This window comes from Pseudomonas sp. SF2 (assembly GCF_036858055.1).
Lineage (GTDB): Bacteria > Pseudomonadota > Gammaproteobacteria > Pseudomonadales > Pseudomonadaceae > Aquipseudomonas.
The window spans coordinates 128,599-243,941 of record NZ_JAMBDI010000004.1 but is presented as its reverse complement, the minus strand read 5'-3'; the positions used below and the strand labels follow the sequence as shown (position 1 = coordinate 243,941).

At 60.1% G+C, this 115,343-nt stretch carries 98 protein-coding genes and 6 pseudogenes (1 of these 104 running past the window's edge); 64 read left to right on the top strand and 40 right to left on the bottom strand.

Annotated elements, in window-relative coordinates; all coding sequences use genetic code 11:
* The 3 genes from dctA to M2S36_RS02410 all read left to right on the top strand — a co-directional run.
* Positions 1-545, top strand: partial view of a C4-dicarboxylate transporter DctA gene (dctA, locus tag M2S36_RS02420; RefSeq protein ID WP_207830256.1) — the 3' end only. 769 nt of this gene lie to the left of the window's left edge; the window shows 545 of its 1,314 coding nt (coding positions 770-1,314); its start codon lies off the left edge, out of view; the stop codon is at positions 543-545.
* A gap of 123 nt (positions 546-668) precedes the next feature.
* Positions 669-1,973: a CitMHS family transporter gene (locus M2S36_RS02415; RefSeq protein ID WP_063913523.1), complete on the top strand. Its 1,305-nt coding sequence runs from the start codon at positions 669-671 to the stop codon at positions 1,971-1,973.
* A 58-nt stretch (positions 1,974-2,031) separates the two neighbouring features.
* Positions 2,032-3,285 (top strand): OprD family porin, encoded by a 1,254-nt coding sequence (locus tag M2S36_RS02410; protein ID WP_207830254.1) that lies wholly within the window; start codon positions 2,032-2,034, stop codon positions 3,283-3,285.
* Positions 3,286-3,347: 62 nt separating this feature from the next.
* On the opposite strand, the gene M2S36_RS02405 is transcribed toward M2S36_RS02410, so the two are convergent.
* From M2S36_RS02405 to M2S36_RS02395, 3 genes are all read right to left on the bottom strand, one after another.
* Entirely contained in the window at positions 3,348-4,247 is a 900-nt protein-coding gene (locus tag M2S36_RS02405) for a DMT family transporter (RefSeq protein WP_233687484.1), read from the bottom strand.
* A 23-nt stretch (positions 4,248-4,270) separates the two neighbouring features.
* Complete coding sequence (locus M2S36_RS02400) at positions 4,271-5,782, bottom strand: sensor domain-containing diguanylate cyclase (protein WP_207830251.1); 1,512 nt, start codon at positions 5,780-5,782, stop codon at positions 4,271-4,273.
* Between the two features lie 171 nt (positions 5,783-5,953).
* On the bottom strand, positions 5,954-7,054 hold the full coding sequence (locus tag M2S36_RS02395) for an SDR family oxidoreductase (RefSeq protein ID WP_207830249.1): 1,101 nt from the start codon (positions 7,052-7,054) through the stop codon (positions 5,954-5,956).
* 73 nt (positions 7,055-7,127) lie between these two features.
* Here M2S36_RS02395 and M2S36_RS02390 point away from each other — a divergent pair, with 73 nt between their 5' ends.
* Complete coding sequence (locus tag M2S36_RS02390) at positions 7,128-7,517, top strand: MerR family transcriptional regulator (RefSeq protein ID WP_207830246.1); 390 nt, start codon at positions 7,128-7,130, stop codon at positions 7,515-7,517.
* 195 nt (positions 7,518-7,712) lie between these two features.
* On the opposite strand, the gene M2S36_RS02385 is transcribed toward M2S36_RS02390, so the two are convergent.
* From M2S36_RS02385 to M2S36_RS02355, 6 genes are all read right to left on the bottom strand, one after another.
* On the bottom strand, positions 7,713-8,033 hold the full coding sequence (locus M2S36_RS02385; protein WP_207830242.1) for a DUF2933 domain-containing protein: 321 nt from the start codon (positions 8,031-8,033) through the stop codon (positions 7,713-7,715).
* Positions 8,034-8,185: 152 nt separating this feature from the next.
* Complete coding sequence (locus M2S36_RS02380) at positions 8,186-8,404, bottom strand: hypothetical protein (protein ID WP_207830241.1); 219 nt, start codon at positions 8,402-8,404, stop codon at positions 8,186-8,188.
* Positions 8,401-10,584 carry a heavy metal translocating P-type ATPase gene (locus M2S36_RS02375; protein ID WP_233687481.1) on the bottom strand — a complete coding sequence of 728 codons (2,184 nt, stop codon included), beginning with the start codon at positions 10,582-10,584 and terminating at the stop codon, positions 8,401-8,403. The genes M2S36_RS02380 and M2S36_RS02375 overlap by 4 nt, the downstream gene beginning before the upstream one ends.
* Positions 10,585-10,880: 296 nt before the next feature.
* Positions 10,881-11,567, bottom strand: a complete 687-nt coding sequence (locus M2S36_RS02365) for a methyltransferase family protein (protein ID WP_233687480.1) — start codon at positions 11,565-11,567, stop codon at positions 10,881-10,883.
* 107 nt (positions 11,568-11,674) lie between these two features.
* Positions 11,675-12,109: a hypothetical protein gene (locus M2S36_RS02360; protein ID WP_233687479.1), complete on the bottom strand. Its 435-nt coding sequence runs from the start codon at positions 12,107-12,109 to the stop codon at positions 11,675-11,677.
* Positions 12,110-12,216: 107 nt separating this feature from the next.
* Positions 12,217-12,612, bottom strand: a complete 396-nt coding sequence (locus tag M2S36_RS02355; protein ID WP_233687478.1) for a hypothetical protein — start codon at positions 12,610-12,612, stop codon at positions 12,217-12,219.
* 312 nt (positions 12,613-12,924) lie between these two features.
* Between M2S36_RS02355 and M2S36_RS02350 the strand changes: the two genes are divergently transcribed.
* The 3 genes from M2S36_RS02350 (at position 12,925) to M2S36_RS02340 (ending at position 16,799) form a co-directional block, all read left to right on the top strand.
* Positions 12,925-13,449 carry an RNA polymerase sigma factor gene (locus M2S36_RS02350; protein ID WP_207830230.1) on the top strand — a complete coding sequence of 175 codons (525 nt, stop codon included), beginning with the start codon at positions 12,925-12,927 and terminating at the stop codon, positions 13,447-13,449.
* Positions 13,446-14,282: a FecR family protein gene (locus M2S36_RS02345; protein ID WP_333956645.1), complete on the top strand. Its 837-nt coding sequence runs from the start codon at positions 13,446-13,448 to the stop codon at positions 14,280-14,282. Before M2S36_RS02350 ends, M2S36_RS02345 begins: the two co-directional genes overlap by 4 nt.
* A 78-nt stretch (positions 14,283-14,360) precedes the next feature.
* Positions 14,361-16,799 (top strand): TonB-dependent siderophore receptor, encoded by a 2,439-nt coding sequence (locus M2S36_RS02340; protein ID WP_233687476.1) that lies wholly within the window; start codon positions 14,361-14,363, stop codon positions 16,797-16,799.
* 71 nt (positions 16,800-16,870) lie between these two features.
* Here M2S36_RS02340 and M2S36_RS02335 read toward each other — a convergent pair whose 3' ends face one another.
* The 4 genes from M2S36_RS02335 to M2S36_RS02320 all read right to left on the bottom strand — a co-directional run bounded on the left by M2S36_RS02335 (position 16,871) and on the right by M2S36_RS02320 (position 21,193).
* Positions 16,871-18,436 carry a DHA2 family efflux MFS transporter permease subunit gene (locus tag M2S36_RS02335; protein WP_207830223.1) on the bottom strand — a complete coding sequence of 522 codons (1,566 nt, stop codon included), beginning with the start codon at positions 18,434-18,436 and terminating at the stop codon, positions 16,871-16,873.
* Positions 18,433-19,479, bottom strand: coding sequence for an HlyD family secretion protein (locus M2S36_RS02330; protein WP_233687516.1), 1,047 nt, complete (start codon positions 19,477-19,479; stop codon positions 18,433-18,435). Before M2S36_RS02330 ends, M2S36_RS02335 begins: the two co-directional genes overlap by 4 nt.
* 95 nt (positions 19,480-19,574) lie before the next feature.
* Complete coding sequence (locus tag M2S36_RS02325) at positions 19,575-20,114, bottom strand: winged helix-turn-helix transcriptional regulator (RefSeq protein WP_207830219.1); 540 nt, start codon at positions 20,112-20,114, stop codon at positions 19,575-19,577.
* Between the two features lie 164 nt (positions 20,115-20,278).
* A complete protein-coding gene (locus M2S36_RS02320; protein WP_063913512.1) occupies positions 20,279-21,193 on the bottom strand; it encodes a LysR family transcriptional regulator in 915 nt (304 codons plus the stop codon).
* Between the two features lie 199 nt (positions 21,194-21,392).
* Between M2S36_RS02320 and M2S36_RS02315 the strand changes: the two genes are divergently transcribed.
* The 11 genes from M2S36_RS02315 (at position 21,393) to M2S36_RS02265 (ending at position 32,998) form a co-directional block, all read left to right on the top strand.
* A complete protein-coding gene (locus M2S36_RS02315) occupies positions 21,393-22,361 on the top strand; it encodes an ABC transporter substrate-binding protein (RefSeq protein ID WP_207830216.1) in 969 nt (322 codons plus the stop codon).
* Positions 22,362-22,436: 75 nt separating this feature from the next.
* The gene (locus M2S36_RS02310) at positions 22,437-23,288 is read left to right on the top strand and encodes an ABC transporter permease (RefSeq protein ID WP_207830213.1); all 852 of its coding nucleotides are present in this window, start codon (positions 22,437-22,439) and stop codon (positions 23,286-23,288) included.
* Positions 23,285-24,118 (top strand): quaternary amine ABC transporter ATP-binding protein, encoded by an 834-nt coding sequence (locus M2S36_RS02305; protein ID WP_333956644.1) that lies wholly within the window; start codon positions 23,285-23,287, stop codon positions 24,116-24,118. Before M2S36_RS02310 ends, M2S36_RS02305 begins: the two co-directional genes overlap by 4 nt.
* A 12-nt stretch (positions 24,119-24,130) precedes the next feature.
* Entirely contained in the window at positions 24,131-25,654 is a 1,524-nt protein-coding gene (gene hutH / locus M2S36_RS02300; RefSeq protein ID WP_063913508.1) for a histidine ammonia-lyase, read from the top strand.
* A 109-nt stretch (positions 25,655-25,763) separates the two neighbouring features.
* Positions 25,764-26,255, top strand: coding sequence for a GNAT family N-acetyltransferase (locus M2S36_RS02295; protein ID WP_063913507.1), 492 nt, complete (start codon positions 25,764-25,766; stop codon positions 26,253-26,255).
* A 392-nt stretch (positions 26,256-26,647) separates the two neighbouring features.
* The gene (locus M2S36_RS02290; protein ID WP_243434084.1) at positions 26,648-26,953 is read left to right on the top strand and encodes a redoxin domain-containing protein; all 306 of its coding nucleotides are present in this window, start codon (positions 26,648-26,650) and stop codon (positions 26,951-26,953) included.
* A gap of 208 nt (positions 26,954-27,161) precedes the next feature.
* On the top strand, positions 27,162-28,262 hold the full coding sequence (locus tag M2S36_RS02285; protein ID WP_207830201.1) for a low temperature requirement protein A: 1,101 nt from the start codon (positions 27,162-27,164) through the stop codon (positions 28,260-28,262).
* Positions 28,263-28,489: 227 nt separating this feature from the next.
* A complete protein-coding gene (locus tag M2S36_RS02280) occupies positions 28,490-28,792 on the top strand; it encodes a putative quinol monooxygenase (protein ID WP_207830198.1) in 303 nt (100 codons plus the stop codon).
* A 214-nt stretch (positions 28,793-29,006) separates the two neighbouring features.
* Complete coding sequence (locus M2S36_RS02275; RefSeq protein ID WP_207830195.1) at positions 29,007-29,513, top strand: sigma-70 family RNA polymerase sigma factor; 507 nt, start codon at positions 29,007-29,009, stop codon at positions 29,511-29,513.
* On the top strand, positions 29,510-30,508 hold the full coding sequence (locus M2S36_RS02270) for a FecR domain-containing protein (RefSeq protein ID WP_207830191.1): 999 nt from the start codon (positions 29,510-29,512) through the stop codon (positions 30,506-30,508). The genes M2S36_RS02275 and M2S36_RS02270 overlap by 4 nt, the downstream gene beginning before the upstream one ends.
* A gap of 81 nt (positions 30,509-30,589) precedes the next feature.
* Complete coding sequence (locus tag M2S36_RS02265) at positions 30,590-32,998, top strand: TonB-dependent siderophore receptor (protein WP_333956643.1); 2,409 nt, start codon at positions 30,590-30,592, stop codon at positions 32,996-32,998.
* A 195-nt stretch (positions 32,999-33,193) separates the two neighbouring features.
* On the opposite strand, the gene M2S36_RS02260 is transcribed toward M2S36_RS02265, so the two are convergent.
* Positions 33,194-34,102 carry a LysR family transcriptional regulator gene (locus M2S36_RS02260; RefSeq protein ID WP_333956642.1) on the bottom strand — a complete coding sequence of 303 codons (909 nt, stop codon included), beginning with the start codon at positions 34,100-34,102 and terminating at the stop codon, positions 33,194-33,196.
* Positions 34,103-34,149: 47 nt separating this feature from the next.
* Between M2S36_RS02260 and M2S36_RS02255 the strand changes: the two genes are divergently transcribed.
* Positions 34,150-34,689 (top strand): DUF6196 family protein, encoded by a 540-nt coding sequence (locus M2S36_RS02255; protein WP_233687468.1) that lies wholly within the window; start codon positions 34,150-34,152, stop codon positions 34,687-34,689.
* 233 nt (positions 34,690-34,922) lie between these two features.
* Here the strand turns inward: M2S36_RS02255 and M2S36_RS02250 are convergent, their stop codons facing one another.
* Positions 34,923-35,963 carry an alpha/beta hydrolase family protein gene (locus M2S36_RS02250; protein ID WP_333956641.1) on the bottom strand — a complete coding sequence of 347 codons (1,041 nt, stop codon included), beginning with the start codon at positions 35,961-35,963 and terminating at the stop codon, positions 34,923-34,925.
* Between the two features lie 188 nt (positions 35,964-36,151).
* Here M2S36_RS02250 and M2S36_RS02245 point away from each other — a divergent pair.
* Positions 36,152-36,482 (top strand): annotated as a pseudogene (locus M2S36_RS02245) (aldehyde dehydrogenase); the annotation flags it as partial.
* A 54-nt stretch (positions 36,483-36,536) separates the two neighbouring features.
* Here the strand turns inward: M2S36_RS02245 and M2S36_RS02240 are convergent.
* Entirely contained in the window at positions 36,537-37,448 is a 912-nt protein-coding gene (locus tag M2S36_RS02240; RefSeq protein ID WP_233687466.1) for a LysR family transcriptional regulator, read from the bottom strand.
* Between the two features lie 93 nt (positions 37,449-37,541).
* Between M2S36_RS02240 and M2S36_RS02235 the strand changes: the two genes are divergently transcribed.
* The 5 genes from M2S36_RS02235 to aroE are packed head-to-tail and all read left to right on the top strand — an operon-like array spanning position 37,542 to position 41,380.
* Positions 37,542-38,489: a ketopantoate reductase family protein gene (locus M2S36_RS02235; protein ID WP_233687465.1), complete on the top strand. Its 948-nt coding sequence runs from the start codon at positions 37,542-37,544 to the stop codon at positions 38,487-38,489.
* Positions 38,486-38,884, top strand: a complete 399-nt coding sequence (locus M2S36_RS02230) for a VOC family protein (RefSeq protein ID WP_085622481.1) — start codon at positions 38,486-38,488, stop codon at positions 38,882-38,884. The genes M2S36_RS02235 and M2S36_RS02230 overlap by 4 nt, the downstream gene beginning before the upstream one ends.
* Entirely contained in the window at positions 38,881-39,336 is a 456-nt protein-coding gene (locus M2S36_RS02225) for a MaoC family dehydratase (protein ID WP_063913500.1), read from the top strand. The genes M2S36_RS02230 and M2S36_RS02225 overlap by 4 nt, the downstream gene beginning before the upstream one ends.
* Positions 39,333-40,565, top strand: coding sequence for a CaiB/BaiF CoA transferase family protein (locus M2S36_RS02220; RefSeq protein ID WP_063913499.1), 1,233 nt, complete (start codon positions 39,333-39,335; stop codon positions 40,563-40,565). Before M2S36_RS02225 ends, M2S36_RS02220 begins: the two co-directional genes overlap by 4 nt.
* The gene (gene aroE, locus M2S36_RS02215) at positions 40,562-41,380 is read left to right on the top strand and encodes a shikimate dehydrogenase (RefSeq protein ID WP_333956640.1); all 819 of its coding nucleotides are present in this window, start codon (positions 40,562-40,564) and stop codon (positions 41,378-41,380) included. Before M2S36_RS02220 ends, aroE begins: the two co-directional genes overlap by 4 nt.
* A gap of 53 nt (positions 41,381-41,433) precedes the next feature.
* Here the strand turns inward: aroE and M2S36_RS02210 are convergent, their stop codons facing one another.
* The 4 genes from M2S36_RS02210 to M2S36_RS02195 are packed head-to-tail and all read right to left on the bottom strand — an operon-like array spanning position 41,434 to position 45,334.
* Complete coding sequence (locus tag M2S36_RS02210; protein ID WP_207830172.1) at positions 41,434-42,153, bottom strand: proteasome-type protease; 720 nt, start codon at positions 42,151-42,153, stop codon at positions 41,434-41,436.
* A gap of 41 nt (positions 42,154-42,194) precedes the next feature.
* A complete protein-coding gene (locus M2S36_RS02205) occupies positions 42,195-42,974 on the bottom strand; it encodes a transglutaminase family protein (RefSeq protein ID WP_063913496.1) in 780 nt (259 codons plus the stop codon).
* Positions 42,971-43,921, bottom strand: a complete 951-nt coding sequence (locus M2S36_RS02200) for an alpha-E domain-containing protein (protein WP_063913495.1) — start codon at positions 43,919-43,921, stop codon at positions 42,971-42,973. Before M2S36_RS02200 ends, M2S36_RS02205 begins: the two co-directional genes overlap by 4 nt.
* Positions 43,922-43,924: 3 nt before the next feature.
* Positions 43,925-45,334 (bottom strand): circularly permuted type 2 ATP-grasp protein, encoded by a 1,410-nt coding sequence (locus tag M2S36_RS02195; RefSeq protein ID WP_207830170.1) that lies wholly within the window; start codon positions 45,332-45,334, stop codon positions 43,925-43,927.
* A gap of 418 nt (positions 45,335-45,752) precedes the next feature.
* Here M2S36_RS02195 and M2S36_RS02190 point away from each other — a divergent pair, with 418 nt between their 5' ends.
* From M2S36_RS02190 to M2S36_RS25035, 6 genes and pseudogenes are all read left to right on the top strand, one after another.
* A complete protein-coding gene (locus tag M2S36_RS02190; RefSeq protein ID WP_207830634.1) occupies positions 45,753-46,694 on the top strand; it encodes a chromate resistance protein ChrB domain-containing protein in 942 nt (313 codons plus the stop codon).
* Entirely contained in the window at positions 46,687-48,057 is a 1,371-nt protein-coding gene (chrA, locus tag M2S36_RS02185; protein WP_233687464.1) for a chromate efflux transporter, read from the top strand. The genes M2S36_RS02190 and chrA overlap by 8 nt, the downstream gene beginning before the upstream one ends.
* A gap of 324 nt (positions 48,058-48,381) precedes the next feature.
* The gene (locus M2S36_RS02180; protein ID WP_333956658.1) at positions 48,382-50,436 is read left to right on the top strand and encodes an ATP-binding cassette domain-containing protein; all 2,055 of its coding nucleotides are present in this window, start codon (positions 48,382-48,384) and stop codon (positions 50,434-50,436) included.
* 9 nt (positions 50,437-50,445) lie between these two features.
* Positions 50,446-51,492: an ABC transporter substrate-binding protein gene (locus M2S36_RS02175; RefSeq protein WP_207830164.1), complete on the top strand. Its 1,047-nt coding sequence runs from the start codon at positions 50,446-50,448 to the stop codon at positions 51,490-51,492.
* Positions 51,489-52,412 carry a homocysteine S-methyltransferase family protein gene (locus M2S36_RS02170; protein WP_207830162.1) on the top strand — a complete coding sequence of 308 codons (924 nt, stop codon included), beginning with the start codon at positions 51,489-51,491 and terminating at the stop codon, positions 52,410-52,412. The genes M2S36_RS02175 and M2S36_RS02170 overlap by 4 nt, the downstream gene beginning before the upstream one ends.
* A gap of 83 nt (positions 52,413-52,495) precedes the next feature.
* Positions 52,496-52,669: pseudogene (locus M2S36_RS25035) on the top strand (ATP-binding cassette domain-containing protein); the annotation flags it as partial.
* A gap of 225 nt (positions 52,670-52,894) precedes the next feature.
* Here the strand turns inward: M2S36_RS25035 and M2S36_RS02160 are convergent.
* Together M2S36_RS02160 and M2S36_RS02155 are read right to left on the bottom strand one after the other, a co-directional pair.
* The gene (locus tag M2S36_RS02160) at positions 52,895-54,133 is read right to left on the bottom strand and encodes an SfnB family sulfur acquisition oxidoreductase (protein ID WP_233687463.1); all 1,239 of its coding nucleotides are present in this window, start codon (positions 54,131-54,133) and stop codon (positions 52,895-52,897) included.
* A 115-nt stretch (positions 54,134-54,248) separates the two neighbouring features.
* Entirely contained in the window at positions 54,249-55,487 is a 1,239-nt protein-coding gene (locus tag M2S36_RS02155; protein WP_233687462.1) for an acyl-CoA dehydrogenase family protein, read from the bottom strand.
* Positions 55,488-55,826: 339 nt separating this feature from the next.
* On the opposite strand from M2S36_RS02155, the gene sfnS reads away from it, so the two are divergent.
* The 3 genes and pseudogenes from sfnS to M2S36_RS02140 all read left to right on the top strand — a co-directional run.
* Positions 55,827-56,387 carry an NADH-dependent FMN reductase SfnF gene (sfnS, locus tag M2S36_RS02150; RefSeq protein WP_207830154.1) on the top strand — a complete coding sequence of 187 codons (561 nt, stop codon included), beginning with the start codon at positions 55,827-55,829 and terminating at the stop codon, positions 56,385-56,387.
* Positions 56,388-56,418: 31 nt separating this feature from the next.
* On the top strand, positions 56,419-57,510 hold the full coding sequence (gene sfnG / locus M2S36_RS02145) for a dimethylsulfone monooxygenase SfnG (protein ID WP_207830149.1): 1,092 nt from the start codon (positions 56,419-56,421) through the stop codon (positions 57,508-57,510).
* Between the two features lie 35 nt (positions 57,511-57,545).
* A pseudogene (locus tag M2S36_RS02140) lies at positions 57,546-57,688 on the top strand (branched-chain amino acid ABC transporter permease); the annotation flags it as partial.
* A 256-nt stretch (positions 57,689-57,944) separates the two neighbouring features.
* On the opposite strand, the gene acuI reads toward M2S36_RS02140, so the two are convergent.
* Together acuI and acuR are read right to left on the bottom strand one after the other, a co-directional pair.
* Positions 57,945-58,943 (bottom strand): acrylyl-CoA reductase (NADPH), encoded by a 999-nt coding sequence (gene acuI / locus M2S36_RS02135; RefSeq protein ID WP_333956638.1) that lies wholly within the window; start codon positions 58,941-58,943, stop codon positions 57,945-57,947.
* Positions 58,944-58,989: 46 nt separating this feature from the next.
* Positions 58,990-59,622 carry an acrylate utilization transcriptional regulator AcuR gene (gene acuR, locus M2S36_RS02130; protein ID WP_207837059.1) on the bottom strand — a complete coding sequence of 211 codons (633 nt, stop codon included), beginning with the start codon at positions 59,620-59,622 and terminating at the stop codon, positions 58,990-58,992.
* Positions 59,623-59,703: 81 nt separating this feature from the next.
* Between acuR and gcvA the strand changes: the two genes are divergently transcribed.
* The 5 genes from gcvA (at position 59,704) to M2S36_RS02105 (ending at position 68,120) form a co-directional block, all read left to right on the top strand.
* Positions 59,704-60,627, top strand: a complete 924-nt coding sequence (gene gcvA, locus M2S36_RS02125) for a transcriptional regulator GcvA (protein ID WP_207837061.1) — start codon at positions 59,704-59,706, stop codon at positions 60,625-60,627.
* A gap of 213 nt (positions 60,628-60,840) precedes the next feature.
* Entirely contained in the window at positions 60,841-63,339 is a 2,499-nt protein-coding gene (locus M2S36_RS02120; protein ID WP_207837063.1) for a CoA transferase, read from the top strand.
* Between the two features lie 125 nt (positions 63,340-63,464).
* A complete protein-coding gene (locus M2S36_RS02115; protein ID WP_207837072.1) occupies positions 63,465-64,622 on the top strand; it encodes an iron-containing alcohol dehydrogenase in 1,158 nt (385 codons plus the stop codon).
* Between the two features lie 45 nt (positions 64,623-64,667).
* Positions 64,668-66,164: a CoA-acylating methylmalonate-semialdehyde dehydrogenase gene (locus M2S36_RS02110; RefSeq protein ID WP_333956637.1), complete on the top strand. Its 1,497-nt coding sequence runs from the start codon at positions 64,668-64,670 to the stop codon at positions 66,162-66,164.
* A 318-nt stretch (positions 66,165-66,482) separates the two neighbouring features.
* The gene (locus M2S36_RS02105; RefSeq protein ID WP_207837078.1) at positions 66,483-68,120 is read left to right on the top strand and encodes a BCCT family transporter; all 1,638 of its coding nucleotides are present in this window, start codon (positions 66,483-66,485) and stop codon (positions 68,118-68,120) included.
* A gap of 252 nt (positions 68,121-68,372) precedes the next feature.
* On the opposite strand, the pseudogene M2S36_RS02100 reads toward M2S36_RS02105, so the two are convergent.
* From M2S36_RS02100 to M2S36_RS02090, 3 genes and pseudogenes are all read right to left on the bottom strand, one after another.
* Positions 68,373-68,504 (bottom strand): annotated as a pseudogene (locus M2S36_RS02100) (hypothetical protein); the annotation flags it as partial.
* Between the two features lie 34 nt (positions 68,505-68,538).
* A complete protein-coding gene (locus M2S36_RS02095; RefSeq protein ID WP_207837080.1) occupies positions 68,539-69,360 on the bottom strand; it encodes a helix-turn-helix domain-containing protein in 822 nt (273 codons plus the stop codon).
* A 2-nt stretch (positions 69,361-69,362) separates the two neighbouring features.
* Positions 69,363-69,611, bottom strand: a complete 249-nt coding sequence (locus tag M2S36_RS02090) for a hypothetical protein (protein WP_333956636.1) — start codon at positions 69,609-69,611, stop codon at positions 69,363-69,365.
* 370 nt (positions 69,612-69,981) lie between these two features.
* Here M2S36_RS02090 and M2S36_RS02085 point away from each other — a divergent pair, with 370 nt between their 5' ends.
* Positions 69,982-70,908 (top strand): universal stress protein, encoded by a 927-nt coding sequence (locus M2S36_RS02085; protein ID WP_207837082.1) that lies wholly within the window; start codon positions 69,982-69,984, stop codon positions 70,906-70,908.
* A 27-nt stretch (positions 70,909-70,935) separates the two neighbouring features.
* On the opposite strand, the gene M2S36_RS02080 is transcribed toward M2S36_RS02085, so the two are convergent.
* Positions 70,936-71,484 (bottom strand): GNAT family N-acetyltransferase, encoded by a 549-nt coding sequence (locus M2S36_RS02080; protein WP_207837083.1) that lies wholly within the window; start codon positions 71,482-71,484, stop codon positions 70,936-70,938.
* A gap of 186 nt (positions 71,485-71,670) precedes the next feature.
* Between M2S36_RS02080 and M2S36_RS02075 the strand changes: the two genes are divergently transcribed.
* The 4 genes from M2S36_RS02075 (at position 71,671) to M2S36_RS02060 (ending at position 75,386) form a co-directional block, all read left to right on the top strand.
* Complete coding sequence (locus M2S36_RS02075) at positions 71,671-72,597, top strand: universal stress protein (RefSeq protein WP_333956634.1); 927 nt, start codon at positions 71,671-71,673, stop codon at positions 72,595-72,597.
* Positions 72,588-73,955 (top strand): MBL fold metallo-hydrolase RNA specificity domain-containing protein, encoded by a 1,368-nt coding sequence (locus M2S36_RS02070; RefSeq protein ID WP_207837085.1) that lies wholly within the window; start codon positions 72,588-72,590, stop codon positions 73,953-73,955. The genes M2S36_RS02075 and M2S36_RS02070 overlap by 10 nt, the downstream gene beginning before the upstream one ends.
* Before the next feature lie 55 nt (positions 73,956-74,010).
* Complete coding sequence (locus M2S36_RS02065) at positions 74,011-74,619, top strand: hypothetical protein (protein ID WP_207837214.1); 609 nt, start codon at positions 74,011-74,013, stop codon at positions 74,617-74,619.
* Positions 74,620-74,681: 62 nt separating this feature from the next.
* Positions 74,682-75,386: a phosphoribosyltransferase gene (locus M2S36_RS02060; protein WP_207837088.1), complete on the top strand. Its 705-nt coding sequence runs from the start codon at positions 74,682-74,684 to the stop codon at positions 75,384-75,386.
* 192 nt (positions 75,387-75,578) lie between these two features.
* Here M2S36_RS02060 and M2S36_RS02055 read toward each other — a convergent pair whose 3' ends face one another.
* From M2S36_RS02055 to M2S36_RS02045, 3 genes are all read right to left on the bottom strand, one after another.
* Positions 75,579-76,946 (bottom strand): erythromycin esterase family protein, encoded by a 1,368-nt coding sequence (locus tag M2S36_RS02055; RefSeq protein ID WP_207837093.1) that lies wholly within the window; start codon positions 76,944-76,946, stop codon positions 75,579-75,581.
* Between the two features lie 94 nt (positions 76,947-77,040).
* A complete protein-coding gene (locus M2S36_RS02050) occupies positions 77,041-77,610 on the bottom strand; it encodes a GNAT family N-acetyltransferase (protein WP_333956633.1) in 570 nt (189 codons plus the stop codon).
* 57 nt (positions 77,611-77,667) lie between these two features.
* Positions 77,668-78,126, bottom strand: coding sequence for a hemerythrin domain-containing protein (locus M2S36_RS02045; RefSeq protein WP_233687451.1), 459 nt, complete (start codon positions 78,124-78,126; stop codon positions 77,668-77,670).
* 333 nt (positions 78,127-78,459) lie between these two features.
* On the opposite strand from M2S36_RS02045, the pseudogene M2S36_RS02040 reads away from it, so the two are divergent.
* A pseudogene (locus tag M2S36_RS02040) lies at positions 78,460-78,582 on the top strand (transcriptional regulator FNR); the annotation flags it as partial.
* On the opposite strand, the gene M2S36_RS02035 reads toward M2S36_RS02040, so the two are convergent.
* The gene (locus M2S36_RS02035) at positions 78,551-79,282 is read right to left on the bottom strand and encodes a hypothetical protein (protein ID WP_233694215.1); all 732 of its coding nucleotides are present in this window, start codon (positions 79,280-79,282) and stop codon (positions 78,551-78,553) included. The pseudogene M2S36_RS02040 and the gene M2S36_RS02035 overlap by 32 nt on opposite strands.
* Positions 79,283-79,476: 194 nt before the next feature.
* On the opposite strand from M2S36_RS02035, the gene M2S36_RS02030 reads away from it, so the two are divergent.
* Positions 79,477-80,037, top strand: coding sequence for an Hsp20/alpha crystallin family protein (locus M2S36_RS02030; RefSeq protein WP_233687449.1), 561 nt, complete (start codon positions 79,477-79,479; stop codon positions 80,035-80,037).
* 277 nt (positions 80,038-80,314) lie between these two features.
* Here the strand turns inward: M2S36_RS02030 and M2S36_RS02020 are convergent, their stop codons facing one another.
* Together M2S36_RS02020 and M2S36_RS02015 are read right to left on the bottom strand one after the other, a co-directional pair.
* Positions 80,315-81,274, bottom strand: a complete 960-nt coding sequence (locus M2S36_RS02020) for a ribose-phosphate diphosphokinase (RefSeq protein ID WP_333956632.1) — start codon at positions 81,272-81,274, stop codon at positions 80,315-80,317.
* Positions 81,275-81,491: 217 nt separating this feature from the next.
* Positions 81,492-82,481 (bottom strand): universal stress protein, encoded by a 990-nt coding sequence (locus M2S36_RS02015; RefSeq protein WP_333956631.1) that lies wholly within the window; start codon positions 82,479-82,481, stop codon positions 81,492-81,494.
* A 69-nt stretch (positions 82,482-82,550) separates the two neighbouring features.
* Between M2S36_RS02015 and M2S36_RS02010 the strand changes: the two genes are divergently transcribed.
* Positions 82,551-83,447, top strand: coding sequence for a universal stress protein (locus M2S36_RS02010; protein WP_333956630.1), 897 nt, complete (start codon positions 82,551-82,553; stop codon positions 83,445-83,447).
* A gap of 1 nt (position 83,448) precedes the next feature.
* Here M2S36_RS02010 and M2S36_RS02005 read toward each other — a convergent pair whose 3' ends face one another.
* Positions 83,449-84,024, bottom strand: a complete 576-nt coding sequence (locus tag M2S36_RS02005; RefSeq protein ID WP_233687446.1) for a phosphoribosyltransferase family protein — start codon at positions 84,022-84,024, stop codon at positions 83,449-83,451.
* Positions 84,025-84,271: 247 nt separating this feature from the next.
* On the opposite strand from M2S36_RS02005, the gene M2S36_RS02000 reads away from it, so the two are divergent.
* From M2S36_RS02000 to M2S36_RS01945, 12 genes are all read left to right on the top strand, one after another.
* Complete coding sequence (locus M2S36_RS02000) at positions 84,272-84,523, top strand: hypothetical protein (RefSeq protein WP_416774591.1); 252 nt, start codon at positions 84,272-84,274, stop codon at positions 84,521-84,523.
* 131 nt (positions 84,524-84,654) lie between these two features.
* Positions 84,655-85,224, top strand: coding sequence for an acyl carrier protein (locus M2S36_RS01995; RefSeq protein ID WP_207837158.1), 570 nt, complete (start codon positions 84,655-84,657; stop codon positions 85,222-85,224).
* A gap of 11 nt (positions 85,225-85,235) precedes the next feature.
* The gene (locus tag M2S36_RS01990) at positions 85,236-86,510 is read left to right on the top strand and encodes a beta-ketoacyl-[acyl-carrier-protein] synthase family protein (RefSeq protein WP_233687445.1); all 1,275 of its coding nucleotides are present in this window, start codon (positions 85,236-85,238) and stop codon (positions 86,508-86,510) included.
* Between the two features lie 169 nt (positions 86,511-86,679).
* Positions 86,680-87,594 (top strand): beta-ketoacyl synthase, encoded by a 915-nt coding sequence (locus tag M2S36_RS01985; protein ID WP_233687513.1) that lies wholly within the window; start codon positions 86,680-86,682, stop codon positions 87,592-87,594.
* Positions 87,591-88,889 carry a beta-ketoacyl-[acyl-carrier-protein] synthase family protein gene (locus tag M2S36_RS01980; RefSeq protein ID WP_207837164.1) on the top strand — a complete coding sequence of 433 codons (1,299 nt, stop codon included), beginning with the start codon at positions 87,591-87,593 and terminating at the stop codon, positions 88,887-88,889. The genes M2S36_RS01985 and M2S36_RS01980 overlap by 4 nt, the downstream gene beginning before the upstream one ends.
* Positions 88,886-90,097, top strand: coding sequence for a beta-ketoacyl synthase N-terminal-like domain-containing protein (locus tag M2S36_RS01975; RefSeq protein ID WP_207837167.1), 1,212 nt, complete (start codon positions 88,886-88,888; stop codon positions 90,095-90,097). The genes M2S36_RS01980 and M2S36_RS01975 overlap by 4 nt, the downstream gene beginning before the upstream one ends.
* Before the next feature lie 38 nt (positions 90,098-90,135).
* Entirely contained in the window at positions 90,136-93,006 is a 2,871-nt protein-coding gene (locus M2S36_RS01970) for an aminotransferase class III-fold pyridoxal phosphate-dependent enzyme (RefSeq protein WP_207837174.1), read from the top strand.
* A 9-nt stretch (positions 93,007-93,015) separates the two neighbouring features.
* Positions 93,016-93,753, top strand: a complete 738-nt coding sequence (locus M2S36_RS01965; protein ID WP_233694209.1) for a 3-oxoacyl-ACP reductase family protein — start codon at positions 93,016-93,018, stop codon at positions 93,751-93,753.
* Positions 93,750-94,514: an SDR family NAD(P)-dependent oxidoreductase gene (locus M2S36_RS01960; protein WP_233694208.1), complete on the top strand. Its 765-nt coding sequence runs from the start codon at positions 93,750-93,752 to the stop codon at positions 94,512-94,514. The genes M2S36_RS01965 and M2S36_RS01960 overlap by 4 nt, the downstream gene beginning before the upstream one ends.
* Before the next feature lie 2 nt (positions 94,515-94,516).
* Complete coding sequence (locus tag M2S36_RS01955; protein ID WP_333956629.1) at positions 94,517-95,800, top strand: DUF1302 family protein; 1,284 nt, start codon at positions 94,517-94,519, stop codon at positions 95,798-95,800.
* 50 nt (positions 95,801-95,850) lie between these two features.
* Entirely contained in the window at positions 95,851-96,687 is an 837-nt protein-coding gene (locus M2S36_RS01950; RefSeq protein WP_241106620.1) for an outer membrane lipoprotein-sorting protein, read from the top strand.
* 33 nt (positions 96,688-96,720) lie between these two features.
* The gene (locus M2S36_RS01945) at positions 96,721-99,330 is read left to right on the top strand and encodes an efflux RND transporter permease subunit (RefSeq protein ID WP_333956628.1); all 2,610 of its coding nucleotides are present in this window, start codon (positions 96,721-96,723) and stop codon (positions 99,328-99,330) included.
* Between the two features lie 69 nt (positions 99,331-99,399).
* Here the strand turns inward: M2S36_RS01945 and M2S36_RS01940 are convergent, their stop codons facing one another.
* Both M2S36_RS01940 and M2S36_RS01935 read right to left on the bottom strand, forming a co-directional pair.
* Positions 99,400-99,783, bottom strand: coding sequence for a MerR family transcriptional regulator (locus tag M2S36_RS01940; RefSeq protein WP_207837225.1), 384 nt, complete (start codon positions 99,781-99,783; stop codon positions 99,400-99,402).
* Between the two features lie 166 nt (positions 99,784-99,949).
* Positions 99,950-100,528 carry an NAD(P)H-dependent oxidoreductase gene (locus M2S36_RS01935; RefSeq protein WP_207837189.1) on the bottom strand — a complete coding sequence of 193 codons (579 nt, stop codon included), beginning with the start codon at positions 100,526-100,528 and terminating at the stop codon, positions 99,950-99,952.
* A 777-nt stretch (positions 100,529-101,305) separates the two neighbouring features.
* Between M2S36_RS01935 and M2S36_RS01930 the strand changes: the two genes are divergently transcribed.
* Positions 101,306-102,007, top strand: a complete 702-nt coding sequence (locus tag M2S36_RS01930; protein WP_233687443.1) for a response regulator — start codon at positions 101,306-101,308, stop codon at positions 102,005-102,007.
* Here M2S36_RS01930 and M2S36_RS01925 read toward each other — a convergent pair.
* Complete coding sequence (locus M2S36_RS01925; RefSeq protein WP_233687442.1) at positions 102,004-103,494, bottom strand: sensor histidine kinase; 1,491 nt, start codon at positions 103,492-103,494, stop codon at positions 102,004-102,006. The genes M2S36_RS01930 and M2S36_RS01925 overlap by 4 nt on opposite strands.
* Before the next feature lie 71 nt (positions 103,495-103,565).
* On the opposite strand from M2S36_RS01925, the gene M2S36_RS01920 reads away from it, so the two are divergent.
* Positions 103,566-109,511: a peroxidase family protein gene (locus M2S36_RS01920; protein ID WP_333956626.1), complete on the top strand. Its 5,946-nt coding sequence runs from the start codon at positions 103,566-103,568 to the stop codon at positions 109,509-109,511.
* Between the two features lie 20 nt (positions 109,512-109,531).
* Here M2S36_RS01920 and M2S36_RS01915 read toward each other — a convergent pair.
* Together M2S36_RS01915 and M2S36_RS01910 are read right to left on the bottom strand one after the other, a co-directional pair.
* Positions 109,532-109,669: pseudogene (locus M2S36_RS01915) on the bottom strand (integrase); the annotation flags it as partial.
* A gap of 155 nt (positions 109,670-109,824) precedes the next feature.
* Positions 109,825-110,739 carry a LysR family transcriptional regulator gene (locus M2S36_RS01910; RefSeq protein ID WP_233687440.1) on the bottom strand — a complete coding sequence of 305 codons (915 nt, stop codon included), beginning with the start codon at positions 110,737-110,739 and terminating at the stop codon, positions 109,825-109,827.
* Between the two features lie 206 nt (positions 110,740-110,945).
* Between M2S36_RS01910 and M2S36_RS01905 the strand changes: the two genes are divergently transcribed.
* The 3 genes from M2S36_RS01905 to M2S36_RS01895 all read left to right on the top strand — a co-directional run bounded on the left by M2S36_RS01905 (position 110,946) and on the right by M2S36_RS01895 (position 115,222).
* Entirely contained in the window at positions 110,946-111,968 is a 1,023-nt protein-coding gene (locus tag M2S36_RS01905) for a zinc-dependent alcohol dehydrogenase family protein (RefSeq protein WP_063913469.1), read from the top strand.
* A gap of 513 nt (positions 111,969-112,481) precedes the next feature.
* Positions 112,482-113,867, top strand: a complete 1,386-nt coding sequence (locus M2S36_RS01900) for a hypothetical protein (protein ID WP_207837206.1) — start codon at positions 112,482-112,484, stop codon at positions 113,865-113,867.
* Positions 113,867-115,222 carry a GntR family transcriptional regulator gene (locus M2S36_RS01895; RefSeq protein ID WP_207837211.1) on the top strand — a complete coding sequence of 452 codons (1,356 nt, stop codon included), beginning with the start codon at positions 113,867-113,869 and terminating at the stop codon, positions 115,220-115,222. The genes M2S36_RS01900 and M2S36_RS01895 overlap by 1 nt, the downstream gene beginning before the upstream one ends.
* Positions 115,223-115,343: the final 121 nt, after the last annotated feature.

The following is a 115,343-nucleotide window of genomic DNA, read 5'->3' as shown; positions in this document are numbered from 1 at the left end:
AGTTCCTGGTGGTGCTCGGCACATCGTCCACCGAGCCTGTACTGCCACGCATGCTGGAAAAACTGGAAAAGCTGGGCTGCAAGAAAGGTGTGGTCGGGCTGGTGCTGCCAACCGGCTACTCCTTCAACCTCGACGGTACTGCCATCTACCTGTCGCTGGCGGCGGTGTTCATCGCCCAAGCCTGCAACATTGATCTGAGCCTCGGCCAGACGGTGACGATGCTGGCGATCATGCTGTTGTCGTCAAAAGGCGCCGCGGGTGTGACCGGTAGCGGTTTCGTTGCGCTGGCCTCGACCTTGACCGTCATTCACGACATCCCGCTTGCAGGGCTTGCCTTGCTGATCGGCATCGATCGCTTCATGTCCGAGGCGCGTGCCCTGACCAGCCTGGCCAGCAACGCCGTGGCCACCGTGGTCATCTCACTGTCTGAGAATGCCTGTGAACGGGAAACCTTGCTGCGCCGCCTGAACGGCACCCCGGCTGCACCGGACGTGGCGGACACTGTGCCGGCCGACTGGTCTGCCGAGCCTAGGCATCACGGCTGAAAGCCTCTTCTACCTCCCATTGTTGACTTAGAATCCCACTCAGCATCCCAGCGATGTCGAGTGGGGTAGGGGGCCGTCTGCCTTGGCGATGGCCGCAATAGAATAAAAACAAGAGATAAGACCATGCTCGCACTCCTGGGCCTGATCATGGTGGTGACCTTCACCTACCTGATCATGAGCAAACGCCTGTCACCGATCGTTGCGCTTACCGTAGTACCCGTTGTCTTTGCAGTGATCGGTGGCTTCGCCCCCGAACTGGGCAAGATGATGCTCGATGGCTTGAAAATGGTGGCGCCTTCGGCGGCCCTGTTGCTGTTCGCCATCCTGTTCTTCGGCCTGATGATCGATGCCGGCCTGTTCGACCCGTTGATCCGCAAGATCCTCAAGCGCGTCAATGGTGACCCGATCAAGATCGCCATCGGTACTGCGCTGCTGTCCCTGCTGGTGGCGCTCGATGGTGACGGCACCACCACCTACATGATTACCTGCGCGGCCATGCTGCCACTGTACAAGCGCATCGGCATGAACCCGATGATACTGGCAACGGTGTCCATGCTGTCGCTGAGCATCATGAGTGGCATGAGCCCCTGGGGTGGGCCGGCCACCCGGGCCATTGCCGCGCTCGGGCTGGATGCGACCGAGTATTTCATTCCGATGCTGCCGACCGTGATCGGCGGAGCGGCCTGGGTGGTGTTCACCGCCTACCTGCTGGGCCGCGCCGAGCGCCGACGCATCGGCAACATCGCCCTGGAGTCCGGTGGCGGCAACTGCTACATCAAGGAAATCCTCGGTGATAACCCGCACAAGCGCCCACGGCTGGCGTATGTGAACCTGGTGCTGGTGATTGCCGTGATGACGGCTCTGGTGATGGGTGTCATGCACGCGGCACTGTTGTTCATGATCGGTTTCGTCGCGGCGCTGATGATCAACTACCCGCAGCTGGATCTGCAGAAGGAGCGCATCCTCGCCCATTCGGGCAACGCCATGACCGTGGTGCTGCTGGTGTTCGCCGCAGGCATCTTCGCGGGGATCTTCTCTGGCACCAAGATGGTCGATGCCTTGGCGCAGACCCTGGTCGACTGGATTCCCGACGCGTGGAGCCACTGGTTCCCGCTGGTGGTGGCGCTGACCAGCATGCCGCTGACCTTCGTGCTGTCCAACGACGCCTATTACTTTGGCGTGGTGCCGATCCTTGCCAACGCCGCGGCCGCCTATGGCATCGACCCGGTTGAAATCGCCCGCGCCTCGGTGCTGGGGCAGCCGGTGCACCTGATGAGCCCGTTGGTGGCCTCGACCTTGCTGCTGGTGGGCATGGTCGATCGTGACATCGGCGACTTCCAGAAGGCCACCGTGAAATGGGCGGTGCTGACATCGCTGGTCATCACCGCGCTGGCCTTGGTCACGGGGGCCTTGTCCTTCTTCGTCTGATCTGCATGGGGCGCCGCTGGCGCCCACCTCATCCAAGAACAACAACAGAGTACCGAACATGTCCCGAACTGTTTTCCGTGGGGCCACCTGTGGCCTGCTCTGCGGCTGGCTGCCTGTGGCCGGCGCTGCCGGATTCATCGACGACGGCAAGCTCAAATTGCAGCTGCGCAACGTTTACTTCAACGAAAACTTCCGCGACGAACAAGGCATGAGCGCCCGCGCTGCTGCAACTGCCAAGAGTGAGCGGGTGGAGTGGGCACAGGGCTTTTTGCTGGACTACCAATCGGGGTTCACTCAAGGCCCGCTGGGCCTGGGGCTCGATGCCCTGGGGCTTGTAGGCGTACGGCTTGATTCGGGCCGCGGCCGCAGCGGTACCGGCTTGCTGCCGGTGCATGACGATGGCCGTGCGGCTGACGAGTTCGCCAGTGCCGGGGTGACGGCCAAGGCGCGACTGGGGCAGACCGTGGTCAAGCATGGCACCTTGCTGCCCAAGACGCCGGTGCTGGTCTACAACGATGCGCGGTTGTTGCCGCAGACCTACCAAGGCACGCAGCTGACCAGTACCGATGTCGATGGCCTGACCTTGACTGCCGGCCACCTGGACCGCTTCAAGCAGCGGGATTCCTCCGACAGCACGGGCCTGTTCCTGGATGGCTACAGCGGCGGGGAGTCTGGCGACTTCAACTTTGCCGGTGCCGACTATGCCGTCAGCAAGCAGCTGCGCTTGAGCTACTTCCACGGCCAGCTCGAACACTTCTACCGCCAGGACTATGTCGGCCTGGTCCATGACCTGCCGTTGGCCGGCGGGGTGTTCACCACCGACCTGCGCTATTTCAAGAGCCGCGACAGCGGAGCCGCTCACGGTGGCGAGATCGACAATGACATGTTCAGCGGGCAGCTGTCCTACACACACACCGGGCACACGGTCGGTGCCGGTTACCAGGTGCTCGACGGCGAGGCCGGGCTGCCGTACATCAGCGGTGCGACGGTCTACTCGTTCAGCAACGTGGGTATCGGCAAATTCATCGAGGAGGAAGAGAAAACCTGGATGGCGAGCTATGCCTACAACTTTGCAGCAGCCGGTGTCCCCGGGCTCACGTTCATGGCGCGCTACCTGAGCGGCGACAACGGTCGCTCCGCTGATGCCGGGCTAAGCGAGTGGGAGCGTGACGTGGAGCTTGCCTACGTGGTGCAGTCCGGGCCGGTGAAAGGGTTGGGCGTGAAACTTCGCAACTATGTCTACCGTTCTGACTTTTCCCGAGGTCGCGACAGCAACCGGATCTACCTGACCTACGATATAGCGGTTTGGTAATGCGGCGGCGCGAGCATGCGCTCTTGGAGCGCTTGCTCGCCAGGTGCAGGCAGAAGAACGAATCACGCTCCGGACGGCTGTGGCGCTTTCTTGCCTAACCGGATCAGCTCGTTGGAGAAACACAGTCCGCTGAGAATCAACCCGGCCCCAAGGTACAAGGTGTCTCGAGGTACCTCATTGAGGATCATGAACGCCAGCAGCGCGGCAAACAGCGGTTCAGTCAGTTCCAGTGCCTGGACCTGCGATGGCTTCAGGTACTCGATGGCCTTGGTGGTACAGAAGAAGCCGAGGATGGTCGGTAACGCAGCCAGAGCCAGCAGCGCCATGACCGCCGCCAACGAAAGCTCTCCGATGATGAACCCATCGGTCGCAGCTGGCATCAGCAGGTAAAGACTGCCGAAAAACAACAGTTGGCGAGTGAAATGCAGCCCCCCGGAAACGCCCATGCGCTTCATGGCAACCGAAAATGCGCCATAACCGCAGCCTCCGATCGAAGCGAGCACTGCGCCTTGCAGCGTGAAGCCTTGTTCCAGATCGGCTCCGAAAATCACGGCTATACCGGCTATCGTCAATCCGGCGCCTACCGTCGCGTTGGCGGTGATTGGGTCCTTGAGGACTATCCGTCCCAGCAGTATCGAAGAAATGGAGGCACTCGCCATCAGGATCACCACGACACCTGCCGCGGCGTAATGGCTATAGGCTGAGGTTTCAAAGTGGAACAGCACGAAAATGCCGAGAAAGGCGCAAACAGCGGCAGGGAGCCACTTGGCCGTATGCAGGGGCCGCTTGAGGAACATGAGCAAGGCTGACAGCAGCAGGCAACCAAGTACGGTTTTTATCAGGGCGATGCTGCTGGAGCTGAATCCACTGTTCATCAACACCTTGCTGAGTACGCCGATCGTTGCATTCAGTGCTGCGGCGCAGAGTGCAAAGAGGACGCCTTTGCCGAAATGAGATTGCATCAATACGTTCCTTGTCATTGGCTTTATACATTCGCCCCGTCGACATGCAGGCGATTGCGGCCCGCTTGCTTGGCGATATAGAGCGCCTGGTCGGCGCGTTCAATTAGCGATGGCGGGCTGTCGAGGGCCGTTCCATCGGAGCAGGCGATGCCGATACTGGCGGTCACATGCCCGAAAGGGCTACCTTTGTGAGGGATAGGTTGCAGGGCCAAACGCTCGAGTATCAGCCTGGCAACGACGGTCGCTCCGTCGATGTCGGTATCGGGCAGGATTACAGCCATTTCCTCGCCCCCGTAGCGTGCCAGCAGGTCGCGAGGGCGGCGGATGCAGGAAGAGAGCAGGTAAGCCAACTGCTGCAGACAGGCATCGCCAGCCGGATGCCCATAGGTGTCGTTGTAGCGCTTGAAATGATCGATGTCGATCATCAGCAGAGCCAGCGTGGTCCCATCTCGATGGGCCGTGCGGATCTCCTGGGTCAGCGCCTCGTCAAAGCAGCGCCGGTTGGCAAGCCCCGTCAGCGCATCATGCATCGCTTGGCGTTCGAGCTGTTGGTTGCTCTCAAGCAACTGCTGTTGGGTCAGTCGCAGTTCGTTTTCGACCGCGCTTCGCCGGCTCATGGCTCGAATCAGCAGCCAGCCAATGGTTCCGGTCAGTGCGAGCAGCGCAGCGACCACCAGCGACGACAGCAGCGCCTCGAGCCGCCAGGCTGCAAGTGCTTCCTGCTTGCCCAGCGCGACCGTTGTCACCAAGGGTAGCTTGTCACTCTTGCGAAACGCATAGAGGCGTTCTACGCCGTCCAGGCTGGAGGTGAATGACGCGGTGCCGGCTGACTGGTCGATGAGGTACTTGGCGAAGATTGGCGACTTCGAAAAGTTGCGCCCCATGTCCTGTTCCCGAAACGGATAGCGCACCAGCATGGAACCGTTGGTAAAGGCCAGCCCGATGGCACCGTCATGGCCGACGTCCAGCTTGCCGAAAAGTTGCAGGAAGTTTTCCACGCCGAGCGTCATGGCAACAACGCCGGCGAATTCACCGCGGCCGTCGTTGAATCGCCTGCTGATGGTGATCACCCATTCCTGAGTGACGCGGCTTCGGATTGGCAAGCCGATGAAGGGGTCGCGGGACGGGTCGTCACGGTGGTGGATAAAAAAGGCCCGGTCGCTGCTGTTGGCGCCGACGGGAGTCGGACGGTTGGACGACATGAGCCAGCGCCCATCCTTGGCATAGATGGTGATGCCGCTCATTGGCGGCATCAATGGTTGCTGACGCTTGACCAGCTGACCCAGCCGCTCGATCTGTGCAGGTTCGGTGCCCTCGGTTTCCAGGCGCTCGACCAGCCCGAGCAACAGCATTGAGCTCTGCCGGACGATACCTTCCGAATAGGTGGACAGTGCCTGGGTCAGGTTCAGGCCATGGACATTGATGTCTTCCAGGGCGCGCTCGCGAGAGGCCATGACCTTCCACAGCGTTAGCGAGGCGAGAGAACAACCTATGACCGATAGCAGTAGCACAACAAGGTGGATGTCACGCTTCACGTCAATTCACACGCCTTTTTCCCTAAAGACCAAGCTGAGCGCCGACACGCTGTAACTAACCAAACGGTCAGGATGTAACTATCTGGTCCATGCCCAAAAATATAGCACCTAAATTATTGGAATGTCCGACAGAATTACGCGAGCTGAAGTTTTCCTTGAGGGCGCGAGTCGTTATCTTCCAGCCGGGTTTTCAGAAGAGTCAGCATGGTAATCAGGCAAGTAACCCTGGACGTAGCGCACGGTCTTCTCCAGCGTTCGCGCCATGTCGGGATGTGCCAGCTGATACTTTCGTTCCAATTGCTGGCTGTTACGCATGTCGAAGCGCTGTGTCTGAATGAAGTTCAATGACTCGGCGCTGATCGCGAATCGGGCCGCCAGTCCGGGAATCATCAATAGCCACTTGAGCAACCCTATCGGTACATGGCGGCGGGGGGCCTTGATCTTCAGCGTTTTTGCCAGTTGTTCGAGCATACCCTGCAAGTTCGGGGTGTGCTCATAGAGCGCCAGGACCTCCCGGTTGGCCATCGAGGGATCGAACGCCACGCAGGTCATCATCATCACCAGGTAGTCGACGCTGACCAATGGCAACCAGTGCCTGGCGGAACCGGGGACAGCCTTGAACCGGCCCAGGGCCAGATTTCGAATCAGTTCGGCCAGGGGTTGTCCTTCAGGGATGTGCCCACTCTCGCTGTGGCCACACACCGTGGCGGGATGAACGATGGAGTAGTCCGCGCCCACCTCCTGCATGAAACGGATGACTGCAAAATGGGACTCCAGCTTGCTGCCTTCGTAGCCACCGGCACGGCTGTAGACTGCGGGCCAATTGGTGTTTTCAGGGCGCTCGTTATCAACCCCGATACTCGCAAGGTGGGTAAGGTTCTGCAGCATATAGCCGCCCACCATCAGTAATCGGACGCGCTGGCTCGCCGCGAGCCTGGCGACTCTCAGCGCTCCTTGTACATTGACTGCGCGGGCCTGTTCCATTGTCAGGCCCCAGGTAAACTGCGCCGCGAGGTGGAAGACAACAGCGGCCGAAGACACGCATTGCTTGTCTGCTTCACTGAGTCCAAGTCCCTCCCTGCTGATATCGCCTTCAACTGCATGGATATAGGCAGGGTCACCGCCCAGTCGGCTTACCTGGGCTCTCAGGCGCTCGATGTTTTCGGGGTTACGCATAAGTACCCGGGTCGTGTGCCCTGTTGCAGTAAGGTGGGCCAACAAGTGTTGACCCACAAACCCACTGCCGCCTGTGACGAAGCATTCCACGCTCATGTCTGAACCCTTGTATGGATGATTGGCGCAGGCTAAGGTGTAGAGCGTACTCGACAGTCAAGGGATTTTTGCTGTGAATATTGGTGAGTTGGAGCGCCGCAGTGGAATCGGCCGCCATACAGTGCGTTATTACGAGCAACTCGGGCTAATCGTGGCCCATCGACAAGCCAACAACTACCGCAGCTATAGCGACCAGACCATTGTTGATCTGGCCTTTATCCAGAGTGCCCAGAGCGGCGGTTTTTCACTCGCCGAGATCGGCGACATCCTTGCAGCCAAGCGGGGCAATACGATCGATTGCGCGCAAGGCGCGGTCCTCGTCGCCAGCAAGATGGCCGAAATTCAAGCGAAGATCACCACGCTGCAGGCCGCCTATGTGTTTCTCGACGCGGAGCGTGCAAAGCTTGAAGCCAGCGCCATTGCCAACGGACTGACTGTTCCTCAGTTTCCTGCCCAGCTTTAAGGCCGATGGTGTCCGCGTATTTCTAAGCGGACGCGATCACCCTTATCGCCAGGATTTTCATGCGCCAACGAAGCTCTTGCCCGACACCATTCAAAGCCCAGGTCGATCCGGAATGCCTGCAACCTGGCGCAACCGTGTCCAGTGTCGCCATCAGCCATGGCATCAACGCCACCGTCAAATCCTGCGACGGTTACTTCATGCAGGGCGATCTGGATATTTCGTCTGTTTAGCGGGTAGACCATTGTGTTCCTCTTGGGTATTGCGAGCGCTGGTGTGCTGATGGCCACAGCAATTGTCATGCTCACCCCTTCCACCGTGTTCATGTCCGCCATTCCCATGTCCACGGTGCATGAAAAAGTGCATCAGTGGACAGGCCAGTAGCAGCAGGAATGGCAGATATGGAAGGACGTGAGCCCTATGCTCGGTGAACAGGAAATAGCCCGCGATGACCAGAAAACCTAAAAAGTACCAGTTGGTGCCCCGTGCGCGGTTCTGGGGCAAGTGCTGATGGCTCATGATGGCACTCCTTGGAGGGAACGGGAGTGAGGTCGTGACGCAAGGCCACTTCCAGTTTGGCTGGCGCGATCGTAGGTGTGAGCATAGCGAGCTGGAGCATCGGTTTACGTGTCCAATTCGTCGCAAACTCAGGTAGTGAATCGCATAAGGTATCAAGGCAGATTCTTCCTTTTCAGTTGCCGTTCAACCTCGGCCATGTCCTTGTCAAATTGGCGGACGCCTCGAAAAAGTTGGACACCGACCAGGACCGGGCACAGCAGGAAAATCGCTGCTATGACAAACGATTCTTCGGTCAGTCCCAACAGGTAAAGCACGGTGGCGATGCCCACAACACTTACGAGGAGGCAGATAACAAAAATCTCGCGCTTCATGGCTTGGCCTCCCGGCTTAAGCCAATATGGGCACGCTTCAGCATCGCGGAGTTGGCGATCACAGATAATGAACTGAGCGCCATCGCGGCGGCAGCGATGATGGGATTAAGCAGTCCGAAGGCCGCGATTGGAATACCGATGCCGTTGTAGATGAACGCCCAGAACAGGTTCTGTTTGATCTTGACCATGGTTGCGCGTGACAGCTTGATCGCGGTGACCACGTCGCGTACATCATTCTTGAGCAAGATGATGCCGCCGGTTTCCTTGGCTACATCAGAACCTGAGCCAATAGCGATGCCGATGTCAGCGGTGGCCAGGGCAGGGGCATCGTTGACACCATCGCCGACCATTGCCACGATCTGCCCTTCGCTTTGCAATTGACGGATTACTGCGGCCTTGTCGTCCGGCAAGACCTCGGCAATCACTCGCTCGATGCCGACCTGCCGCGCGACCGCTTCGGCAGTGCGGTGGTTGTCGCCGCTCAGTAGCACGACCTTGATGCCGCTTGCCTGCAATGCTGCGACGGCTTCAACCGCTTCGGGTTTAACGGTATCGGCCACAGCAATCACCCCGACCAAACGTTCGTCGACACCGACCAGCATGGAAGTCTTGCCATCGGCTTCCAGGCTGACGAGGTGTTTCTCGGCAGCCTCGGTAGAAATGCCTTGGCGGGAGAATAAACGCCGGTTGCCCAGCCAGATTTTTCGACTATCAATAGTGCCTTCGATGCCGTGACCGGCGATCCCATTGATGCCGGTCGCTTTCGGCAGAATGATGCCGCGATGGCGGGCAGCGCGGACTATCGCTGCGCCAAGCGGATGTTCTGAACCAGACTCCACGGCGGCGGCGAGCATCATGACTTCGTTTTCCAACGCTGTGCCAAGCGGGATCACATCGGTCACGTTTGGTTCGCCTCGGGTAATAGTGCCAGTTTTGTCGAACACTACCGCACTCAGTTTTTCTGCCCGCTCTAACACCTCGCCGCCGCGGATAAGTATGCCGTTGTTGGCACCCTTGCCAACACCTACCATTAACGCGGCCGGCGTAGCCACGCCCAGTGCGCAGGGGCAGGAAATGATCAACACCGCGATAAAGGCCAATAACCCTTGTGGGAAATTCCCCGCAAGAGACCAGCCGACCAAGGCCAGCAGTGCGACCGACACCACCAATGGTACAAAGTAGCCAGTGACCTGGTCGGCCAACCGTTGGATCTGCGCCGTGCTGGTCTGTGCTTCTTCGACCATCTTGATGATCTGTGCCAGTGCGGTGTCGGCACCGATCCTGCTCGCCTTGAAAGTGAGCACACCACTGCCATTGAGCGTACCCCCGATCACCGGACTGCCTGGGTGCTTGTCGACCGGCATCGACTCACCGGTCAGCATGGACTCATCTACCGTTGACTGACCTTCACTGACATCGCCATCGGTGGGGATTTTTTCGCCAGGTTTGACGATCAGAAACTCGCCGGCCATAACGCTTTCAGCGGGCAGGTCGACTTCTTGGCCATCACGAATCACATGCGCGATCGCTGGTTTGAGATCAAGTAAGCGTCGTACTGCGGCTGAAGACTTCTTCTTGATGATTTCCTCCATGTACCTACCAAGCAGTACGAAGGCGATGATGACCGCCGACACCTCGAAATAGACGTCGCGCTCGGCAACCTTGACCGGCAGGACGTCGGGAAAGAACAACACCGCGACGCTGTAGAAATAGGCGACCGACGTGCCAAGGGCGATCAGGAAATCCATGTTGATGTTACGGGTGCGAATGGCGTTCCACGCCCCCATATAGAAACTCCAGCCACCAATGAACTGCACCGGAGTGACCAACAGGAAAAGCCAAATTCCCCACGTGAACCACGGTAGCGCCTGGATCGGCACCCAAGTCAGCAGCGTCGCACCAGCAGCCAGCGCAATGAAGGCGCCCGCACGCAGCAGCGCCAAGGCCAGTACACCTGTGAGGGCGATGGTCACGCGGGTTTTCATCGCCTTCAGTTCACTTTCTGGCGAATCGAAGGTGCGCAGGCAGGTATCGCTGCAAAAGTAATAGCGGCGCCCGCCACGTTCTCGTGACAACGCTTTGGTCTTATCTACCATCATTCCGCAGATCGGATCTTTCGCCATTTTTTCTGATGCGAGCGCCTGCGGATGCTGGCTGTGCTGCATGTGTGATTCGTTCATCGCTGCCTCCTACTCGAAGCGGCTATCAAGGCCTTCCATGGAGCTTGGCGGACCGCCAGGCGAACAAGGTGCCGACCATCGCGCCCCATACACTCAAGATCAGCAGGGGCCCGACGAAAGTCGCCACACTGTAGTCTTGCGGAACTTGAAGACGACCAAAGTCGAGCCCGTGAAACAAGGCGCCAAGAAAAGCAATACCCCGCGCTGGTCATTGCGCATAGAGCAGCGCGCAGATTGTGCAGGAGATGGTCATGGCCATGGTCATGGCCAGGAAAGTCCGGTTCTCCAGAGAGCGTTCATGACTGCCTTCCTGAGCTTGGAGGGGCGCCAGCAGGTGTGTTGGGACTGCGGGGGGATGACCAGGGCAGGAACGCCGGAGTATGTTCGCAGTAGTTGCGATAGGCATCGCCGAAGTGCGCAAGCATCTCCTGTTCTTCCTGCTTCGCCAGCTTGGCGTAGACCAACAGGAGGATTGGAAACATTATAAAGGTGATCAATGTCGGCCACTGCAAGAGAAAGCCAAACATGATCAGCACGAAGCCAACGTATTGTGGGTGACGGATCCGCGCATAGGGCCCGTCGAGCGCGAGTTGGGCAGTACTTTGAGCCTTGTAGAGCACACGCCAGGCGCTTGCCAATAACCAGAAGCCGCCTGCGATCAGCAGGTTGCTGATAATGTGGAATGGCCCCCAGTGCGGATTGACCTTCCAGCCCATGACAGTTTCGAGCAAATGCCCAGCGTCGTGTGAGAGGAAATCGATGTTTGGGAAGTTACGAGAAAGCCAGGGCATCAACAGGTAGATGGTCAGCGGGAACCCGTACATTTCGGTAAATAGAGCTACCAGGAACGCCGAGAACATGCCAAAAGAGCGCCAATCGCGGCTCGTCTTGGGCCGTGTGAAGCTGAAGGCGAACAACACAAACACTAATGAGTTGATGATGACCAGTGACCAGAGGCCGTAGGCCGGTTCAGTATGGTTCATGGTTGGTGCTCCTCACTTGTCGGGTGTGTTTGCTGTACTCATCGTGTATGCCTTCAACAGCAAACAACAGGCGGGTGCGTTCTGGTTTAACCCGCCAACACCGGTGCTTAGTAATTTGGATCAGCTCCAGTAGATTTACTTTTCATTGGCATTTCCATCATGGACGACTGCTGTTCCATCATTTGCATCATCATGTCCATCATCTCGTTGCCTCCGCCTTCCTTAGCTCCAGACATGCCCATACAACCCATTGCACGATGCTCCTTGCTCATCATGGCCATGCTGTCCTTCATCGCCTTCATGCCCTCTTGCATGGCCGCTTGGCGCTCGGCGGGAGTTTTTGCCGCCGCTGCTTTGTCATGCGCAGCCTGCATTTTCTGCATTTGATCGCTCATGGCTTTGGTGATGGCCGTCGCCGCTGGCGCTGTGCTCTGGGTTGAGTCGCCTGGTGCGTCAACCGGGTGATGTGCATCCTCGGCAGAGGCTATGCACGCGCTGCCAGCCAGGAGGGCAGCCACAACGAATTTGGAATGCGTTTGCATGATGAACTCCAGGGAATGTGAGGGATAAGCAGGAATAGCTGAGTCCCGAAAAATCCGCACTCAACAAGATAGAGCGGCCGGTACCCGGCCACTCTGAAGCAGGGGGGTTAATCGTTGGAACGAACGAAAATCAGGCGGGCTGGGCGGTCCGGCGGCGCGGGGCGTTTCAGTGCAAGAGAGGCGAAGGAGGATTTCTTGTCGGGGTTAAGCCCTGTCACTACTGCCGCAGTCAGCAGCAAGAAGACGGCCCAATGGATGGGGTCTGATGCAGGAGTTTGCAATGCAGGCTTTATTGCCGTGGTGGCTTCCTCACAGCTCTGAAGGCAACCACTGGCGTGGAGAGCATGACCATCCACCACATACTGCTCGGCATGGTGGGGCGCGGCTAAATTGTGATCCGGTTGCACCAAGCACCCTTGGATTGCCATCACGGCCATAGCCAACACCCACACCACGAGGGTGAGATGCAACAGGCTTCGACGGTGACGGCGGAACCAGTACATGGAGCATTCCCTCGACTTATCACGTCGTATTGATTTTCAGTCTAGGCAGGAAGGCAATGAAGCATTTGATAAAAATCAAACTACTCGATGAAGTGATTTTCGAGGTCGAGGCTTGCCTTGAAGCGTCCCTGGTTATTGGTTGAGTTCTGCATTGGCATCGACACCCTGCAGCTGCGCCAAACATGCCTTCCAATTACCTCTTGCACCCACTCGAGCAGCCAACAGCTGGGTAGAGGAGGGTGTTTATTCGCAACTATTTCTCATTTACACTTGCATCTTGTTTTCGGGGCCTACCTCTTTTCAGGATGCATCGTGTCGCTCGATCCCGCCAAACCGACGCTGCTGTCTACATTGGTACGTCACTATGACGACCTGGTGGACCACATTCGCCGACGCTTCGGCGACAGAAGCATGGCGCGCGATGTAGTGCATGACGTGTGCGTGCAGTTGCTTGAGCGCGGTGAGAAAGAAAACGTTCGGACCCCGCTGGCGTTGCTACGAAAAATCTCCAACGACACCGCCGTGAGTCGCTACCGTAGTGATCGCCGCCGAGGCGCCTGGGTAGAGGCAGTTTCCGAGCTTCCGGAGGTAGCCTGCCCGGCAGCCACGCCGATGAGCCAGTACGACAGCGAGCGCGAGTTTCAACTGCTCGTGAGCGCTATCGCAGACCTCCCACCTCGCTGCCAGGCCGTTTTTGTCATGCATAAGGTTCACGAAATTCCCCAGGCAGAGGTAGCCGCTCGCCTCGGTATTTCCATCAAGACAGTCGAAAAGCACCTACGCCTGGGGTTGGCGGCGTGCAGGCAACGGCTTGGCCGCGATGAGGTGCAACCATGACGAAGCAGCCCGAACAGGCGCCACTGGACGAGGCTCTTGGGCGACACCGTGAAGAGCTCAAGCACCTGTTCCCCCTGCCGCCGTCCAGGCCAGCGCCCGCCAAAGCGGTAAAGTCAGCAGGTATCACGCTAGCGGTTGCGATCGCCTTTGGCGCCCTTGCCTGGCTGAACCCCGCCTATAAGAGTGAGGGTTTCGCTACCGCCATTGGTGAGCGGCGCGCTGTGCTGCTGAGCGATGGAAGCAAACTGCTGCTCGACAGTGGTACGCACGTCGATATCAGATGGCGCCTGCTCAGCCGCGAAGTCGACCTGCGCGCTGGGCAGGCCCTCTTCGATGTGTCCTCGGCCGTGTACCGCCCCTTCGTAGTGTCTGCTGGCCTGGCGAAAGTCGAGGTGCTCGGTACGCTGTTCAATGTTCGCCGCCTGGATAACGAGGCGGTGCGTGTGACCCTGGCCCGTGGGCGCGTGGATGTCGCCGTGGCAGCTGCGGCGCAAGCGCCTGTCACCCTCAGGCCAGGGCAACAGGTCGACTCGATTGGCGGGCAACTGATGCCAGTGTCGAAGGTCGACGCCTTGAAGGCGATGGCCTGGAAAGATGATCGCATCGTATTCGAGCAGACGCCGCTGGATGAAGCGGTGTCGTTGCTGCGTCACTATCGCAAGGCATCCATTGAGCTGAGCGACCCAAGCTTGGCTGCGCTCAAGGTGACAGGGGTCTTCGAGGCGCACAATGTCGACCTGCTGCTGGATCTGTTACCGAGCATCCTGCCCGTCGCCGTGTTGAAACAAGAGGATGGCAGCGTGCGAATTCAACCTAAATCGACAAGAAAATAATTCTCAAGCGCAGGTAGGGTTTCTCGATTCCCTTGGCGGCTATTGAAAAAAGCCCACCCAGAAAAAGGAACTCGAGAAGTGCATTTTCCCCTCCGCAGTCGCCAACTACGCCTGTCATTGCTTGCCAGTAGCCTGCTCATCGCAATGTCGGCCCAGGGCCGGGAACGGGTGAACGTGGATCTCCCTGCCGCGCCGCTGGGGGAGGCCATCAACGCCCTTGCACAGCAGTCTTCGGTACAGATCATCTTTGCCAGCGATCTCGGTGCAGGCCGAAACGCGCCCGCGGTGAAGGGGCGGTTCACACCTGAGGAGGCACTTCAAACGCTGCTCAAGGACAGTGGCTTGCAAGTACAGGCCAAGGATGAGCGCACCTTCGTCATCATCGCGCAAGGCACCCCTGCACCCAGTCCGGAGACCCAAAGCGTACCCGTGGAAATGGCGCAGATGGAAATCACGGCCTCGCGCACCAGCAGTAGCCTGGTGTCCGCGACGCGGCAGTCCACCGTTCTCGAGCATGAACAACTGCAGGAGCTGCGCCAGGGTTCAGAGAGCCTGGCCACGGTACTGGCCAAGGCGATTCCGGGCATGTCCGACTCCAGCCGCACCATCACCGAGTATGGCCAGACCCTGCGCGGGCGCAGCATGTTGGTCATGGTTGACGGGGTGCCGCTCAATACCAACCGCGACTCTTCGCGCAACCTGGCCAACATCGACCCGGCGCTGATCGAGCGGGTCGAAGTCATCCGTGGCAGCAGCGCCATTTACGGCAGCGGCGCCACGGGGGGCATCATCTCCATCACTACACGACCTGCTGGCGGTGAAAGCCGTGCCGAAACCAGCCTGAGCGCCACCTCGCCACTTACCCGCCTGGGCAGTGATGGCCTGGGGGGCCAGTTCCAGCAGTATTTTGCGGGCTCTCAGGGCGCGGTGGACTACTCGTTCGACTTCGGTACCCGCCACATCGGTGCCTCGTACGATGCGCACGGCGACCGGATCGCTCCGGAGCCCAGTCAAGGCGACCTGTTCGATTCGAACATCTACAACATTGGCGGCAAGCTGGGGCTGCACATCGACGAGAACCAGCGAATCCAGCTTGCCGTCAGCCACTACGATGCACGCCAGGACACCGACTACGCTACAGACCCAAGCGTCGCGAAACTCCCCGCAGGCTCGGTGCCGGCCAATGCGATCAAGGGCCTGGATCTCGACGAACAGAACCGCATTCGCAACACACTGCTGAACCTGGAGTACGAGAATCTCGACATTCTCGGCAGCCGGCTTTCTGCCCAGCTGTACTACCGGGACTACTTCACCCGCTTCACGCCGTTCGACGCCCGGGCCGTTGCCACACGCGGCGGCAACGTGGACCAGATCATGCAGAACAGCGAAGTGTTCGGCAGCCGCCTGACCCTGCGCACACCACTTGGCGACAGCGGCAGTACCGAGCTGGTTTGGGGTGGCGACTATAACCAGGAGCGCAGCGACATGCCGCTGGATGTCTTCGACCCAGCGGCTTATGACGCCAGTGGCGGCCTGGTCTTCGACAAGACCGGCAAGCTCACCTACATGCCCCCGCTCAAGACCCGAAGCGCCGGTGCGTTCGCGCAGCTTCAGCATCGCTTCGATGAGCACTGGTCGGTCGACGGTGGCCTGCGCTACGAATACTCCACCGCCGAATTCGATGACTTCGTTCCTTTGTCCGAATCCAGGGCTGCCTCCCCTGTGGCGGTGAAGGGTGGCGACATTCACTACGATGCGGTGCTGTCGAACCTTGGCATTGTCTATTCGCCGGTACTCGGCCAGGAAATCTACGCCTCCTTCAGCCAGGGCTTCCAGTTGCCCGACGTGGGCATTCAGTTGCGAAATGCGCGCCGTGGTTTCGACCTGGGGGCCTCGAACCTGGAACCGGTCAAAACCAACAACTATGAGATTGGCTGGCGAGGTGAGCTGGGCAGCAACACCCTGGGCACCCTGGCCCTGTTCTACACCACCTCCAAACTGGGGGACGTGCAAAGTTTCAACAACGGCCTGATTCTGACCCGCACCAAGGAGCGCATCTACGGTGCTGAAGCCAGTGCCGACTGGCTATCGGACGATGCGGTGTGGGGCGCAGGGGGGAGTGCGACCTGGATGCGTGGGCGAGAAAAGCCGGACGGCAAAGGCTGGCAAGACATGACCGGCTATCGCGTTCCGCCCCTGAAACTGACCGCCTACGTCCAGTACAAGCCGACCCTGGACTGGAGCAACCGCTTGCAAGCCACGTTCTTTGACGCCAAGGATTACAGGCTCGATGGTGTGGACAGCTTTGGCCGACATCAGGTGAGTACCTATACGACAGTGGACCTGGTCAGCCAGTACCAGATCACCGCTGATGACAAGGTGAGCGTCGGCATCCAGAACCTGTTCAACCGCGACTACTACCCGCTATACAGCCAATTGCTGCGTAATAACAACAACACCAGCCACTTGCCGGCACCGGGCACTGTGTTGACTGCCAGCTATACGCATGATTGGTAAGGTTGTAAAAGATCGCCGGGCCGATGGCGAGCCCGGCGCTCGACGGAAAGAAGAGGGCGCGTCGGGAAGGGTCAATGGGCGTCGGCGGAAGGCTGTGCCGGGGGTTGTACCTTGCGCATCAACGGCACCAGTACCGTGGCGAGCGCGAAACACACCATGATCACCAGAAAAGCGTCGGCGTAGGTCAGGGTTTGCGCTTCGCGCCAGGTCAATGCCCAGAGCTGGCGCAGCGCGGTATGGCTGGCATCCAGGCTGTCCTGGCCCAGGGCTTGGGCGTTGCTGCTCCATTGCTCGAGCCAGGCGTTCATCGTCTCGTTCTGAACGTTCAGGTGCTCGGCCAGGCGCAGGAAATGCAGGTTGGTACGGTCGTTGAGTACCGTGGCGCAAGCCGCGATCCCGAGCGCGCCACCCAGGTTGCGCATCAAATTGAACAAGCCCGAGGCGAGCTTGAGGCGCGCAGGCGAGAGCGCACCCAGGGTGAGGGTCACGGTCGGCGGCACGGCCATCTGTTGGGCAAACCCGCGAATGGCTTGAGGCAGCAGCAGCTCTTTGCCGCCCCAATCATGGGTAATCGAAGAAAAATCCCACATCGAAATGCCGAACAGTGCCAATCCCAGCATCAGGATCCAGCGCAGGTCTACACGGTTGGCGAGAAAGGCATACACCGGAATCGCCAGCAGTTGAAACACGCCAGTGGAAAACACCGCCAGGCCGATATCCAACGCGCCATAGCCGCGCACATGGCCAAGGAACAGGGGGGTGAGGTAGATCGTGGCGAAAATGCCGATTCCGGTAATGAAGGAAAACAGGCAGCCCAAGGCGAAGTTGCGGTCGCGCAGGGCACGCAAGTCAACGATGGGGTCTTCGATCTTCAGGCTGCGCCAGATGAACAGTACGCCACTGATGCCCGCCACCCAGGCGGTGGCAGAAATCGTTGCATCGCTGAACCAGTTCCAGCGCGGGCCTTCCTCCAGGGTGTACTCCAGGCAACCGAGAAACACCGCCATCAAACCAATGCCCAGGTAGTCAGCGCCCTTGAGCAAGTGCAGGTTGGGGTGGTCGACCTTGACCAGCAGCGGTACGGCGATGGTGACGAACAGGCCAGGAACCAGATTGACGTAGAACAGCCAGTGCCAGGACGACACGTCGGTGATCCAGCCGCCGACTGCAGGGCCCAGCGTAGGGGCGAGCGATGCGATGGCACCGATGACCGAGGCAGCGATCACCCGCTGCTTGCCGGTGAAGTAGATGAACGCGGTGGTGAACACCAGCGGGATCATCGACCCGCCAAGAAAGCCCTGCAGGGCACGAAAGGCAATCATGCTCTGGATGTTCCAGGCCAATGCACACAGCAGGCTGGTCAGGGTGAAGCCGGCCGCCGATGCCGCGAAAAGCCATCGCGTGCTCATGACCCGTGACAGCCACCCCGACAAGGGAATCACAATGATTTCCGCGATCAGGTAGGCCGTCTGCACCCAGGCGATGTCGTCTGCACCGGCCGAGAGCCCGCCGCCGATGTCCTTGAGCGATGCCGAGACGATCTGGATATCGATCAAGGCGATGAACATCCCTACGCACATGGTGGCAAAGGCCGTGACTTTCTGTGCGGGTGTGAGAACGGGCAGGGCGCCATTCATGGCCGGGCTGCCGATGCCAGTTTCGCTTGCGGCAGGGCCTGCGGCCCGGTGTCGACTTCGGCGATCACCGAAAGGCCCGGGCGCAGGGCGCCAAAGTCTGCATCGCTGCCCTCAAGGCGCACCCGCACCGGCACGCGCTGCACGATCTTGGTGAAGTTGCCGGTAGCATTCTCGGGGGGAAGCACGCTGAACTGCGCGCCCGTGGCTGGCGCGATGCTCTCGATGCGGCCATGGAAGGTATGGCCCGGCAGGATATCGGCGGTGACGCTGACCGTCTGGCCGACTTGCATGTTCGCGAGTTGGTCTTCCTTGAAGTTGGCGTCCACCCATAGCCCATGGGCGGGCACCACAGAGATCAACTGACTGCCGGATGCGGCAAAGGCCCCGACCTTGGCTCGGCGGTTGCCCACGTAGCCGTCCACCGGCGAGCGTAGTTCGGTGTAACCGATATTGAGCCGCGCCTGCTCCCTGTCTGCCTCTGCTTGGGCCAGCGCGGCTTGTGTCTGCTGACGTTGCGTGTCGATCACCGCCAGTTGCTGGCGCGCCGCAAGCCAGCCAGCCTCGGCGTGGGCCCGATCGGCTTGCGCCGTTTTCCAGGTGGCCTCGACGCGTTGGGCGCTTTGCACGGAAACCGCCTGGCTGCTGACCAGCGTCTGGTAGCGGACCTTGTCGTTCATGGCTCGCTGAGCTTCGGCGCTGCGGGCGTCGATCTGCGCTTTGGCCTGACTGATGAGCGCATGCTGCAACTGCTCTACCGCATCGAGGTTTGCAAGACGGGCACGTTGCGCGGCGACGGCCCCATCCGCTTTGGCCAGTGCCGCCGTGTAGTCGCGCACATCGATCCGCGCCAGGAGGTCACCTGCCTTGACGAACTGGTTGTCCACCACCGCGACCTCGGTGATATAGCCCGGTACCTTGGCGCTGATCACGGTGACGTCCGCGCCCACGTAGGCATCGTCGGTGTCTTCGATGAAGCGGCCATGGCTCCACCAGTGGCTGGCATAGCCTGCACCGCCAACCATCGCGAGCGCCAGTAGCGCCATGCGCAGGAGGGCTTTTCTACCGATGGATTTCCTTGCAATGGCTTCGGTGTCGCCCACCGGGTCAGGCGCTGCGCCAACGTGAGCATTCATGACGGTCAACCCTCTGAAGAGGCTTGGGTGGGGAAGGGGCTTACCAAGGTGCTGCCTTGGCGGTAGGCCTGCCCGGTTTCAGCGCGCCAATGGGTCAGCGGGTCCGCGTCGGGTGCGATACGCAGCCGGTGCTCGTCCACGGTGATGGGTTTTCCAGTGTTGGCGTCCATGAGCGCCAGGGCGACAGGCTCGCCGGTGCGTTCATCGGCCAGGTAGACCTTTTGCGAACCCTCGGCATGCTTCGCACCCCACGCCATCAAGGTCAGGATCACCGGGCGCAGGTCACGCCCGGCCTCGGTGAGCAGGTATTCGAAGCGCGGCGGGTTGTTCTGGTACGGCCGGCGCTCGAGCAGGCCTGCGGTGACCAGGTCGGTCAGCCGACGGGTAAGCGTATTGGTGGCGATGCCCAGGCTGTGCTGGAACTCATCGAACCGGCGCAGGCCATAGAACGCATCGCGCAGGACCAACAGGCTCCAGCCATCACCGATGTGTTCGAGCGCACGGGCTACGGGGCAAGGCATGGGTTGGAAGCTGGCTTTTTTCATGGCATCGGCCTTGGGCGTCATCCTGGGATGACGTCACTATCCGCCAGTAACTTTCATTATGCAAGTTACTATGGCCATGGTTTTGATGTCCGTTGGTCGGCCAGATTGACTTACGTGCAGGGAATCTCATCTACCCGCCAGCGTCGTCATGCGACACCCGTTGTTCACTCGGACGCAAACGACGGCCGTTCCGCGAACCATGCCACCGCCAGCTCCTTGAACGCCTCAGCCGAAGGCGTCAGCGGATAGCGCTGGTCATGGGCCAGGACGATGCTATGCGTTGGCAATTTCTCCAGAGTCGGCCGACACACCAGCGCTTGACCATCATAACTACGGTCACCAAATGGCCGGGTATAGATCAGCGCCACGCCAAACCCGTTGGCGACGAGGCTACGCTGCAGTTCGAAGGTGCGCACACGGTGCACAGCGGCGGGTGATAGATCGTAGAAGCTGAACAGATCCAGCACGTGCTGCCAGCTGTGGACCTGATCGGTGACGACCAGAGTGTATTCGGATAGCGCTTTGAGACTGACGCGCGGCTCCTTGGCCAACGGGTGATCGGCAGCCAGCAGTACCTGGGCAGTCAGCTGACACAGCTGTGTGCATTGCGTGTTCGGCGGCAGACCCAGATCGTAGGTGATTGCCAGCTCTATCGCGCCCTCACTCAGCCGCTTGCCAACATAATCGAAGCTGCCTTCGCGCATATCGACAGTCACCCTCGGGCAGGACTCCTGCATCCGTCGCACAATCTGTGGCAGGCAATAGGGCGCCAGGTCTTCAAAACATCCGACGACCAATTCTCCGACACACTCCCCGGCATTGGCATTGATCTCGGCAAAGGTCCGAGCCTCTGCCAGAACGCGACGGGCCTGGACCATGACGGTGCGACCGAACGGGGTCAGCGATATGCCAAGGCCACGTTGGCGTACGAAAATCGATTGACCCAGTACCTCTTCCAGTTCGGTGATGGCCGCCGAGATGGAGGGTTGTGAAACATGAAGCTCCATGGCGGCAGTCGTCAGGTTTCCGTGCTTGGCCGCTGCGAGCGCATAGCGAAGTTGTCGCAGTGTGAACTTCATAGTTTTTTCCGTTGTGATACATCAGGACATATTATTTTATCCTTTTTTAAGGTTGTGAAATATTTCTACTGCGCAGTGGCCACCGATCACAGGGGCCACGCCGATGCCGATTGCAAGGCTCATCAGCAAGTTTGGCGACCCTCTTTGGGCCGGATGCCCTCGACTACTGCAATCCATGTTCTTGTTTGGGAGCGTCACAATGAAAATTACAAAGGCTCTGCTGACCACGACACTATCTTTCGGGCTGCTGGCGGCCGCTGGCGCCAGCCAGGCGGCCGGTTGGTGCGAGTCTGGCAAACCGGTGAAATTCGCCGGTTTGAATTGGGAAAGCGGGATGCTGCTCACGGATGTGATGCAGTTCGTGCTGAAAAACGGTTATGGCTGTGATACCGATAGCTTGCCGGGTAACTCCATCTCCATGGAAAACGCCCTGAGCAGCAATGATATTCAGGTATTTGCCGAAGAGTGGGTGGGGCGCAGCGAGGTCTGGAACAAGGCAGCGGCTGCCGGCAAGGTGGTTGGCGTCGGCGCGCCGGTCGTTGGCGCGGTAGAAGGCTGGTATGTGCCGCGCTATGTGATCGAAGGCGATGCCGGGCGCAAACTCGAAGCCAAGGCTCCGAACCTCAAGACCATCGCCGATCTTGGGCAATACGCCCAGGTATTCAAGGACCCGGAAGAACCGGACAAGGGGCGCTTCTACAATTGCCCGGCCGGCTGGACCTGCGAGCTGGACAACAGCGAGATGCTCAAGCGCTATGGCCTGGAAAGCAGCTACACCAACTTCCGCCCGGGCACCGGCCCGGCACTGGATGCCGCCGTGTTGTCGAGCTACAAGCGTGGCGAGCCGATCCTGTTCTACTACTGGTCGCCGACACCGCTGATGGGCATGGTTGACCTGGTCAAGCTGGACGAGAAGCCAGGCGTGGATAAAACCCTGACCATCAAGGTGGGCCTGTCGAAGGCCTTCCACGAGCAGGCGCCGGAACTGGTGGCGGTGCTGGAAAAGGTCAATCTGCCGATCGATCTGCTGAATCAGAACCTGGCGCGCATGAGCAAAGATCGTATCGAGTCGCCGGAACTGGCCAGGTTGTTCCTCAAGGAGCACCCCGAGGTCTGGCATGGCTGGGTCAGCGAAGACGCAGCCAAAAAGGTGGACGCGGCACTCTGAGCGTGTGAACTCGTCCGGCTCCTGCCGGACAAGGCGCATGACAGTCCGCTTCATACACTTGCTCGAGAGAATCCCATGTTTCCCAAGAACTTCACGTTTTCCATTGCCGACTGGGTCAATGGCTGGGTCGATGCGCTGGTAACCAACTACGGTGACGTGTTCCGGCACATCTCCGACACCCTGCTGTGGGCCATCGTCAACCTCGAAGGCCTGCTGCGCGCGATGCCCTGGTGGCTGATGCTGGCGATCGTCGCCGGTATTGCCTGGCATGCCACTCGTAAAGTCGTGACCACTGCCGTGATCGTCGGCTTGCTCTTCCTGGTTGGTGCGGTCGGTCTCTGGGACAAGCTGATGCAGACCCTGGCGCTGATGCTGGTAGCAACACTGATATCGGTCCTGGTCGGCATTCCGCTGGGTGTCCTTTCGGCACGCAGCGATCGCCTGCGGGCGGTGTTGATGCCGCTGCTCGACATCATGCAAACCATGCCCAGCTTCGTGTACCTGATTCCGGTTCTGATGCTGTTCGGCCTGGGCAAGGTGCCGGCGATCTTCGCCACCGTCATCTATGCCGCCCCGCCGCTGATTCGCCTGACCGACCTGGGCATTCGCCAGGTGGATGGCGAGGTCATGGAAGCGATCAACGCGTTCGGTGCCAATCGCATGCAACAACTGTTCGGCGTGCAGCTGCCACTGGCGTTGCCGAGCATCATGGCCGGTATCAACCAGACCACCATGATGGCCCTGTCGATGGTAGTCATCGCGTCGATGATCGGTGCCCGTGGCCTGGGTGAGGACGTCCTGGTCGGCATCCAGACCCTGAATGTGGGCCGCGGCCTCGAAGCGGGCCTGGCCATTGTGATTCTGGCGGTTGTGATCGACCGCATTACCCAGGCCTATGGCCGACCACGGCATGGGGTGGGCAAATGAGCGTTACGCAGACGATGAACAAGATCGAAGTCAAGCATGTCTTCAAGATCTTCGGTGCTCGCGCCGAAGATGCCCTGAAACTGATCCGCCAGAATAAAGCCAAGGATCAGGTCCTGGCCGAAACCGGCTGCGTGGTCGGGGTCAACGATCTCTCGTTGTCCATCGGCAGTGGTGAGATCTTCGTGATCATGGGGCTGTCGGGCTCTGGCAAGTCGACCCTGGTGCGCCACTTCAACCGCCTGATCGACCCGACCAGCGGCGAGATCCTGGTCGATGGCGAGGACATTCTGCAATACGACATGGACGCCCTGCGCGAATTCCGCCGGCACAAGATCAGCATGGTGTTCCAGAGCTTTGGCCTGTTGCCGCATCGCACCGTGCTGGACAACGTCGCTTACGGCCTGAAAGTCCGGGGCGAGAGCAAGGCCATGTGCGCGGAGCGAGCCCTGCACTGGATCAATACCGTGGGCCTCAAGGGTTACGAAAAATCGTACCCGCACCAGTTGTCCGGCGGCATGCGTCAGCGCGTCGGCCTGGCCCGTGCTCTGGCTGCCGACACCGACATCATCCTGATGGACGAAGCCTTCAGTGCGCTCGACCCGCTGATTCGCGCCGAAATGCAGGACCAGTTGCTGGAACTGCAAAAAACCCTGCACAAGACCATCGTCTTTATCACTCATGATCTGGACGAAGCGGTGCGTATCGGCAACCGGATTGCCATTCTCAAGGACGGTCGCCTGGTCCAGGTCGGCACGCCGAAAGAAATCCTCTACCAGCCTGCGGACGAATACGTCGATCGTTTCGTGCAGCGTCGCGTAGCTTCGCTTTAAGGAACCGCGTGTATGTCGTTTGCCGAAAAAATCATCATCGCCGAGGCGCCAGTTCGTTGGCAGGACGTGGTGGCTGTGGCCCGGCATGGCGCGAAGCTTGAGCTGGCCCCATCGGCCTGGGCGCGGATCGAGAACGCCCAGGCGATTGTCCAGCGCATCGTTTCCAGCGGTGACCGCGCCTATGGCGTCAACACTGGGCTTGGCGCCTTGTGCAATGTCTCGTTGCAGGACGAACAACTCAGCCAGCTGTCGCACAACACCTTGCTCAGCCATGCCTGTGGCGTGGGTACGGCGCTGTCGGACGAACAGACCCGGGCGATCATGTGCGCGGCGATCATCAATTTCTGCCAGGGCCGTTCAGGCCTTCAGCGCAAGGTGGTCGAGGCGCTGCTGACCTTGCTCAACCAGCATGTCACCCCGCAGGTTCCGAAACAGGGGTCGGTGGGGTATCTGACCCACATGGCACATATCAGCATCAGCTTGCTGGGCGTAGGCCAGGTCAGCTTTCGCGGCCAGATCATGCCGGCGCAGCAGGCCTTGGCCGAGGTCGGCCTGGCGCCGATCAAACTGGGTGCAAAGGATGGTCTTTGCCTGGTCAACGGTACCCCGTGCATGACTGGCCTGAGCTGCCTGTCCTTGGACGACGCCACCCGGTTGAGCCAATGGGCCGACGTTATCAGCGCCATGAGCTTCGAGGCCCTGCGCGGCCAGCTCGATGCCTTCGACCCTGAAATCATCGCGATGAAACCGCACCCCGGCATGCAGCGCGTGGGCAGTAACCTGCGTCGCCTGCTCGACGGCAGCGAAATCATTGCCAGCAGCCAAGGCATTCGCACCCAGGACGCCTTGAGCATTCGCTCGATCCCGCAGGTTCACGGTGCTGCGCGCGATCAATTGGAACACGCTGCGCGGCAGATCGAAACCGAACTCAACTCCACGACCGACAACCCGATGTTACTGGGTACCCCCGAGTCGTATCGGGTGGTTTCCCAGGCGAATCCGCACGGGCAGTCCGTGGCCATGGCGGCCGACTTGCTGGCAATCGCGGTAGCGGAGATCGGGGCGATTGCCGAGCGTCGTCTCGATCGCCTGATCAACCCGTTGGTCAGCGGTTTACCGGCCTTCCTGGTCAGTCAACCGGGGGTGAATTCGGGCATGATGATTGTCCAGTACGTGGCCGCTTCACTGTGTGCAGAAAACCGTCAGCTGGCACAACCGGCAGTCGTCGACAACTACGTCACCTCCGGCCTGCAGGAAGATCACCTGAGCATGGGCACCAATGCCGGGTTGAAGCTGCACCGCGCCCTGGAGAACTGTACGCAGATCCTCGCCATCGAATACTTGTTGGCGGCCCAGGCCTTCGAGTTCCTCAAGGAGCAGCGCTTTGGTGCAGGTACCAACGTTGCCTGGCGGTTGCTGCGCGAACGGGTTCCGGCCTACGCCCAGGACCGTTGGCTGGCCCCGGATATCGCCAGCAGCGCATCGATTCTGAAGGACCCCGGTTTGCTTGGTGTTGCATTCCCCGAGCTGCTTTGACAGATGTAGGCGGCTCGCGACCTCGATCCATGACGAAGCAAGTTGTTCTGAGCCCGAAGATGCCCTAGGCTGCCTCCTTGTGAATCGATGCTATGACACTGGGTAGACGATGAGCGAATTACAAGGATGTTTAGGATTTTCCGGTCTGGAGTGCCGGCCTGTGGGGCCATCCGACGCAGAAATGATCTGCTCGCACCGCCAGGAAATGTTTCTTGAGGCGGGCGGGGACCCTGCAGAGCTACAGGTCATGACTCAGCACTTTCGCCCTTGGCTGGAGGAGCGGCTCGGTGACGGTCGGTATTACGGGTTCAAACTCCTGGATGGCGACCAACCGGTCGCAGCCATTGGCCTGATGAGCATTGATTGGCCGCCACATCCATCGCACCCAACCCAGGACAAGCGTGGTTATGTGTTGAATGTGTTCGTCCAGCCGGCCTACCGCCGCCGAGGCCTGGCTTCGGCCTTGATGCAAGCAGCTGATGCCGAGTTCGCCCGCCGAGGAATCACCTTCGCTGTCCTGCACGCCACCAGGACGGGCAAACCGGTCTACGAGCAGACCGGTTGGACTGGCACCTCGGAAATGGCCAAATCCATTACTTGAGAGTGGCCGCTTTCGACCCATAGCTGCCCTTCGTTGAGGACAGCTAACGGCCAGAAGCGCTCAGTGGCATTGTTGGCACTGGAGGATACCGAAAATTCGCTCAGCGACAACGGTAAGCCTCACCAACGACTATAGTTATTGGTGAGCCAGAGCTAATCCGACCCTTTCCCAGCCAAACTGGCCTAAATCCAATTCCGCGATTACACGGCGGACCTCCATGTGTTCCGTGATGCGGAACGTGAACGTTTCGTTGCCGAAATCACTCAGGCTCAGGCTGAGATCGAGGCACCGTTGTCTTTTGTAAACCCCTTGATGGTGGATGGAGTTATCCCGCCGGGCACGTCGTATCCCACTGAGCACGCCCCAACCACCCATCTATCAAGGTTCAAGCAATGAAAACTTCAGAATTTGATGATGCAAAAGAAACGAATGGCGATCTGGTTCAGGGGCCGCTGCCGGCCGGCACTGTCGCGCCCAACTTCACCCTTTACGCAACTCCTGATCAACAGTTGTCGCTGCGTGAACTCAAGGGAAATCCCGTGGTACTGGCGTTTTATCCCGCTGACTGGACTTCGGTGTGCGGTGACCAACTGACATTGTACAACCAGTTGCTACCCACATTCAGAGAATACGCCGAGAGGATACTTACATCCCCAAAATTCAAGCCGCCTTCAATGGCGGGGTACGAAGCGGCGTGAACGGCACCCCAACATTCTACATTGATGCGGTTCGCTATGACGGGGTTCCAGAGTTCAACGAGATGATTCAGATGATTGAACTTTTCTTGGTGCGTGGACGAAATCGGTAGAGAGCGACATCGGCTTGGTATCACCCACCCCAGAGCCGAGGGAAAGCCAGCGTCAGCTGCCTTCTTCATTAAAGAGGTGTACACGGAGCCGGCAGCTAATGAAGTCTTTGAAATATTATGAAAAAAATCGACGCGCCACATGGTTGGAGTTGTTTTTTGACCTGACTTTTGTTGTTACAATTGGCCAGGTTACGCATACTCTCGGACATGTTCATCAAGGCCACTTTGAGCATGGGCAATTATGGACTTTTTTGCTGCTTTTTATACCACTGTGGTGGGTCTGGTCCAGTCACACGATTTACTCCAATAGGTTTGATACAGACAGCAAACTTCACCGTTTGGCAACATTATTCATAATGCTGCTGCTCATTGTGCTATCTGCACGGATCGGAGAAGACCTGGAAGTTAACTACCCGCTTATTATTGCCTGCTATTTTGGTATACGTGCCATTATCAGCATCATGTACATTTCGTCCATAAGCAAGCTCGATTCTCGTGGCGAACTCTCCTCTAGGCTTGGCTTCGCCCTGTTAGTTAGCGCAGTTGTTAGTCTTTCATCAGTTCTTTTTAGTCCGCCCGCGCGTTACTTTGTTGCTTATATTGGAATCATTCTTGATATTTTGCTTCCTGTTTTTTTCTGGACTAAACTAAAACCATTGCCGGCACATACAGAACACTTGATTGAACGGATAGGCTTGCTCACGCTCATTTTATTGGGTGAGTCAGTGTTTAGCCTTTCTGGAGGCTTATCTGACATTCAATGGGATCGCTATAATGTGATGGCGGCAATCACCGGATTTATCATGATTTGCAGTATATGGTGGATCTACTTTGATAGCTTTTACCTGCTGAGCAAAAATCAAATCAGAATGAGCGGGCACTCCTTGATCTACTCGCACCTTTTTCTTTTTATGGGGCTTGCACTCCTGGCTAATTTGATCAGGCATGCGATCCTGAATGACATTGCGATGCGCGATTTCCAGATTATGTCGCTCATCGGCATGGCCTTGTTTTTCCTAGGCAAGCAGTATGGCTATTTCATAGCCGTAAGTAGAATAAGGAAATACATACTGCAAAACACCTTGATCGTGTTTTCTTTGGGTGTATTGGTCATATTCCTACCCCGCGTCGAGTACATATTGGTCGGCCTGACAGCAACCATGATCTCTTATGTTTTCCTAAATTTCAGATATCGTTGAATCACTACTATTAGACCGCAGATTGGGACAAAGTGATCAAGCGGCTGGCTTGCGGCTTACACGCCGCCCACTACGTCATTCTCACTACCCGTGCGCCACCCGCCGCTACCCTTGGTCTTTTGGGGTTTGTAATCCTGCCATCATCGACCATAGTTAAGAGTCGGATGCCCCTTGTGGCTATCGCGACCTGATAGCGCCAGCCGCACCGTAACAACAGGAGCCACGTCATGGTCAACGTAGCGTTGTTCGTTCGTCTGGAAGCAAAACCCGGGAAAGAGAAGGATGTAGAGAGCTTTCTCATGGGCGGCCTTCCAATAGTGGAGGAGGAGCCTGCCACCACCGCTTGGTTCGCAATCCGCTTGGGGCCTTCCACCTTTGGCATCTTTGACGCCTTCCCGGATGAAGCTGGGCGACAAGCGCATCTTTCGGGAAAGGTCGCAGCGGCGCTTATGGCAAAGGCTGCCGAGCTGTTTACCAAACCGCCGTCAATCGAGAAAGTTGATGTCCTTGCTGCCAAGCTACCCGGCTAAGGAAGCCCAACAAGACATTCCGATCAACGTTCCTGCCGCCACGTGAAGGCTAAGTTGCCAGCCGTTACCCGCTTCTCGGGAGGCAGCAATGGGTCGAAAGCGGCCAACCAAGGCCGAAAGCTTTCGACCCTAAGCAGACATTCTGCGTCCTTGTCGACAGCCCAATAGTTGCATATGATACTAAGTCTCATTTGCGTCTATTCAGTGGCAACTCATGGCATCCGTCGACAGTGCTCAGCTCACGGCTCTTTACGAACAGCAACACCGCTGGCTGCGTCGCTGGCTGTATCGGCAATTGAGCTGCTCACACCGCGCCGCTGATTTGATGCAGGACACCTTCATGCGCCTGTTGCTCAGCAAAGAGGCGTTGGAAGTCCGGCAGCCTCGACCGTTTCTGGCGAAGGTGGCACGCAGTGTCCTGTCAAACCACTACCGCCGCACACGCCTGGAAAAAGCCTATCTGGATGCGATCCAGACGGAAGACGAAAACGTGCTGCCGGATCTGGCGACCCAATTGATTATTTTCGAGACGCTGGTTCGACTCGACGAAGCACTCTGTAAGTTGGATATCGCCGTCAAAAAGGCATTCCTCTGGTCGCAACTGGATGGGCTCAGCCATGGGGAAATTGCCGAGCGGCTGGGTATTTCAATCGCTACCGTCAAACGCCACATCATCAAGGCAGGTGCGCAGTGCATGCTGGTGACGGAAGCGCTGGAATGACGATCACCGAAAACGCCTTTACCCGAGAACCCGCGCCATCACCGAAAATGTGTGAGGAGGCGATGGCATGGTGGCTCGATATGCAGGAAGCTAATTTTGATTCACCCGCACAGGCCGCCTTCATGGCATGGCGTAGTGAACACCCCTTGCATGAGCTGGCCTGGGAAAGGGCCTTGGCCCTGGCTGCGCAGCTAGACTCATTGCGTACCCAGGGCGATCCAAACCTTGCCCGACAGGCCCTGTTGCTTTCTTCTCAGGAAGGGTTGAGCAGACGACGGGCCATCAAGGGCCTGGCCTTGCTGCTGACCACAAGCGCGGGTGCATGGTTGGCCGGAGGCAGCGAAGTGGTTTCGCGCTTGAGCGCCGATTACGTCACGGGTGTTGGAGAGCAGCGACGCGTCGCGCTGAACGCCAATCTGTCGTTTGATCTCAATACCCGCAGCGCGATAAATGTTCGTCATACAGATCATCGCTGGCACCTTCGATTACTCAGCGGCGAGATCCTGGTCGACACGGTTTTGAACCAGGCACTCTCCATCGAAGCCACTCAGATTCGCGCACAGGCGACCTCGGCGCGCTTCACGGTACGCCAATTTGACAATGGCTCGACTCAGTTGGCGGTCTATCGTGGCTCACTTCAGGTAAGCCCGGCAAAAGCGAGCACGTGGACTTCCTTGCAGGCCGGGCAACTGGCTCGTTTCGGGGCGCTCGGCCTGCTCGATCAGGATGCACTGCAAGCAAACGCTCCGGCCTGGGCAGAAGGCATGATCGTCGCCAACGGCCAACCGCTCCAGGCTTTCCTGGATGAACTGGGTCGGTATCGTCATGGGCATCTCGGGTGCGACCCCGCATTGGCCAACCTGCGTGTATGGGGATCCTACCCGCTGGCAGACAGCGATCGAATCATCGATGCCGTTGCCCAGACGCTGAAACTGGATGTCCAGCGTTTCACTCGCCTATGGGTCAACTTGCGCGCCTTGCCGGCAACCGTTTGAACTATTTTCGTCTTCGATGAGCCGTTTTGATTTCTGGCGAGACTTATAGGCCATACATCAAAAGACATCGGGGAACTTCACATGCATCACCGCAGTATTTCGTCGTGCTACGCAACCCCGCTCGCCAGCACCCTGGGTTGCGCCGCGGCGGTTCTGATTGCCAGTTCATCGCCAGTGTGGGCAGCCGCCGATAGCAGCGTGCAACACTATGAAATCCCTGCGGCGCCACTGGGCACTGCGCTCAATCACCTGGGCCAGCAAGCCCATTTGTTGTTGTCGTTTCCCAATGAATTGATTGCCGGACAAAACAGCCCTGGCTTGAAGGGTGATTACACGGTCGACGGTGCGCTACAGGCGCTGCTTGAGGGCAGCCAGCTCATAGCGGTGCGCCAGCCGGATGGGCGATACACCCTCCAGCGAGCGCCGGCTTCTACCGCGCTGGAGCTTCAAAGCATTTCAATTTCGGGCAAAGCGCCCGGGTCTACTACAGAAGGTACCGGGCTTTACACCACCTACTCATCCAGCAGTTCCACCCGTCTGAACCTGACCCCCAAAGAGACCCCGCAGTCGCTGACCGTCATGACCCGCCAGCGCCTGGATGACCAGCGCCTGACCAATCTAAGCGATACCCTCGATGCCACACCGGGCATCATCGTGTTGCGCGACGGGCTGGGTGCCGAATCCGATGGTTACTTCTCGCGCGGCTTCGAGGTTCAGAACTTTGAAATCGATGGTGTGCCTACCGTCAAGCGCATGGACAATTACACCCAGAGCATGGCCATGTATGACCGGGTGGAGGTGGTGCGCGGTGCTACCGGCCTGATCAGCGGCCTGGGCAGCCCTTCAGCGACGATCAACCTGATCCGCAAGCGTCCGACCTCCGAGGCTCAGGCCAGCGTCACCGCAGAAGCTGGTAACTGGGACCGCTACGGAACTGGCTTTGATGTATCTGGCCCGCTGACCGAAACCGGCAACGTACGCGGTCGTCTGGTCGCCGACTTCAAGACAGAGCAGTCATGGGTAGACCGCTACAAGCAGGACTCGCAGCTGATCTACGGCATTACCGAGTTCGACCTGACTGAAGACACTCTGCTGACAATGGGCTTCAGTTATCAACGCACAGACGTTGACTCGCCCATGCGCTCCGGCCTGCCGTCCCGCTTCACCGACGGGTCTCGCACCAACCTAAAACGCTCGCTCAATTCGGCTCAAACGTGGTCTTACAACGACCATGAGCAAACCAGCTTTTTTACCTCGATCGAACAGCAGTTCGCCAATGGCTGGAGCGGAAAGATCGAGCTGACCCACTCCGAAAACAAGTTTGATGAAGTCTTCAACTACGTCAACGGCAGCCTCAACCCGGACGGAAGCGGCACCACTCAGTTGCCAGTGCGCTTCTCCGGCATCCCGCGCCAGAACAACATCGATGCCTACCTGACCGGCCCGTTCGGTCTGTTGGGCCGCGAGCACGAATTGATCGCCGGCGTGACCTTGTCCAACTACTACGAGGACGTGCCAAGCTACGGCGGCTGGAAATACGACTATTCCGGCTCTCCGGCTGGCGCGATCGATAACCTATTGAACTGGAACGGCGGCTCGGCCAAACCGGAATTCGACGTCACTGGCAAATCCACTGCCGACGAAACCCAATACGCCGCTTATCTCGCCACGCGCCTGCACGCCACCGACGATCTCAGTGTCTTGCTGGGTAGCCGCGTGATCGATTGGCATCGTGACATCGAGGATAAACCCTACAACGCCGAGCAAACCAAGACCAAGGAGGCGGAAACCGGCGTCTACATCCCGTATGCTGGCGTGGTGTATGACGTCAACGATACGTGGTCGCTGTATGCCAGTTATACGAAAATCTTCAACCCACAGTCGTCCTGGGTTCGCGACATCGACAACAAACCACTGGATCCGATGGAGGGCACCGGGTATGAAGTTGGCGTCAAGGGAAGCCACTTCGACGGCAAGCTGAACTCCAGCGTCGCGCTGTTCAAGATCGAGCAGGACAACCTGGCGATCTGGATCGATACCCCAGGCGGTAACACGTATAAGTCGGAGCAGGGAACCACTACCAAAGGCGCTGAATTCACCCTGGACGGAGAGCTGGCCGAAGGCTGGCAGGCATCTGCCGGTTATGCCTATGCAGTCAGCACCGACGCTGACGACCAGCGTATCGTTACCACCCTGCCTCGCCACAGTCTCAAGACCTTCACCAGCTATCGCCTGCCGGGGATTCTGGACAAGCTCACCCTTGGCGGCGGTGTGAACTGGCAGAGCAAAACCGGTGCCGACCTGCACACCTTCACTCAGGGTAGCTATGCCGTCACCAACCTCCTGGCTCGCTACGACTTCAACAAGCATCTGAGTGCGTCAGTCAATCTGAACAACGTGTTCGACCGTGAATACCTCAGCTATGCCGGCGACCACGGTATGTACGGTGCTCCAAGAAACATCATGACGGGTTTCAAGTACAACTTCTGACGTTCGCGCGCTTCGTGCTGAACCGGAGCCATCGGTTTCAATCCAGTATCGACGCCCGCAAATCCAACGGCAATCGGCACTACTGGGAATCGATGGCTCGGGAGAGTGCGCCTGTGGCGCTCGACTCGTGGTTTCCCGGCGGTTCGAGCCAGACAGAGGGGCGATTAGCTGCCATTCACCCAGGGCCGGAACCTGCTAAGCCTGCGGCGAACCCAATGCAGCAACAACTTCGTCTATGAAGTGCCTGAGCTTTGCGGAGGGGCGACGGTCGAGGGGGTAGATCAGATTGACGGGATACGTGGGTCCTTCGAATTCCTCGAAGAGTACGACCAGCTCCCCCCGTTGCACATAGGGCATCAGTACATCCTCGACACACAGCGTGATGCCGAAATCCGACAATGCGGCGTTCACCTTGGCCAGGGTGTTATTGACTTTCAGTCGACTCGCAATGGGGACCGTGAACGTCTGCATGTTTTTGGTGAATCGCCAGAGTTTGTCCGTCATTCGATCGGAGAACAGATAGCCCAGACAATCATGGTCCACGAGTTGTTCGGGATGGAGTGGGGTCCCTTTTCGTGACAGATAAGCGGGAGATGCGCAAGCAAACATCCTGAAAGGTCTCAAGCCGCGCTGAACCAATGCCGCGCTATCGGCCAGTTGGGGTTTGCCAAGCCGAAACACGACTTCGAATCCCTCTTCTACGACATTCACGAACCTGTCAGTCAACTCCAACTCGATTTCCGTTTCTGGGTAACGCGTTAGGTATTGGGTCAGGAACGGGATGAGTCGATGAGAACCATAATTATAGGGGGCGCTGATACGGATTTTTCCGCGCGGAGTCGAGTTTGCTGACAGCGCCAGCTGATCGGCGTCTTCAACGTCGCTCAGGATAGCCTTGCAGCGCAAGTAATAGTCCCTGCCCACGGCGGTCAGGCTTTGTCGGCGCGTGGTGCGGGTGATCAATTTAAGACCTAGCTCAGATTCCAGATTGCTGACCTGTTTGGCAATCAGCTGCGGCGTCACGCCTAACACGGCAGCTGCTGCCGAGAAGGAGTCTGACTCGGCTGCTGCTACGAACGCCGCCATGCTTTTTAGCTTATCCATATCTACAATCTTTGGTTGTTAATGTTATTGATTTTTGAGCATTTATCTTGAAGATCTTCGTGCTTAGTATCGCCTCGGTCAATAAAAAAGAAGCGCTGCGCGCTTTACTGAACGGAGAGTCTGAAATGGTGAACATTTCCCATGAAACAGTCCAGGATACGGAGCGTCGATTGTTGCACGTCATTACCCAAGCCCATTTGAGGCTCTTCCCCGGCACCTACGCCTTTCTCGAGTTTCCGTTGTCATCGTTTCCTGATGCCGCTCGCCCTGATGCACTGGCGCTCGTACGAGATGACCAGGTGTGGAGTCAACTGGTCCCCTGTGCCGACGTCGAGCAAGAGCTGTTCGGCGTCTTCCGATTCCATTTTCCGCAAGGCTCCGACAACAGCGGTTTCGTTGGCTGGTTGGCAATGCGCCTGAAGCAGAAGTTTGGGACCGGCGTTTTTGTGACCTGTGGCCAGAATCGAGATGAGGGCGGGATCTTTGATTATTGGGGCGTCCCGGCCAGCCTGGCTTCAGATATTTTCGCAGAGATCCAGGCTTTGGTGGATGGCCAAGCGGACGGGGAGGTGGCAGTTTCCCTGTAGCGGATACGTTCGAGTGTCCCCAGATCTCGGCTTCTGCGCGGCTGAATGGTCATCAGCCATGCGCGTATCTGAATGATGTGCTGACGCAGTGAGCCAGAGATATCTAGCAACTGCTTGCGCATCTGTGGATGCCTGATTGATCCGTGCAAGGTGTGTACGCTGGCTGCTTACTCTTTAGCAACCCATTCGAGATATTCATCTGACATTCCTACCATCAACGGAATTAGCGCTTGTCAGTGGCGAAAGGATTGTTCCAGAAACTCGGTAATCAGCGAGGCAATCTGCGCCTGTATCAGCGCGCGCGGTCGTGCGTTAACGCCGTCCTGGCAAATGATGCCATCGCCAGGTGCATCTTCTTCAAGCAATGCCGTGGCGCCAGGTTTGCACATGGACAGGAAGCTGAAGTGGCTGGCGTCCTCGATCTCGACATAACGAGTCGTCGCCGGAGGCAAACGCTTGGCCAGGGCGGCGGATTCCAGCTGTGCAGGGAGATCTTCAGACGCTGCGCCCGCCGCGATCACCAGAGTCGGTACTGGCAACGCCATCAGGCTTTCATCGGTCAGGCCGCGTGAAAGGCCCAGATCCAGGGTAACAATGGCAGTGACACGTTTGTCGCGCAGATCGCTGCCCAGTCGAGCTTTCGAAGCCGGTGCGCTATCGGGATTGATCTGCTTGTAAACGCTGCAACTGGATAGCTTGGGACGGGTGATGCAGTCCTGGACGAAACGCTTGGGATCGAAACGGGCACCCGCGATTTCCAGCGCGGTCCAGCCACCCAGTGAATGGCCAGCCACTGCGATCTGACGCTTGGCTACCCGTCCAAACTGATCCGGCTGGGCCATGACTGCATCGATGGCCCGTTGCAAGTCGATGGGGCGCTGCCACAACTGTGCCGCGGCTTCAGTGCGGCGATCGTGGGTGGTGGTGCCAGGGTGGTTGACTGCCGCCACGATGTAGCCCTGGTGAGCCAGTGCACTGGCTAACCATGACTGGTTCCCCCAGTTGCCGCGAAAGCCGTGGGAAAGTACCACCAATGGAAGCGCACCTGTGGCCGGGGGTGCATCGCGGACGGCGAGGGCACCGGCGAATACCTGGGTCTCAGCGATCAATTGTGGTGTAGCGGTGGTTGTGCTCGGGTACCAGACTGCCAGCTCCAGCGGGCGGCCATTTTGCGCGCCCGGCAACGTCGAGACCTGGAAGCCGATGGTTTTGTAGCCTGCGAATGCGGATATGTTCAGGCAGACATAGAGCAAGAAGCCGAATACTGTTTTCATTGGCTTATCTTCCTTGATGAGGCCAGCGTCGGTTGGGTGCGACCTGATGTGCGGAAAACATATCAGCCATCGCGCCCGCGCGCGCAATCATTTTGAATCGCTTTTGATTTCACAGGCACTGAACGACCGCTTTTGGCCGATAGCTGTCCTCCACGAGCGGCAGCTATGGGTCGAAAGCGGCCTCCGCGTCCCTGGTTGCCTCAACCAAGGCCACCGCTGGCATCGACGCCGTGGGTGTGTTCGTGCCAGAAGATCCGGGGGCGAAGAACGACCTGGCGAAGCAGGGCAAGATGGCCTTCGATTTCGGTGCGTTCTGGTTCAAGGGCCAATCCATCCGCACGGGCCAGGCGAACGTGAAGCCTGCAACCGCCGCCTGGCGCAGCTCATTCATCACGGGCGCACACGCCTTCCCGGATCATTTCCCATCGTTTGACGCTTGCTGAAGGCCCCGACGCCTACAAGCACTTTGATGCGCGGGATGATGGCTGGACGAAGGTGGTGCTCAAGCCTGCTGCTTGATCCGTATACCGATGCCTCCAGGGAAGGAAGCTTGGCGAGGGACGCGTTCGTCTTCTAACCACCCCCTGTCTGAAACAATGCCCGAACCACCTCCCTCATCCAGCGATTCCCGCTGTCCTGCTGGTACCGTGCGTGCCAGTGCTGCTTGACCGTGAAGCCCTCCACTGGAAACGGGCAATCGTGCACCTGCAAACCATGCATGTCGGCAAGGGTCTGTCCGATGTGCCGTGGCAGCGTCGCCACCAGGTCGGTCGACCCGACGATCATCCCCAAGCCCAGAAACGCTGGCAGCTCCAGTATGATCCTGCGTTCGATGCCGGCCCGCGCCAGGCCAGCCTCCAGTAGCTTCTGCCCGGTCCCGGCACTGATCTGTACATGCCCCTCGCCCTGGTAATGCGCCACGCTCATGCCTTTACCCAAACGAGGGTGTTGTGGGTTGCTCAGGCAGACCCAGTCCTGCTCGAACAACACCTGTTGATACATCCCCGCGCCCAGCCAAGGCACAAAGCCGATGGCCAGGTCCGCCTCACCCGACTCCAGCGCACTTTCGGTATTGCCATCGATGCGCGCCGCCTCCAGGCGAATACCGGGCGCGTGGGTACGCAGGTGGTTGAGGATGCTGGGCAGCAGGGTGATATGGCTGGCATCACTGACGCACAGGCGAAAGCGCCGTTGCGCCGTGGCCGGAACGAATTGCGGCTCCCAGGCGGTCAGGCGCCGCAGCGACTCCAGCACCTCGCGGCATGGCCCGATCAACTGGTCTGCGCGCGGGGTAGGGGCCATGCCCCCTGGCGTGCGTACGAACAGCGGGTCGTTCAACTCTTCACGCAAGCGCCCCAGCCAGATGCTCACAGTAGGTTGGCTCTGGCCGAGCTGTTCAGCGCTACGGGTCACGCTGCGGCACTGGTACAGCACATCGAACAGCTGCAGCAGCTTGGGGTCAGGCAAGGCGTCGAGCGCGCTCATTATTGCGAATCTCAATAGGCATATTAAGCCCATTGTATAGCCGAAATAAGCCTCGCTGCATAAGGTAGTCGCAAACAACAGGAGGTCTGCGACGTGAAAATCTGCATTCTGGGTGCCGGCGCCCTGGGTTGCGCCATAGGCGCGGCCTTGAGCGAGGCGGGGCATGAAACCTGGCTGTTGAACCGTGGCCGCGCACATGTCGAGGCGATGAACCTGCACGGGCTGCGGGTGCAGGACGAACGCGGCGAGCGGCAGGTGCGGGTCAATGCGGCCTGCGACGCCGAAGACGTGGGTGTGGCCGACCTGGTGGTGGTGCTGGTCAAATCGTTCCACACCCGCGAGGCGATTGACGGTGCCGGGGCGCTGATCGGGCCGCAGACGCTGGTGCTGTCACTGCAGAATGGCCTTGGCCATGAAGACATCCTGGCCGAAGTGGTGGGGCGTGAGCGGGTGCTGGCCGGCAAGACCTACGTCGGCGGCGTATTGCTGGCGCCGGGTTCGATCCGGGCCGGTGTAGCAGGCAAGCAGACCTTCATCGGCGAACTCGACGGCAAGCTGACGCCCCGTGTGCAGGCCATTGCCGAGGTCTTCAACAGCGCCGGGCTCGCGACCACGGTCAGCGACAACATCCTTGGCACCATGTGGGACAAGCTGCTGGTCAACGTCGCGACGGGCGCGCTCAGCGCTATCACCAGGCTCGGTTATGGCCAGCTCTACAGCGAGCCGCTGCTGGAAAGCACCGCCAAGGCAGCGGTGGCTGAAGCCATCGCCGTCGCCGGGCAAGCAGGCATCCGCCTGAGCCTCACCAGCCCGGATGCTGCCTGGCGGCTGGCCGCCGAAGGCCTGCCGGCAAGCTTCCGTACCTCGATGCTACAGAGCCTGGAGAAGGGCTCGGTCACCGAGATCGATTTCATCAACGGCTCCGTCGTGCGCTGGGGCCAGCGCCACGGCGTGGCGACGCCGGTCAACGCGACCCTGGTGGCCTGCATCAAGGGTATCGAACGCGCAATGGCCGATCAGCAGAAGGGGAGTCATCCATGAGTCAGCCGAAAGCCTACCTGGAACACGTTGCGTTCTGGGTGCGGGACATCCAGTGGCACATCCGCTTTTTCAGCGAGGTGTGCGGCATGACCATGCGCGAGATACAGGGTGACGTCGAGCAGCCGGCGCAGTACTGGACCCTCGGTGGCCTGCAGTTCATCCACCAGCCGGACTTTGCCGGCCCGGAAGGGCGCATGGCGCACCTGGGCATCATGTGCGAGGACCTTGAAGCTGCCCTGGCCGCTGCACAGCGTTTCGGCGTCAGCGAAATGCCCCAGGGCCGCAACTGGCTGCGCCTGCCGGACGGCCTGGCGGTGGAGTTCATTCAGGCATTGCCGGCGAAGTGTGTCGCCCAGGCATTGGCCATCGACCCGCGTGCGGAGGTGAAGGCATGAGCGTGGTGGAAAAATACTGGGACGATGCCCGCGAAGGCGATGAATGCATCAGCCCCACCTACACCGTGACCCGCGAACGCATCCTGGCCTATGCCGACCTCACCGGTGACCACACCCCGGTGCATGTCGACGAGGCGTACGCCAACGCGAGTCACTTCGGCTGCCTGGTTGCCCATGGCCTGTTCGGGCTGTCGATCGCCGACGGCCTGAAGACCCAGTGCGAATACCGCTTTGTGCCGGGCATGTCGCTGGGCTGGACCTGGGACTTCGTGCTGCCGATCAAGGTCAACGATGTGCTGCACGTGCGCATGCGCGTGGGGGCGATGCGCCCGAGCAACAGCCGACCGGGCTGGGGCATCGTGGTCTTGCCGTCGGAACTGATCAACCAGCACGGCGAAGTCGTGCAGCGTGGCGAGCACCGGCTGATGGTGCCCAGGAGAGTGCAGGCATGAGCCAGGCATTGCCATTGGCGGGTATCCGCGTCATCGATTACAGCCACTTCCTGGCCGGGCCCTATGTGGGCCGCTGCCTGGCAGCACTGGGCGCCGAGGTGATCAAGGTCGAACGGCCGGGCAGCGGCGATGCCGGCCGCCAGCATGCATTCACCCTGGATGAGCAGCAGAGCGGTTACTTCCTGCAGCTGAACATGGGCAAGCAGGGCGTCAGCGTGAACATGAAGGACCCGCGTGGCAAAGCGTTCATGCAACGCCTGACCGACTCGGCCGATGTGTTCATCGAAAACTATCGCCCCGGCGCCCTGGACAAACTGGGCCTGGGCTATGCCGAGCTGTCGGCGCGCAACCCGCGACTGGTGTACTGCTCCATCTCCGCGTACGGCCACACCGGGCCGGATGCCCACCGCGCCGGTTTCGGGCTGATTGCCGAGGCCAAGAGCGGGATCATGCAGATGGTCGGCGTGCCGGGCGAAGCGCCGCCGTTGCTGCGCATTTCCCTGGGCGACATGTACACCGGCATCCATGCCGTGGCGGCGATCAATGCGGCGCTACTGGGCCGGGTGAGCAGTGGTCGTGGCCAGCACATCGACATGGCCCTGTACGACACGCTGGTGTCGATGCATGAATACGCGGTGCAGTGCTACACCTTGTCCGACGGCACCGTCCTGCCTGAGCAGACCGGCCATGACATGCCGACCTCCACCCTGTACGGCGTGTTTCGCGCCGCCGATGGCGACCTGGTGATCGCCGCCCAGGTCGACGACGCCTGGAAGCGCTTTGCCGCGATGCTCGAGGCCAACGGTGGCCCGCCCGGCTTCGGCAGCGACAGCCGCTACCACAGCCTCAATGGCCGCAACGCCCATCGCCAGGCGATCCTGGCCGTGGTGCGTGACTGGGTCGGCGCACGGCGGGTAGCCGATATCCTGCAATTGCTCGATGGCATCGACATTCCCAGCGCCAAGGTGCAGCGCATCGACGAGGTCGTGGCTGACCCGCAGATCCAGGCGCGCAACATGGTCATCGAGCAGCAGCACCCGCGCTACGGTACCTTGCGCCTGCCCAACCTGCCGTTCCGCTTTTCCGACTGCGACACCACGATCCACCAGGTGGCCCCGGACCTCGGCCAGCACAATGCCGAAGTAGCCGCCGGGCTTGGCTTCAGCCCTGAAGAAATCACCGCCATGCAAGCTGACGGTGTGCTGTTCACCCACGGAGATGCCCGATGAGCGACCGCTATGCAGTGATCGGCCGACCGATCAACCACACCAAGTCCCCGTTGATTCATGGCCTGTTCGCCCAGGCCACTGGCCAGTGCCTGGAGTACGGCGCCATCGAGGGCGAACTCGAGGGCTTCGAGGCCCAGGTACTGCAGTTTCGCGATGATGGCGGGTTGGGCATGAACATCACCGCGCCGTTCAAGTTGCGTGCCTTCGAGCTGGCCGACCAGCGCAGCGAGGCCGCCCAGCTGGCGCGGGCGGCCAATGCACTGAAGTTCGAGGATGGCCGTATCGTTGCCGAGAACTTCGACGGCATTGGCTTGTTGCGGGATATCGAGGAAAACCTCGGTGAACCGCTGGGCAATCGACGGGTACTGTTGCTCGGCGCCGGTGGCGCGGTGCGTGGTGCGTTGCTGCCGTTCCTGCAGGCGGGGCCGAGCGAACTGGTGCTCGCCAACCGCGACATGGCCAAGGCGCTCACACTGCGCAACGAGCTGGATCACCCAAGGCTGCGCATCAGCCGTTATGAGGAACTGGAAGGACAGTCCTTCGACATCGTGGTCAACGCCACTTCCGCGAGCCTCACCGGTGAGCTGCCGCCGCTGCCTGAGGGTGTGCTGGGCGAGACGCGGCTGGCTTACGAGCTGGCGTATGGCAAAGGCCTGACGCCGTTCCTGCGCATGGCCCAGGCGCAGGGTGTGGCGCGACTGGCCGATGGTGTCGGCATGCTGGTCGAGCAGGCGGCGGAGGCGTTCACCTGGTGGCGTGGGGTGCGGCCAGAAACCCGCACCGTCATTGATCGCCTGACTATTCCGCTGGAGTAGGACCAAGACCACTGTGGGAACGGGCATGCCCGCTCCCACAGTGGCCCTGCCAATCAGTACGGCGGCGGTGGCAATTCGGCCAACAGTCTTTTGAGCCCGTCGCTCCACTGCCTGCGTATCTGCTCGTAATAGGCATCGTCGCTGGCGATACGCTGGCGTTTCGGTGTTTCCAGGCTGTCCTTGTGATATACCAACAGGTCCAACGGCATACCCACCGACAGGTTGCTGCGAATGGTCGAGTCGAACGAGATCAGGCCACAGCGCAACGCTTCATCGAGAGGCATCTGGTAGCCGAGGTTACGGTCCAGAATCGGCCGCCCATACTTGCTTTCGCCCAGTTGCAGGAACGGGGTGTCTGGCGTGGCCTGGAAGAAATTGCCCTGCGCATAGACGTTGTAGATGCCCATGGCGCCGCCGGCAATCTGGCCGCCGACGATGAACGAACTGCTCAGGTCGATTCCGGCCGACAGCTTGCTGCGATCACGGCCGACCACTTCGCGCAGGGTGTCGGCAACCAGTACCGTCGCATCGTAGAGCGTGGCAACGTTCAGCAGGTTGGGGCCGGGGCCCCGGGTGCGTTGCTGCAGCAGGTTCACCACCGATTGCGAGGTCGCCAGGTTGCCAGCGGTCTGCAGCACGATCAGGCGTTCCCCCGGCACGCCGAACACGAACAACTTGGCAAAGCTGGCGATCTGGTCGATGCCCGCATTGGTGCGTGAGTCGCTGATGAAGACAAGCCCGTCCGCCAGGTGCATGGCGACACAATAGGTCATGCTGTTTCCCTTGTTTTCTTTATGAACGGGTGCAGCGCCTGTCACTGGCGATGCACGTGCACGCTGGCCTGCATCGATTCGGCGCCACCTCCGCGGCGCACGCCCCTGACCGGACAGGCATCGAGGTAGTCCAGGCCCACTGCCAGCTTCAGGTGACGCTCTGGCCGGGTAAGGCGATTGGTGATGTCGAAGCTGTACCAGGCGTCATCGACCCAGGCTTCGGCCCAGGCATGGCTGGCCAGATGCTGCTCGTCTTCGGTGCACAGGTAACCGGAGACGTAGCGTGCCGGAATACCCAGGCTACGTGCGCAGGCGAGGAATGCATGGGTGTGGTCCTGGCAGACCCCGGCAGCGCCGCCGAACGCTTCGATGGCGGTGGTGCCCACCGACGTGGCCCCGGGACTGTATGGCATGTGCTCGGCCAGGGCTTGCATCAGCCCGACCAGCGCCGCCCGGTCGCGGTGTTCGCCACAGTGTCGCTTGGCGAAGGCCTTGAGTGCGTCATCGGCCTGGGTCAGGTGGCTGCCGCGCAGGAATGGCAGGGGAGAATGTTCGCCGGCCTCCTGCTCGCGCTCCGGGTCGATCTCCACCTGGCCGCTGGCGGTCAGCGCCAGGTGACCGTGGGGTTTGTCCAGGGTCAGTACATGCAGGATGTTGCCATACGGGTCGATCTGGCCGTTGACCTTGCAGGGCAGGTCCAGTTGCCATTCATTGATGCGCTGGCGCTCGCTGCTGCGGGGTGTCAGGCGCAGGAACTGGATGCTGTTGCAGACATCGCTTGCGTAGCTGTACGTAGTGTCGTGGCGAATGGACAGTTTCATACGACCTCCAGATAGGAGTGATGGACCGCCTGGCCCAGTTGGTTGATGCGTCCGATGAAGTCGCTCAGCCACGGGTGCAACCCCGCTTCGAGGATTTCGTCGATCGCGGTGTAGCGCAGACGAGCGTTGAGTTCGGCGGCCATGCGCTGGGCGGCGCGCCCGGTGCTGCCCGGCAGGCAGGCAAGGATCTGGTCCAGTTCCTCGATACAGGCATGCAGCGAGCGGGGCACGTCGACCCGCAGCAATAGCAGCTCCGATACCGGCCGTGCACTGGGCGCGGCGCGATAGAGTTCGTTGAAGGCTTCGTAGGAGGTTAGCGCGCGCAGCAAGGCGCTCCATTGGTAGTAGCCGCGGGCAGAGTCATCGCTGACCTCTTCAGAGGCCTCGCCGAACATTTCATAGCGTGCATCGAGCAGGCGCAGGGTGTTGTCGGCTCGCTCCAGGAAGGTCCCCAGGCGGATGAAACTGTATGCGTCGTTGCGCATGATGGTGCCTGAGGTTGCACCGCGGAACAGATGCGAGCGTTCCTTGACCCAGTCGCAGAACTGGCTGATGCCGTAACGGCCAAGGCCATTGCTGGCAATGTTGCGCATCTCGATCCAGGTAGCGTTGATGTTCTCCCACATGTCGGCGGTGATGCGGCCACGCACTGCGTGGGCATTGGTCCTGGCCGCCTGCAGGCAGCAATAGATGCTGCTGGGGTTGGTCGCGTCGAGGGCGAAGAAGTGCAGCATGCGCTCGGTGTCGAGTTCGGTGTGCCGGCGGCGGTAGTCGTCCAGCGTTCCGGATGCCAGCAGCGACATGGCCAGCTCGGCATGGCCGTCACTGCGCCCGGCCTGGGGCATCAGTGATAGCGAATAGCTGACCTCGAGCATGCGCGCAAGGTTCTCCGCACGCTCCAGGTAGCGCGACATCCAGTACAGGTCGGAAGCAGTTCTCGAAAGCATGGTTCAGTCCTCCACCACCCAGGTGTCCTTGGTACCGCCGCCCTGCGACGAGTTGACTACCAGCGAGCCCTCCTGAAGTGCCACGCGGGTCAGGCCGCCTGGCACCAGTCGGGTTTCACTGCCAGACAGCACGAACGGGCGCAGGTCGATGTGGCGCGGTGCGATGCCGCTGTCGACAAAGGTCGGGCAGGTGGACAGGCACAGGGTAGGTTGGGCGATGTAGGCATGCGGGCGGGCCTTGATGCGGGCGCGGAAGTCTTCGATCTGTGCGCTGGTTGCCGCTGGCCCGACCAACATGCCATAGCCACCGGAACCCTGGGTCTCCTTGACCACCAGGTCGGGCAGGTTGGCCAGGACATGGGACAGGTCTGCAGGCCTGCGGCACTGCCAGGTAGGGACGTTGTTCAGCACCGGTTCTTCACCCAGATAGAAGCGGATCATGTCGTCGACATACGGGTAGATCGACTTGTCGTCTGCCACGCCGGTGCCCACCGCGTTGGCCAGCACCACGTTGCCGGCGCGATATACCGAGATCAGCCCCGGCACGCCCAGCATCGAGTCAGGGTTGAACGACAGCGGGTCGAGGTAATCGTCGTCCAGGCGGCGATAGATCACGTCCACCTGCTGCGGACCGGCGGTGGTACGCATGTAGACGTGCTCGTCACGGATGAACAGGTCCGCGCCCTCGACCAGTTCGATACCCATTTCCCGAGCCAGGAAGGCGTGCTCGAAATAGGCACTGTTGAAGCGGCCAGGTGTGAGCAGCACGGCGGTGGGGTTGTCCAGTGGGCTGGCGCTCTTGAGCGTGTCCAGCAGCAGGTTGGGGTAGTGGTCGATCGGGGCGATGCGCTGTGCGGCGAACAGCTCGGGGAACAGCCGCATCATCATCTTGCGGTCTTCGAGCATGTAGCTGACCCCGCTGGGGGTGCGCAGGTTGTCCTCCAGCACGAAGTAGCTGCCATCTCCATCGCGGACCAGGTCGACGCCGGCGATATGGGCATAGAGCCCACGGTGCAGCCCCAGGCCCTGCATGGCGATCTGGTAGCCTTCATTGGCCAGCACTTGCTCCGGCGGGATGATGCCGGCTTTGAGGATGCGCTGGTCGTGGTAGATGTCCTGCAGGAACAGGTTCAGGGCGTGCACCCGCTGGATACAGCCGCGCTCGACCATGCGCCATTCGCTGGCGCGAATGCTGCGCGGGATGATGTCAAAGGGGATCAGGCGCTCGGTGTCTTGCTTGTCACCGTACAAGGTGAAGGTGATACCGGCGCGGTGAAACAGCAGGTCGGCTTCGCGTCGGCGTTGCTCCAGCAACTCCAATGGGGTGTTTGCCAACCAGCGAGCGAACTCCTGGTAATGCGGGCGGCAACTTCCGTTCGTTTCGTACATTTCATTGAAAAATGCCCGGGACATACCCACTCCTTGCCGCCGTTGCCGGCAGCTTCATTGCGGTTCATCTACATATTCGGGTGCGGCCTTGCTGGGGTCGGTGGGTGCTGTGTCTGCGGTGAGCCTCGAATCCAATCAATTGCTGGTGCGTCGTGCACGCAAGGGTCGTTGCAATGAAGGTGCCGAAAGCCCGGCACAGCTGCGAAATGGCAAGAAGCGAGCGGTAACACATTGAAACCGCGAGATTTTATTGCTGCATTCAATGACTGCGCAGCGCGCAGCCGTAGCGGAGCGGCCCGAGGGACCGCCGACAGGTGTGCCTCAAAAAAAGGCACGTCATGCACCGAGCTTCAGCTTTTGGCCCGAATTGGAGCGCGCCTGTTGATTTTCCGTAGTTCTGGATTAATGTAGCGAATTAAACAATTTATGTTGAATGAGCTACATAATGGATTGGTTGCTACTGATTCTCGGATTGCCGACGGCCAATGCCACAGAGCGAATGCGTGCCTGGAGAGCCCTGAAGGCCTCTGGAGCCGCAGTGTTGAGGGATGGTGTTTACCTGCTGCCCGAGCAACGCTCGGGTCGGGAGGTTTTCGAAGCCGTCGAGCGAGACGTACTGGCCATCAACGGCACGGCATTTCTCCTGTCGCTGCCGGAGCGTGAAGAGCGCTTCAGCAAGCTGTTCGACAGGAGCGATGAGTACGCCAGACTGATGGCAGAAATCGCAGGCTGCAGGGCTGAACTGGCGCCGGACAATGCGCTGCAGACAGCACGGCAGGTGCGCAAGCTCAGGAAGGCCTTCGGCCAGTTGGCAGCGATCGATTTTTTCCCGGGCGTGCCCAGGGCACAAGCCGACTCGGCGCTGCAGGAGCTTGAAGCCGCGATTAGCCGCGCACTGTCTTGCGATGAGCCGAGTGCGCACGATCAGGTTATCACCCGACTGGAACGTATCGACTACCAGGGCCGCTGCTGGGCAACCCGTAGGCGCCCCTGGGTGGATCGGCTGGCATGTGCCTGGTTGATACGTCGCTTCATCGATGCTGACGCCCGATTCATCTGGTTGGGCAGCCCTGACGACTGCCCGAGCGATGCGCTCGGCTTCGACTTCGACGGTGCAACGTTCAGCCATGTCGGGGAGCGTGTGTCCTTCGAAACCCTCATCGAAAGTTTTGCCATTCAGCAGCCAGGCCTGTCTCGGTTGGCCGCCGTCGTGCATTACCTGGATGTTGGTGGAAGCCAGCCCTCAGAGGCGCCTGGCATCGAGCGCGTCCTCGCGGGCTTGAGAGAAAGCATTGGCGACGATGATCAACTGACAACGGTCGCCGGGGGCATCTTCGACGGCCTGCTGACGGCTTTCGCAAGTGAGGAAAACCCAAATGGTTGAAACCACCTCCGCAGTAAACGAACAGCCTCCATCGCAAGCTGCTCGCAAGCCGATTGGCTTGTTTGAAGCGTTTCTGTTCTGGCTCAAGCTGGGCTTTATCAGCTTTGGCGGACCTGCCGGGCAGATCTCGATCATGCACGAGGAGTTGGTTGAGCGGCGGCGATGGATCAGCGAGAAGCGATTCCTGCACGCACTGAACTACTGCATGGTGTTGCCAGGCCCTGAGGCACAGCAGCTAGCCACCTACATCGGTTGGCTCATGCACCGCTCCTGGGGTGGGGTGATTGCCGGCGTACTGTTCGTGTTGCCCTCACTGTTCATCCTGATTGGCTTGTCCTGGGTCTACATTGCCTTTGGCGAGGTCCCGGTGGTGGCCGGGATCTTCTATGGCATCAAGCCTGCAGTCACGGCGATCGTCGTTCACGCGGCTCACCGGATTGGCTCGCGCGCGCTGAAGAACGGCTGGCTGTGGGCCATGGCCGCGGCGTCGTTCGTGGCTATCTTCGCTCTCAACGTGCCTTTCCCGCTGATCGTGCTGGTCGCCGGTATCATCGGTTATGTAGGCGGCCGGTTCGCGCCCGGCAAATTCGTGATTGGTGGCGGTCATGGCGCTGCCAATAGCAGTTACGGCCCGGCGCTGATCGACGACGACACACCAACGCCTGAGCATGCGCGTTTTCGGGTGGGGCATTTGCTGCGCCTGGTACTGATCGGCGCGGTACTCTGGGCCTTGCCCATGGGGCTGCTGACACTGGCGTTTGGCTGGGCCGGCACCCTGACGCAAATGGGCTGGTTCTTCACCAAGGCCGCACTTTTGACCTTTGGTGGCGCTTACGCCGTACTGCCCTATGTCTACCAGGGCGCCGTCGCGCACTACGGCTGGCTGTCACCTACCCAGATGATCGATGGTCTCGCCTTGGGGGAAACCACGCCAGGGCCGTTGATCATGGTGGTTGCCTTCGTCGGCTTTGTCGGTGGTTATGTGCATCCAGTGTTTGGCGCGGAGCACCCGTTCCTGGCCGGTGCGGTCGCGGCGAGCCTGGTCACCTGGTTCACCTTCCTGCCGTCCTTTCTCTTCATCCTGATCGGTGGCCCGTTGGTGGAGTCGACCCACAATGAGATGAAGTTCACTGCGCCACTGACTGGCATCACGGCTGCGGTCGTGGGGGTGATCCTCAACCTGGCCCTGTTCTTCGGCTATCACGTGCTCTGGCCAAAGGGTTTCGGCGGGGCGTTCGACTGGCCTTCGGCGCTGATCGCTATTGCTGCTGCAGTGGCCCTGTTCCGCTTCAAGCGTGGCGTGATCCAGGTACTGGTTGCCTGTGCTCTGGCCGGCCTGGCAGCCCACATGCTGCGTGGTTGATGCCGGTTGCCGGCCGACGTCGTCGGCTGGCTTTCACGAGCTGTGTCCAGGCGGCGGGAGGGTCGTGAATGATCGTATTCATCCCTTCGCCTTGGATAACGGGCTCCCTTCTTGCTGTTGCCCATCCAACAGCAGCCGTACAGTGATGCTGCTACCGCAGCATGCCGCTCCCGCTAAATAAGCAGGCACGCCTGGAAATACGTGGGGTCTGGCTGATTGGCATGGAGTCTGCTCAGTCGCTCTGGAATCTTGTGAACTCCAGGGGGCGACGTGATCGCTGATGAATACCCACTGATTGCCGGTGACCCAGTGAAAGCCACTGCGCTGGCCGGCACAGGTGGACGAAATATTGCCTTTGCCTCGGCATCGATCGCCGATATCGCGCTGGAATTCCGCGTGGTGACCAAACGCTACGAGGGCCGCAGGTCAGGCTCTAGTAGCGCGGTTGAGCAAGTGAGCCTCGCGGTGCGGCGTGGCGAGGTGCTTTGCCTGATGGGTACATCCGGCAGCGGCAAATCGACCTTGCTGCGCCACGTCAACCGGTTGATAGAACCAAGCAGCGGCGATGTGCTTATCGATGGCGAGCTGCTGAGCGACCTGACGTTGCCCGCGCTGCGCCAGCTGCGTTCGCAGCGCATCGGCATGGTGTTCCAGCACTTCGGATTGTTGCCGCATCGCAGCGTACGCGACAACGTTGCCTTGCCTCTGGAGCTGCGAGGTGAGCCGGAAAGTGCGCGGCACGCAGCGGCGCAACGGCAACTGCAGGCGGTGGGGCTGGCAGAGTGGGGCGAGCATTTCCCCCACGAGTTGTCTGGCGGCATGCAGCAACGCGTCGGGCTTGCCCGGGCGCTGGTCACCGACCCTGACATCCTGCTGATGGACGAACCATTCAGCGCGCTGGACCCGACCATTCGCCGCGACCTGCAGGGTCGCTTCCTGCAACTGGTGCGTGAACGCGGCATCACGACGCTGCTGGTGACCCACGATCCGGGTGAAGCGTTGCGTCTGGCCGACCGTATCGCCGTGCTGCGCGCCGGGCGACTGATTCAGGTCGGCACCCCCGGTGAACTGCTTGAACAACCGGCGGACGAGGGCGTGGCGGATTTCTTCGACGAGCGGCCGCATATCGGTCCCACCGCTGCGTCGCCTGGCGACGAGGTGCTCGGCGCGTCGCCGCCGGCCGCTTTGCAAGCGCCTGCAAAAAACAGCTGGCTTCGCCAAGGTCTGTTGGGCCCGGCAGCGCTGGCTGCCGCAGGACGAAGTAGCCTGTTCTGGCTGGCGCTGCTGGTGGAGTTGACGGCCCTCGCCGGGTTCGCTGGCGCGTGGCGCGAGGGGGCCGGATGGATGCTGGCCATCGCACTGGCAGCACTTCTGGTCAACCGCACTGCCTGCGTTTGGCTGAGCCTGCGCGGTCACGACCGTGACTCCCATGGCGCGGGATTGCCCCTGGTGCTGCTGCTGGCGAGCCAGGCACTGACACTATGGCGCGCCCTGACGCCTGATGCTGCCGGCGCACTGCTGCAGTTTCCCTCCGACCGCGACAGCATGCTTGCGGTAGCTGGTGCCATCGACCGGTTGATCAGCTGGTCTCAGTTGACCTTCGAGAGCGCCTTCGTCGGGGTGATCGTCGCTGTGCGTACTGTCATCGAAGGCGTTGAAGGCGCGCTGGGCTGGATTCCGTGGCCGGTGCCGGCGCTGGCCCTGATCTATCTGGCCTGGCGTTCCGCCGGAGCGACCCTGGCCCTTACCAGTGCGTTGGCCCTGGGCTACATCGGCCTGTTCGGTTTCTGGGAACGCACGGTCTCTACCGTCGCGCTGGTCGGCTCATCGGTGCTGCTGTCGCTGCTGATCGGTATTCCTACCGGCATCTTGCTGGCCAAGCGGCCGCTGGCGCGGCGCGTGATCACGCCGCTGCTCGATGTCATGCAAACCTTGCCGACCTTCGTCTACCTGATTCCGGCGGTAGCCTTTTTCTCCGTCGGCAAAACACCGGCGGTGATCGCCACGGTAATCTTCGCCCTGGCGCCGATGATCCGCCTCACTGCCCTGGGTATTCAGGAGGTGCCCAAGGCCGCAGTAGAGGCCGCAGTCGCCCACGGCGCGACGCCCTGGCAGACGCTCACCCGGGTCGAGTTGCCGCTGGCTTCCGGCTCCCTGTTGCTAGGGGTGAACCAGACCATCGTGATGAGCCTGTCCATGGTCGTCGTGGCAGCGCTGATCGGCGCCGGTGGCCTCGGCTACGACGTCATGACCGCCCTGCGCAACATCAAGGGTGGGGAGGGCGTCCTCGCCGGCATCGCCATTGTTTTCTGTGCCTTGGTGCCCGACCGGATCATCCAGGCATCCCTTCGCAAACGTCATCGTCCCACTCAGGAGTAAACCCCCTACATGGCCAGATTCCTTTCCCGCGCACTCGCTGGTGTCACGTTGCTGGGTGCGCTAGTGCCGACCGCGGCAATCTTCGCCAAGGACAAGATCGTCATCGGCGAGCAGAACTGGACCGGCGCCATCGCCATCCAGTACATCCTCGGTAACGTCATCACCAGCCGGCTTGACGGCGATGTGTCCTACCTGGCCGGTGACCTGCCGGTACTGTTCGCAGCCGCCGCCAAGGGCGACGGTTCGGTGGATGTGCTCACCGACATCTGGCTGCCGAACCAGTCCGCCGCCTGGGCCAGATACGTCACCGGCGGCACCCGTTCGCTGGTTCCCAACAAGCAGCCCTACGTTGGTGTACAAGGTTTTTATATTCCCGGCTATATACAGGACAAGTACGGGGTGAAGTCGGTTTACGACCTCAAGAGGCCTGAGGTCGCCGAGCTGTTCGCGCCGCCAGGGGGCGGCAAGTCTCAGCTGTTGGTCGGGCCGGCGGGTTGGGAGTCGACCTATATCGGTCAGATCAAGGCCAAGGACTTTGGCTTCGACGGCAACTTCGAGTCTGTCTCCACCGAAGCCTCGGTGACCTACGCCAAGCTCGACGCTGCCTACAAAGCTGAGCGCGGCGTGATCTTCTACGCCTATACGCCGGACTGGATCTTCTCTGCCTATGACCTGCGCCGTCTCGATGAGCCACCGTTCGATGGCTATGCCCAGGACAACAAGAAGGGCGATCCCCTGTACAAGGCTGACGGCTGCTGGAAGTTCATCAGTCCGACCGTCGATGCCGACTGGCTGAACAAGAGCAGCGTCACCTGCGCTTATCCTGACGCGAAGGTGCACATTCTCGCCTCTTCGGCGCTGCAGCAGCGTGCCCCCCGGATCGCCGCATTCCTGGAAAACGTGAGCATCGATCCGGCATCCCTTAACGAGCTGATCCTCAAGATCGAGCGCGAGAAGCAGCCGGCAGACGCCGCGGCCAAGGCCTGGGTCGCCGCCAACCAGGCGACCGTCGATCACTGGTTGAGTGCCGCTGGCACCAAGGTGGCAGCGCAATGACTCAGAATGCCTGGACCCTGCTTGATGGCGGGATGGGGCGAGAGCTCAAGCGTATCGGCGCACCGTTCCGGCAGCCGGAATGGTCGGCCCTGGCGCTGCTCGAAGCACCTGAATACGTAGCGCAGGTACATCGCGCGTTCATTGCGGCCGGCGCCAGCGTGATCACCACCAACAGTTATGCGGTGGTGCCGTTTCATATTGGCGAGGAACGCTTTGCCCGCTCCGGCCGGGCCCTGGCCGGGCTTTCCGGGCAGCTTGCCCGTGGTGCCGCCGACGAGGCAGACGCCCAGGTGCGGGTTGCCGGTTCACTGCCCCCCGCGCTAGGGTCGTATCGGCCGGACCTCTTCGACCCGGTCCGCTCCCAGGCCATCCACCGTGAACTGATCTCCGGCCTGGCGCCGTATGTGGATTTCTGGCTGGCGGAAACCCAGAGCTCCCTGGCCGAAGCCCGCGCCGTGCATGCCGCGCTGGACGGTGAGTGCAAGCCGCTCTGGCTATCCTTCACGCTGCTCGATCCCGACACGGAGCAGTCGCAGCCTTTGCTGCGCTCGGGCGAAAGCGTGGAGCAGGCAGTTCTCCTGGCCCTTGAGCTGGGTGCCAGCGCCTTGCTGTTCAACTGCAGTCAGCCGGAAAGTATGGGCGCCGCGCTCCACAGTGCCCGGCAGGTGCTGAAGAAGCAGGCCCGCGAGTTGCCACTCGGTGTGTATGCCAATGCCTTTCCTCCAGTGCGTGAAGACGCCCAGGCCAACGACACTCTGCTCGATATCCGCGCCGACCTTGGGCCTGAAGCCTACCTGCAGTGGGCGCAGCAGTGGGTCGAGGAGGGGGCTACCATCGTGGGTGGTTGCTGTGGCATTGGTCCGGAACATATCGCCCAGCTCAATCATCACCTGCAGGCGCACGAGGAGATCCCTGACTAGCTGGTGTCGGTGTCGTCACGCTGTCAGACCGCGATGATCAACGGCGGCCAGGTTGAGGGGCTGCACGTTGCTCGGGCCAGTCGCTGCTTGCGGTAAACGACATAGAAGTGATTTACGACGGCGCGATTCTCTCCGTGGCCGGGGTTTCACTGCAGGGTGGCGATATCGTCGCGCTGCTAGGCGCCAACGGCGCCGGCAAGAGCACCACGCTGAAGGCGATCTCCGGTCTGGTACAGGCCGTGGCCGTATCCACTTCCTGCGCCATGCCAGTTATGCCTGCATCCTGGAGAACGGCCGGGTGGTAGGTGAGGGAGCGGCCGCCGAGCTGGCGGCACGGGAAGACATCCGGCATTTCTACCTGGGCGGCAAGGCCGGCTGATGGGGCGGCGGCATCTGCAACCGCCTTGCATCATCCAGCACTGATGCTTGTTTAATGCTCCGGGAACCCCCTGGCCGAATCCTGCGCCCGGCCAGGGCTGCGCTCAGCTCCAGGGATGGCGCGGCGGCTTGATGCCGTTGAGCAGGTAGTTGCCGATGAGGTGGTATTTCCAGCGTACGGGGTCGTGCAGAGTATGCACGCGGGCATTACGCCAGTGACGGTCAAGGGAGTATTCCTCCAGGGTCGAGCGGGTGCCTGCCAACTCGAACAAGCGATTGCTGGCAAGGATGGCCACCTCGGTCGTGAGCACCTTGGCTTCGGCCGTGCGGATGGAGGCCTCGGCCACGCTCTCTTCACTGGGTTCGCGTATTGCCAGGTCGATGGCATCTGCCGCCAGATCCAGCACGGCCTCGGCGGCGCGCAGGCGAATCTGCAGGTCGCCGAGTTGCTGGAGGATGTAAGGGTCATCGGTGGCTTTCTCCAGTCCCGAATCGATCCAGGGACGAGTGTGTCGGCGCACATAATCCAGGGTGTCGGCCAGCGCTTCTCGTGCCAACCCCGCATCGATGGCCGCCTGGATGAACTGCGAGATCGCTCCGCCAGCGGTGGGGCGGTCGAAGGCCTGCCAGATTGGTACCACTTGGCTGGCCTGCACCCGCACCTGCTCGATCAGCACCGTGCCGCTTGCCGTGGTGCGCTGGCCGAAGCTGGACCAGTCGTTGATCACCTTGAGCCCTTCGGTTTCCCGTGGCACCACGGCCAGATGCGGGCGCCCCTGCTCGTCCACGCTGACGATGGGAATCCAGTGTGCCACCAGGGCGCCGGTGGAGAAGAATTTCTGCCCGTTGACTACGTAGTCGTCGCCATCGCGTGTGATCCTGGTCTGGAGGTCCGCGACGTGCTTGCCATTGCGTTCGGAGAAGGCGTTGCCGAAGCGTGCTCCGGACAGGGCAAGGTCGAAGAAGAAGCGCTTCTGCGCGTCGCTGGCGTCGAAGCCGATGTGCGCGAGGATGACGAAGTGATTCTGCGGTAACTGGCCGAGTGAGCCGTCGGCTGCCGAGATGATCTTGAACACCTCGCCGACGGTGCGGTAGCTGGCTCCCAGGCCCCCATAAGCCTGAGGCACGGTGATGCTCCAGAGGCCGCTTTGCGAGTAGGCCTCCAGCTCCGCCAGGGGCAGGCGGCGTTCGCGATCACGGGCGGCAGCCTCGCGGCGGAAGTCCTGAGCCAGGGCGTGCGCCGCCTCGATGGCTTCGCGCTCACTGCCAAAGCGGTGGGCTGGTTTGCTGGATGGGTGCAGCACGATGCTTTCATCTCGCTGCTGCAGGTGGGGTTCGCTCATCAAAGGGCTCCTTTAGAAACGGTCGTTGAGCTTGATGTCCTGGATGAAAAGTTACGCCGACCCGCGAGTGTGGCTCGGGGGTTGGCGTGATCGCAGGGGGATTGGAATGGCGGCTTCAGCGCTGCTTGGCACCACCGCCGATCTGCCAGACGTAGGGCGGCTCGGTGCCATTGACGTGCCAGTCGCCGATGATGCGTTCCTTGTAGATCACAGGGTTGTGCACGGCAGCGGTGCGCGCGTTGCGCCAGTGGCGGTCAAGTTGCTTGGTGGTACTGGTGCTGGAGGCGCCCAGGGTGTTGAACAGGTCGCTGGTGGCACGCAGCACCAGCTCCACGGCCGCCACCTGCGCCTGGGCTGACTCCAGTTCGGCGGCAATATTGGCCTGGCGCTCGGCGGCCTCGTCATGGCCGAAGCGAGCCAGGTAGGCTTGCTGCGCAGCCTCGGTGGCGCGCAGGGTGCCAGCCTCTGCGACGTAGACCAGCGCGCAGGCCTTGCCGATGACCTGCAACACCTGCGGATCCTGGCTTACCGCTGGTGCATTGCCATGGCTGAACACGCGCGTGCGTTTGCGGGTTTCCTGGCTGAAGTCGCGCAGGGCGGCGCGACCCGAGCCGACGATGACGGCGAGCAGTACCAGTTGGTAGAAGGCGGTCTGGTACTTGAAGCGGGTGGCGAAGTCGATGATGTTCTCTTCCTCGACCTCTGCGTTCTCGAACACCGAGGTGCCACTGCCTGTCGTGCGTTGGCCGAAGCCGTCCCAGTCATCGCTCTGGGTGATGCCTGGCTGTCGGGTGCGGATCGCCGCGATCACATCACCACCGGTGTCGTCGCGGCGGGCGAACAGGTCGATCCAGTCGGAGAAGAGGCTGCCGGTGCTGTAGTACTTGGTTCCGTTGACCACCCATTTGTCGCCTTTGCGCGAGACACGGGTGATGACATCGCCAATCTTCACCGAACCCACTTCCGTCCAGGCGCAACCCACCAGATCACCTTCGACGAAGCGTTTGAACCAGACGTCCTGCGCTGCACTGGCGTGGGCATTGAGACGGTCTTCGACGAAAGCGAAGTGCCCGCGCAATGCCTGCGGCACGTTGGAGTCGGCTTCGGCCAGTTCGATCAGCAGTTGGAACAGTTGCGGCAACGAGGCGCCAGCGCCGCCATGTTCGACGGGAACACGCACGGCGCCAAAGCCGGCCTCCTTGAGCCAGCGGATGGGCTCGAAAGGCAGGCTGCGGGTGCGCTCCCGCTCCACGCTACCTTCGGCGATGCGCGCAAAGATTGGCCGGAAGCGGGCGGCAAGGGTTTCGTAGTCGGTTCCGATGGACAGTTGAGGCAGGTGGGCTTGAGCGGTCATTGCAGTTCTCCTCGATGGGTGCGGTTGCGCACCATCGCTCCTTCGCAAACTCCGTGCCCTTTAAAAAAGTGCTTTTAAATCAAATGCTTGATCATTTTTCGTTGACGCGCGGGCTGTGTCGCTGGCAACAGCCTGTCGCAGGGCTGTTGCCAGGCGGTCATTCGGCGCCTCAGGCCCTGCTGTTGGCTTGCAGTCAGTGATTCAACAGCCTGCTTGTGCCGGAGCAGCAATGGCTGTTGAGTGGTTTGGCCAACGCATTGATTTTGAAAGCTTTATTGGTTTGGCACGGTAGCTGCTCAAGAGCTTCTGGACGAAGCCGCGAGGGCAGGAGGGATGTGCATGAACACAAGCGTCATCAGGGTCGTGGTGGTATCGGGCAGCCTGCGCGCGCCATCACGTACTCATGGGTTGCTGCAGGCGCTGGTGGAGAAGCTGCAGGCAAGGTTGTCGAACCTTGACGTGCATTGGGTGCGCATCGCCGAGCTTTGCAGCGCCTTGTCCGGCTCGCTTGAGCGCGATACCGCCTCCGCCGATTTGCAGCTTCACTTGCAGGCCATTGAGCAGGCCGACCTGTTGTTGGTCGGCAGTCCGGTTTACCGCGCCTCCTACACGGGTTTGTTCAAGCACCTGTTCGATCTGGTAGACCACCAGTCGCTCAGAGGGGTCCCGGTAGTGCTGGCGGCCACCGGTGGCAGCGAGCGCCACGCCCTGATGATCGATCACCAGTTACGCCCCCTGTTCGCCTTCTTCCAGGCGCACACCCTGCCGTATGGCTTGTACGCCAGCGTCGAGGCCTTCGACCAGCACCATCTGGTCGAGCCCGCGCAGTTCGAACGCATCGAACGGGTGCTCGACACCGTCAGCGCGTTCTTCCAGATCCCGGTCGCCAGTGCGGCCTGACTTCATTTCCCCCGGCAACAGGAGCATCGCCATGAGCCAACCAATCAAATTCGCCTACTGGGTCCCCAATGTCAGCGGCGGCCTCGTCGTCAGCAAGATTGAGCAGCGCACCAGCTGGGACATCGACTACAACCGCAAGCTGGCACAGATCGCCGAGCGTTCCGGGTTCGAGTACGCGCTGTCGCAGATCCGTTTTACTGCCGGCTACGGCGCCGACAACCAGCACGAGTCGGTGACCATCAGCCATGCGCTGCTGGCAGCCACCGAGAAGCTCAAGGTCATCGCCGCAATCCTGCCCGGCCCGTGGTCGCCCGCGCTGGCGGCCAAGCAACTGGCGACCATTGACCAGTTCACCGGCGGACGCATTGCCGTCAATGTGGTGTCAGGCTGGTTCAAAGGCGAGTTTCGCGCCATCGGCGAGCCTTGGCTGGAGCATGACGAGCGCTACCGTCGCTCCGAGGAGTTCATCCGTGCCCTCAAGGGTATCTGGACGCAGGACAACTTCAGCTTCCACGGTGACTTCTACCGTTTCAACGACTACACCCTCAAGCCCAAGCCGCTGCAACGGCCGCATCCGGAGATTTTCCAGGGCGGCAGCTCTCGGGCTGCGCGTGACATGGCATCCAGGGTCTCGGACTGGTATTTCACTAACGGCAACAGCGTCGAGGGTATCAAGGCACAGGTCGATGACATCCGTGCCAAGGCCGCAGCCAACGGGCACGCGGTGAAGATCGGGGTAAACGCTTTCGTCATTGCCCGTGACACCGAGGAAGAAGCCCGTGCGGTATTGGCAGAAATCATCGCCAAGGCCGACCCGGAGGCGGTTAACGGCTTCGGCAGCGAAGTGAAGAACGCAGGGGCGGCCAGCCCGGAAGGCGAGGGCAACTGGGCAAAGTCCACCTTCGAGGACTTGGTGCAGTACAACGATGGGTTCAAGACCAACCTGATCGGCACCCCACGGCAGATCGCCGAGCGCATCGTCGCGCTCAAGGCCATCGGCGTCGACCTGATTCTCTCCGGCTTCCTGCATTTCCAGGAAGAGGTCGAGTACTTCGGCAGACACGTACTGCCGCTGGTGCGCGAACTGGAGCAGGAAAGGCGCGCAGCCGTGGCCGTGGCCTGAGGCCCGTCGCCATGCATGGGGAACGTACAGACAACCTGCCCAAGGTGTGGGCGGTGGTTTGGGCTGTCGCTGGCTTCGTCGGGCTGGTCGCCGGCTGCTCTGGGGCGCACGCCTGGGCGTGCAGTTTTACCTCTCGCTGGTGGTGCTCAAAGCCCTGCCGGTGTTGATCATCGGCGGCCGCGCTGAGGAAGCTCGGTTTAGGTTGACTGACTTCCTCAGGGCGTAAAGCGGACGCTTGTGATGGGCAGTATTCAGGGAAGAAATGGTTGTGCTCCGCATGACGCAGCCGTCAGTTGGAGAAAAGTGATGACCATCACTCTCCGAACAGAGCTATACCCAGGCCTGCCACCATCACTAGCGCCCCGCCCAGTTTGATGGCAGACACCGGTCTTTCAACTGCACCCAACAGTCCAGAGTCTACCTCATGGTTGGCGTCAACGATCGGCGGCTTGGCCGTTCACGTCCACAATCAACCGGCCACGGATCTTCCCGTCCATCAGTTCAGAGGCGGCGGCAATCGCGCTCTCAAGGCGAATTTCTTTGCTCATCAACGATAGTGCGTCGAGGTTCAGCTGATCGGACAGCCTTTCCCAAGCCTCGACTCGTCGCTCGAATGGCTGAGTAACGCTGTTGATGCCGAGCAGGCTGACCCCTCGAAGAATGAAAGGTGCAACGGTTGCCGGGAAATCCATTCCCTGGGCCAATCCGCACGCAGCTACCAAGCCTTCAGACATTGTGCTTGCGCACGCATTGGCCAGCGTATGGCTGCCGACCGAGTCGATAACGGCCGCCCATTTTTCTTTTGCTAATGGACGCCCCGGGGCAGAAAGCTCGGCCCGATCGATGATGGTCGTTGCGCCCAGGCTTTTCAGGTAGGCGGCTTCGCTAGCTTTTCCGGTTGCGGCAGTGACGGTATACCCGGCACCGGCCAGAAGGCTGATGGCGAAACTACCGACGCCGCCTGTGGCGCCTGTGACCAACACCGGCCCATCGGAGGGTTTCAATCCATGGCGCTCCAAGGCCATCAGGCATAGCATGGCGGTGTATCCAGCGGTGCCGATGGCCATGGTTTGCCGTTCGTCCAGGCGCTCTGGGTGAGGGATCAGCCAATCGCCGTTCAATCTCGCCTTTTGCGCAAGCCCGCCCCAATAGCTTTCACCCACCCCCCAACCATTGAGCAACACGCGATCGCCTGGCTGGTATCGAGGGTCGTCACTCGCTTCGACAGTGCCCGCGAGGTCGATGCCCGGCACCATCGGAAATTGACGAACAACCGGCCCCTTGCCGGTGATTGCGAGCGCATCCTTGTAGTTCAAGGTGCTGTAGGCCACCTTCACCGTCACGTTCCCGGTGGGTAGCTGGTCATCCTGCAACTCGGTGACTCGGGACGAATACTTGTCTTCCAGCTTTTCGATCAGAATGGCTTTGAACATGCTTTATCCTCATTTAGACCGTTTGTCTTTAAATTGCCCCAGAGAATCATCGAGTGATTCCCATCAGAAATCCTTGGAAAAAAATGTCCAGGGGGCGGACATGCTGCGTCAGTCGCGCGCGAAGCACGGCACCCTCCCAGCCAACCCAGAAAAAGGCCGCCAAGGCTTTGCAGTCATGTTCGCAAGATACCTCGCCCAGCTTGACCGCTTCCTCCAGGCAGGCAGACAAGCGCTGCTCCCAGTCCAGCAGGGTCAGTTCCAATTGTTCACGGAAGCTGTCTGGCAGCACCAATACCTCCTGGCCGAGATTGCCTACCAGGCAGCCCCTTCGGAACTGGTACTTGGCCATCCCGACCTTCGCTTGTTCAACGAAGTTGGAAAGCCTTCGTAGCGGCGACACGCTCAGGTCGCTGAAGCAACGATCGAGTTTTCGGGCGAAGTAGTCGGCATAGCGCTGCAATACCGCTTGGCCGAATGCTTCTTTGCTGTCGAAGTAGTGATAGAACGAGCCTTTGGGCACCTGGACGCGTTTGAGCACAGTATCGATGCCGGTGGCAGCAAAGCCCTGTTCGGTAAGGATTTCCATGCCGCAGCGCAGCAAAAGCTCTAGCGTTTCGCCATGCTCACGTGCGATTTTGGGCGGTCGGCCCCTTCGAGGAACAGGTTTGGAGTCATTCATGCGTTGTAATTTAGACTGTCCGTCTCTAATGTCAACCACTGAGCGACTCGATCTCCGATTAGCCTTAGCGTTGGATGCGTCATGAAAAAGCGTTTACCTCCCCTGAACTGGCTTCGAGCTTTTGAGGCTTCTGCTCGGCTCCTGAATTTCACCCATGCCGCCGAAGAGCTCAATCTCACGCAGGCAGCGATCAGTCAGCAGGTCAAGGCTTTGGAATCGCAGCTAGGCCAGGCGCTTTTCAAGCGTCTCCCGCGCGGGCTTGAGCTTACGGAAGCAGGAAAATCCTACTTTCCAGTAGTGAGAGAGTCGGTTGAGCGCCTCGCTGCATCGACGGATGAGATCTTCGGGCAGGGGCATCGAAGCGCGCTCAGTATCCGCAGCAGCCTGGTGTTCTTCACTCATTGGATCGCTCCCCGGTTACCCCGATTCAAAGCATTGCACCCGGATGTGGGCATCCGCGTCGCGAGTAACATCTGGGTAGATGAAACAGAATTCGATGCCGACCTCGAAATCAGGTACGGACAAGGGCGCTGGCCTGGCATGAAGGCCGAGCGTCTGACGTGGGACACGCTGGTGCCGGTATGTTCACCGGCATTGATCACTGCGCAACGTCCGTTGCAGCGTCCTCAGGACCTTGCAAAGCACCCGTTGCTGCACGTGCTGGGCTATGAAGAAGGCTGGGGTTATTGGCTCAAGAGGAGCAACGCAGAGAGCGTCGACTCTTCTCAGGGGATGCAGTTCGACACCCTTATTTCGGCATTGACGATGGCTGAACTGGGTCAGGGCGTTGCGTTGGCGCGGTCTTCATTGGTCAGGCATCTTCTGGACGAGGGCCGGCTCGTCGCACCCCTTGGGCGTCATGTACCGACCAAGGAGGCGTTCTACCTGGTCTATTCAGCACACAGCATGGTCAATCCGGATGCAGCGGCGTTTGCCCAGTGGCTGTGCGAAGAGGCGCAGGCTTTCAAGGTCGAGCCCGGCGCCGACGAGGACGAGCACCCTTAGTGATAAGCAAAGTACCCGAGCAATAAAAAAAATGGCCTCTTAGGGCCATTTTTTATTGCTTTCGCGATGCCTTCGAATTTCTGAAAGTGGCAATCACATCGCAAGCCCTTGGATGGTGCAGTCGTCCAGGTGACCGGTTAGTACGAGGTCTCAATAACAACAATAACCGCGCCGACGAATCTCGTTGGCACGGGGCTACCTAGGGTTATCGTCATGGCACACTCCAACCAATTGCCTTTGCAAGGCGTCAATGTCATCGATTTCGGACAATACATCGCAGGCCCCGCAGTAGCGATGATCCTCGCTGATCTGGGAGCGACTGTCGTTCACATCGACCCGCAGGCAGGGCCTCTCTGGGATAGCCCGGCAAATGCCACACTCAATCGCAACAAGCTGTGCATGCGCCTGGATCTGAAAACGCCAGAGGGGCTGCATCAGGCGCGTGAACTCATCTCCCGTGCCGATATCGTGATTGAAAATTTCCGGCCTGGTGTCATGCCCAGGCTGGGCCTCGATTTCGCAGAGCTGCGGCGTGCTCGTCCTGAGTTGATCACGTTGTCGATTCCAGGGTTTGCCAGTGATGACGTACTGCGTGCGCAATGGCGTGCTACCGAGGCGGTGATCGCTTCGGCCTCCGGTGTGTTCACCGACATGGGTCAAAACCGCGTACTGATGGGTATCAACCCTAGTTTCTCGCCACTTCCCTTGGCGTCAGCGTACGGCACCATGCTTGCTGTATCTTCTGTAGTGCTTGCTCTGCAGGCGCGGGAAAAGAATGGCGTTGGCGATCAGATCGAAGTTCCCTTGGCATCAGCGGTGATGGAAGGTCTGTCGTACAACTCGATCAAGATCGATGGTTACCCGCTGCGCTACAAGACCCTGCGAGAGAAGGAGAGTGAGCGTCGTCGCGCTGAGAACCTGCCGATGAACTTGAGCTATCAGGATCTGCAGGAGTTCCTCGACCCGTTCTACCGTACCTATGAATGTGCGGATGGTCGTAAATTCTACGCCGTTTGCCCATCGCATCGTGAGCATGCCAAGCGCTGCCTGCAGGCAATGGGCATCTACGAGGAAATGGTTGCCGCCGGCTTGCCGAAAGTTGATGACCCCTACCTGCCGATTGACCAGTGGGCAGGAAATGCATCCCTGGGGGTTTACCCGTTGCCTGCTGATTGGGCCGCACGCATCTCCGCGCGGATGAAAGAAGTATTCCTGACCAAGACAGCGGCGGAGTGGGAAGTCATCTTCGGTGAGGGGCGTTTCCCTGGGGCTCCGCACAGGTCGACCCAAGAGTGGCTCCATGACGAGCATTCGAATACCGCCGGGCTGATCGTTGAGGTCAATGATCGCGAGTTCGGCGTCATGAAACAGCCTGGCCCGATTGCGTGGTTGGAGGGGTGCTCAGAGCCAATGCTGAAACCTCTTTCGCGTCGCGAGGTGAGCTATGAGCAAGCGTTGGCAACACTGTCCGAGCGTTCGGCTCCTGCCTTGCCGCCTGCTAAGCTCGACAAACCTGCCGGCTGGCTGGAAGGCGTCAAGATTCTGGACCTGACCAACGTCATCGCGGGGCCCCACTCGACGTCTTTCCTGGGCCGCTTCGGGGCAGACGTCATCAAACTCGACCCTGTCGTTCCTAATTATGATCCCTGGAATACCGTGGTCTTTGGTATGTCTTCGGCACGGGGCAAGGAAAGTGTCCTGGTTGACTTGAACTCTTGCGAAGGGCGAGAGGTGTTCAATCGTCTTGTGCGGGAGGTCGATGTCATCGTCATGAACGCGCCCGATCGCCAACTGGCGCCGCTGGGTCTGGATGAGGCCAGCCTTCAGGCGGTGAATCCTGGAGTGATCTTCTGCCAGCTCGATTGTTTCGGTGGCCCCCGCCGTGGCCCTCGCACCGATTATCTGGGGTATGACGATCTCATCCAGGCCACGACCGGGATCATGCTGCGTTTTGGTGGGGGCATGGAAACCCCGGAAGAACATGCCCACGTCGGTACCATCGACGTGATGTGTGGATTTGCTGCCGCTCTGGGCGTCGCAACGGCGCTTTATCGCAAACACCACTCCGGCGAAGCCTACCGGGCGCGCACCTCTCTGGCTTCACTGGGGAATCTGGTGCAGATCCCGTTCTGCTATGACTACGCCGGTCGAGCGCCATTCAATGAGCCGTCCGGGCGCGACGTGGTTGGCTACAGCGATCTTTCTCGCTTCTACAAGACGGCGGATGGCTGGATCTACCTGGATGCTTCCGAGCCAGAACTGCACAAATTCGCCGACATCACAGAGTTCAGCGGCTTGGCATCCGCCAGTGATCGCGCTGCCTACCTGCAAGCGGTCATTGCCCGCATGAGCAGCTCTTTCCTTCAGGAGCGTCTGCAGGCGGCCAACATCGCTGCCGCGGTGCCGGACAACATCGATCACCTGCGCAGCCAGTACAGCCGAGCCGCTGATGGCCTGCCAGGTACCGAGAATGGCAGCTACTCCTTCAGCGTCTACAGCGACCATCCGAGCGGTCATCGGGTCACGCAGCTGGACCCCTACGCCATTCGCCCACGGGTAGCGCGTATTCGAGCGCTACCACCCGCTGAGAAGTTTGGCACTTCGACCCGCAAGGTGCTGGGCCGCTACGGCTATACCGAGGCTCAGATTCAGTCACTCCTGGACGCCGGCGCAATCGGCGAATCCTGGAGTGAGGAATATCTGCCGAGCTGACTGCTGAAGGCAGGTCAGGGGGCAGGCCTTTGAAACGCCCCCTTGCTTGCCGATTGACCGATCAAGCGAACACGAGCCCGAGGCTGCTCGCGGGCGCGTTCATGCCCAGGAAATGAGATAGAGCCATGACTTACAACAGCATCCTCCCACGTATCCTGCAAACCGGTGCCGGTGCCAGCCAGCAGATCCATCAGGTACTGGCCAGCCTCGGCTGCCATAAACCACTCATCATCACTGACCGAATGATGGTTGAGTTAGGTTATGCCGGTCGTATCAGCGCAGTTCTGGCAGAACACGCAATAGAGGTCGACGTATTCTCCGATACCGTCCCCGAGCCTACCGTCGCTTCGATTCAGGCCGGCGTCGCGACCGCCAGGGAAGGGGGCTATGACAGCATCATCGCACTGGGCGGCGGAAGCCCGATCGACAGCGCCAAAGCGATCGGCATCCTGGCCAGGTTCGGCGGAGTCATGCGCGATTACAAGTTCCCGCGCAATGTCACCGAGATGGGCTTGCCGATCATTGCCATTCCAACGACTGCCGGCACTGGCTCCGAAGTCACCCGTTTCACCATCATCACCGATGAGTCGACTGACGAAAAAATGCTGTGCGTCGGCGCAGGCTTCATGCCTGTCGCTGCACTGGTCGACTACGAGCTCACGCTCTCGTTGCCGCCCCGCGTGACGGCGGACACCGGTATCGATGCGCTGACGCATGCCATCGAGGCTTACGTCAGCAAGAAAGCGAATCTGTTCAGTGATGCCCAGGCGCTGGCCGCCATGCGCCTTATCGGGCCAAACCTTCGCAAGGTCTACCACGACGGGGCGGACCGTGCCGCGCGGGAGGCTGTGATGCTGGGATCGACCCTGGCGGGCCTGGCGTTCTCGGCGGCTTCTGTTGCCCTGGTGCATGGCATGAGCCGCCCAATTGGCGCCGCATTCCATGTGCCTCATGGTTTGTCGAACGCCATGCTGCTCCCCGAAGTGACGGCATTCTCGATCCCTGCTGCCCGTGACCGGTATGCCGATTGCGCGCGTGCAATGGGCGTCGCCACTGAAAGCGATACGGACCAATCCGCCGTGGAAAAACTGCTGGAAGAGTTGGTGGCTATCAACGAGGAACTGAATGTGCCCACCCCTGCGCAATTCGGAATCGACCGCGAGAAATTCTTCGAGCTGATGCCAACCATGGCCGCCCAGGCGCTGGCTTCCGGCTCACCTGGCAATAACCCGCGTGTGCCGACCGAGGCAGAGATGGTCGAGCTTTACCGCAGCCTTTGGTAATCCGGCACCAACGCATTATCTGAATAACAAAAAGTGGAGATTCACATGAATACTGTCGGTCATCTGATCAACGGCGAAGTCGTTTTCGAATCCAGGCGCACCCAGGATGTTTTCAATCCCGCTACCGGCCAGGTGGCACGCCAAGTCGCCTTGGCATCCAGCCAAACGGTAGAGCACGCCATCGCGACTGCTGAAGCTGCTTTCCCGGCCTGGCGTGATACGCCGCCGATCAAGCGGGCCCGCATCATGTTCCGTTTCAAAGAGCTGCTGGAGCAGAACGCAGATGCGATCTGCAAACTCATTGGTGAAGAACACGGGAAAATTTCCCATGATGCTGCAGGCGAGCTGCAGCGTGGCATCGAGAACGTCGAGTACGCCTGTGGGATCGCCGAGCTTCTCAAAGGCGAACACAGCAAGAATGTTGGCCCGAACATCGATGCCTGGAGCGAATTCCAGCCGTTGGGCGTGGTTGCAGGCATCACGCCATTCAACTTCCCTGTGATGGTACCGCTGTGGATGATCCCTGTGGCCATTGCAGCGGGGAACTGCTTCATTCTCAAGCCTTCCGAACGCGACCCAAGCTCCACGCTGTTCATTGCGCAACTGCTGCACGAAGCCGGTCTGCCCAAGGGCGTGCTGAACGTGGTGAACGGGGACAAGGAGGCGGTCGACATCCTGCTGCACGACTCGCGCATTCAGGCGGTCAGCTTCGTGGGTTCGACGCCGGTTGCCGAGTACATCTACGCCACCGCCACCGCCCACGGCAAACGCTGCCAGGCACTGGGTGGGGCCAAGAACCACGCCATCGTCATGCCAGACGCCGATATCGACAATGCGGTCAACCAGCTGCTGGGGGCTGCATTCGGCTCGTCCGGTGAGCGCTGCATGGCGCTGTCGGTCGCCATTGCGGTGGGTGACGCGGCAGCCGATGCCTTGATCGGCAAGATGAAAGAAGCCATGAAAAACCTGAAGGTGGGCGCTTACACCGACAGCAAGAACGACTTCGGCCCGCTGATCACCCGGCAGCATCAGCAAAAAGTGGTTGGCTACATCAATAGTGCTGAACAGCAGGGGGCAACCGTGGTTGTCGACGGGCGTGAGCCAAACGTTGCTGGCTACGAGGAAGGTTTCTTCGTCGGTGGCACGCTGATCGATCACGTTACCCCAGACATGCAGAGCTACAAGGAAGAGATCTTCGGGCCGGTTCTGCAGGTCGTACGTGTCAACAGCATGCAGGAAGCAATGGCGCTGATCGACAAACACGAGTACGGCAATGGTACGTGCATCTTCACCCGGGACGGCGAAGCAGCACGCTATTTCTCCGACAACATCAAGGTGGGCATGGTTGGCATCAACGTTCCTTTGCCAGTGCCCGTCGCCTACCACAGCTTCGGCGGCTGGAAGCGCTCGCTGTTCGGTGATTTGCATGCATACGGGCCGGATGGCGTGAGGTTCTACACCCGACGCAAGACAGTCACCCAGCGCTGGCCATCGTCAGGTGTCCGGGAGGGCGTTGAGTTCTCCATGCCGACGATGAAGTAAGGATTGGACAAGGTGAGTGCCTGACTGCCGCCAGGCACCCATCTTTTTGTGGCAATGAGTTCCGCTCGCAGTCGTGCCGAATACCGGTGGTGTCAGTTGCGAATTGAGGTTTACCTGGTTGTGCCGCTGAAATAATAATTAAATACAATTCGAGGCGAATATGAATAATAAGCACAATATATGTTCGGGAAAGGCAAGCGGTCTTTCATTTCTCCATGGAACTAGATCTGTTTGAGCAGGGGTTTTAATTCGTGCTTGACATATTTGTATTCAACAGAGTCCTGGTGTTGAATCGAACGTTCTGAGGAGATATGCCAAATGAGTAAGTCAAAAGATGGTGCCTCGTTGGATGGTCGCGTATTTTGGCCATCGATTGCGGTGATACTTGGTGTCACGATTCCGCTTATTGTGTTTCCCGAGGCGGGGAGTGCGGTAATAAACCAGATGTTCGCGTTTGCGACCGGGAAGTTTGGCTGGCTCTACCTGGTTTCCGGCTTGATGACTGTCGTATTCCTGCTGTGGATGGCGTTCGGGCGTTACGGCAATATTCGCCTTGGACGAAAGAGTGACGTTCCGGAGTTTTCCTATTTCAGCTGGGTCGCCATGATTTTTTGCGGTGGTATCGGCATAGCCATTGTTAACTGGGCCTGGGTAGAGCCAATTTATTATTTTAATACCCCCCCTTTGAATGTGGCTGCTCACAGTCGTGAGGCGGCAGAGTGGGCGTTGACGTATGGGCAGTTCCACTGGGGGCTGACCCCGTGGGCATTCTACTGCTTGCCGGCGTTACCCATTGCCTACTCGATGTATGTTCGTCGACAGCCTGGTGTGAGATTGTCGGTGGCCGCGCGTGGTGTCTTGGGCGACAAGTCGAACGGTTGGATGGGTATTACGCTTGATACAGTGGTGGTTTTCGGTATTGTTGGCGGCGTGGGCACGTCCCTTGGTTTGGCTGTGCCCCTGGTCTCGACCTTGGCCAGCGACATCTTTGGAATACAGCAGTCCTTTGTATTTGACATGTGCGTTTTGGCACTCTGGACATTGATGTTCGGCATGAGTGTCTGGTTTGGGCTGAGTAAGGGGATAAAGATACTCAGCGATATCAATGTCTATTTGGCTTTTGCGCTTCTTTTGTTCGCTGCGGTTGTTGGCCCCACCTTGTTGCTCATCAATGGTTGGGCCAACAGCCTGGGCCTGATGGTCAATAATTTCATCCACATGAGTCTGTGGACGGACCCTGTTGCAAAAGGTACGTTCCCTCAGGACTGGACGATTTTCTATTGGGCCTGGTGGATTGCCTATGCACCCATGATGGGATTGTTTGTTGCTCGTATTTCTCGAGGTCGGACAATCAAGGAACTCATCTTGGCGGAGCTGGTGTGGGGCAGCCTGGGTTGCTGGGTGTTCTTCGCTGTCTGGGGCGGCTACTCGCTTAATCTGCAGCTGACAGGCGAGCTGGATGTCAGTGCTATTCTGTCAGCACAGGGTATTCCGGCGGCAGTACTCGCCATCTTGAAAACCATGCCGTTTTCAAGTCTCGTTATTGGCGCTTTCGTTCTTCTTTGCTTTGTATTCCTGGCAACGACGCTTGATTCGGCAGCTTATGTGCTTGCGTCAGTTACATCCAATGAGCTGAGCGGTTATGAAGAACCTCAGCGCTGGCTGCGGATTGTATGGGCGCTGTTACTGGCGGTCATTGGCATCGGGCTTCTCAAGGTCGGCGGGCTGAAAGCTGTTCAGACTTCTACCATTGTCGTCGCGCTGCCTTTGATACCTGTGCTCGGTGTGCTGACCTGGTCTTTGCTTCGCATGATTCGTGCAGACCTTGAACATGAACTAGGATCCAGGGAAATTGTTTTGGAAGACGCGGTCGCGCTTGGCAAAACGCCCGAGATTGATGCGCTTCCGGCTGTGGAGGTTGATTTCTGCGCGACGTATCCTGAGCCTGGGCGTTAAAGCCGCCATCCAAGGTGCTACTTGCAAAAAAACCTAGGGTTTCCTAGGTTTTTTTTGCTTTTTTGTTCGGCAGGGTATCGTCGAGCGTCTGTTGAGTCGGTTGATATATCGATGATCATTTATGTCCTGTTATGGCGCGCGCCGTAGAGTCATAAGGAAAACGCACCCTCAGAGATGTTTTTTATTGCGCGATGCTGGCGAGGTTCGACAGTACAGCGGCGGCGGCCAAGGGCCTCACGGCTGTGACTTGCCAACCAGCACAGGCCCGGCCAGCAACAGGCTGACGTAGCCCGGCAGGGTGGTGATGGCGAAGGTCCTCAGGCCGGCGGCGGCATGATCTTCGTTGCGGTCTTTCTTGCGCTCGCGCTCGAGCCCCACCAGCATGCCGATGCTCAGCGCGACGGCACCATGGCTGACTTCACCGTGTCGAGCATGGCGCCTTCGGAGTGTCCTTGGGGCTGACTTCCGCGCCGCCTTGCTCGAGGGCTATCAAGGCTGGCAGATCGAGTATCTCGACGAGTCTGCCACGCATGCTGACGATGCCCAGCGCGCGCAAGCGGGCGACCGAGCGACACACGGTTTCCAGGCGCAAGCCCAGGTACGAAGCCATGTCTTCCCGGGACATGCGCAGCATGAAGCCGTGGGCAGAATAACCGCGGCTGACGAAGCGCCGTGACAACCCGACCAGGAAGCTTGCCAGGCGCTGTTCGGCGGTGAGATTGCACAGCATCAGCACCCGCTCATGCTCGCGCACGATTTCTCGGCTCATCAAACGGTTCAGGCTTTGCTGCAGGACGGGAAAGTCCCGCGCCAATGCCTGCAGCCGGCGATAGGGGACAGGGCACACCTCGCTGTCTTCCAGGGCAATGGCATCGCATACGTGATGCTCGGTGGCGATGGCGTCGAGCCCAAGTACATCGCCCGGCATCCAGAAATTGATCACCACGCCCTGGCCTTCGGCGCTGTTCAGGCTGGTCTTGAAGCTGCCGCAGCGCACGGCATAAAGCGTCGTCAGCGGATCGTTGGCGTTGAACAGTGCGGCGCCTTTGCGAATACGCATGCGCGGGCCGATCAGTGCGCCCAGGCAACTGTTGTCATGCACGGGCAGACCGGTGGGCAGGCACAGCCCGCTGACACGGCACTCTGTGCACAGGGTTGTTAGCGGTTTCAGGTGAATCGGGGTTGCCGGGTTCGACGCTGCAGGTTGGTCGAGCAAGGTCACCTTCAGTAGGCCAGTCATTTTCAGGCCTCCTTCGCGCATCGGAGATCTGCCTGGGCTGCCATCCCTGCATGGGCTTTGCCAACGCTGCCCATACCTGGGCGTGGTGACCAGTCGGCCAGCATGTCCCGCGAGTGGGGCGCGTTGAGGCGCGCATTCAACCGGTCGACAAAGGCTTGCGCTTCGGCGGACGTATTGAAGCTCACCCGGCAGTCGTCCATGCGGACCCACCAGCGGTTCTGCTGAGGAACATTTTCGACGTAGATGTTCATGGAAGCCTCCAAAAGCATGCATGAGCAAACCAACTGCAAATCCATGCGAAACGAAGGCATCCCTGCCGGCAACAGGGGTGTTCAGGGCGTGATGGCCATTTTCATCACGCTATCGCGCTGGTTGGCGAACGACCATAGGTGACTTCGATGGTTTTCATGAGCGCCATGGCACGCCTCCGGGGCATTCGATGATTGTTGTTGGTGTAGGGCCAGATTGCGCCGTTAACGGCCAGAAGCTTTGACCAGCATCAAATTTCCGCGCAGCGGGCGTTGCCGTTTGTCCGCCCAGTGGTTCAGTTGATAAACATCAAATCCGTCAGGTGCGGGTGATGGATGATCCAGGAACACTTCCCAACCGCTGAGGTGTGCCATGGACAACCCGCAAAGACTCCTGCTGATCGCCTCGCCCCTGATGCGGCGCACCCCGGCCTACGACCGTGCGGCTGCGCTGGCCAAGGCCAAGGGCATGGCCCTGCATATCGTTGCTTTCGACTATCTCGAAGGCCTTGCCACGGCGGGCATGGTCAACGACCAGGCGCTGGCTGTGATGCGTGAAGGTTATGTACAGCAACACCGTGCATGGCTGGAAACCCAAGCGCTTTCGATGCGCCGTAACGGGGTCACGGTCACCACCGAAGTGGTATGGGTGCAGCATCCGCTGGACGAGATCCTCGTCCACCTGCGCGAGCAGCCGTTCGCCATGCTGATCAAGGCCTTCGAGCATGAACCCTGGTGGGCGCGGGCGATGTTCACCTCGCTTGACATTCAGTTGCTGCGGGAAACCCGCATCCCCCTGCACCTGGTGCATCAGGCCAGCCACGCGCTGCCGCGCAAGATTCTGGCTGCCGTGGACCTGTCCCGCCCCGAGGACCAGTTTGAGGGGTTCAACGACCAGATCATCAGTGAAGCGCTGAAACTGGCACTACAGTGCAACGCTCAGATCGAACTGCTATATGCCTACGACCTCGGGTCCATGTACCTGGACTCAGGTGGCAGCCGCGAGCATTCGTTTCTGTTCGACTCCAACCTCGCCCAGACACTGCACGAGGCGCAAAGCGAGGCATTCCAGGCACTGGCCGAACGTAACGGTATCGCCGCCGAACACCGCCACCTGAGGCTGGGAGACCCGGCCAAGGTGCTGGCGCTGTTCATGGAGAACAATGATATCGATGTGCTGGTCATGGGCAGTTACCACCATCACGGCATTGGCTGGTTCATCGGCAGCACGGCGGAGCGGGTATTGCATCGATTGTCCAGCAGCGTGCTGGTGATTTCACCGGAGCATTCCAGAGGCTAGGCTGCAAGGCCCGAAAGGGCCTTGTTTTCAGGCGCGAAGGTCAAGTTCGTGAATGATTTCGCTGACATCGCCACCCAGGTAGCGTGAGCTGAACCCCAGTCCCTTGGTCAGCCGGTGCATGGCGTAGTTGTTCGCCAGGTCCCTGGAGATCATGCAGTGAAAGCCATTGCGCTTCGCGGCCGCGATCAGGTGCTGCATCAGCAGCCGGCCCAACCCCTTGCGTTGCCATTCTTCGTGTACGGCTATGGCGCATTCGCAGAGCCGGCTGCCGGGAACACTGGCATACCGACTGACCCCGATCTGCCGCAACTGGCCATCTGCATGGACCAGGGCAACGTAGGCTTCGCTCTGGTGATGATCCACAGGCATATGCTGCGCATCCAGGCTCGGAAGGCCGCCACTGAGGCCGGCGATGAAGCGGAAACGCCGTGCCTCGTAGGCGATCGTGCCGAGAAAGCGGCGGTCCCTTTCGCGGTCTTTCTCATCCAGCGGGCGGATCAGTACGGCAGAGCCGTCCGAAAGCTTTTCGATCCAATGCTCGCACGCGTCTGGCTGTTCAGTCTGCTGCCTGTTCATGTCGCCTCCCGGTCACCTGGTCGATGCTTGCTGCAGTGGTTGTACCGTGCTGGGCGGCGCCGGTTCTGACAATCGTCAAGTTCAGGCTCGACGGTGGTTTTTCTGATCTGCATCAAGCGCGAAGCGACCCGTCTTCGGACAATCGCCTACATCATCACGCCAGCCGCGCAAGCCCGGAGGTTCACCATGGGTCAATATCGACAACTGTTGGTGCTGCTCACCGAGGTCGATCCGCATTCGGCCGCACTGCGCAGGGCCCTGGCCCTGGCGCATGTCAGTGGTGCCAGTGTGCATGTGCTGGGCTTGTTCGAACCGACGCAGGAGCACCTGCTGCGCGAAGAGCGATTGAACGAGGCAGATATCCAGCGCCAGTTCGATCACTACCGTGTGCGGCTGGCGGGGTTGGTCGAGCGTCACCGTGGCGGCAGCATCGCCTTGACGGTCGACAGCCTGCAGGCGGACGACATCCGCAGCCAGGCCATCGACTACATCAGCGAACTGCAGCCCGATATGGTCATCAAGGACAGCGAAGCGACGCCAGCCATGGTGCGACTGTTCCGCACGCCTCTGGATTGCGCCTTGATGCGGGGTTTGAAGGGTGTCACGCATTTCGTGCCGGCGGCCGCGGTGTCGCTGTCCAAGCGCGTGCTGGTCGCCGTCGACACTTCTTTCAGCGAAACACCCGACGTCCAGGCGTCCTTCAACCGTGGGCTGATCCGTGCTGCGCAGGCGCTGGCGCTGCAATGCGATGCGCAGTTGCACCTGCTCTCGGCCTACAACCTGGCAGGCGTGTTCGCCTCGGACATGAACGTCACCCAGGCGTGGATCGATGAGATGCGCAGTGCCTTGAAGGAACCGTTCGACACCTTGGCGGACGCCGAGGGGGTCGCGGCGGATCGCCGCCACTTCATGGAAGGTGGCCCCGTGCATGTGATTCGCGAGCAGGTCGCTGCGCTGGACATCGACACGGTGGTCATGGGGGTCGTGCAACCCAAGGGCCTGGACAAGCTACTGGGCGACACTACCGAGCGCATCATCAGCCGTCCACCGTGCAGCGTCCTGGCGTTTCACCCGCAAGCGCTCGAAGCCCTGGAGCCCTGGCCATGCAACTGACATTTCTTGGTGGTACCGGGACCGTGACTGGCAGCAAGTTCCTGCTGACTCGCGACAGCAGCCGCGTGCTGATCGACTGCGGGCTGTTTCAAGGCTACAAGCAACTGCGCCTGCGCAACTGGGAACCGTTGTCGGCGGCGCTGAGCGCGCTCGATGCCGTGGTACTGACCCATGCCCATCTCGACCACAGCGGTTATCTTCCGGTGCTCGCGCGGGAGGGCTATACCGGGCCTATCTACGCAACCCCGGCCACTTGTGCCTTGGCCGAGATCCTGTTACTCGACAGTGCCCGGCTGCAGGAGGAGCAGGCCGAGCATGCCAACCGGCATGGCTACTCCAGGCATTCGCCGGCACGCCCGCTTTACACCGAACAGGATGCAAAGCGCGCCTTGGCACTGTTGCGCCCTGTGGCGTTGCATCAACCGATCATGGTCGCGCAGGGCATGGAGCTGCTGCTGCGTACGGCTGGACACATACTCGGCGCGGCGACGGTGCAGATCAAGGCCGATGGTCAGACCTTGGTCTTTTCCGGCGACCTGGGACGGCCACAAGACCCGATCATGCGTGCACCGGAACTGATCAGGACGGCAGATGTGCTGCTGGTGGAGTCCACCTATGGCGACCGCCAGCATCCAACCGAATCGACCGAGCAATTCCTGGCCCAGGTCATCAACCAGACCCTCCTGCGTCATGGCATCACCTTGGTGCCGTCGTTCGCCGTTGGCCGTGCCCAATTGCTGATGTACTACCTGTACAAGCTCAAGCGCGATGGCCTGATACCTGATATCCCGGTCTACCTCAACAGCCCGATGGCCACCGACGCAACCGTCCTGTACCAGCAGTTCAGGAGCGAGCATCGGTTGACACCGGAGGAATGCGCCGCAATGTGCAGGGGCACGCATATCATCCGCACGGTAGATGAATCCCGGCGTCTGGATCAGCTGCGTGAACCTGCGGTCATCATCGCCGCCAGTGGCATGGCGACCGGTGGGCGCGTTCTGCACCATCTCAAGGCGTTGGCACCCAACCCGCGCAACAGCATTCTGTTCTCTGGTTTTCAGGCCGGTGGTACGCGCGGCGCCGATATCGTAGCTGGCGCGCACAGTGTGCGCCTGCACGGTGAAGACGTGCCTATCCGGGCCCAGGTGCATGCGATGGATAATCTCTCTGCGCACGCCGATGCCGACGAGATCATGGAGTGGTTGCGCGGTTTCGCCCGCCCGCCACGCCAGACCTATGTCATCCATGGTGAGCCGCACGCCGCCGACACGTTGCGGCGGCGGATCAGCATCGAGCTCGGTTGGCAGGTGTACGTACCCGAGTACCACGAAACGGTTGCTATTGACCCAGTGCGCTAGCCTGGGCCGGGAGGCTGTCATGGATACACAAGCAAGGGCGAAACTGCGGGCCTGGATGCATCGGCCACGAGGTAGCCTGGGGGTGATCGTGGCAATCTTCGCATTGCTCGTCGTGGTAGCTGCCTACCGGTCGTTGAGCCCGAACTGGCGCCTGCCGATGCAACATCCACTTATGCTGCTGGCCTTGCTCGCCTTGTGCGTGGCGTTGGGGTGGGTGGTGCAGCGTGGCGTGAAACGCACGGTAGGCAAGACCATATTCAATGGCCAGGCCACGGGCTGGCAGGCTCGGCTTGCCTTCCTGCGCTCGGTCACCCAGGAGTCGAACGTGCTCTTGAGCATGTTGCTGCTCCTGGCGTTGCTCGCTGGCGGCACGCTTTGGCTGGCGGGGCGCTCGGTGGACCGTATCGTGGAGAATTGCACAGACAGCCTGCAGGCCCGGGTGAACACCCCTGAGGATGAAAAGCTCACGGCATTGGTCGGCAAGCCGGTGTGTACCTGCCTGGCGCAAACGTTTCTGGATCGCAATGGGGTAATACGCCTGGCCTTGTTGGAAACGCCGATGCGGGAAGTGAGCGCATACAAGGGGTTGACGGCAGACGACGAAAAGCGCTGCCTCGAGCAGTTCGACCTGCTGCCTGAAGGGGCCCGGGCGACGGTGCCTTGAATGGTAGTAGTGCTTGCCAGTAGCTGAAACGACAGGCGCCCGTCGCGGCGCGGGAGGTTTGCATGTCGCATGATCTTGCTCGTCGCACCCTGTACCCCGACCGTGCTGAAGCCGGTCGCTGCCTGGTGGCGTTGTTGAGCCGATATGCCGGACGGTCTGATGTGATCGTGCTCGCCTTGCCACGAGGCGGCGTGCCGGTGGCTTACGAGGTCGCTACCGCCCTCAAGGTTCGCCTGGACCTGCTGGTAGTGCGCAAGCTTGGAATACCATCGCACCCTGAATATGCCATGGGTGCGATCGCCGGGGGTGGGGTGAAGATTCTCAACGACGATGCGCTGCGGGCTTATCCGGTCGATCGCACCTTGCTGGAAAGCGTGGTTGTCAGGGAAACCCAGGAACTGATACGTCGCGAGCGCACCTATCGAGGTACCCGACCACCGCTTCGGCTCAAGGACCAGACCGTAATACTGGTTGATGATGGCCTGGCAACCGGAGCCTCGATGATGGCGGCCATTCAGGCGACACGGGCGTTGTCGCCTGTGCGTATCGTGGTCGCGGTGCCAGTCGCGCCACCGGAAACGCTGGAGGCCATGTGGGGCGAAGTGGACGAGGTGGTCTGCCCGCTGGTGCCTGAGCGGATGGTTTCGGTCGGCTACTGGTACCAGGACTTTCCCCAGACTTCGGACGAAGAAGTCATCGCGCTTATGGACAAGGCCGGGTTCGCGGAGTCCTCCAGGGTGCGTGCCGGGGAGGCTGAAGATGACTGAGGTGCAGCTGCGTTCGATGAAATGGCCGGGCGTAGAATGCTGGCCGACCTACGGTTACCTACCGACACCCGTGCCTTGGTCATTTTTGCCCATGGCAGCGGCCGGCTGAGCGGCAGAAGCCAGTATGTGGTGGACATGCTCGCCAGTCGCGGCCCCCAAGCCTCTTCCCCCTGAGGCTTGCAGGCCGGATATTCAGACGCCGAACGGATAGGTTTCGTCTTCCGGCTCGAGATGCTGTTGTTTCGGCAGAGGCAGGGCGTTGACCGGCTGGGTCTGTTCGATCCAGAGCATGGCATCGAATTGCTCGGCCAGCACTGCTTCGAAGTAATGGCTCAGCCGTTCGCTCTCCGGTCGGTAGATGACGCCGATCGCGCGCTCGAGCAGTGGCATGGACAAGATGCGACGCAACTCCTTGCGCTGTGGGTCTCGCCAGTCGGTCAAGGAAGCCGGTACGCCTGCCAGGCGGAACTGGTGCTCCCAGCTGTCCGACCGCGAAGGGCGGATGTCCTTGATCAGCATGTCGCCATCCCAGTCACTGGCGGCGGCCACTTGACCGCGATCAGTGGCCATGCCGATCAGCACGGCCTCCCGGCCAAAGGCGTTGCGGCACAGCTGACCGATGTTGAACTGGCCTTTCCAGCCCATTTCCGTGGCATCTGCGTTGCCGATGTGGGAGTTGTGTGCCCAGACCACGGCTTTGGCGTGTGGCCCGCGATGTTCCAGCAGTGCGCGCAGGGTATCGAACATATGCCGGTCGCGCAGGTTCCAGGAGGCAGTCGAGCCTCGGTAGATCGCGCGGTAATATTGCTCCGCAGCGATGATCACCCGTGCGTTCTGGGTGGCATTGAAGAACGCTTCATCGTTGCGGATCAGGCCCGACAGTTGTTCGGCCAGCATCACATTCAGCTGTTCAACCACAGGCTGCTCGCACGGCATGACGCCACCGCGTTCGACGAAGTGGCCGTACAGGGCCGGGTCATCCTGCCAGGGCGTCAGGCAACCATAACGGCGGCGCGCTTCGCGAGCCAGGTGCGGATCTGCCCGGTCCAGAAAGGCCAGCACTTCATGAATGGAGTTGCGCAGGCTGTAGACGTCCAGGCCTCTAAACTCGACGCGGCGCTCGACGGCCAGCAGGCGATTGTGTCCATGCAGCCAGTGGGAGAATGCCTTGACCTCGCTGTTGCGCCACATCCAGGTTGGGAAACGGCTGAAAATATGGCGCTTCCATGCCGAATGGGCCAAGCCCCGCACGTACTGGTCGACGTGTCCGGCATCCGGCCAGTCGGCTTCGACGGCCACGATGTTGAATCCGTGTTGTTCGATCAGACGCCGGGTAATTGCTGCACGGGCGCGATAGAACTCGCTGGTGCCATGGCTTGCCTCGCCCAGCATCACTACACGGGCGTCGGCGTAGCGGTCGAACAGCGCAGCGAATGCGGGGGAGTTCAGGTCGGGCAAGGGTTCGGCGAATTGATGCAGCAGGGGGGCGATCTCAGCGCTGTCGACCTGGCATTGCTTGCCGTAGAGCTTTTCCATCAGTTTCCGCGAGTTACTGTTCATGGATACCCTCCTCGTGCGGATATGGCCGGAGGTCGTGAGGCTTGAAGCGGCGGGGCAGCACGGTGGCTGCCCCAGGCGCTGGCGCAACGGCGCTTCAGGTCAGGTTGAGGCGATGGATGACCTGGGCCGGATCATCCGGATCGGTGCTGGTGGTGAATCCTGCCGCCTTGGCCAGGTCGCGCATCGCCAGGTTGGCGGCTGAGTCGATCGAGTGCATCTGCCGCAGGCCCTTTGCCCGGGCATGATCGGTCAGGTGCTTGAGCAGCAGGCGGCCCAGGCCATGGTGCTGCCAGCTGTCGAGCACCGTCACGGCGCATTCGCATTCATCCTTGCCGGCAATGGCGGCATAACGCGATATGCCCACCTCCTGCAGCTCGCCGTCCACATGGGCGAGGGCGACATAGGCGGCTTGTCGGTCCTGGTCGACCGCCATCAACTGGTCGAGCATCGCCTCACCGGGCTCCTTGATCTGGCACAGGAAGCGAAAATGCCGCGACTGCGGTGACAGCCGTTCGATGAAGGCCCTCTCGCGCTCCCGGTCCTTGGCTTGCAGCGGCCTGATCAGTACATGGGTGCCATTGTCGAGGGCTTCGATCCAATGTTCGCCCGCGGGCTTGGGAAACGAGGGCGCGGTATATTGACGGGAAGTATCAGCAGGAGCCATGGCAGTATCCTCGTGTGATGGAGATGGGGCGGTTGGACGCTTGAATGTGCACTCCAGTTAGTGCCATTGATGTTTTATTTCCAGCCATTGACTGTTTGAAAGCCATTTGTCTGCAGCTGGAAAGAATATGTTTTCCTCCGACTCCATGTGGTCGTAATATTTTTCGATGTAGTCATCAACAGTGTCAGCGATTACTTTCGTGTTTTTTGTTGTAGCCGCTAATGTATTCAATTGCCCAGCAATGCGCGCAAATGCCTGGTGATCTCGCTCGATATCCAGGATCCGCGGGTGGATCGGCGCCTCCGTGGCTAGCAAGGCTCGCCGAATGATTTCTTCATTCTCATGGTGGTGCCGCTCTGCATTACTGTGCAAGGCCTCCAACATCTCGAACAAAAGCTTACAGTCATCAGTACCATCGGGCTCATGCTTTAGCTTTTTCAGCAATTTCCTGATCTGGCTTATCTTGTTGGCCATGTCATGATGATAGGCGTGAAGTTCGTTCAGTAAGGTATTCATGACAAATCCTCTTCACGTTACCAGACAATGCAGACTTATAAGGTTGCCAGTCATGCTCAACGACAGGGCTCACTGATGCGGTAGTCGCTCAGTAAGCGCCTCACCCGCTTCGACGGCCGGCAAACCACAGGGGCCTTCAGGTAGAAAAACGGGTTGAAGGCTGTCCACGTCGAGCATGAGGGCAGCACATTGGCCTGACTTGATCTCGATCAAGCTTTAGTAGGGCACAACCATGCCCCTTGGTCAGTTGCCTCAGAAACTTCGGGCGAAGCGGCTAGCGTTCATAGAGCCCGCAAGAAGAAGCGCAGACATCGTCATGTCAGGCCCTGAAGAACTGTCTCCCGGCTGTTCAGCCGGTTCAATCAGGCTGGGCTCCTGCAATGTGTTGGCCGGGAGGTCCGACTCATCGATCAACAAGGCCTGCTCAAGCTCGGTCGGATGGAGGAGCCGAATTGAGGGCCTCGAGAATCCTGTCATAACGTTGCACAGGCCCATTCAGAGGAAATTGACAACTCCAGGATGGACGCGACACATGGTCTGCCCGCAACCAGATACGCTGTATCGGGACCCCTTTTTGCCAACAGATGCGCGCGGCATGCCTTGCCACCAAGGACGGCGCGCAGCAGTAGACAGTGTCCGGCTTGAAATCCTCCAGCTGTTCAGTCAGTTGAATCCAAACGCTTCTGCTGTTGCGTGGCACCGAGGTAAACGCTGAGATCCATGGCTGACATTCGGCGGGCAGGTGCTCCTGCTCAAAGCTTTCGTGCAACAGCCTCACCTCTACCCAAGGTAGCCAACAGCGAACCTCATCCAGTGTGCAAAGTAGCGCCAAAACCCCCTCGCCGTGAGTGATAGCCAGCAGTCGCACACTCTGCAAGGGCACCGGCCAGGCGCTGCCCAGAGGCCCTGAGTACTCCAGCAGATCTCCGACCTGCAATGTCAGGAGGCTGCGGGTGGCGACCATGAACCGACCCGCTGCGCCAGGCATGCTGATGTAGTTGCAGGTCCAGCGCTGGGTTTGATTCGCCAGTTGGCAATACTGGCCTGGCATCGCCTCGCTGCGTTGCGGGTTGCACAGCATCAGGCGAAGGTACTGTATGCCGGGCCCCGGCAATGTTTCCAGCAAACGGACACATTCACTGTGATCCTCGTCCATATGCGCCTCGAACAGGTTTGGGCGGGCCACGCTCCATATAAGCTAAGCCCCTGCGATGGCAACACTTTGATCAGGATCAAACCGACAGATGATGGTGGCCGCATCCTGATTGATAAAGGTCAAACGTGCGCTTGCCTGCCAGCGCAAGATCGAGGTGTCACCCAGTGAGGCATTACTCATTCGAGGAGGTCGTCATGTCCGAAACAGCCAAGAAAGTACCTGTCACACCCGCTGCCACCCAGCCCACAAAGGCTTCGCCACCAAGCACCGAGCCATCGGACTTGTGGCGTCCATTCCAGCAGTTGCGGCGACAGATCGACAGTTTGTTCGACGATTTCGGGCGCCGGCCACTACGCATGCCGTTCAGCCACACGCCGTTCGATGTCGAGCCATTCTGGCGCCGTGAGCTGTTCAGCCATGGCATGCCGGCGATGGATATCAGCGAACTGGCCGATGAGTTTTGCATCAGCGCCGAACTGCCTGGTGTGGACGACAAGGACATCGAGATCAAGCTGGTCAATGGCAGCGTTGTGATCCGCGGCGAGAAGCAGGAAGAAGTCGACGAAAAGCGCAAGGAATACCACCTGTCGGAGCGCCACTACGGCAGCTTCGAGCGGGTCTTCCAGTTGCCCCGTGAAGTCGACGCTGAAAAGATCACGGCCCAGTTTGCCAAGGGCGTGCTGCTGGTGCACTTGCCCAAGCGCGCCGAAGCGATTCACCCTGAAAAAGTGATTCCCATCACAAGCAGCAAATGAGCGACCCGACCGCGTTCAGGAGCATGGACGCTCCCTCCTCGTATTTCAGTGGAACGGTGCTCCCACCAACTGCCCCTGGTGACCTTCGCAAGCCGTTCACTTGTGGCACCGGTCGCCGATTTCAAGGCGCTGGCCGACCGCTACGGTGCGCCGGCCGAACGCAGGCACTTCCTGCTGGACCGCCAGGGGGCTGGACCGACTGTTTGGCAGCAGCACGGAGCATGTGTTGTACCAGATATCCTGCAGTATCCTGGCGGTGTAGGGCCATGCGTCGGGGTCATGCGCCGCAGCCCCGGCGGTTGGCAAGCAACTCGGCGACCAGGGCACTGGTATCGACGATATCCAGCTGCTGCAGGCATCGCACGGGCAGGCGAAAGGGCGCGATGCTGTCGGCAACCAGTACCCGTTCGAACACACCGCTGTCGAATAGCTCGCCACCAGTGGTGAACAGGCCATGGGTGGCAGCGGCCAGCATGCGCCTGGCTCCGGCCTTCCGGCAGGCCTGGGCAGCGCGCAGCAGTGTCTGCCCCGTGCTGATCAGGTCGTCGAACATGATGACAGTGCTGCCTGCCACGTCACCCACCAGGTGTTCGCCGCTCAGGCCCGCCTGCTGGCGGTGCTTTTCCATCATGGCCACAGATACCGGGCGTCCCAGCAGGTCCGCCAGAACCTGGCGAAACTGCTCGGCGCGTTTGATGCCGCCAATATCCGGCGACACGACCGTGACTGTCTGTTCACCGAGCAGCGGGGCCAGGTGTTGGGCGAATAGCGCGGTGCATTGCAGGTTCCAGCTGGGGATTCGGTAGGCGTTGTCGAAGGCGCTGGGATTGTGTACGTCCAGCGCCACCACGCGGTCGACGCCGCAGCTTTCCATCAGGCAAGCCACATGGCGGGTGATGGTCGCATCCTGAAACTCTACCTTGCGGTCCTTGCGGCCATAACACAGGTAAGGCGTGACTGCCGTCACCTGGCTTGCACCGGCGTCCTTGAGCGCACCACAGAAGAACAGCAACTGGCATAGCTTGTCGTGTGCGCTGTGGTGCGCATCGCCATAGAGCGAGTGAAAGACGATGACCGCTCGACCGTCGACCGATTCGCCAGGCCAGCACTTGTGTTCTCCGTCCTCGTAGTCGCGCTCTTCATGTGCTGACAGTGTCCGGCCCAGGCGTTGCGCCACGGCATTCCCATAGGCCTGGCTGCCTCGCAGGGCGAACAGTAACGGCGGTGTGTCATTCATGCCCTGCGCTCCATTGGTCGTACATAGCAACATAAGCTGCGTTGGACTGTGGGGTTTGACGTTTATCAAGTCGAGCATAGCCAGCAGTCGGACACTGGGCAGGCCAGAGCATGCCAAGGCCTGCGCACCTAAATCTGCACCGAGAGTATGCCAATGGACAAGTACCAGAAAAGCCACAGCGACAAACTGGAGGGCGTGAAGCCAGACGGCTGATCGCTCAACCGTGGATCGCCAGAATGCTGGAGTGAACCTTGTACAGGGTTTGCTCTGTAGTACTGCCAACGACCTTGCTCACCCCCTCGTGGTAGAGCGTACCCATCACCACCACATCGAAGCCATGCTGGTTCGCGTAGTCGCTGACCACGTTACGGGCAGCACCTCGCACCAGGTGCAGATGATCTGCCTTGATGCCGTAACGGCCGCCGAACGTCGCCATGCGCTCGCGCGCGCGACCAGATATTTCCTCTATCAGCTTGTCAGTCCAGGCCACGGGTGCGGCGGCATAGGCAACGAAGCTGGTGCTGGGTTCATAGGCCTGCAGCAGATGCAGTTGCGCCTTGCATCGCTGTGCCAGTGCCTGTGCCGATTGCAGGATGTGGTCGTTGAGCCTGTCTATCACCGGGTCGTGCTCGACAAGATCCACGGCGACAAGTATGCGCGCTGGCAGCCTGGATTCAGCCTGGGCCACCAGGTGCATCGGGATCGGGCAACGGCGCAGCAGTTGCCAGTCCAAGGGGGTGAGCAGGGCACGGCTCAAGGCGGTTTCGTGCCTGATGTCCTTGATCATCATCTCCACCCGGTGCAGTTGGGCCAGCCGGATCAAGTCCTTGAGCGGGTCTTCATCGTCCAGTGTCTCGGCGTAGGCGGTAATGCCCAGTTCGCCCAGCGCCTTCACCTGGTCCGCGAGCCAGGCCTTGCGGTGCTCGGCGTCCTGCTTGCGGGCATTGCTGCGCAGCACCTGGTCCAGGGTGGCCAGGCGTGAGGGCAGTTGACTGAGCACCACCAGGTGCAAGGTGGCGCCTGTCATACTGGCCAGCGCCTGAGCACGCGTCAGGGCAGGCGAGGGGTGCAGATCTGGATGGCAGATAAGTAGCAGTCGCGAGTAAGCGTTCATGATGGCCTCCACGGCGATGGCAGCCTCGATGAAGGCCCACCGGTACAGGCCAAGGGTGACGCAGTGGGGCTTGATGGCCTTGATATTTATCAAGATTGGCTGAGCGGCAGCTTCGATAATGACAGCGGTGCGGCACCCCATATTCGCGCCAGGAGGTGGCTGATGAGCCTGTACCGCCGGATTCTTCTGGTCATGACCAAGGTCCAGGCCCATGCCGCGATGCATCGGGCCATGGCATTGGCTCACGCCTCAGGTGCCTTCTTGCACGTACTGGGCATCCACACCCCCACTGAACCTGGCCTGCCCGAGCCAGGGCAGCAAGCTTCACAACCTTCAGCCGCGTTCGCGCACTTCAGTGCCGGGCTCAAGGCTTTGCTCGACGAGCAGGCGCCCGCAGGGTTGCACACCACCTTCGAAGCGCTGGAAACCTCCACGGCGCGTGACCTCGTACCGGCGTGTATTGCTCGCTTTGCGCCTGAATTGGTGATCAAGGGGCTCCCCGCCAGTCCGGTACTTGGCCTGAACGACAAATCCTCGGTTGACCATGTGTTGCTGCATACCAGTCAGGTGCCATTGCTGCTCGTACCTGCCGAGGCCAGGGCCATGCCCATGCCCGCGAACATACTGGTGGCCGTGGATGTGGCCAAGACGGACCTTGCGCAGCAAGCGCTGAACCATGCGCTGGTGGAAGCAGGCCGGCAACTGGCGAGCCCATGCAACGGCCAGGTCCATCTGCTGTCGGTCTACGATCTGCCGTTGGCCATGCTGGCCAATCCCGACCTTGCAGCGCCATGGGCGGAGCAGGTGCGCGAGTCACTCCAGCTACCATTCGATGAACTGGCCGATATCCATGGCATTCCCTATGCGCAGCGCTACTTTATCGAAGGTGCGCCGCTGCGCGTTATTCAGTCTCTCGTTCCCACGCTGAAGATCGATGTGGTGGTGGTCGGCGTGGTGCAGCCCAGACGTTGGGCCAAGCTGATCGGCGATACTACCGAACGGCTCGTCAATCATGCCCCGTGCAGCATTCTGACAGTCAGGCCCCCGTCAGCGGGTTGATTCAGGCGGTATCGCCGGCTCGGCCGTGGCGAATCACTTCCACGCTGAAATCCGCTTCGAAAGGCGGCACATGACATTCGACGATGTCCTGCTCGGCGACTTGCAGGTGTATACCCACGATATGTGCATGCACGGGTTGCCGGCAGGCGTGACGGTCGACGAGCACCGCGCTGAGTACCCGTCGCGCCCCAAGCTCAGCCAGGTAAGCGCTGGTGCGCAGCAGGGAGTGCCCTTCGTACAGCACGTCATCGACCACCAGCAAGGTGGTGTCGGCCAGATTCAGGTTGGCCAGTTCAGGGTTCTCGGTGAGCTGCGTATGGGCATGCAGGAGGCTGAGGTCGTCGGCGTAGCGCTTGACCTTGATCGGGTAGAGCGGCAGTGGCGCGGCACCACCGGTCAGTTGTTGCAAGTGCAGTTGCAGGCGACGCGCCAAAGGCTCACCTCGGCGTTGAATTCCCACCAGTACCAAGGGTTGCGCAGGCATCAGCGCCAGGGCCTGATACGCCATTGTACGCAGCACGCTATCGAGATCTTGTTCGTCATACAGGCGAAAGCGTGAGGGAGCGGGGCGGTTCATGATTCTTGTCCGTAGCCGGCCAATGGTTATTGGCAACTTACGCTGCCACCGCCAGTTCGACTTGATAAAAGCCAAGCACAGGTCAAATCCACGACGATGCTCGCGGTCGATGTCGAGGGCATTGGGCTGGCATCGCCCGATGCGCAGCGGCCTTGCAGGTTAATTACCTCAACTGTTGACCTAAGATCACTTCTGCCGCCTTTGGGCTCGCCGCGCCACGGACGCAGTAATAGCGCTGACGATCGGCTTGCCGCTGACCCTGGTCGCCGGCTGGCTAGCTGCGTGGCTGATGTTTCCACGCATGCCCTGGTCGGAAATGGCCAGCGCCGTAGCGCTTCTTGCGGGATCGGCATCCGCGCTGTTTCTGCTCTCCCTCGATCACGCGACCCAATGGCGTGCAACCCACCGCTGGGCCATCTGGCTGTTGCCTCTGGCCGGCTTTGCGGTGGGGGGTTATCACCTGTTCGGCAAGCCAGTGAACGCGGCAATAACCTACTGAACGATGGCACGTTGACTCTCCCCTTAGGGGGAGACTTTAGACTCCCGGCCCTCGATAGACCTGGCCTGAAAACAGCTTTTTTGGCCCGATGACTTTATTCATTCAATGCGGCTTTTGTAGGGAAGCAATCAATGAACAATCCGTTGGAATTGGACAGCGTTATCAGCAGTACACAGGAGATTCTTGCGCAGTTGCTGGTGTTGGATAGGGGCGACGTGGCAGAGCACAGCAGTATCGTTGACGACCTCGGCGCCGACTCGCTGGACATCGTCGACCTGAGCTTCCAGCTGGGCCGTCAGTACGGTTGCACCTTGCCGAAAACCAGCGTGCTGGATCACGCGGTAGCGGTGTTCGGCGACGCCAGCCGGTTTGTCGAAAATGGCCGAATCACGCAGGACGGCGTGGCCTTGCTGGAGCACAGCCTCAGCGCTTATGCGCCGGGCCAGTTGCACGCGGGCATGCAGCCGGGCGATGTCTTCTCGGCCACCACCGTGCGTAACTGGGCGCAGCAGTGCCATAACGTTTTCAACTACCTCCCCGAGACCTGCCCGGAGTGTGGCGCGGTTCATGCCCTACTCAATGAACGCAAACAAGTGGTGTGTGGCGGTTGCAGTGCTCGCCTGACCCCTCTGGACGGTGACTCGATCTCGCGTCTGTTGGTTGAGCAGTACGCGGCCACCCAGTTGAAGGCTTCGGCGTAGGGGTTGCCTTGATGCAGGCCAGAGAGGTTCTGGTCACCGGCTATGGCCTGGTGGCTCCCACGGCACTGGATGCGGCCTCGCTGTTCACGACGATCTGCGAAAACCGTTCCTGCATTCGCCAGCACCCGGCGTTTGTCGAACTGGGGTTTGCGAACCCGGCGGCCGGATTTATCGATGAGCAACAATGGCAGGTCATCGCGGCGGCCTTTCCGGGCGATCTGCAGACCACCTCCCGCCAGGAATGGCTCTCGCATTACGTGGCCCGTCAGGCGCTGGCCCATGCCGGGTTGGCCGATGGTGCATTTGCCCGAGTCGCCAGCGGCATTTTCGTTGGGGCCAACAAATATTGCGCGAGCGGTGATTTGCGGGACGCCAGCCGTTACATGGACGATCAGGGGCGGGTCGATCTCGACCAGTACCTGGATAACCACACCCTCAGCGGTGGGGCGTTTGCCCGGCGGGTTGATCAGCAAACCCGCCATCTCGCCGAATGGCTGGGTGTACGTGACCATATCTCCACACATTCCGATGCCTGTGCCGCCGGCACCATGGCCATCGGCAGCGCCTATCGAGCGATCGCCCGTGGCGAGATCGACCTGGCGTTGTGTGGCGCGGTGGAGTTGATGGCCCATGAATTGTCCTACTACAGCTTTGATGGGCTGGGCGCACTCTGCCAGCGAGTGGACTTTTCCCCACAAGAACAGAGCCGGCCGTTCATGCCGGACCGTTGCGGTTTTGTGCTGAGTGAAGGGGCGGCGCTGTTGGTGCTGGAATCCCGCGAGCATGCCGAGCGTCGTCAGGCCTGTTCGCTGGGCCGGGTGCTGGGTTACGCGAATCTGTGCGAGGCAGAGAAGATCACCTCCAGCAGCCGCGACGGCAGCAAGTATGCCGCCTGCATGACGGCGGCCCTGGCCGATGCCGAACTGACCAGTGCGGCTGTGGACCATGTGAATGTTCACGGTACGTCGACACAGGCCAATGACCGTTGCGAGGCCCTGGGCCTGGCGCAGGTCTTCGGCGAAACCCTGGAGCAGATGACGTTCACCGCCAACAAATCTGCCGTAGGGCATTCGTTGGCCGGCAGTGGTGCCATTGAGGCGGTGCTGTCGTTGATGAGCATTCAGTTGGGCGTGGCCTTGCCGACCCTCAATTTCCAGCCGGAAAAATCCGAATTTCCAGAGTTGAAATTCCTTTGCGAACCGTTGCAGCAACCGATCAATGTCGTGCTCTCCAACTCCTTCGGGTTTGGTGGCGTGAACAGTTCGTTGGTGCTGGGCAGGGCATGACATGATCAGATCCAATTCAACCGCTGTTTATATCACCGCTGCGTCGGTACTCAACGCCGCCGGTACTGAATGTGCGTCCCGTGACAGTCAACCTCCGGCCGCGCAACCGCTGGATTTCGACCCGGCACGCCTGGCCCATTGTGTCGCAGCGCCCGCCTTGCCGGCTGGTGTGTACGACCGCAAGCTGTCCCGCAGCCTCGAGCCTCAGGGCGCGCGCCTGCTGTATTGCGCCGGCCGTCTCGCCGAGACCTTGCGTGGGCTGGAACTGCCCGACGAGCGGATCGCATTGATCGCTGCCATTCCGGAAGTGGATGGCCCCAGCTCGTGCTGGGATGCAGTGCAGGCCATTGGCGCACAACCGGCGGATCTGTTGGCGCAATTCTTTGCCCACACACCGCCGCTGCATGCGCTGATGATGCTCAACAGCAGCGTCATGGCCCACGCCGCTGAGGCCTTGCGTTGCAAGGGACCCATGGGCGGTTTTTGCTCCCAGGGCAATGCGGGGCTGGATGCTTTGATGGAGGCCGCCGCCCATCTGAGCGAAGGCCGTGCCGATGCTGCCGTCGTCGTCAGTAGCAGTCCGAACATCACCCCGGCGTTGTACCTGCGTGACGCTACTCACCCACCTGTGAACCCCGGCCCGTGGGTTTTCGGCGAAGGTGCTGCGGCACTGTTGCTGACGACCAATCCGGGCAGCGGTGCTCAGTCTGCGTTGCGTATTGCCGGGTTTGCCCGTGGTTACAGCGCGCAACCCGAGCGTGGACTGGCGGTTGGTCGCGACGTCATTGAGCGTGCTTTGAGCAACGAAGAACTGTGCCTCAGCGATGTCGGGCAAGTCGTCGCCGATGCACAGGATCCGCAGATTGCCGCGTTGTTTGCCCGATCGGGGCACACCCTCGAACACTCCAAGGCGTTGGTAGGTGACTTGGGCGCCAGCGCCTTGCTCAGCGAAATCGCTGTGACCTGGGCACTGGATTGCAGCCGTTACACGCTGTTGCTCGAACATAGCCGAGGCGGGCATTGGGGCGCGGTGCTGCTGGCCAGAATGTCGTCGGACACAGAGACAATGGAGAGTTACCCATGAGCCCCACACGGGTCGTGATCACGGGCATGGGCGCCGTCACCGGCTTCGGTTTCGAGTGGCAGTCCATGTGGCAAAAAATGTTGGCCGGCGAGCATTGCATTCGGCCATGGCAACCGGAAGGTGTCGAGGCGGGTGCGTTCCCCGTGCGTTACGCAGCGCCCGTGGACATGAGCTTGATGCCGGCACACTTGAAAGACCATCCGGCCTGGGGGTTGTCGCTGGAAAAACGCACCCGCTTTGGTTGGGTCGCGGCCACCCAAGCCATTGCCGACAGTGGCCTGAGTCCCGAACAGTTGCGTGGCGCGGCGGTATTGTCAGCGTCCGGCGCACCTGCTCATCGTTTGCAGGACATGCTGCTCAGCCTGGCGGATAACCCGGCGCAGGCGCCGTCCTGGGCTCAATTGATGGCGCGACAGGCGCAGGTCGATCCTGACAGTTCACTGTGTCAGAGCAACGACCGTCTTGCGCGGGTGATTGCCGATGGCGTCGGCAGTGAAGGCCCGGTGATCAATATCAGCAGCGCCTGCGCGGGAGCGTCCCAGGCCATCGGCAATGCATTCCAGATGATCCGTCGCGGCGAGGTCGAGGTGGCCATTGCCGGGGGCGCCGATTCGGTGCTGAGCCTGGACACCATGACCGCGCTGTATCTGCTCGGCGCCGCCAGCAGTGAACAGCGTTGGGGTACCGAACTGTGTCGGCCGTTCGACCGCCATCGCAGTGGCTTGATTGCGGGTGAAGGCGGTGGTTTTGTAGTGCTCGAAACCCTCGAACGGGCGCTCGCCCGAGGGGCAACGCCGTACGCCGAAGTGCTGGGTTTCGGCAGCAGCCTGGATGCCTACAAAATCACCGCACCCGACCCGCAGGGCCGGGGAGCGGTGCTGGCGATGCAGGCGGCCCTGACGGATGCCGGGCTGGCGCCGCAACAGGTCGATCTGATCAATGCCCACGGTACGTCGACACCCCTCAACGATGCCGCCGAAACCCTGGCGATCAAGACCCTGTTCGCCGAGCGCGAACATTATCGGCGGTTGCTGGTGACGGCCAACAAATCCCAGTTCGGCCACCTGATTGCGGCCGCCGGAGCACCGGAGTTCATGCTCACGGCCCTGGCCTGCCGGGATGATCGGGTCACGCCGACCCTGAACCTGCATGATGCCGACGAACAATGCGACCTCGACTACTGCGCCCATCAAGCGGTCAAGCGCAGGGTCGACGTTGCCCTGAGCAACTCCTTCGGTTTCGGCGGCCTCAACACTTCGCTGGCGCTGGGCAAGTACCGGGAGGCGCCGCGATGAAACAGGCGGTCGCGATTGCCGGTGCGGGTTGCGTGTTGCCCAGTGGCTGGGGTGTCGAGTCTTTCTGGGCGGCCGCAACCGAAGGGCGCAGTGCAATTACGGCGCTGAACGCCCGACGGTTCAGCAGCGAACGCGTGGTGGCGTTCGGGCAAATTCAGGATCAGGACCACCAACGCAGCCGACAGGACCTTGCGCAAAACCTTCAGCGTTACTGCACGCCGGCAGTGATCTGGGGTGTCAGCGCGGTACGTCAGGCGTTGGAAGAAGCAGGCCTGGCCGGTGAGCAGCCGGATGTCCGTTTCGGTTTGTATTGCTGTCAGGGCGGCTACACCCATCCGTCTCTGGAATCCTATGCCGAGTTGTTGCTCGGCTGTCGGCAGGACGGCGTGGCCGACATGGCGGCGTTCGCCAAACGGATCCTGCAAGACCGTGCCCAGGACCCTTTTCTGGTGCTCAAAGGCTTGAGCAACTGCTTGCTGGGTGTCACCAGCCTGGCGCTGAAACTGGTGGGTGAGTGCAACGCCTATATGCAAGGTGTCGCCGGCAACCTGGCAGCCTTGCGTGAGGCTACGGCCGCTTTGCAGGATGGCCGGATTGACGCGGCAATCGTTGTCGGTGCGGGCAGCGAGCTGGATGCCCTGGCGCTGTCCGGGTTGGTCCAGGCGGGTGTCATCAGCGCCAACGGCTCGAACACTCTGCTGCCGTTTGACCTTCGGGGCACCGGCGGCATTGCCGGGGAGGGCGCGGCAGCATTGGTGTTGCGCCGGCGCGAAGACCTGCCGGCCGGTCCTCAGGCGTGCCTCGCCGAGATGACGGCCCATGCCACCCTCGGTCGCTTGAGCCTGCCCGACAGCCCAACCGATGTGTTGGTGTGCAGCGGCACCGGCGATGCGCACAAAGACCGCGTGTTGTGCCAGACGCTGGCCCTTGCGCGCGCCTCGCACATCACCAGCGGGTTGGCGATCAACGGCATTCTCAGCGCGGCGCCGAGCCTGGTGGATCTGATACTTGCGCGTTGCGCATTGCAGGCCCAAAGCGTGCCGCCGATTGCCGGCTTGCAGCAGCCAGTGGCGAACCTGCCGTTTATTCAGGGCGCACCCCACGCCGCGAACCTTGCGCATTGCCTGGTGCTGAACCGCGACGACAACGGCTTCAGCGCCGCCTATCAAGTGCTCTACAGCGCAAAGGTCACTCAGGACTGCCGCTGACTACCGCCTCTTTTTTACTTTCAAGGGATATGACTGTCATGGATTATCGCGATTTCGTTCGGCCCAAATTCGTCGGCCTGCTCCAGGCACTGGGCCTGGAGTGTGAGTTTCAGCGCGCCCTCGGTAGCCAGTTGTTCTACCGCAACCGCAAGGGCGACATGGTCACGGTCACCGACTTTCTCGGCGGTTACGGTGCGGCACTGTTCGGCCACAACGACCCACAGTTTGTCGATCAGCTATGTGCGCTGCTACGCAGCGACGTGCCGTTCAACGCACAAATGTCGATCCGCGGTGCGGCCGGGCAATTGGGGCGAGAGCTCAGCGACGCCTTCAATCGCGAACTGAAGAACACCGAACGTTATATTTCGACCTTCTCCAACAGTGGCGCGGAGGCGGTGGAAATCGCCGTCAAGCACGCGGAGTTCCGTCGCCAGAAAAGCCTGCAAAAGCAGTTCGATGACATCGATTTCACCCTGGCCAGCCTGACCGCCAGCGAACGCGCTTACCGCGAGCTGGATGTGGCCGACCTCGACCTGCCTGCAGGTGTCCTGCCGGCCAACCTGAACAGCGTGACCTTGCGTCAGCTGGTTGAAGCCGTTCGCCAGCACAACCTGGCGCAGTTGCACATCGAACCGGTATTCGTCGCCCTGCGCGGCAGCTTCCACGGCAAATTGGTCAATACCGTGCAACTGACCTATGGCCGTCAGTACCGCGCGCCGTTTGCCCGTTTTGGTCTGAACGTGGAGTTCATCGACCCACAGCAGCCCCATCAGTTGCAGGAATTGCCTGCCCGGCACAGGCACCATTGGTTGAGCCTGCAATGGGACGGCGAACACCTGAACGTGCTGCAACTGCCGTTCAGTGCGATTACCGCCGTGTTGATGGAACCGATTCAGGGCGAAGGCGGCATCAACGAGTTCGCGGCCGAGTTCTACCTGGGGCTGCGCAAGCTGTGTAACGAGCAACAATGCCCGCTGATCGTCGATGAAGTGCAGTCGGGTTTTGGTCGCGCCGGGACGTTTCTTGCCAGCAGCCAGTTCAACCTGCAAGGCGACTATTACTGCCTGTCCAAGGCCCTCGGCGGCGGCTTGATGAAAATCGCCGCGACGGTGATCCGCAGCAGCCACTACGAAGGCGAGTTCAGCTACATCCACAGCTCGACCTTCGCCGAGGACGATCCGTCCTGCCATATCGCGCTGTCGGCATTGCGCCGGTTGTTCGCCAATGATGACGCGATGCTCAAAGACATACGCAGCAAGGGCGCCTACCTCAAAGCCTCGCTCGATGAACTGAAGATGGCCTATCCGGATGTGATCGCCGATGTGCGCGGGCGTGGCTTGCTGGTGGGTTTGGAATTGCACGACTTGAGTGTCAGCAGCTCGCTGGTACAGGCGTCGGCCCAGTACAACGATGCCTTGGGTTACTTGATCGCCGGTTACCTGTTGCAGTTCGAAGCGTTGCGGGTAGCACCGTCGGGCAGCAACTCCAACGTGATTCGCCTGGAGCCGCCAGCCTGTATCACCCTGAGCGAGATCGACGGGCTGATCGGTGCCCTGCAACGGGTCTGCGACATGCTGCGCCGTGGCGATGCGTTGCCGTTGGCGGCGGGTATCTGCGCAGACTCGATTCCCGCCGTGCCAGCCCGTCAGGACGATTTTCGGGTGGCCGAGCCCGTTGAAAACAACGAGGCCAAGGTCGAAGTAGTCGCTCGGGTAGCGTTCATCAACCACCTGATCGATGCCGATATCCTCGGTGACGTCGATCCCTCGCTGGCAGCCCTGAGCCCGGAACAAAAACGCACGTTCATCAACCGCACCAAGCCTGAGCGCCGCGCTGCGCCAGTCGGCCCGGTGACCATTCGGTCGCGCCTCGGCATGGCGGTGGAGTTCACGTTGTACCCGCTGTGCATGGATTCGGATGCCATGGCCGAGTACATCCTCAGCGGTGACCTGGACAGCATTCGCGAAGAAGTCGGCAGACGCGTCACCGATGCCCGCGCCGATGGCTGCAGCATCGCTGGCCTTGGGATGTACACCTCGATCGTCACCAACAATTGTCAGGCGCTGAAGATTGCCGACATGGCGCTGACGTCCGGCAATGCCCTGACCATCGGCATGGGGCTCGAAGCCATCGAGCAAGGCTGCGTACAGCAGGGTCTGGCACTGCGCGAGCAAACCGCTGCCGTTGTCGGTGCCGCCGGTAACGTTGCCTCGACCTATGCCTCGGTGCTGTCCGCCACCGTCGATCACCTGATTCTGATTGGCAGCGGTCGTGACGGCTCGGTTCGGCGCCTGGAGAAAACTGCCCAACTGATTTACGCCGACGCGGCCCGTTCGATCCTCAAGGGCACGGCCGAACACGACCGGTTGGCGCAGCGACTGCTGACCCTTGATGGTTTTTGTGACTTGTTGCGCTCACATGGGCAAAAAGCCGACCTCGGTTTGCACATCGCCCGTCTGGTGGATGAGCGCCTTGGCGCGAACGCTTTCATCACGGTCACCAACGATCTCGACGCCCTCAAGGGCGCACGGGTTGTCCTGTGTGCGGCCAATGCGCCTCAGCCATTCCTCGGCACCGAACATTTCGCCGAGCGCAGCGTGATCTGCGATATCGCCGTGCCGCTGAACGTCCATCAAGACCTGCCGAGCCAACGCGAAGACCTGCTCTACATGCACGGCGGCATCGTCCAGACGCCGTTCGACGACGGCCTGGCGCCCAACGTGCGGGCCTACCTGAAAAAAGGTCAGCTGTATGCGTGCATGGCCGAGTCGGTGTTGATGGGCTTGTCTGGCATGAGCCAGCACGGCTCATACGGCGATATCAGCCGTGAGCAAGTTCAGCAGGTCCGCGCACTGGCCGCGATCCACGGCTTCACCCTCGCGCAATTCAAAACTCAAAACTCACTTTAAGGAGCGGTCATGACTCAGAAAATAGCTGTCGTGACCGGCGGCAGTCGCGGCATTGGCAAGTCCATCGTGCTGGCCCTGGCCGGCGCAGGTTATCAGGTTGCCTTCAGTTATGTCCGTGACGAGGCGTCAGCCGCTGCCTTGCAGGCGCAGGTCGAAGGGCTCGGCCGGGAGTGCCTGGCCGCGCAGTGTGATGTCAAGGATGCGCAGAGCATTCAGGCGTTTTTCGAACGGGTCGAGCAGCGTTTCGAGCGTGTCGACTTGTTGGTCAACAACGCCGGTATTACCCGTGACGGTTTGCTCGCCACGCAATCGGTGAGCGACATCACCGAGGTCATCCAGACCAACCTGGTCGGCACGTTGTTGTGCTGTCAGCAGGTGCTGCCCTGCATGATGCGCCAGCGCAGCGGATGCATCGTCAACCTAAGTTCCGTGGCCGCGCAAAAGCCCGGCAGGGGCCAGAGCAACTACGCCGCCGCCAAAGGCGGTGTAGAAGCATTGACGCGTGCACTGGCGGTGGAGTTGGCGCCGCGCAACATCCGGGTCAACGCGGTGGCGCCCGGCATCGTCAGCACCGACATGAGCGAAGCCCTGGTCGGCGCCCATGAGCAGGAAATCCAGTCGCGGCTGTTGATCAAACGGTTCGCCCGGCCTGCAGAAATTGCTGACGCGGTGCTGTATCTGGCCGAGCACGGCCTGTACGTCACGGGCGAAGTCTTGTCCGTCAACGGCGGATTGAAAATGCTATGAGCCAGGCACGCACGATTGTGATTACCGGCGCGGCCAATGGTATTGGCCGCGCCGTCGCGGAAAATTTTGCAGCCCAGGCCGAGCACCTTTTGATCTTGCTTGATCGGGATCTGCCAACCTTGCAGAGGTGGGTCACCGAGGGCGAATTTGCCGCTCGCATCGAAACCCATGAAGCGAACATCGCCGATCTCGCCAGCCTGCAACTCCTGTTCAAGGGCCTGGCCAACCGGGTCGGCTTTGTCGATGTGCTGGTCAACAGCGCCGGGGTCTGCGACGAGAACGAACCTGAAGACCTCGACAACTGGCACAAGGTGATTTCGATCAACCTCAACGGCACCTTTTACGTCACCTCGTTGTGCCTGCCACTGATGGCGGATGGTGGGCGGATCGTCAACATGTCGTCGATCCTCGGCCGAGCGGGCAAGGTCCGCAATACCGCTTACTGCGCCTCCAAACACGGCATCATCGGCATGACCAAAGCCTTGGCGCTGGACCTGGCACCACGGCGAATCACCGTCAATGCCATCCTGCCCGCCTGGATCGACACACCGATGCTGCAAGGCGAATTGGCGGCTCAAGCGCGCATCGCCGGGATCACCCACGAGCAAATCCTGCGCAATGCGAAGAAGAAGTTGCCCCTGCGGCGCTTCATTCAGGGTGACGAAGTGGCGGCCATGGTCCGTTATCTGGCGAGCCCGCAGGCGAGTGGCGTCACGGCGCAAAGCCTGATGATCGACGGCGGTGCCGGGTTGGGAATGTAGCCATGGCTCGACTGGGATTGAACCGCGGCCTTTTGGCCGCGCTGGTCAGCCTCGGCTCGCCAGTGGCGATCGCCGAGTGGTTGCCGGGGCATCATGAAGCGGAGATCGGCGTTGCCACGGCCGTGCGTCTGCACGGGGACGACCAGGTCACGCAAAAGGCCGTGTACCTCAAGTTCAGCCTAGAGGATGCCTGGGACAGCGGCTACTACAAGGCCAAGGGCCGAGCCCGCTACGACTTCCGTTATGACGGCAACAACCCCTACAGCGCGCAAGCCCGGGACGATTACCGGGCGACTGCCGATTGGCGGCACCTTTACTGGGGGCTCTATGTCGGTGACGGCGAGCTGACGGTGGGCTGGCAGCAGGTGGTGTGGGGGCGTGCAGATGAATTACGGGTGCTCGATCAGATCAACCCGCTGGATTATCGCGAGGGTGTGATCGGTCTGTTGGAAGACAGCCGCATCGCCGTGCCGATGATTCGCCTGGTGCAGCCGGTCGCCGAGTGGGAGCTGGAAGCGCTGGTGATCACTGATTTTGTGAAGAACCAGGCGCCGGCCGTCGGCAGCGAGTTCGATGCACCGATCTTTGCCACACCCGATCCGCAGATGTTTGTGGTCGATTCGCGGCCCGGTTATGACGGTCACAATGGCTTCGGTTACGGCGCCAGTGCCAACGGCCGGATCGGCACGGTGGATGTCAGCTTCGTGGCCCTCAACGCCCGCCAACAGGACCCGGTTTACGCCGTCGAAGGCCAGACCGACGAGGGCCTGATTCGCCTCGAACGGCAATTCCCGCGCTATTCCATGGGCGGCGCCAGTGTGGCCATCGATGCCGGCCACAGCATCGTGGTACGCAGTGAAGTCGCCTACTTCGACAATTGGCGCGTCACCAACCCTTACCGCGCTTACGGCAGCGACCAGACGGCGATGACCAAGTCGCTGCTGGGCGTCGATTACCTATTGCGGGACTGGCTGATCTCGACGCAGTGGCAGCATCAGCGGCTGCTCGACTGGCAGCCCGGCATGGTCCAGGACAAACGCGACGACCTGTTCACCGTGTCTGCCGAAGGCTCGCAGTTCCAGGATCGCCTCAAGACCCGTCTGGTTTTCGGTATGTCGCCGCCAGCGCAGGACGACAGTTTCGTTCAGGGGATCTTCACCTACAAACCGGTGGACTGGCTCAAGTTGGGGCTCGAAGTCGATGTGTTCTTCGGCAAGCCCGACCGCCAGTTCGGTGCGTACGCCAACCGCGACCAGGTGCGCTTGTCCGCCGGTTATCTGTTCTGACCACACCGGTGCGGTGTGCGAACCACTCAAACAATGAAAAGGAAATCGCGATGTTGCCCATCTTCAAGACCCTGACTGTAAGCGCACTGCTGCTGAGCGCCGCTGCCGCCATGGCAGCTGAAACACGCACGGCCGACGACATCATTCGCCAGGCCCGGGACCGCGATGACGGCAAGAGCTTCATGTCCCAGGTGTCCCTGATCCTGATCGACAAGCAAGGTAACACCCGCATCCGCGAGTTCAGCTACCTGCAAAAGGATTACCCGGACAGCGACAAATTCACCATGTATTTCTCCGCGCCGAGTGATGTGCGTGACGTCGCCTTCCACATCGAAAACCCGCGCGAGGCCCTGGGCCTCGAAGACAGCCAATGGATGTACTTGCCGGTCAGCCGACAGACCCGAAGGATTTCCACCACCGACAAACGCGGGGCGTTCATGGGTAGCGACTACTCCTATGCCGACCTCGACAAGATTCGCGCCGAAGACTATCGCCAAACGCTGGTTGGCGAAGAGCAGTTGCAGGGCCGCGATTGCTACGTGATCGAGCGTGAGCCGGCGACGCCTGCCGTGCTGGCCAAGACCGGCTACAACAAGCTCAAGGTCTGGGTTGACAAGAAGAACTCACTGGTGCTGCGCCAGGACTTCTTCGATGTAAAAGGTGTGATGTTCAAGCAGATGCGCACCCTGAAGACTGAAACCATCGACCAGATCGACAGCATTACCCTCAGCGAAACCGAGGACTTCATCGCCGGTACGCGCTCTCAGCTGCGCTTCAACCAGTTGCAGTACAACGTCGCGCTGGACGACCGCCTGTTCACGCAGACCGCGATCAAGCGCGGGCTGAAAGCCGGCGACTTGCCGGATTACGCCGTGTCTGCCCGCTAAGCGCCGCTCTCGATTCATCTGGAACCCTCATTCATGGAAAGATACTTGAACTTCGTCGAGCGCTATGCGCGGGCAATTGTGTTCGTGCTGGTGGCGATCACCGCCTACTTCACTTACACGCTCGGCGCGCTGATGTCGGACACCAATCCGTATCTGCTCAAGGACACTCACCCGGCGCGCAAGACGATCATTGATTTGCAGCGCGAGTTCACCGGCACGTATGACTCGGTCATGGTGGCGCTGAGCAACCCTGAGAGTGTCTTCAACACCACGTCGCTGAACGCCCAGTTCGAGCTGTCCCAGGCCATACGCCGGTTGATGCTGGCGAACGATGAGGACCGTGTCGAACTGCAGCGCATCGTCGGCCTGCACAGTGACGACCATGATGCCCAGGGCTTGCTGGTGCAGATCCTCGCCGAGGGTTTTTCGCAGAACGATTACGCTGCCGTCAAAGCGCTGCGCGACCATGGGATTGCCCGGCACTGGGACAGCCATGACCTGCAGTTCCTGAGCTTTCTTGCCGAGCGGCTCAACCCGATCCAGGAAATGGCCTCGATGGCTGACCTGGAAAACATCAGCTTGAGTGCCGATGGCGAGTTGTGGATCCACAAGACCCTGCACGCCCTGGATATGGACCCGGTCAAGGTCGAAGCGCAGATCATGGGCAACGAGCAGATGGTCGGTGGCGTCGTCTCGGCGGACAAGAAAGTCGCCATGGTCGTCGCCGAACTGGGCACCAAACAGGACGACGCTCAGGCCCAGTTGCGTGCCTATCACCAGGTCCGCGAGATCATCGCGAAGTACCAGGCGGCTCACCCGGAGTTCACCGATGAGGTGTTCATCGCCGGCATGCCGATCTTCATTGCGGCCCAGCAGGAAATCATCGATCACGACCTGGCGATGCTGTTCCCGATCGTATTCCTGTTGGTGACCTCTCTGCTGGTTTTCTTCTTTCGCAAACCACTTGGCGTGGTGCTGCCGCTGTTCAATATCCTGTTCTGCACCATCTGGACCCTTGGCCTGATGGCGCTGCTGCGTGTGCCGATGGACTTGCTCACCAGTGTCTTGCCGGTGTTCCTGTTCACCATCTGTTGTGCCGACGCGATCCACGTCATGGCCGAGTATTACGAACAGCTCAATTCGGGTAAGTCTTTCCGCGAAGCCAACCGTGAAACCCAGCGCCTGATGGTCACGCCCGTAGTTCTGACAACGGTCACGACTATTGCGACGTTCTTGATTTCAACCACCAACAACATTGTCAGCATCCGCAACTTTGGCGTGTTCATGTCCATCGGCCTGACGGCGGCGCTGATCATCTCGTTGCTACTGATTCCGGCGTGGATTTCGATCTGGGGCAAAGACGCCGTCCCGCGCAAAGTGCAACTCAAAGAGTCGCTGATCTCCCACTATCTGGTGGTGTTCTGTGCCTGGCTGATTCGCTGGCGCAAGCCGGTATTGCTGGTGACCCTGCCGTTGTTGGCGATGATGACGGTGTTCACGTTTAAGGTGGATATCGAAGACTCGGGCATTGCCTACTTCAAGAAGGACAGCCCGGTACGGATGTCCGACGAGTTCATCAACCGGGCTGGAGTCGCGGGTACATCGCCGGGCTGGATCGCTTTCGACACCAAGACTCCGCGTGGCGCGCTGACCACTGAAACCGTGCAGTTCCTCGAACGTCTGGACCAGTTCATCAGGGCCCAGCCGAACGTGAGTTACACCTATTCGGTGGCGACCTACATCAAGCGCATGAACCTCGTGCTCAACGACATGAACCCTGCTTTCCTGCGGGTGCCGCAGGCGGTGGAGCAGGTGACGGTGGTCGATGATGACGGGAAACCGGAGACCTTCGATGTCGACGGCAACTCGCTCATCGAACAACACATCATGATGTTCGAGAACGGTGGCGGCACCGACTTGCAGAACGTGCTCAATGCCGATTACTCGAAGGCGGTGACGCTGTTCACCATGACCTCATCTGTGGCGGGCGATTACCAGGCGATGCTCGATAAACTGGACGCCTGGCTGGCCATCAACAAACCGGCCAACCTGCAAGTCACCCATGCCGGTACGCCGTACATATGGACCGGGGTGTTGCAGGAAATCACCCAGGGTCAGGTGCTGAGCTTCTCGCTGGCGTTGCTGGCCGTGACCTTGATGATGATGTTCTGGCTCAAGTCAGTACGCCTGGGCATCCTCGGCATGCTGACGTTGCTGACCACGTCGGTGACGGTGTACGGCAGCATGTACCTGTTGGATATCGAGTTGAACATCGGTACCACACTGGTGACGTTCCTGGTGGTGGGCGTCGTGGATTACGCCGTTCACCTGCTGTCACGGATCAAGATGCTGGTGCAGAAGGGCATCGAGATCGACGAGGCCATCCTGGCGGCCATGCAGGGCGTCGGGCGCTCGACGGTGGTCAACGTCGTGATTTTCTCGATGGGCTTTGTCGCGCTGCTGTTCTCCGCCTACAAACCCGTCATTGACCTGGGTGTATTGGTGATACTGGCGCTGTCATCCAGCGGCTTCATGACCATTTTGTTGGTCACGCTGATTTCGCCGTGGTTCTTTGCCTCGATTGTGCCGCAGCCAGCAGTGCAAGAGGGCGAGCAGCCGGGGGGTGAGACTGTGCCAGGCTAAATCGCCGGGGCGCCTGCGTGCTGAAAACGGCACGGGGCGCCATGGCCGTTCAGGGGCGGCGGTGCGGATTCAGCGGGCTTTTTCCAGGTGTTCGAACTGGCATTGCATCTGAGCATCCTTGAGGCTCAGCTCAAACTCAACCAAGCCGTCATGCACTTGCTGCAAGGCCTGGATCTGCCCCATCAATTCCTGCTTTTTGTTATCGATGGCCTGCATGGCCAGATCCCAGGGCAGCTCCTGGCCGCGATGATCCTGCAGAATGGCCTGCATTTCCTTGAGCTTGAAACCGAGTTGCTGAGCGCATTTGATGAAGGTCAGCAGCTCTACGCTTTGCTGGCTGTAGACGCGGTACTTGCCTTCGCGTTGCGGGGGGGGCAACAGGCCGATTTCTTCGTAATGTCGAATGCTTTTGACGGTGGTGCCCGACAGCTGGGCGGCTTTGCCGATGTACATGAAAATCCCTTTTTTTGACGCATCAGAAGCGGAAAGATGTCGCGCGCTCGTACAAGCGCGCGACATCTTTGCACAAGCGTCAGGGGGTGGGAAGCCAAGGTGGACAGGGTGTCACGGCAGGGAGGCTCGGTTGGGCAGCGCAGGGGCACGGCCCGACCGGGGCCGATCAGCGGCTGGCGACTGCCTGGACTTGTTTGAGCCAGGCTTCACGCTGTTCCGGCTTGGACCCCAATACCGGACCGAAGGTCAGGGTTTTCAGGGGTTTTATGCCGCAGAACTCCAGGGTGGTCTTGCGTATTTGGTGCAGGCCCGGCATGCGATACACCCACCGGTAGTACCACGGCGGCGTGTCCATGGTCACCAGAAGGTGAGCCGTGCGGCCCTTGAGCAGCTTGTCCGGGAAGGGCGAGCCCTTGCGGTACTTGAAGGCAAAACCGGGCAGAAACACGCGATCGAAGAACCCCTTGAGCAACGCCGGAATGCCGCCCCACCAGATCGGGTACACCAATGTCAGGTGTTCGGCCCAGGTAATGTCGTTCTGTGCGTCGATCAAATCGGGCTCAAGCAACTGGATCTGGTTATAGCCATCGTGCAAGACCGGATCGAAGTCCAGGGTGTCCAGGCGCAGCAGGCGCACCTCATGGCCTGCTTGCGTGGCGGCCTCGACATAACGTTCGGACACAGCGCCGCAAAAGCTGTCGTTCGAAGGGTGGCCGAGGATTACGAGCATGCGTTTGCTCTTCATGACGAACTCCAGATAATGAAGTGCCAAGGGTAAAGTCTGCCCCTAACGGTAGAGTCAAGCCTTGCCGGTTAGCGGTAGAGACAAACAGCCCAGCAGCGCTCGGGTGTAACCCGGCAAACCGTCATAAGCGTGGCTGAGGGTATCGCTGAGCGTCAGGGTGTCGAGCCCTGTCAAGGCATGATCGACCGGCATCACCAACACTTTCCCTAAAGACTGTCAGCGTCGCCGAAGAACATTTGTACAGGGCTGTATCCATTAGGGAATGCATTCACGATCGGCTGCTGTCGACCGATAGCGGACAAGATCAAAGCAGGTCTTAAAGTCATCGAGACGGCGCACGTGCGTGACGAGAAAGGCGCTCCTGATTCGATAGATACACGGCTGACTGAAACTGAGCATCAGATCCAGGGAACCGTGGGTAAGCCGCGCGCAGCCACGCTCAAAACCGGTGGGCGATGGCTCACTCAAGTCCAGGCTCGGCTCGATGGTATCGATCTCACAAAAGCGACCGTTGGTCGGATAAGGTTGGATCCGGGCTTTATGCGGCTGCATTTTTTTGACGCTTTCATAGTGCTTTAAAAACAACGGGTTGTGGTGTAGTTGTTCATATTTCTTGTAAAGGTGATTGTTCGTTGACGATCGGCTTGTGTCAGGCCTGAGCCTGATTTTCGAACGCCTGGAGCCTGGAGTACACGATGGATGACCGCTGTCATCCCGGCTTTTCTGCTATTAATGAATGACTCTTCGTTCGAGTGCTAGTCCTATCGGGAGCGCGTCATGAATCCGTTCATTCGTATCGGCATTGTCGACGACCATCCGTTGTTGCGTGAGGGCGTTGCCAACATACTGAGACGACGGGCGGATCTTCAGGTCATGGAACAGGGCGCCAGTGCGCAAGATGCCAAGGATATCGCCCAGAGGGTGCGTCCGGATGTGATGCTGATGGACGTCAATATGCCGGGTGATGTTTTCGCTGCGGTGCGGTTCATTTCCACTGAACTGTCGGATGTGAGGGTCCTGATGCTGACGGTTTCAGAATCCGAAAATGACGCCTTTTTGGCGCTGGAGGCCGGCGCGTTCGGGTATGTGTTGAAAGGTGTCAGCGGACCGGAACTGGTCACGGCTATCAGGTTAGTTGCCAAGGGGCAAACGTATATCACCCCCGATTTTGTCAACAAACTGCTGAGTAATTTCAAGAAACATGAAGCGGAGAATCACGCGTTTGATCTGACCCAGCGCGAAGAGCAAGTTATTTATGAAGTTTCAAAGGGGTTGACTAATAGGGAGGTTGCGTCAAAGCTGTTTATTAGCGAAAAAACAGTCAAGCACTATATGAGTTGTGTGATGCAGAAGCTGCACGTACGAAATCGTGTCGAAGCGGTCACGGCCCTACGGTATTACAGGGAACGCGAAGCTCTCGGGCGATTTCACATCGGCGCAGGGAAAACACCAATGTATGCCCGGAACCGCTCTGACTAAAGTTTGAACTGTGCATTGACCGACGTTCCTGATGTACTAGAGTCGATACTGAACAACCCGCCCAGAGATTCAACGCGATAACGCAAACCGGCGAGCCCCAATCTGGTTCTGCCGGATATATCGAGTTGCATGGCGTCCGCCGCCATACCCGGACCACTATCCCTGACGCTGATATTTAATACCTGATCAATGTATTGCGCTTGGATGACCTGACCCTCGCCGTTGGCATGACGGTAAGCGTTGTTGAGGGCTTCTTGCACAAAACGGTACAAACAGAGTTTGAGCGGCAGCGGCGTGGCGTCAGGTAGCGGCCCTAGGGCTAAGTTGACCTTGGTGCCGGTACGTTGCTCGTGCCGTTGCGCCACCAGTTGCAAGTCTTCCACCAAGTTCAAATCGTTAATTTCCGGAAGTGCCAGACCTCGTGATAAGTCGCGGATCTCCCGCAGTGCGTCGGTGGCGGCACCACGAATGGTTTCGAACGCCTCCTGATCGACATCCGAGCAGTTTTCGGTCAACTCGTCGAGCCAGATTAGAATCAATGTCAATAACTGCGCCGGCCCGTCGTGCAGGTCTGCACCAATCCGCCTCAAGTTGAGTTCGTTGACTCGAGAAAACTCCTGGGTCGCCGTCGCCATCTTGAGCTGGAGTTCGGCATTGCTGATGTGTAAGCGGGTTTGCTCCTGCAGCCGCAAGTGCAGCGCCACTTGTTGCTGCTGAATAATCTTGTCACCGCGTCGCACGATGAAGAAAAGCAGCGCCAGCATTGCCAACGTCGCGGCGCCCACGACCCCCCATACCTGCTGTCGGACGCGATTGATCTCGAGCTCCAGAGTATCGGCCTTTTCATAAAATTCGCCCACAGCGATGATTTTCCTGGAGCTTAAATCCCGCAGGGGCGCGTAGATCTCGTAGAGCGGAACGTTTAGATTGCGCTCGAACTCGTTCTCATTCTGGCTCAGCTCTTCAAGGGCAGTGACCACTTTGCCCTTAAGCGCCTCGGTGATCTCGTCTATTGGGAATTTGTGGTTGGTGATGGCTTTATTCGTGCTGTAGACCACCGTGCCATCCGCTCGCCAGATCTTGATCGAGACAATGTGTTGATTTAACGCACGATTTTCCATGAGGCGGTCCAGGGACTGGACACTTGCAGTCGAAAGGCTGTTGTCCCGGATCATCTCCTGCACATAGGGTTCCAGAAACGCTTCCATGTAGTGGGCGCCTGCTTCTGCCGCGCTTTGTACTGCGGCACTTTCTATTCGTTCGCTTACCAGCTTGCCGACGGAGAACATGGTCAGTCCCAGGATCACCGCAGCGGCAATGACAAACTGGGTCGAGTGACTTAGTTTGCGCGCTCGGCCCCTGATCCGGGTGCGCCAGATTCCATTGCGAACCTCCTCGCAAACAGGAGGGGCTGGTTCGACCAAAGGCTGAGCTTCATCTGCGATAGAAGTCTCATTTTTTGATTCGACCTTTGCATCTTTTGCCATCGGCTTGGTTCCCTGATCATCGTGATAAGTCGTTTGAAAAACCCAGCAACTCAGGATATCTGGAGACTGACATGTATGGGCTAAAGCGCTTCACTCTTAATCAAAACGATATTTCGTTTCTTGACCAGCAGGTTACGTTTCCGACCATTCATGTCGTCGGTTATAACGCCGCCGGCTTTCCTCTTTACGGCTACAGTGGTTCGGACGGCAAGGTCCATGTGCTCGGTATACTCGGCAGCTTCAATCCCCTGGATATTCCGGTCGGCGAATCCCGCTGGTACAACGGCGCACGGGACCCGATCGGCTTGCGCGACGTCTCCGGTCACTTCAATAACCTGACCCAGGACGGACAGAGCTGGGGCAGTTTTGGTCAGAACTTCATTCGCCTGACCCATTCGGACTACACGCATTACGTTCATCAGAACCTGGATAACGCCGCATTGGCCGGACCGGGCATTCCCGCCGGTGTCACGCCCATAGCTGACAGTAGCTCACTGTATAGCGATCCAACAGCTTCACTAGTGGACTACACCCCCCGGATGATCAGCCAGACCATCGTCAGTGGCGGGGTAACTTTTGCTACCGATGCCAACGGGTACATCCAGCATACCGACACGGGCGTAGCGATCGTTACTGATCCGGGGATTCTGGGCACCATTGGCGAGGTGGATAGCACCTCACCGGATTCCGGGCAGTACTACATTCGCAACCAGAACACCGTCAGCGGTGACCCGTCGACAACCGGCTGGTTCACCTTGTTCGGGCAGTTTTTCGACCATGGGCTGGATTTCATCAACAAACCCAATCAGAACGCGACGATCACTATTCCTCTGGCGCCGGATGATCCGCTGTACGGCTCCATCGGCCCGGACGGGCAGCCGGTTTACTCGATCAAAGTGCATCGGGCTTCGGTCAGCGAAGTGGACGGTCAAGGCCAGGCGCAATACGTCAACCTTGACTCGCCCTACATCGATCAGAATCAGACTTACGGCTCCAATGAGGCTGTGACTCAATTGCTGCGTCAATGGGTGGCGGACCCCAATCACCCCGGCCAGTTCATCGCGGGTGCGGCGCTGTTTGACGGCACAACCTTAAGCGACGAAGCCTCCTGGACCCTCAACGGTGTGCTGACCCATCAGACGTTGCCGACCCTGAGCGAATTGCGCGCTCATGTGCTGGCCACCGGTCGCGACGATCTGACCTGGGACGATATCGTGAACTTCCGCGTGCGGGATGCCAACGGCCATGTACTGGATGCCGATCCTGGGACCGCCGGCGTACAAGCGGTTTACACCCGCGAGGCGATCCTGCTGGACATGAACCCGCACTTTGATGATATGCATATCGATCAAGCGAAACTGATGTCGCTGGATGCGCACATCACCAGCATCACGTTCGACACGAACAACCCTTATGGGATGGTCATCAATTATGACAATTCGGGTCCGAAAAACTTGTTCAGCTTTGTCAACTTTTCCGACTTCTCCATCAGCGCGGTTCCCGGCAGTGCCGATTTTGCGGTGGCCAACGAGTTGCTGCTGCAGTCGGTGGGTGATCACTACATTGCCGGTGATGGTCGGGTGAACGAAAACTTCGGCCTCACCGCCATTCACCACATATTCCATGAAGACCACAACGTGCAGCTAATCAACCTGCAGAACGAGGTGCTGGGGCAGACAGACGTCAATGTGCGGCATAACTGGCAGGTCCAGGTGAGCAACGGTAGCGGCGGTTTTTACACTGATGCCAACGGTAATTTCACTCTGCCCGATGGCGTCACCGTGTCCTGGGATCAGGACAAACTGTTCTATGCCACCAAGTTGACCGTGGAAATGGAATACCAGCACGTTGCGATCGACCAATACGCGCGTTTGATCACCCCGGATTTGCCAGAGTTTGTGACCTATGACTCGGGCATTAACGCCAATATTTCTCTGGAGTATGGCCAAGCCGCGTTTCGTTTCGGCCACTCGCAACTACGCGAAACCATCGATGCTCTGGAAAAAAATGCCAGTGGTGGCTACGACCTGACCGGTGCAATCACTCACTACGCGCTAGAGCAGGCTTTTCTCAACCCCGGCGGTTTTGCCGAGGTGGGGCCGACAGCTATTGCTCTGGGCATGACCCGGCAGATCAGCAACGAAATCGACGAATTCGTGACCCCGGCCCTGCAACAAGGCTTGCTCGGTCAACCGCTGGACCTCGCGACCATCAACCTGGCTCGTGGTCGCGACTTGGGTCTGCCTACCCTGAACCAGGCGCGTCAGCAGATTCACGATGCACTCGTCGAGGAGAGGGCGTCGCCGGCAGGCGCGCAGCATCACACGAACCTGATCGTGGATGGCTTGACGCCCTATACCAGTTGGAGTGACTTCGCCAACAACATGATTCACCCCGAGTCACTGGTGAATTTCATCGCCGCCTATTCATTTGATGGTGATGTGGCCCATGCCCAAGCCATCATCGATGCCGATACCTCAGGTGTTACCACCAACTATGCCGGCGGCAGCGTCACGGCTGAAGAGGCGGCCTATTTCCTTTCCGGTGCGGCAGATGCCAACGGCAATCATGTGGCCGGTTACGACGGCTACAACGCGATTGATCTGTGGATCGGTGGCCTCGCGGAGAAACATGTCTACACCGGGCAACTGGGCACCACCTTCAACGCTATCTTCGAGGATCAGATGGAACGGTTGATGGATGGCGACCGTTTCTATTATCTGTTCCGCCTTGATCTCGGCTTGCCGGCGATGACCAACCTCAACGAACAGGTAGTGACCGAGCAATTCAAGGACATCATTGAACGCACCACCGATGCCCGGCACCTGGCCGGTGATGTATTCGGTTACGCCGACAGCTACATCGAACTGAGCAACACCGACTCCGGCGCAAGTGCGACGGCGTACAAGGGCGAGCACAAATATGGCACGCTGATCGAGGCGAACCATGTCGGCGTTTACTCAAGCGGTGGCGCGGGCGGAATTGGCGGTAACGGCTTGCTGGTCAGCCTGACCAGCCCGGAAACGCATACCGCTCAAACCTATATCCGTGACTACCGTCCGGACCAGGGCCAGAACCCTGATGGCACAGCGGCAGTGGGCTACAACTCGCACGAAGTATTGTCTGGCACTGACTACAACGACTGGCTCGACGCTGGCGATGGCGACGATACGATCTATGGCGAAGGTGGCGATGACATCCTTGATGGCAAGGCCGGTGCCGACCATATCTATGGCGGTGACGGCAACGATGTGATCTACGGCGGTGATATCGAAGACTTCCTCGATGGTGGGGAAGGGGACGACACCATCTATGCCGGGACCAGCGCAGGTGCCCTCGATGTGGTGATTGGCGGTAATGGCAACGATCACCTCTACGGTGAAGCCGGGATCGACGAGTTGTACGGTGGCGCTGGCAATGACTACATCGATGCCGGCGGCGACACTGATCTTGTGCATGGCGGTGACGGTAACGACGAGATCTACGGTGGCGACGGCCCGGACATTCTGTTCGGTGAGGACGGCGATGACATCATTTCCGGCGGTTCCACTGGCGACCAGGAGTTCGGCGGTGTCGGTGACGACATTCTGCTGCCTGGTCTGGGTGGCGCTCCGGGTCAAGGTGACGGCGATGAGGCCCTCGGTGACGTGGGCTTCGACATCGCGGCCTTTAGCGATGTGAACATTGCCCTGGATGCGGCGGCAGACCTTAACAATCAGAATATCGTGGCGGCGCCGGGCACCGCTGTGCTGTTCCAGCCGTTCAACGCCTTGCTGACAGACATTGAGGGTTTGATCGGTTCACGCTTCAGCGATAGTCGTGCAAGCACGACGACTCCGGCCAACCCTCAGGCGGGGCTGATCGGTAATGCCACGGAAAACTGGTTGATAGGCGGCAGCGGCGACGATGTTTCTCAAGGTAATGGCGGAAATGACGTAATCGTCGGCGATTCGATCAAACTCGCCGATCTGAATCACTTGCTCGCCAGTCAGGGGTTCGCTCAGCACTTTACTGGACTGCAAGCGGCCCGTCTGGACTTCATTTTGGGTGATAACCACGCAGCCCCAGGCACGGCCGATGGCGCAGCCGATGAAGCGCTGTACAGTGGCAATTTTGCCGACTACAGCATTACCAAGTTCACCGACATTCGGCTGGGTGGCGAGTTGATCACGGCGTTCAAAGTGGTGGATTTGCGGGTCGGCGCGGCGAATGTCGATGGCACTGATATCGTGACTGGCATTGAAAAACTGCGCTTCGCCGACCGCACAGTCAACCTGAACATCACCAACAGTCTGCCAACCGGCAATGCGTTGCTGTCGGGGTTTGCCACTGCGCCGACCACACCTAGCCGTCCGGTGCCGGCTCAATACCGGCTGACCGCCATTACCTCAACCATACAGGACGCTGACGGCTTGCCTGGGCCAAGTGGGTTCACCTTCCAATGGCAAGCACTGGTGGGCGCGGCCTGGATCAGTATTGCCGGGGCGAATGCTTCGACCTTTGCGCCCACCTCGGCGCAGTTCGGCCAGCAGCTACGGGTCATCACCACTTACACCGACAACAACGGCACAGTGGAACAACTGACGTCCGACCCTTCGGAAGCGGTAGGGCGCTTCATCGAAGGCACCAACTTCTTCGGCAACACGCTCAATGGCACCAACTATCAGGACATCTTGATGGGTTACTCGGGTAATGACGTCCTCAACGGCGGACTGGGTTCCGACTTACTGGACGGCGGTAGCGGTAACGACACGATGCTGGGTAACGCCGGCAACGACACTTACAGGGTGGATGCCAATGGCGATGCGGTTCAGGAAAACCTGAACGAAGGCACCGACACGGTCTTGTCGTCGGTCAGCTACACCCTGGGTGCCAACGTCGAGAACCTGAGCTTGCAGGGGGCGAACAACATAAACGGCGCAGGTAACGGGCTGGACAACGTCATCCATGGCAATAGCGGTAACAACCAGCTTAGCGGTGTGGCCGGCAACGACACCGTCTTTGGTGAGGCAGGCAACGATACGCTGCTGGCATCGCTGAATGACGGCAACGACCACTATGACGGCGGTACGGGCACCGATACCTATGACTTATCGGCCACATCGGCGTCGGCCACGGTCGATTTGCTTGTTGGCACGTCAACCAGCACCCAAACCGGCAATGACTCCCTGACCGACATCGAGAACGTCACCGGCAGTTCTGGCGTCGATCACATCCAGGGCGACAGCGTTAGCAACCTTTTGCAAGGCCAGGGCGGCAACGACTGGATCGACGGTGGCAGCGGAGACGACATCCTGGTCGGTGGGCAAGGTCTGGACAGCCTGTTTGGTGGTCTTGGTAATGATACCTTCCGGGCGTCGGTCAATGACGGCAATGACAGCTACGAGGGTGGTGGCGACACTGATACCTACGACCTGTCGGGGACCTTGGCCAACGCCACGGTCAACCTGTCTACTGGCCTGGCGAGCAGTTCGCAAACCGGTAATGACACCTTGAGCGGCATCGAGAATGTTCTCGGCAGCAACGGTACCAACAGCTTGACCGGCGATAGCGCCAACAATGCCCTGACCGGGCAAGGCGGCATCGACACCCTCATTGGTGGAGGCGGCGCTGACACACTGACCGGCAACGGCAACCGCGACATTTTGACCGGTGGGGCGGGGGCGGACATCTTTATGTTCAGCGCAATGAACGACTCCGGCACTTCGACCGCTAGCCGCGATGTGATCACCGACTTTGCGCAGGGAGCTGACCACATCGATCTGACCCTGATCGATGCCCGCACTTCCGGCGCAGGTTCCGCCGGTAATCAGGACTTTGCCTTCCTTGGCGAGTGGAATGGCGTCGGCACTGAGTTCAGTAACCAAGCGCAATTGAAGTACCACTTCGCCAATGTCGGTGGGGTTGAACACACGTATGTGGAGGGCAATGTCAACAGCGGTAATGGCGCAGATTTCCAGATTGATCTGGTCGGGCATGTCGCCCTGACAGCGAGCGATTTCGTCGGCGTGGTGTAAGGCTTTCAACCAAAAACGGCGCCCTCCTTGAGCCAGGTCTGGACCTGCAAGTACACGCCGGGGACTTCGCCATCGGCGTACTTGCCGGGGGCGGTCACGCTGCGCAGGAAGGCATCGCTGAGTTTTTGCCGGAACGCCGGTGCGGGATGGGTCGGCAAAATCTGGGGGGTATCGTTTTTCAGGAAATGAAAAGTACCCCAAACGATACCCCCAGTTACGTTGGAAATGAGTGGAATACGACGGATGGCAACGGACAGAAAATTCGCCTATCTATCTGTATTTGCAGAGGTTATTGGAATTCAGTAGAGCACGCTCACAGGCTATCGGGGTCGCCGAAGAACATCTGTATCCGCGACCGCAACCACCGCTCCGCCGGGTCATTGTCTTGCGCCCCGCGCCAGGCCATGTGCAGCTCGAAACTGCGCACATCCAACGGCAGATCCTCGGCCCGCAACCCACCCGCCGCGGTCAGCGCATCCGCCGTGTAGTCCGGCACCGTAGCGACAATATCGGTGCCCGCCAGCAAGCTCCCCAGCCCGTTGAACTGCGGCACGGCCAGCACCACATGGCGCTTGCGGCCAATCTCCTCCAGGGCCTCGTCGATGAACCCCGACAGGTCCCCGGCAAACGACACCAGCGCATGCGGGCGCGCGCAGAAGTCGTCCAGGGTGATGGTGCCGGGCACGCTGTCGGCTCGCAGCAGTTTCGGCATGCTGCGGCGCAGCACCTTGCGCTTGGCGTTGGCTGGCAGTTCGCTGGTGTAACTGACCCCCACCGAGATCTCGCCCGAGGCCAGCAGCGTCGGCATCAGCAGGTAATTGACCCGACGTACCACCAGCACGATACCTGGCGCTTCGGCGCGGATGCGCTTGAGCAACTGCGGCAGCAGGGCAAATTCGGCGTCGTCCGACAGGCCGATGCGGAACACAGCATTGCTGGTGGCCGGGTCGAATTCGGCAGCGCGGCTGACCGCAGTGGAAATCGAGTCCAGCGCCGGGGACAGCAGGGAGAATATTTCGTGGGCCCGGGCCGACGGCTCCATGCTGCGGCCGGTGCGCACGAACAGTGGGTCGTCGAACAGGTTGCGCAGGCGCGACAGGGCCGCGCTGATGGCGGGCTGGCCGAGGAACAGTTTTTCCGCGGCACGGGTCACGCTGCGCTCGTGCATCAGCGTTTCGAACACGATCAGCAGGTTGAGGTCTACGCGACGCAGGTCGTTTCGATTCATCGGTGCGCTTCGCCTAAAGTGGGGCAGAGGTGAATCTTAAGGCCAAAGGCTGGTACCCTGCACGGGTTTAGGGGGACCAATCGCAGGGAAAGTCAGGTGCCCAATCGATGACAAGCATGTCGACTATTAATGACCACTGATGGTCTATCCGGCAAAGCCCGGATAGAGTTCGTGGTAATTAGAGGTTCACAATGGCGAGGTATGCGATGTCCCGCATGATCCGTTTCCACAAGTTCGGCGCTGCCGATGTGCTCCGTTGCGAGGAGCAGCCCGAACAGTCACCCGCTGCCGGCGAGGTACAGATCCGCGTCGAGGCGGTTGGCGTCAGCTGGTATGACGTGCTCTGGCGCCAGAACCTGGCACCATCCCAGGCACGCCTGCCGGCGGGGATCGGCCACGAGATGGCCGGGGTGGTGACCGCGGTTGGCGAAGGGGTCGAGGATATTGCCGTGGGCGACCGGGTTGCCAGCTTCCCGGCCACCAGTGCCAACGACCACCCCGTGTATGGCGATGTCATCGTGCTGCCGCGTACGGCCATTACCCGTTATCCGGATGTACTTACCCCGATCGAGGCCAGCGTGCACTACACGCCGCTGCTGATCGCCTATTTCGCCTACGTCGACCTGGCCCGGGCCAAGGCCGGGCAGACCGCGCTGGTCACCGACGCCAGCCACTGCGCGGGCCCTGCCTTCGTGCAACTGGGCAAGGCCCTGGGGCTGAAGGTGTTCGCCGCCACCAAGGAGGCGGAACAGCGTGAGTACCTGCTGGGCCTGGGCGCCGACAAGGTGATTGTCACCGAAGAACAGGACCTGCTGCTGCAGATTGGCAAGTACACCGATGGCCGTGGCGTGGACATGGTCCTCGATGGCATGGGCGGGCCGCAGATGTCGCTGCTGGGCGATGTGCTGGCACCGCGTGGCAGCCTGGTGCTGTATGGCCTGCAAGGCGGCAATCAGACGCCGTTCCCGGCCTGCGCGGCATTCCAGAAGAACATCCAGTTCCATGTGCATTGCATTGGCAACTTCACCGGCAAGCCGGAACTGGGCATCAGCCAGGACCAGGTGGCACTACAGCGCGCCCTGCGCGATATCAACCAGTTCACCGCCGACCAGTTGCTGACACCGCAGATCATCAAGGTGTACCCGTTCGAGCAGGTAGTAGAAGCGCATCGCTACATGGACCAATGCCCGTGTGGCGGGCGTGTGGTGCTGGACATGGCGCAACACTGACGGCTGTTTGCATTATCAGGAAACCCGGGCAGAGTCCCGGGTTTTTTGTGCCCGGTACATAAGGTTGATGCTCAAAAGAAGAATGTTCCTACAATAAAGAGCGAAGCGGACTACATTTGGCGCGATTATTCAGTGGCTCGTGGAAATATTCCGCCAAGTTTTTTGGCTTGAACTGTTTTTGCCTGGCGGTCAATGTGTTTTCTCACTTCGGCTGAATGGTTTTTTTACCTTGATCTGTATCTTCTATTCGCCTTGCATCCCTCGATAATGGCTCAATGATAGTTTGCGCAAGGAGCGTGGAATGAGCATGGCTATGCCCGAGCCAGGGCGTTACATGGCAGCGGCGGGGCGTCGCAGCGACGCGTTTTTCTCGATGGCATGGCGACAGTGACTGGTTACGTCATTACTACCTTTTAGTTGTAGGGAATTTCTTCTGGCCAAGTTCAGGGCATGTTGACGTTCAGGTCTTCTGTTCAATGTGCGCTGGCTGCATGAAGTTGATGAGGTGATTACGTGACTGCTATTCACGACCAGGCAATGCATTATATCTACCAGCAAGTGCTCGAGCGCTTGCTCAGTCACATGTCACAAGCGCAGCGGGCTTCCTTGCAGTTGCTGATACAACGGTTGCTGGTTGCTGCAGGCGGGCCCGAGTACATCGGCACCTTCCGCTTGCTGGTGCTGCAAGGCAACGATCGCCGCAGCGCCCGGCTGCTGGCCATGCTGCGTGCCGCGCAACTGAGTATCGCCCTGCGTGCGCCGGTAACCTTCCAGCTGCGGGTGCTGGTGGTCAGCCTGCCGGTGGCTGGCAGCGCCACGCTCGAAGGCCATGAGCGCAGCTTCAGTGCGCTGTTCATGCAGGATGACCCGCGGGTGCAGCTGCAGATGATCGAGGGACGTGAAGTGGTGCCGTTCAGCCGGCACCCCGCTGCCGCGCCCGAACGCTGGCTGTTGGCGAGGGACGCCATGTTGATGTTCGGTCACCTGGTCGATGCCAGTCCCGAAGCACTGCTAGGTAGCCGGCTACACCTGGAACTGGCGGGTGCCGTGGGGTTTGCGTTGCAGGCACAGGCAGCCGCGGATGTATTGATCACCGCCATCCCCGCGCACCAGCGTCGCCGCTACCTGGCCTGGGCCCGGCGCAGCCTGCGCCTGGCTGGGGAGCGTGGTCCGCATGGGGTGCATCAATGCCTGGCGGCGCTGGCCCATGGGCTGAGTCGGCTGAACGGCAGCATCGGGGTACCGCTGGGCGCCCTGACGGCGTCGGCATCGGGGGCTGTGCAGCGGGATACGCCGGTGCGGGTAATTGCCATTGATGACCTGTTGCCGCCGTTGCTCGAAGCGCAGCAACTCGACCTCATGCTCGGTGGTTGCTTCGAGGCTGCCGAGGATGCCTGGTCATTGACTGCCTTCGTCGATCCGTTGGCGCCGGCTCAGTTGCACGAACTGCGCGCACGCAGTCTCGAGCCGCAGGCCAGTCGCCCGGCATTGCGGCTGGCTGGCCAGCCGGAAGGCATCAAGCGGCGTGATGTGAATCAGCTGCAGCTCGGCAAGGCCTACGGTATCAACCAGATCCAACAGGTATGCCTGCTGTTCAGCCCGTTCGCCAGGCAGGGGAAAAACCTCGAGCGTTTTCTGCAATGTCGGCATGCCGACATGCTGGTGGCGTTGCCTTACCTGCATCGGGCGTTGCAGGGTAAACCCTGCCCTGATGCGGTGAAAAACTGGCTGGTAAACACCAGTGGCCTGCCGCTGGGGCAACTGCGGGTGATCTATGACGGGCGCCTGCCGCTGGCCGCCTGGCGCCTGATGAGCCACCTGGCCCGTCGCGATGTACAACTGCGGTTGCTGCCACGGCAGGCCTCGGGGCGGCGGCGTGGTCATGCGGGGCTGCCTTGATGGAGCAATCGGCCCGCGGCGAGTTTGCCTACCGCAAGGTCTATCGCTACCTGGAGGCCTTGATCGGCCAGGCGCAAGGCAGTGGCCCATGCCGTTTACCGTCGCTGCGGGCATTGTCCCGGCGGCTGAGGGTGTCACTGGCCACCGTGCAGAGTGCCTACGGCCTTTTGGAGGAGGAGGGCCGCGTGCAGTGCCTGCCGAGGTCGGGCTACTACGTACAGGGTGCTGGCAAGGGGGACGCTGCGGCCATGCCCCGGCAGCCACCCTTGCCGGCACAGTCGATGCTGGAGCGGGCCCTGTTCACCCACGAGCGGCGCCTGGCACGTCAGCGCATGCACAGTGTTGCCCCTTGGGAAGCGCCCGGCAACGCCCGCCTGCGCAATGCCGTTGCCGAGCGCTATACCCGCTCCTCCAGCCAGTACTGGTCTGCCGAGGACGTTCAGCTGGCCCCTGATGTGCAGGCGTTACTGGAGACGGTGCTGGCGGCGTTGGCCCTGCAAGGGGGGACCGTGCTGGTGCACTCGCCCTGTTGTTGGCAGGTGTTGCGCGCTTTGGCACGTGCCGGCATGCGTGTGCTGGAGGTGCCACTGGATACCCGCGGCAACCCGGATCTGCGCGCCCTGGCCCGGCTGCTGGGGAGCGAGCCGGTACGCATGCTGGTCATGCCGTCGTGCCTTGGCATGCCGCAGGGGCGGCTGTTTTCAGCGCACTACCAGCAGCAGCTTGGCCAGTTGCTCGGCCAGCACCCTGTATGGTTGCTGGAAAACGACCTGGACAGTGAGCACTGTTACAGCGGGCCGCCGAATACGCGCCTGCGCGATTGGGTCGACCCCCGCTGGCTATTGGTGATGGGGGCGTTCGATGCCGCGGTGGGGGGCGAGGCGCCCTATGCCTACCTGCTGGGCCATGATGCCGTGCTGGCCAGGGCGTTCGCTGAACGTGCATTCCGGCTTGCACCGCTGCGCCTGCAAGCGCTGGCGCACATGCTGGGTAAAGGTGAGATCGAGGCGCAACTGGTGAGGTTGCGCACGGACCTGCATAAGCGCATGCAATGCCTGGCGCATGCGCTGCAGCAGCAGTTCGGCCAGCGGGTGGCGTTGGAAATGCCGGAGGGTGGGTGGACACTGTGGGTGCGCTTTCGCCAGCCGTTGTCGTGGGAGGGTATTGCTGAAGCGCTGGCTGGTTCGGCACTGCACGCACTGCCGGGCGAGCAGTTCAGCCTGCAGGGGCGCTACCAGCAGTACCTGGCGTTGGCGTGGCTGGGTGATCACCCGGAGGAACTGCAACAGGCTGTCGAGCGCCTGGCCCAGTCGCTGGAACTGCGCTGCGGCCGGCCCGCCGGGGTTGCACCTTGAGCTGCCGGGGTCGCGTTGCAACCCGTTGCTCCCACAAGGTCCCTGCCAATGCAACGAGTCAGGCGTTGACCTTGTGGGAAATTGCCCAGCCCTTTGGGCGGCGCTGTCGCACAGATAACTG

Bases quoted from the DNA above. Each gene is read 5' to 3' on its own strand.
- M2S36_RS02415 (WP_063913523.1), top strand. From the start codon at position 669: ATGCTCGCACTCCTGGGCCTGATCATGGTGGTGACCTTCACCTACCTG.
- M2S36_RS02410 (WP_207830254.1), top strand. From the start codon at position 2,032: ATGTCCCGAACTGTTTTCCGTGGGGCCACCTGTGGCCTGCTCTGCGGC.
- M2S36_RS02405 (WP_233687484.1), bottom strand. From the start codon at position 4,247: ATGCAATCTCATTTCGGCAAAGGCGTCCTCTTTGCACTCTGCGCCGCA.
- M2S36_RS02395 (WP_207830249.1), bottom strand. From the start codon at position 7,054: ATGAGCGTGGAATGCTTCGTCACAGGCGGCAGTGGGTTTGTGGGTCAA.
- M2S36_RS02385 (WP_207830242.1), bottom strand. From the start codon at position 8,033: ATGAGCCATCAGCACTTGCCCCAGAACCGCGCACGGGGCACCAACTGG.
- M2S36_RS02380 (WP_207830241.1), bottom strand. From the start codon at position 8,404: ATGAAGCGCGAGATTTTTGTTATCTGCCTCCTCGTAAGTGTTGTGGGC.
- M2S36_RS02375 (WP_233687481.1), bottom strand. From the start codon at position 10,584: ATGAACGAATCACACATGCAGCACAGCCAGCATCCGCAGGCGCTCGCA.
- M2S36_RS02365 (WP_233687480.1), bottom strand. From the start codon at position 11,567: ATGAACCATACTGAACCGGCCTACGGCCTCTGGTCACTGGTCATCATC.
- M2S36_RS02360 (WP_233687479.1), bottom strand. From the start codon at position 12,109: ATGCAAACGCATTCCAAATTCGTTGTGGCTGCCCTCCTGGCTGGCAGC.
- M2S36_RS02355 (WP_233687478.1), bottom strand. From the start codon at position 12,612: ATGTACTGGTTCCGCCGTCACCGTCGAAGCCTGTTGCATCTCACCCTC.
- M2S36_RS02345 (WP_333956645.1), top strand. From the start codon at position 13,446: ATGACGAAGCAGCCCGAACAGGCGCCACTGGACGAGGCTCTTGGGCGA.
- M2S36_RS02335 (WP_207830223.1), bottom strand. From the start codon at position 18,436: ATGAATGGCGCCCTGCCCGTTCTCACACCCGCACAGAAAGTCACGGCC.
- M2S36_RS02330 (WP_233687516.1), bottom strand. From the start codon at position 19,479: ATGGCGCTACTGGCGCTCGCGATGGTTGGCGGTGCAGGCTATGCCAGC.
- M2S36_RS02325 (WP_207830219.1), bottom strand. From the start codon at position 20,114: ATGAAAAAAGCCAGCTTCCAACCCATGCCTTGCCCCGTAGCCCGTGCG.
- M2S36_RS02320 (WP_063913512.1), bottom strand. From the start codon at position 21,193: ATGAAGTTCACACTGCGACAACTTCGCTATGCGCTCGCAGCGGCCAAG.
- M2S36_RS02315 (WP_207830216.1), top strand. From the start codon at position 21,393: ATGAAAATTACAAAGGCTCTGCTGACCACGACACTATCTTTCGGGCTG.
- M2S36_RS02310 (WP_207830213.1), top strand. From the start codon at position 22,437: ATGTTTCCCAAGAACTTCACGTTTTCCATTGCCGACTGGGTCAATGGC.
- M2S36_RS02305 (WP_333956644.1), top strand. From the start codon at position 23,285: ATGAGCGTTACGCAGACGATGAACAAGATCGAAGTCAAGCATGTCTTC.
- hutH (WP_063913508.1), top strand. From the start codon at position 24,131: ATGTCGTTTGCCGAAAAAATCATCATCGCCGAGGCGCCAGTTCGTTGG.
- M2S36_RS02295 (WP_063913507.1), top strand. From the start codon at position 25,764: ATGAGCGAATTACAAGGATGTTTAGGATTTTCCGGTCTGGAGTGCCGG.
- M2S36_RS02290 (WP_243434084.1), top strand. From the start codon at position 26,648: ATGAAAACTTCAGAATTTGATGATGCAAAAGAAACGAATGGCGATCTG.
- M2S36_RS02285 (WP_207830201.1), top strand. From the start codon at position 27,162: ATGAAGTCTTTGAAATATTATGAAAAAAATCGACGCGCCACATGGTTG.
- M2S36_RS02280 (WP_207830198.1), top strand. From the start codon at position 28,490: ATGGTCAACGTAGCGTTGTTCGTTCGTCTGGAAGCAAAACCCGGGAAA.
- M2S36_RS02275 (WP_207830195.1), top strand. From the start codon at position 29,007: ATGGCATCCGTCGACAGTGCTCAGCTCACGGCTCTTTACGAACAGCAA.
- M2S36_RS02270 (WP_207830191.1), top strand. From the start codon at position 29,510: ATGACGATCACCGAAAACGCCTTTACCCGAGAACCCGCGCCATCACCG.
- M2S36_RS02265 (WP_333956643.1), top strand. From the start codon at position 30,590: ATGCATCACCGCAGTATTTCGTCGTGCTACGCAACCCCGCTCGCCAGC.
- M2S36_RS02260 (WP_333956642.1), bottom strand. From the start codon at position 34,102: ATGGATAAGCTAAAAAGCATGGCGGCGTTCGTAGCAGCAGCCGAGTCA.
- M2S36_RS02250 (WP_333956641.1), bottom strand. From the start codon at position 35,963: ATGAAAACAGTATTCGGCTTCTTGCTCTATGTCTGCCTGAACATATCC.
- M2S36_RS02240 (WP_233687466.1), bottom strand. From the start codon at position 37,448: ATGAGCGCGCTCGACGCCTTGCCTGACCCCAAGCTGCTGCAGCTGTTC.
- M2S36_RS02230 (WP_085622481.1), top strand. From the start codon at position 38,486: ATGAGTCAGCCGAAAGCCTACCTGGAACACGTTGCGTTCTGGGTGCGG.
- M2S36_RS02225 (WP_063913500.1), top strand. From the start codon at position 38,881: ATGAGCGTGGTGGAAAAATACTGGGACGATGCCCGCGAAGGCGATGAA.
- M2S36_RS02220 (WP_063913499.1), top strand. From the start codon at position 39,333: ATGAGCCAGGCATTGCCATTGGCGGGTATCCGCGTCATCGATTACAGC.
- aroE (WP_333956640.1), top strand. From the start codon at position 40,562: ATGAGCGACCGCTATGCAGTGATCGGCCGACCGATCAACCACACCAAG.
- M2S36_RS02210 (WP_207830172.1), bottom strand. From the start codon at position 42,153: ATGACCTATTGTGTCGCCATGCACCTGGCGGACGGGCTTGTCTTCATC.
- M2S36_RS02205 (WP_063913496.1), bottom strand. From the start codon at position 42,974: ATGAAACTGTCCATTCGCCACGACACTACGTACAGCTACGCAAGCGAT.
- M2S36_RS02200 (WP_063913495.1), bottom strand. From the start codon at position 43,921: ATGCTTTCGAGAACTGCTTCCGACCTGTACTGGATGTCGCGCTACCTG.
- M2S36_RS02195 (WP_207830170.1), bottom strand. From the start codon at position 45,334: ATGTCCCGGGCATTTTTCAATGAAATGTACGAAACGAACGGAAGTTGC.
- chrA (WP_233687464.1), top strand. From the start codon at position 46,687: ATGGTTGAAACCACCTCCGCAGTAAACGAACAGCCTCCATCGCAAGCT.
- M2S36_RS02175 (WP_207830164.1), top strand. From the start codon at position 50,446: ATGGCCAGATTCCTTTCCCGCGCACTCGCTGGTGTCACGTTGCTGGGT.
- M2S36_RS02170 (WP_207830162.1), top strand. From the start codon at position 51,489: ATGACTCAGAATGCCTGGACCCTGCTTGATGGCGGGATGGGGCGAGAG.
- M2S36_RS02160 (WP_233687463.1), bottom strand. From the start codon at position 54,133: ATGAGCGAACCCCACCTGCAGCAGCGAGATGAAAGCATCGTGCTGCAC.
- M2S36_RS02155 (WP_233687462.1), bottom strand. From the start codon at position 55,487: ATGACCGCTCAAGCCCACCTGCCTCAACTGTCCATCGGAACCGACTAC.
- sfnS (WP_207830154.1), top strand. From the start codon at position 55,827: ATGAACACAAGCGTCATCAGGGTCGTGGTGGTATCGGGCAGCCTGCGC.
- sfnG (WP_207830149.1), top strand. From the start codon at position 56,419: ATGAGCCAACCAATCAAATTCGCCTACTGGGTCCCCAATGTCAGCGGC.
- acuI (WP_333956638.1), bottom strand. From the start codon at position 58,943: ATGTTCAAAGCCATTCTGATCGAAAAGCTGGAAGACAAGTATTCGTCC.
- acuR (WP_207837059.1), bottom strand. From the start codon at position 59,622: ATGAATGACTCCAAACCTGTTCCTCGAAGGGGCCGACCGCCCAAAATC.
- gcvA (WP_207837061.1), top strand. From the start codon at position 59,704: ATGAAAAAGCGTTTACCTCCCCTGAACTGGCTTCGAGCTTTTGAGGCT.
- M2S36_RS02120 (WP_207837063.1), top strand. From the start codon at position 60,841: ATGGCACACTCCAACCAATTGCCTTTGCAAGGCGTCAATGTCATCGAT.
- M2S36_RS02115 (WP_207837072.1), top strand. From the start codon at position 63,465: ATGACTTACAACAGCATCCTCCCACGTATCCTGCAAACCGGTGCCGGT.
- M2S36_RS02110 (WP_333956637.1), top strand. From the start codon at position 64,668: ATGAATACTGTCGGTCATCTGATCAACGGCGAAGTCGTTTTCGAATCC.
- M2S36_RS02105 (WP_207837078.1), top strand. From the start codon at position 66,483: ATGAGTAAGTCAAAAGATGGTGCCTCGTTGGATGGTCGCGTATTTTGG.
- M2S36_RS02095 (WP_207837080.1), bottom strand. From the start codon at position 69,360: ATGACTGGCCTACTGAAGGTGACCTTGCTCGACCAACCTGCAGCGTCG.
- M2S36_RS02090 (WP_333956636.1), bottom strand. From the start codon at position 69,611: ATGAACATCTACGTCGAAAATGTTCCTCAGCAGAACCGCTGGTGGGTC.
- M2S36_RS02085 (WP_207837082.1), top strand. From the start codon at position 69,982: ATGGACAACCCGCAAAGACTCCTGCTGATCGCCTCGCCCCTGATGCGG.
- M2S36_RS02080 (WP_207837083.1), bottom strand. From the start codon at position 71,484: ATGAACAGGCAGCAGACTGAACAGCCAGACGCGTGCGAGCATTGGATC.
- M2S36_RS02075 (WP_333956634.1), top strand. From the start codon at position 71,671: ATGGGTCAATATCGACAACTGTTGGTGCTGCTCACCGAGGTCGATCCG.
- M2S36_RS02070 (WP_207837085.1), top strand. From the start codon at position 72,588: ATGCAACTGACATTTCTTGGTGGTACCGGGACCGTGACTGGCAGCAAG.
- M2S36_RS02065 (WP_207837214.1), top strand. From the start codon at position 74,011: ATGCATCGGCCACGAGGTAGCCTGGGGGTGATCGTGGCAATCTTCGCA.
- M2S36_RS02060 (WP_207837088.1), top strand. From the start codon at position 74,682: ATGTCGCATGATCTTGCTCGTCGCACCCTGTACCCCGACCGTGCTGAA.
- M2S36_RS02055 (WP_207837093.1), bottom strand. From the start codon at position 76,946: ATGAACAGTAACTCGCGGAAACTGATGGAAAAGCTCTACGGCAAGCAA.
- M2S36_RS02050 (WP_333956633.1), bottom strand. From the start codon at position 77,610: ATGGCTCCTGCTGATACTTCCCGTCAATATACCGCGCCCTCGTTTCCC.
- M2S36_RS02045 (WP_233687451.1), bottom strand. From the start codon at position 78,126: ATGAATACCTTACTGAACGAACTTCACGCCTATCATCATGACATGGCC.
- M2S36_RS02035 (WP_233694215.1), bottom strand. From the start codon at position 79,282: ATGGACGAGGATCACAGTGAATGTGTCCGTTTGCTGGAAACATTGCCG.
- M2S36_RS02030 (WP_233687449.1), top strand. From the start codon at position 79,477: ATGTCCGAAACAGCCAAGAAAGTACCTGTCACACCCGCTGCCACCCAG.
- M2S36_RS02020 (WP_333956632.1), bottom strand. From the start codon at position 81,274: ATGAATGACACACCGCCGTTACTGTTCGCCCTGCGAGGCAGCCAGGCC.
- M2S36_RS02010 (WP_333956630.1), top strand. From the start codon at position 82,551: ATGAGCCTGTACCGCCGGATTCTTCTGGTCATGACCAAGGTCCAGGCC.
- M2S36_RS02005 (WP_233687446.1), bottom strand. From the start codon at position 84,024: ATGAACCGCCCCGCTCCCTCACGCTTTCGCCTGTATGACGAACAAGAT.
- M2S36_RS01995 (WP_207837158.1), top strand. From the start codon at position 84,655: ATGAACAATCCGTTGGAATTGGACAGCGTTATCAGCAGTACACAGGAG.
- M2S36_RS01990 (WP_233687445.1), top strand. From the start codon at position 85,236: ATGCAGGCCAGAGAGGTTCTGGTCACCGGCTATGGCCTGGTGGCTCCC.
- M2S36_RS01980 (WP_207837164.1), top strand. From the start codon at position 87,591: ATGAGCCCCACACGGGTCGTGATCACGGGCATGGGCGCCGTCACCGGC.
- M2S36_RS01975 (WP_207837167.1), top strand. From the start codon at position 88,886: ATGAAACAGGCGGTCGCGATTGCCGGTGCGGGTTGCGTGTTGCCCAGT.
- M2S36_RS01970 (WP_207837174.1), top strand. From the start codon at position 90,136: ATGGATTATCGCGATTTCGTTCGGCCCAAATTCGTCGGCCTGCTCCAG.
- M2S36_RS01965 (WP_233694209.1), top strand. From the start codon at position 93,016: ATGACTCAGAAAATAGCTGTCGTGACCGGCGGCAGTCGCGGCATTGGC.
- M2S36_RS01960 (WP_233694208.1), top strand. From the start codon at position 93,750: ATGAGCCAGGCACGCACGATTGTGATTACCGGCGCGGCCAATGGTATT.
- M2S36_RS01955 (WP_333956629.1), top strand. From the start codon at position 94,517: ATGGCTCGACTGGGATTGAACCGCGGCCTTTTGGCCGCGCTGGTCAGC.
- M2S36_RS01950 (WP_241106620.1), top strand. From the start codon at position 95,851: ATGTTGCCCATCTTCAAGACCCTGACTGTAAGCGCACTGCTGCTGAGC.
- M2S36_RS01945 (WP_333956628.1), top strand. From the start codon at position 96,721: ATGGAAAGATACTTGAACTTCGTCGAGCGCTATGCGCGGGCAATTGTG.
- M2S36_RS01940 (WP_207837225.1), bottom strand. From the start codon at position 99,783: ATGTACATCGGCAAAGCCGCCCAGCTGTCGGGCACCACCGTCAAAAGC.
- M2S36_RS01935 (WP_207837189.1), bottom strand. From the start codon at position 100,528: ATGAAGAGCAAACGCATGCTCGTAATCCTCGGCCACCCTTCGAACGAC.
- M2S36_RS01930 (WP_233687443.1), top strand. From the start codon at position 101,306: ATGAATCCGTTCATTCGTATCGGCATTGTCGACGACCATCCGTTGTTG.
- M2S36_RS01925 (WP_233687442.1), bottom strand. From the start codon at position 103,494: ATGGCAAAAGATGCAAAGGTCGAATCAAAAAATGAGACTTCTATCGCA.
- M2S36_RS01920 (WP_333956626.1), top strand. From the start codon at position 103,566: ATGTATGGGCTAAAGCGCTTCACTCTTAATCAAAACGATATTTCGTTT.
- M2S36_RS01910 (WP_233687440.1), bottom strand. From the start codon at position 110,739: ATGAATCGAAACGACCTGCGTCGCGTAGACCTCAACCTGCTGATCGTG.
- M2S36_RS01905 (WP_063913469.1), top strand. From the start codon at position 110,946: ATGTCCCGCATGATCCGTTTCCACAAGTTCGGCGCTGCCGATGTGCTC.
- M2S36_RS01895 (WP_207837211.1), top strand. From the start codon at position 113,867: ATGGAGCAATCGGCCCGCGGCGAGTTTGCCTACCGCAAGGTCTATCGC.